The 115,343-nt window shown below is 71.7% G+C and carries 87 protein-coding genes and 6 pseudogenes (1 of these 93 running past the window's edge); 46 read left to right on the plus strand and 47 right to left on the minus strand.

Features of this window, described 5'->3' with window-relative positions; genetic code table 11:
- Nucleotides 1-2,187, plus strand: a 2,187-nt coding sequence (locus tag ACZ7FF_RS34455; RefSeq protein ID WP_470817360.1) for a penicillin acylase family protein, incomplete at its 5' end; no start/stop codon positions are given.
- A gap of 132 nt (nucleotides 2,188-2,319) precedes the next feature.
- On the opposite strand, the gene ACZ7FF_RS34460 is transcribed toward ACZ7FF_RS34455, so the two are convergent.
- The gene (locus tag ACZ7FF_RS34460; protein ID WP_470817362.1) at nucleotides 2,320-3,591 is read right to left on the minus strand and encodes a family 16 glycosylhydrolase; all 1,272 of its coding nucleotides are present in this window, start codon (nucleotides 3,589-3,591) and stop codon (nucleotides 2,320-2,322) included.
- A 296-nt stretch (nucleotides 3,592-3,887) separates the two neighbouring features.
- Nucleotides 3,888-4,679: an SDR family NAD(P)-dependent oxidoreductase gene (locus ACZ7FF_RS34465; protein WP_470817363.1), complete on the minus strand. Its 792-nt coding sequence runs from the start codon at nucleotides 4,677-4,679 to the stop codon at nucleotides 3,888-3,890.
- 98 nt (nucleotides 4,680-4,777) lie between these two features.
- On the opposite strand from ACZ7FF_RS34465, the gene ACZ7FF_RS34470 reads away from it, so the two are divergent.
- The 4 genes and pseudogenes from ACZ7FF_RS34470 to ACZ7FF_RS34485 all read left to right on the plus strand — a co-directional run bounded on the left by ACZ7FF_RS34470 (nucleotide 4,778) and on the right by ACZ7FF_RS34485 (nucleotide 9,210).
- Nucleotides 4,778-5,374, plus strand: a complete 597-nt coding sequence (locus ACZ7FF_RS34470) for a TetR/AcrR family transcriptional regulator (protein WP_470817364.1) — start codon at nucleotides 4,778-4,780, stop codon at nucleotides 5,372-5,374.
- Between the two features lie 61 nt (nucleotides 5,375-5,435).
- Nucleotides 5,436-5,681 (plus strand): annotated as a pseudogene (locus ACZ7FF_RS34475) (hypothetical protein); the annotation flags it as partial.
- A gap of 258 nt (nucleotides 5,682-5,939) precedes the next feature.
- Nucleotides 5,940-8,669, plus strand: coding sequence for a helix-turn-helix transcriptional regulator (locus ACZ7FF_RS34480; protein ID WP_470817366.1), 2,730 nt, complete (start codon nucleotides 5,940-5,942; stop codon nucleotides 8,667-8,669).
- Entirely contained in the window at nucleotides 8,590-9,210 is a 621-nt protein-coding gene (locus tag ACZ7FF_RS34485; RefSeq protein WP_470817545.1) for a LacI family DNA-binding transcriptional regulator, read from the plus strand. Before ACZ7FF_RS34480 ends, ACZ7FF_RS34485 begins: the two co-directional genes overlap by 80 nt.
- Nucleotides 9,211-9,530: 320 nt before the next feature.
- On the opposite strand, the gene ACZ7FF_RS34490 is transcribed toward ACZ7FF_RS34485, so the two are convergent.
- From ACZ7FF_RS34490 to ACZ7FF_RS34520, 7 genes are all read right to left on the minus strand, one after another.
- On the minus strand, nucleotides 9,531-12,116 hold the full coding sequence (locus ACZ7FF_RS34490; protein ID WP_470817368.1) for a DUF7824 domain-containing protein: 2,586 nt from the start codon (nucleotides 12,114-12,116) through the stop codon (nucleotides 9,531-9,533).
- A gap of 575 nt (nucleotides 12,117-12,691) precedes the next feature.
- Nucleotides 12,692-13,252 carry a helix-turn-helix domain-containing protein gene (locus ACZ7FF_RS34495; RefSeq protein ID WP_470817369.1) on the minus strand — a complete coding sequence of 187 codons (561 nt, stop codon included), beginning with the start codon at nucleotides 13,250-13,252 and terminating at the stop codon, nucleotides 12,692-12,694.
- A gap of 639 nt (nucleotides 13,253-13,891) precedes the next feature.
- A complete protein-coding gene (locus ACZ7FF_RS34500) occupies nucleotides 13,892-14,794 on the minus strand; it encodes an STM4011 family radical SAM protein (RefSeq protein WP_470817370.1) in 903 nt (300 codons plus the stop codon).
- Between the two features lie 10 nt (nucleotides 14,795-14,804).
- Entirely contained in the window at nucleotides 14,805-16,133 is a 1,329-nt protein-coding gene (locus tag ACZ7FF_RS34505) for an STM4012 family radical SAM protein (protein WP_470817371.1), read from the minus strand.
- Nucleotides 16,130-16,945 (minus strand): STM4013/SEN3800 family hydrolase, encoded by an 816-nt coding sequence (locus ACZ7FF_RS34510; protein WP_470817547.1) that lies wholly within the window; start codon nucleotides 16,943-16,945, stop codon nucleotides 16,130-16,132. Before ACZ7FF_RS34510 ends, ACZ7FF_RS34505 begins: the two co-directional genes overlap by 4 nt.
- Nucleotides 16,946-16,952: 7 nt before the next feature.
- Nucleotides 16,953-18,077, minus strand: a complete 1,125-nt coding sequence (locus ACZ7FF_RS34515; protein WP_470817372.1) for an STM4014 family protein — start codon at nucleotides 18,075-18,077, stop codon at nucleotides 16,953-16,955.
- Nucleotides 18,074-19,027 (minus strand): STM4015 family protein, encoded by a 954-nt coding sequence (locus ACZ7FF_RS34520; protein WP_470817373.1) that lies wholly within the window; start codon nucleotides 19,025-19,027, stop codon nucleotides 18,074-18,076. Before ACZ7FF_RS34520 ends, ACZ7FF_RS34515 begins: the two co-directional genes overlap by 4 nt.
- Before the next feature lie 172 nt (nucleotides 19,028-19,199).
- Here ACZ7FF_RS34520 and ACZ7FF_RS34525 point away from each other — a divergent pair, with 172 nt between their 5' ends.
- On the plus strand, nucleotides 19,200-19,526 hold the full coding sequence (locus ACZ7FF_RS34525; protein ID WP_470817374.1) for a hypothetical protein: 327 nt from the start codon (nucleotides 19,200-19,202) through the stop codon (nucleotides 19,524-19,526).
- 73 nt (nucleotides 19,527-19,599) lie between these two features.
- Complete coding sequence (locus ACZ7FF_RS34530; RefSeq protein ID WP_470817376.1) at nucleotides 19,600-20,646, plus strand: DUF6745 domain-containing protein; 1,047 nt, start codon at nucleotides 19,600-19,602, stop codon at nucleotides 20,644-20,646.
- 176 nt (nucleotides 20,647-20,822) lie between these two features.
- Here the strand turns inward: ACZ7FF_RS34530 and ACZ7FF_RS34535 are convergent, their stop codons facing one another.
- From ACZ7FF_RS34535 to ACZ7FF_RS34545, 3 genes are all read right to left on the minus strand, one after another.
- The gene (locus ACZ7FF_RS34535) at nucleotides 20,823-21,026 is read right to left on the minus strand and encodes a hypothetical protein (RefSeq protein WP_470817377.1); all 204 of its coding nucleotides are present in this window, start codon (nucleotides 21,024-21,026) and stop codon (nucleotides 20,823-20,825) included.
- Between the two features lie 163 nt (nucleotides 21,027-21,189).
- Complete coding sequence (locus ACZ7FF_RS34540; RefSeq protein ID WP_470817379.1) at nucleotides 21,190-21,492, minus strand: hypothetical protein; 303 nt, start codon at nucleotides 21,490-21,492, stop codon at nucleotides 21,190-21,192.
- A gap of 747 nt (nucleotides 21,493-22,239) precedes the next feature.
- A complete protein-coding gene (locus tag ACZ7FF_RS34545) occupies nucleotides 22,240-23,301 on the minus strand; it encodes a LacI family DNA-binding transcriptional regulator (protein ID WP_470817380.1) in 1,062 nt (353 codons plus the stop codon).
- Nucleotides 23,302-23,626: 325 nt separating this feature from the next.
- Between ACZ7FF_RS34545 and ACZ7FF_RS34550 the strand changes: the two genes are divergently transcribed.
- From ACZ7FF_RS34550 to ACZ7FF_RS34595, 10 genes are all read left to right on the plus strand, one after another.
- The gene (locus ACZ7FF_RS34550; RefSeq protein WP_470817382.1) at nucleotides 23,627-24,925 is read left to right on the plus strand and encodes an ABC transporter substrate-binding protein; all 1,299 of its coding nucleotides are present in this window, start codon (nucleotides 23,627-23,629) and stop codon (nucleotides 24,923-24,925) included.
- An 11-nt stretch (nucleotides 24,926-24,936) separates the two neighbouring features.
- Nucleotides 24,937-25,992 carry a carbohydrate ABC transporter permease gene (locus tag ACZ7FF_RS34555; protein ID WP_470817383.1) on the plus strand — a complete coding sequence of 352 codons (1,056 nt, stop codon included), beginning with the start codon at nucleotides 24,937-24,939 and terminating at the stop codon, nucleotides 25,990-25,992.
- Nucleotides 25,989-26,822 carry a carbohydrate ABC transporter permease gene (locus ACZ7FF_RS34560; protein WP_470817385.1) on the plus strand — a complete coding sequence of 278 codons (834 nt, stop codon included), beginning with the start codon at nucleotides 25,989-25,991 and terminating at the stop codon, nucleotides 26,820-26,822. Before ACZ7FF_RS34555 ends, ACZ7FF_RS34560 begins: the two co-directional genes overlap by 4 nt.
- A gap of 45 nt (nucleotides 26,823-26,867) precedes the next feature.
- Nucleotides 26,868-28,508 (plus strand): glycoside hydrolase family 13 protein, encoded by a 1,641-nt coding sequence (locus ACZ7FF_RS34565; protein WP_470817386.1) that lies wholly within the window; start codon nucleotides 26,868-26,870, stop codon nucleotides 28,506-28,508.
- A gap of 430 nt (nucleotides 28,509-28,938) precedes the next feature.
- Nucleotides 28,939-30,204, plus strand: a complete 1,266-nt coding sequence (locus tag ACZ7FF_RS34570; protein ID WP_470817387.1) for an ROK family transcriptional regulator — start codon at nucleotides 28,939-28,941, stop codon at nucleotides 30,202-30,204.
- Nucleotides 30,191-31,054 carry an ABC transporter permease gene (locus tag ACZ7FF_RS34575; RefSeq protein ID WP_470817389.1) on the plus strand — a complete coding sequence of 288 codons (864 nt, stop codon included), beginning with the start codon at nucleotides 30,191-30,193 and terminating at the stop codon, nucleotides 31,052-31,054. The genes ACZ7FF_RS34570 and ACZ7FF_RS34575 overlap by 14 nt, the downstream gene beginning before the upstream one ends.
- Complete coding sequence (locus ACZ7FF_RS34580) at nucleotides 31,051-31,905, plus strand: ABC transporter ATP-binding protein (RefSeq protein WP_470817391.1); 855 nt, start codon at nucleotides 31,051-31,053, stop codon at nucleotides 31,903-31,905. Before ACZ7FF_RS34575 ends, ACZ7FF_RS34580 begins: the two co-directional genes overlap by 4 nt.
- 29 nt (nucleotides 31,906-31,934) lie before the next feature.
- Nucleotides 31,935-32,936: an aliphatic sulfonate ABC transporter substrate-binding protein gene (locus ACZ7FF_RS34585; protein WP_470817393.1), complete on the plus strand. Its 1,002-nt coding sequence runs from the start codon at nucleotides 31,935-31,937 to the stop codon at nucleotides 32,934-32,936.
- A gap of 56 nt (nucleotides 32,937-32,992) precedes the next feature.
- A complete protein-coding gene (locus tag ACZ7FF_RS34590) occupies nucleotides 32,993-34,468 on the plus strand; it encodes a sulfatase-like hydrolase/transferase (protein ID WP_470817548.1) in 1,476 nt (491 codons plus the stop codon).
- The gene (locus tag ACZ7FF_RS34595) at nucleotides 34,465-35,436 is read left to right on the plus strand and encodes a formylglycine-generating enzyme family protein (RefSeq protein ID WP_470817394.1); all 972 of its coding nucleotides are present in this window, start codon (nucleotides 34,465-34,467) and stop codon (nucleotides 35,434-35,436) included. The genes ACZ7FF_RS34590 and ACZ7FF_RS34595 overlap by 4 nt, the downstream gene beginning before the upstream one ends.
- Before the next feature lie 29 nt (nucleotides 35,437-35,465).
- On the opposite strand, the gene ACZ7FF_RS34600 is transcribed toward ACZ7FF_RS34595, so the two are convergent.
- The 5 genes and pseudogenes from ACZ7FF_RS34600 to ACZ7FF_RS34620 all read right to left on the minus strand — a co-directional run bounded on the left by ACZ7FF_RS34600 (nucleotide 35,466) and on the right by ACZ7FF_RS34620 (nucleotide 39,589).
- Complete coding sequence (locus ACZ7FF_RS34600) at nucleotides 35,466-36,008, minus strand: carbohydrate-binding protein (RefSeq protein ID WP_470817549.1); 543 nt, start codon at nucleotides 36,006-36,008, stop codon at nucleotides 35,466-35,468.
- Nucleotides 35,954-36,169: pseudogene (locus ACZ7FF_RS34605) on the minus strand (NEW3 domain-containing protein); the annotation flags it as partial. The pseudogene ACZ7FF_RS34605 and the gene ACZ7FF_RS34600, both read right to left, overlap by 55 nt.
- 97 nt (nucleotides 36,170-36,266) lie before the next feature.
- Nucleotides 36,267-36,857: pseudogene (locus ACZ7FF_RS34610) on the minus strand (glycosyl hydrolase family 65 domain-containing protein); the annotation flags it as partial.
- 323 nt (nucleotides 36,858-37,180) lie between these two features.
- A pseudogene (locus ACZ7FF_RS34615) lies at nucleotides 37,181-38,803 on the minus strand (glycosyl hydrolase family 95 catalytic domain-containing protein); the annotation flags it as partial.
- A 399-nt stretch (nucleotides 38,804-39,202) separates the two neighbouring features.
- The gene (locus ACZ7FF_RS34620; protein ID WP_470817396.1) at nucleotides 39,203-39,589 is read right to left on the minus strand and encodes a hypothetical protein; all 387 of its coding nucleotides are present in this window, start codon (nucleotides 39,587-39,589) and stop codon (nucleotides 39,203-39,205) included.
- Nucleotides 39,590-40,066: 477 nt separating this feature from the next.
- Here ACZ7FF_RS34620 and ACZ7FF_RS34625 point away from each other — a divergent pair, with 477 nt between their 5' ends.
- Nucleotides 40,067-40,666 carry a hypothetical protein gene (locus ACZ7FF_RS34625; RefSeq protein WP_470817397.1) on the plus strand — a complete coding sequence of 200 codons (600 nt, stop codon included), beginning with the start codon at nucleotides 40,067-40,069 and terminating at the stop codon, nucleotides 40,664-40,666.
- A gap of 982 nt (nucleotides 40,667-41,648) precedes the next feature.
- The gene (locus tag ACZ7FF_RS34630) at nucleotides 41,649-41,942 is read left to right on the plus strand and encodes a hypothetical protein (RefSeq protein ID WP_470817399.1); all 294 of its coding nucleotides are present in this window, start codon (nucleotides 41,649-41,651) and stop codon (nucleotides 41,940-41,942) included.
- 143 nt (nucleotides 41,943-42,085) lie between these two features.
- On the opposite strand, the gene ACZ7FF_RS34635 is transcribed toward ACZ7FF_RS34630, so the two are convergent.
- On the minus strand, nucleotides 42,086-43,276 hold the full coding sequence (locus ACZ7FF_RS34635) for a L,D-transpeptidase family protein (RefSeq protein ID WP_470817401.1): 1,191 nt from the start codon (nucleotides 43,274-43,276) through the stop codon (nucleotides 42,086-42,088).
- 225 nt (nucleotides 43,277-43,501) lie between these two features.
- On the opposite strand from ACZ7FF_RS34635, the gene ACZ7FF_RS34640 reads away from it, so the two are divergent.
- Genes ACZ7FF_RS34640 through ACZ7FF_RS34660 form a run of 5 tightly spaced genes read left to right on the plus strand, consistent with a single transcriptional unit; the run spans nucleotide 43,502 to nucleotide 49,267 of the window.
- Nucleotides 43,502-44,689, plus strand: coding sequence for a lipid II:glycine glycyltransferase FemX (locus ACZ7FF_RS34640; protein ID WP_470817403.1), 1,188 nt, complete (start codon nucleotides 43,502-43,504; stop codon nucleotides 44,687-44,689).
- Complete coding sequence (gene murJ / locus ACZ7FF_RS34645) at nucleotides 44,686-46,398, plus strand: murein biosynthesis integral membrane protein MurJ (protein ID WP_470817405.1); 1,713 nt, start codon at nucleotides 44,686-44,688, stop codon at nucleotides 46,396-46,398. Before ACZ7FF_RS34640 ends, murJ begins: the two co-directional genes overlap by 4 nt.
- Before the next feature lie 18 nt (nucleotides 46,399-46,416).
- Nucleotides 46,417-47,100, plus strand: a complete 684-nt coding sequence (locus tag ACZ7FF_RS34650; RefSeq protein ID WP_470817407.1) for a response regulator — start codon at nucleotides 46,417-46,419, stop codon at nucleotides 47,098-47,100.
- Nucleotides 47,097-48,578: a sensor histidine kinase gene (locus ACZ7FF_RS34655; RefSeq protein ID WP_470817409.1), complete on the plus strand. Its 1,482-nt coding sequence runs from the start codon at nucleotides 47,097-47,099 to the stop codon at nucleotides 48,576-48,578. The genes ACZ7FF_RS34650 and ACZ7FF_RS34655 overlap by 4 nt, the downstream gene beginning before the upstream one ends.
- Nucleotides 48,575-49,267, plus strand: a complete 693-nt coding sequence (locus tag ACZ7FF_RS34660; protein WP_470817410.1) for a hypothetical protein — start codon at nucleotides 48,575-48,577, stop codon at nucleotides 49,265-49,267. The genes ACZ7FF_RS34655 and ACZ7FF_RS34660 overlap by 4 nt, the downstream gene beginning before the upstream one ends.
- Before the next feature lie 42 nt (nucleotides 49,268-49,309).
- On the opposite strand, the gene ACZ7FF_RS34665 is transcribed toward ACZ7FF_RS34660, so the two are convergent.
- Nucleotides 49,310-50,098, minus strand: a complete 789-nt coding sequence (locus tag ACZ7FF_RS34665) for a DUF3152 domain-containing protein (protein ID WP_470817412.1) — start codon at nucleotides 50,096-50,098, stop codon at nucleotides 49,310-49,312.
- A gap of 318 nt (nucleotides 50,099-50,416) precedes the next feature.
- On the opposite strand from ACZ7FF_RS34665, the gene ACZ7FF_RS34670 reads away from it, so the two are divergent.
- Both ACZ7FF_RS34670 and ACZ7FF_RS34675 read left to right on the plus strand, forming a co-directional pair.
- Entirely contained in the window at nucleotides 50,417-53,218 is a 2,802-nt protein-coding gene (locus ACZ7FF_RS34670; RefSeq protein ID WP_470817414.1) for a helix-turn-helix transcriptional regulator, read from the plus strand.
- Nucleotides 53,219-53,665: 447 nt separating this feature from the next.
- Nucleotides 53,666-53,893 (plus strand): hypothetical protein, encoded by a 228-nt coding sequence (locus ACZ7FF_RS34675; protein WP_470817415.1) that lies wholly within the window; start codon nucleotides 53,666-53,668, stop codon nucleotides 53,891-53,893.
- Nucleotides 53,894-53,975: 82 nt separating this feature from the next.
- Here the strand turns inward: ACZ7FF_RS34675 and ACZ7FF_RS34680 are convergent, their stop codons facing one another.
- From ACZ7FF_RS34680 to ACZ7FF_RS34710, 7 genes are all read right to left on the minus strand, one after another.
- Nucleotides 53,976-54,878: a C1 family peptidase gene (locus tag ACZ7FF_RS34680; protein WP_470817416.1), complete on the minus strand. Its 903-nt coding sequence runs from the start codon at nucleotides 54,876-54,878 to the stop codon at nucleotides 53,976-53,978.
- 243 nt (nucleotides 54,879-55,121) lie between these two features.
- Entirely contained in the window at nucleotides 55,122-55,442 is a 321-nt protein-coding gene (locus tag ACZ7FF_RS34685; protein ID WP_470817417.1) for a MazG-like family protein, read from the minus strand.
- 41 nt (nucleotides 55,443-55,483) lie between these two features.
- Entirely contained in the window at nucleotides 55,484-57,706 is a 2,223-nt protein-coding gene (locus tag ACZ7FF_RS34690; RefSeq protein ID WP_470817419.1) for an FAD/NAD(P)-binding protein, read from the minus strand.
- A gap of 422 nt (nucleotides 57,707-58,128) precedes the next feature.
- Nucleotides 58,129-58,773, minus strand: a complete 645-nt coding sequence (locus ACZ7FF_RS34695) for a thymidylate kinase (RefSeq protein ID WP_470817421.1) — start codon at nucleotides 58,771-58,773, stop codon at nucleotides 58,129-58,131.
- 532 nt (nucleotides 58,774-59,305) lie between these two features.
- Entirely contained in the window at nucleotides 59,306-59,947 is a 642-nt protein-coding gene (locus tag ACZ7FF_RS34700; protein WP_470817423.1) for a hypothetical protein, read from the minus strand.
- Nucleotides 59,948-60,395: 448 nt separating this feature from the next.
- Nucleotides 60,396-61,157, minus strand: a complete 762-nt coding sequence (locus ACZ7FF_RS34705; RefSeq protein WP_470817425.1) for a type 1 glutamine amidotransferase domain-containing protein — start codon at nucleotides 61,155-61,157, stop codon at nucleotides 60,396-60,398.
- A gap of 334 nt (nucleotides 61,158-61,491) precedes the next feature.
- Entirely contained in the window at nucleotides 61,492-61,794 is a 303-nt protein-coding gene (locus ACZ7FF_RS34710; protein WP_470817427.1) for a hypothetical protein, read from the minus strand.
- 9 nt (nucleotides 61,795-61,803) lie between these two features.
- On the opposite strand from ACZ7FF_RS34710, the gene ACZ7FF_RS34715 reads away from it, so the two are divergent.
- Together ACZ7FF_RS34715 and ACZ7FF_RS34720 are read left to right on the plus strand one after the other, a co-directional pair.
- A complete protein-coding gene (locus tag ACZ7FF_RS34715) occupies nucleotides 61,804-63,567 on the plus strand; it encodes a hypothetical protein (RefSeq protein WP_470817429.1) in 1,764 nt (587 codons plus the stop codon).
- Nucleotides 63,564-64,196: a DUF1963 domain-containing protein gene (locus ACZ7FF_RS34720; RefSeq protein WP_470817431.1), complete on the plus strand. Its 633-nt coding sequence runs from the start codon at nucleotides 63,564-63,566 to the stop codon at nucleotides 64,194-64,196. The genes ACZ7FF_RS34715 and ACZ7FF_RS34720 overlap by 4 nt, the downstream gene beginning before the upstream one ends.
- Before the next feature lie 87 nt (nucleotides 64,197-64,283).
- Here the strand turns inward: ACZ7FF_RS34720 and ACZ7FF_RS34725 are convergent, their stop codons facing one another.
- Nucleotides 64,284-64,685, minus strand: coding sequence for a ketopantoate reductase family protein (locus ACZ7FF_RS34725; RefSeq protein ID WP_470817551.1), 402 nt, complete (start codon nucleotides 64,683-64,685; stop codon nucleotides 64,284-64,286).
- A 328-nt stretch (nucleotides 64,686-65,013) separates the two neighbouring features.
- Between ACZ7FF_RS34725 and ACZ7FF_RS34730 the strand changes: the two genes are divergently transcribed.
- Entirely contained in the window at nucleotides 65,014-67,728 is a 2,715-nt protein-coding gene (locus ACZ7FF_RS34730; RefSeq protein ID WP_470817433.1) for a helix-turn-helix transcriptional regulator, read from the plus strand.
- A 40-nt stretch (nucleotides 67,729-67,768) separates the two neighbouring features.
- Here the strand turns inward: ACZ7FF_RS34730 and ACZ7FF_RS34735 are convergent, their stop codons facing one another.
- The 3 genes from ACZ7FF_RS34735 to ACZ7FF_RS34745 form a co-directional block, all read right to left on the minus strand.
- Nucleotides 67,769-69,916 carry an ATP-binding protein gene (locus tag ACZ7FF_RS34735; RefSeq protein WP_470817434.1) on the minus strand — a complete coding sequence of 716 codons (2,148 nt, stop codon included), beginning with the start codon at nucleotides 69,914-69,916 and terminating at the stop codon, nucleotides 67,769-67,771.
- Nucleotides 69,913-70,578, minus strand: a complete 666-nt coding sequence (locus ACZ7FF_RS34740; protein WP_470817436.1) for a response regulator transcription factor — start codon at nucleotides 70,576-70,578, stop codon at nucleotides 69,913-69,915. Before ACZ7FF_RS34740 ends, ACZ7FF_RS34735 begins: the two co-directional genes overlap by 4 nt.
- Nucleotides 70,579-71,237: 659 nt before the next feature.
- Nucleotides 71,238-73,325, minus strand: a complete 2,088-nt coding sequence (locus tag ACZ7FF_RS34745; protein WP_470817437.1) for a DUF8189 domain-containing protein — start codon at nucleotides 73,323-73,325, stop codon at nucleotides 71,238-71,240.
- 375 nt (nucleotides 73,326-73,700) lie between these two features.
- On the opposite strand from ACZ7FF_RS34745, the gene ACZ7FF_RS34750 reads away from it, so the two are divergent.
- From ACZ7FF_RS34750 to ACZ7FF_RS34760, 3 genes are all read left to right on the plus strand, one after another.
- Nucleotides 73,701-74,282 (plus strand): hypothetical protein, encoded by a 582-nt coding sequence (locus ACZ7FF_RS34750; RefSeq protein WP_470817439.1) that lies wholly within the window; start codon nucleotides 73,701-73,703, stop codon nucleotides 74,280-74,282.
- A 53-nt stretch (nucleotides 74,283-74,335) separates the two neighbouring features.
- The gene (locus ACZ7FF_RS34755) at nucleotides 74,336-75,775 is read left to right on the plus strand and encodes an MFS transporter (protein WP_470817441.1); all 1,440 of its coding nucleotides are present in this window, start codon (nucleotides 74,336-74,338) and stop codon (nucleotides 75,773-75,775) included.
- Nucleotides 75,776-76,019: 244 nt separating this feature from the next.
- The gene (locus ACZ7FF_RS34760) at nucleotides 76,020-78,074 is read left to right on the plus strand and encodes a hypothetical protein (protein WP_470817443.1); all 2,055 of its coding nucleotides are present in this window, start codon (nucleotides 76,020-76,022) and stop codon (nucleotides 78,072-78,074) included.
- 37 nt (nucleotides 78,075-78,111) lie between these two features.
- Here ACZ7FF_RS34760 and ACZ7FF_RS34765 read toward each other — a convergent pair whose 3' ends face one another.
- The 6 genes from ACZ7FF_RS34765 to ACZ7FF_RS34790 all read right to left on the minus strand — a co-directional run bounded on the left by ACZ7FF_RS34765 (nucleotide 78,112) and on the right by ACZ7FF_RS34790 (nucleotide 87,677).
- Entirely contained in the window at nucleotides 78,112-79,986 is a 1,875-nt protein-coding gene (locus ACZ7FF_RS34765; RefSeq protein ID WP_470817445.1) for a LamG domain-containing protein, read from the minus strand.
- 515 nt (nucleotides 79,987-80,501) lie between these two features.
- Nucleotides 80,502-81,587, minus strand: a complete 1,086-nt coding sequence (locus ACZ7FF_RS34770) for an S-(hydroxymethyl)mycothiol dehydrogenase (protein ID WP_470817447.1) — start codon at nucleotides 81,585-81,587, stop codon at nucleotides 80,502-80,504.
- Nucleotides 81,588-81,702: 115 nt separating this feature from the next.
- A complete protein-coding gene (locus ACZ7FF_RS34775) occupies nucleotides 81,703-82,863 on the minus strand; it encodes an acyl-CoA dehydrogenase family protein (protein WP_470817449.1) in 1,161 nt (386 codons plus the stop codon).
- Nucleotides 82,864-82,924: 61 nt separating this feature from the next.
- Entirely contained in the window at nucleotides 82,925-84,580 is a 1,656-nt protein-coding gene (locus tag ACZ7FF_RS34780) for a thiamine pyrophosphate-binding protein (RefSeq protein ID WP_470817451.1), read from the minus strand.
- Nucleotides 84,577-85,383, minus strand: coding sequence for an SDR family oxidoreductase (locus ACZ7FF_RS34785; RefSeq protein ID WP_470817452.1), 807 nt, complete (start codon nucleotides 85,381-85,383; stop codon nucleotides 84,577-84,579). Before ACZ7FF_RS34785 ends, ACZ7FF_RS34780 begins: the two co-directional genes overlap by 4 nt.
- Nucleotides 85,380-87,677, minus strand: coding sequence for an acetate--CoA ligase family protein (locus ACZ7FF_RS34790; RefSeq protein ID WP_470817454.1), 2,298 nt, complete (start codon nucleotides 87,675-87,677; stop codon nucleotides 85,380-85,382). Before ACZ7FF_RS34790 ends, ACZ7FF_RS34785 begins: the two co-directional genes overlap by 4 nt.
- 689 nt (nucleotides 87,678-88,366) lie before the next feature.
- Here ACZ7FF_RS34790 and solA point away from each other — a divergent pair.
- The 7 genes and pseudogenes from solA to ACZ7FF_RS34825 all read left to right on the plus strand — a co-directional run.
- Complete coding sequence (solA, locus tag ACZ7FF_RS34795) at nucleotides 88,367-89,548, plus strand: N-methyl-L-tryptophan oxidase (protein WP_470817456.1); 1,182 nt, start codon at nucleotides 88,367-88,369, stop codon at nucleotides 89,546-89,548.
- 84 nt (nucleotides 89,549-89,632) lie between these two features.
- Entirely contained in the window at nucleotides 89,633-90,910 is a 1,278-nt protein-coding gene (locus tag ACZ7FF_RS34800) for a Glu/Leu/Phe/Val dehydrogenase dimerization domain-containing protein (protein WP_470817458.1), read from the plus strand.
- A complete protein-coding gene (locus tag ACZ7FF_RS34805; RefSeq protein WP_470817460.1) occupies nucleotides 90,894-92,000 on the plus strand; it encodes an FAD-dependent oxidoreductase in 1,107 nt (368 codons plus the stop codon). The genes ACZ7FF_RS34800 and ACZ7FF_RS34805 overlap by 17 nt, the downstream gene beginning before the upstream one ends.
- Before the next feature lie 82 nt (nucleotides 92,001-92,082).
- Nucleotides 92,083-92,730 (plus strand): TetR/AcrR family transcriptional regulator, encoded by a 648-nt coding sequence (locus tag ACZ7FF_RS34810; protein ID WP_470817461.1) that lies wholly within the window; start codon nucleotides 92,083-92,085, stop codon nucleotides 92,728-92,730.
- A 133-nt stretch (nucleotides 92,731-92,863) separates the two neighbouring features.
- The gene (locus tag ACZ7FF_RS34815) at nucleotides 92,864-93,859 is read left to right on the plus strand and encodes a DMT family transporter (RefSeq protein WP_470817463.1); all 996 of its coding nucleotides are present in this window, start codon (nucleotides 92,864-92,866) and stop codon (nucleotides 93,857-93,859) included.
- Nucleotides 93,860-93,914: 55 nt separating this feature from the next.
- Nucleotides 93,915-94,355: a mycothiol transferase gene (locus ACZ7FF_RS34820; protein WP_470817552.1), complete on the plus strand. Its 441-nt coding sequence runs from the start codon at nucleotides 93,915-93,917 to the stop codon at nucleotides 94,353-94,355.
- A gap of 353 nt (nucleotides 94,356-94,708) precedes the next feature.
- Nucleotides 94,709-94,971, plus strand: a pseudogene (locus ACZ7FF_RS34825) (transposase); the annotation flags it as partial.
- 117 nt (nucleotides 94,972-95,088) lie between these two features.
- On the opposite strand, the gene ACZ7FF_RS34830 reads toward ACZ7FF_RS34825, so the two are convergent.
- Nucleotides 95,089-95,586 (minus strand): SMI1/KNR4 family protein, encoded by a 498-nt coding sequence (locus tag ACZ7FF_RS34830; protein WP_470817465.1) that lies wholly within the window; start codon nucleotides 95,584-95,586, stop codon nucleotides 95,089-95,091.
- 163 nt (nucleotides 95,587-95,749) lie between these two features.
- Here ACZ7FF_RS34830 and ACZ7FF_RS34835 point away from each other — a divergent pair, with 163 nt between their 5' ends.
- Nucleotides 95,750-96,988, plus strand: coding sequence for an IS701 family transposase (locus ACZ7FF_RS34835; protein WP_470817554.1), 1,239 nt, complete (start codon nucleotides 95,750-95,752; stop codon nucleotides 96,986-96,988).
- A 24-nt stretch (nucleotides 96,989-97,012) separates the two neighbouring features.
- Nucleotides 97,013-97,171, plus strand: a pseudogene (locus ACZ7FF_RS34840) (transposase); the annotation flags it as partial.
- Between the two features lie 6 nt (nucleotides 97,172-97,177).
- Here ACZ7FF_RS34840 and ACZ7FF_RS34845 read toward each other — a convergent pair.
- Nucleotides 97,178-97,909, minus strand: a complete 732-nt coding sequence (locus ACZ7FF_RS34845; RefSeq protein WP_470817467.1) for an XRE family transcriptional regulator — start codon at nucleotides 97,907-97,909, stop codon at nucleotides 97,178-97,180.
- Nucleotides 97,910-98,834: 925 nt separating this feature from the next.
- Between ACZ7FF_RS34845 and ACZ7FF_RS34850 the strand changes: the two genes are divergently transcribed.
- Nucleotides 98,835-99,119 (plus strand): DUF7848 domain-containing protein, encoded by a 285-nt coding sequence (locus ACZ7FF_RS34850; protein ID WP_470817468.1) that lies wholly within the window; start codon nucleotides 98,835-98,837, stop codon nucleotides 99,117-99,119.
- A gap of 163 nt (nucleotides 99,120-99,282) precedes the next feature.
- Here ACZ7FF_RS34850 and pyrF read toward each other — a convergent pair whose 3' ends face one another.
- The 9 genes from pyrF to ACZ7FF_RS34895 all read right to left on the minus strand — a co-directional run bounded on the left by pyrF (nucleotide 99,283) and on the right by ACZ7FF_RS34895 (nucleotide 110,432).
- Nucleotides 99,283-99,978, minus strand: a complete 696-nt coding sequence (pyrF, locus tag ACZ7FF_RS34855) for an orotidine-5'-phosphate decarboxylase (protein WP_470817470.1) — start codon at nucleotides 99,976-99,978, stop codon at nucleotides 99,283-99,285.
- A gap of 340 nt (nucleotides 99,979-100,318) precedes the next feature.
- Nucleotides 100,319-101,554, minus strand: coding sequence for a metal-dependent hydrolase family protein (locus ACZ7FF_RS34860; protein ID WP_470817472.1), 1,236 nt, complete (start codon nucleotides 101,552-101,554; stop codon nucleotides 100,319-100,321).
- A 115-nt stretch (nucleotides 101,555-101,669) separates the two neighbouring features.
- Nucleotides 101,670-103,244, minus strand: coding sequence for a phytoene desaturase family protein (locus ACZ7FF_RS34865; protein ID WP_470817474.1), 1,575 nt, complete (start codon nucleotides 103,242-103,244; stop codon nucleotides 101,670-101,672).
- Nucleotides 103,245-103,544: 300 nt separating this feature from the next.
- Complete coding sequence (locus ACZ7FF_RS34870) at nucleotides 103,545-104,351, minus strand: ABC transporter ATP-binding protein (protein ID WP_470817476.1); 807 nt, start codon at nucleotides 104,349-104,351, stop codon at nucleotides 103,545-103,547.
- Complete coding sequence (locus tag ACZ7FF_RS34875) at nucleotides 104,348-105,346, minus strand: ABC transporter ATP-binding protein (RefSeq protein ID WP_470817477.1); 999 nt, start codon at nucleotides 105,344-105,346, stop codon at nucleotides 104,348-104,350. The genes ACZ7FF_RS34870 and ACZ7FF_RS34875 overlap by 4 nt, the downstream gene beginning before the upstream one ends.
- On the minus strand, nucleotides 105,343-106,263 hold the full coding sequence (locus ACZ7FF_RS34880) for an ABC transporter permease (RefSeq protein ID WP_470817478.1): 921 nt from the start codon (nucleotides 106,261-106,263) through the stop codon (nucleotides 105,343-105,345). Before ACZ7FF_RS34880 ends, ACZ7FF_RS34875 begins: the two co-directional genes overlap by 4 nt.
- Nucleotides 106,248-107,180, minus strand: a complete 933-nt coding sequence (locus ACZ7FF_RS34885; RefSeq protein WP_470817479.1) for an ABC transporter permease — start codon at nucleotides 107,178-107,180, stop codon at nucleotides 106,248-106,250. The genes ACZ7FF_RS34880 and ACZ7FF_RS34885 overlap by 16 nt, the downstream gene beginning before the upstream one ends.
- On the minus strand, nucleotides 107,177-108,850 hold the full coding sequence (locus tag ACZ7FF_RS34890; RefSeq protein WP_470817481.1) for an ABC transporter substrate-binding protein: 1,674 nt from the start codon (nucleotides 108,848-108,850) through the stop codon (nucleotides 107,177-107,179). Before ACZ7FF_RS34890 ends, ACZ7FF_RS34885 begins: the two co-directional genes overlap by 4 nt.
- A 70-nt stretch (nucleotides 108,851-108,920) precedes the next feature.
- Nucleotides 108,921-110,432 (minus strand): aldehyde dehydrogenase family protein, encoded by a 1,512-nt coding sequence (locus ACZ7FF_RS34895; protein WP_470817482.1) that lies wholly within the window; start codon nucleotides 110,430-110,432, stop codon nucleotides 108,921-108,923.
- 881 nt (nucleotides 110,433-111,313) lie between these two features.
- Here ACZ7FF_RS34895 and ACZ7FF_RS34900 point away from each other — a divergent pair.
- The 4 genes from ACZ7FF_RS34900 to ACZ7FF_RS34915 all read left to right on the plus strand — a co-directional run.
- Nucleotides 111,314-112,384, plus strand: coding sequence for a Gfo/Idh/MocA family protein (locus ACZ7FF_RS34900; protein WP_470817483.1), 1,071 nt, complete (start codon nucleotides 111,314-111,316; stop codon nucleotides 112,382-112,384).
- A gap of 79 nt (nucleotides 112,385-112,463) precedes the next feature.
- Nucleotides 112,464-113,474, plus strand: coding sequence for an NAD-dependent epimerase/dehydratase family protein (locus tag ACZ7FF_RS34905; protein WP_470817485.1), 1,011 nt, complete (start codon nucleotides 112,464-112,466; stop codon nucleotides 113,472-113,474).
- 238 nt (nucleotides 113,475-113,712) lie between these two features.
- Nucleotides 113,713-115,140, plus strand: a complete 1,428-nt coding sequence (locus ACZ7FF_RS34910) for an ATP-binding protein (protein WP_470817486.1) — start codon at nucleotides 113,713-113,715, stop codon at nucleotides 115,138-115,140.
- A 108-nt stretch (nucleotides 115,141-115,248) separates the two neighbouring features.
- Nucleotides 115,249-115,343, plus strand: the beginning of a protein-coding gene (locus tag ACZ7FF_RS34915; RefSeq protein WP_470817488.1) for a roadblock/LC7 domain-containing protein. It continues 322 nt past the right edge of the window; only the first 95 of its 417 coding nucleotides appear in the window; it begins with the start codon at nucleotides 115,249-115,251; its stop codon lies beyond the right edge, outside the window.

Below are 115,343 nucleotides of genomic sequence, written 5' to 3' on the forward strand. Positions count from 1 at the left end.
GAGCAGGAGTTCTACCGCAACGCCCCCTACACCGAGGCCGACCTCCAGGCGCAGATCGACCGCGCGGTGGCGGACAACGGCGCCCGCGGCCAGCAAGTTCTCGCCGACGCCGACGCCTACCTCGCGGGCATCAACGCCTACATCGACGCCTCCGACAGCGGCCGTTACTTCCCCGGCGAGTACGACCTGACCGGCCACAAGGACGCGATAACCAACGCGGGCACCATCGACCACTTCAAGATCACCGACCTGGTGGCGCTGGCCTCCGTCATCGGCTCGCTGTTCGGTTCCGGCGGCGGTGGCGAGGTCAACAACGCTCTTTCGCTGATGGCCGCCCAGTCCAAGTACGGCGTCGAGGAGGGCACCAGGGTCTGGGAGTCCTTCCGTGAGCGCAACGACCCCGAGGCCGTCCTCACCGTCCACGACGGCCAGAGCTTCCCCTACGGGGCCAAGCCCGCCGACCCCCAGGGCGAGGCCCTGCCCGACCCCGGCTCGGTGACCCAGGAACCGCTCGTCTACGACCGCACCGGCAGCGCGGCCACCACAGCCGCCAGGACCAGTTCTGCCACGGCCGCGAAGACCACGCTCAGCTCCGCCCGCCGCGGGATGTCCAACGCCCTGGTGGTGAGCGGCAAGTACACGGCGAGCGGCCACCCGATCGCCGTGTTCGGGCCGCAGACCGGCTATTTCGCCCCGCAGCTGCTCATGCTCCAGGAGATCCAGGGCCCCGGCATCAGCGCCCGGGGCGCCTCGTTCGCGGGTCTGAGCATGTACGTGGAACTCGGGCGGGGCCAGGACTACTCCTGGAGTGCGACGACGTCGGGTCAGGACATCATCGACACCTACGCCGTCGAGCTGTGCCAGGACGACTACCACTACCTGTACCACGGCACCTGCACCGCGATGGACGAGGTCGAGCAGAAGAACGCCTGGAAGCCGACGCTGGCCGACGGCACGGCCGCCGGGTCGTACACGATGCGGGTGTGGCGCACGAAGTACGGGCCGGTGGAGTACCGGGCGACCGTCGGCGGGAAGAAGGTCGCCTACACCTCGCTGCGTTCCTCGTACCTGCACGAGGCCGACTCGATCATCGGCTTCCAGATGCTCAACGACCCCGGCTTCGTCAAGGGACCGGGGGACTTCCAGGCCGCGGCCCAGCACATCAACTACACCTTCAACTGGTTCTACGCCGACTCCCGGCACACCGCCTACTACAACAGCGGTGACAACCCGGTCCGCGCCTCCGGCGTCGACGCCGAGTTCCCGGTGTGGGCGCAGCCCGCCTACGAGTGGCGCAACTGGGACCCGGCCACCAACACGGCCGACTACACCCCGCCCTCCGCCCACCCCAACTCCGTCGACCAGGACTACTACGTCTCCTGGAACAACAAGCAGGCCCAGGACTACTCGGCCGCGGGCTGGGGCGACGGCTCCGTGCACCGGGGCAACCTGCTCGACGACCGGGTGAAGAAACTCGTCGCGGCCGGCGGGGTGACCCGCACCAAGCTGGTCCAGGCGATGGCGGACGCGGCCCTGGCCGACCTGCGCGCCGAGGACGTACTGCCCGAACTCCTCAAGGTGATCGGCTCGGCGCCGGTGACCGACCCCACCACGGCCGACGCGGTGAACAAGCTCCAGACCTGGCTGACCGCGGGCGCCAGGCGCACGGAGACCTCGGCCGGGTCGAAGACCTACGCCGACGCCGACGCGATCCGCATCCTGGACGCGTGGTGGCCCCTGCTGGTCAAGGCCGAGTTCGAACCCGGCCTCGGCACCGACCTGTACAACTCCTTCACCGGCAACCTGCCGATCGACGAGCCCCCCTCCGCCGGACACGGCCCGACCGGCTCCCACGCCGGCAGCTCCTTCCAGTTCGGCTGGTGGAGCTATGTCGACAAGGACATCCGGGCGGTGCTCGGCGAACAGGTCAAGGGCGGCCTCGCCCACGAGTACTGCGGCGGCGGCAGCCTGAGCGCCTGCCGGGACGCCCTGGTCAGCACCCTGAAGCAGGCGGCCAAGATGACCGCCGCCCAGGTCTACCCGGGCGACGACCAGTGCTCGGCCGGCGACCAGTGGTGCGCCGACTCGATCGTCCAGCGCACCCTGGGCGGCATCAAGCACGGCAGGATCAGCTGGCAGAACCGGCCGACCTTCCAGCAGGTCGTGGAGTACACCTCGCACCGGTGACCCGACCAGGGCGACCGGCATCGGCAAACGGTCGCCCGCGAGGCCATGTGCGGTGGGGCGTGCCGGGTCTGCGCCCCACCGCACATGTACCGGTCCGAGCGGGCCGGCTTGATTCCCTGCGCGACCCGAAGCTCAGCCGGTGCGGACGAACTTCACCGCGTCGGCGCGGACGCAGCCCGTTCCGCTGGAGTCGATCTCGACGTTCTGCGTGCCCGTGCCGAGCGTGTAGGTGCCGCCGATCTGGTGCCAGCCGGTCGCCTCCGTCTGCTGGTCGAGAGTGGACTGCGACTGGACGCCGCCGGCGTTGCTGTACGTCAGCTTCGCGGCCAGGTCACTGCTCGCGTTGTTGACCGTGTAGATCCAGGCGGTGTACTGCCCGGGCGTCAGTCCCTGCGTGCTCCAGTGGGCGGAGGCACCGGCCGTGCACGAGTAGCGCGTGGTGGACTGAGCGAACCCGGTCAGTCCGCTCGTGGCCCAGCCGGGTCCGGACTCGCTGTACGTGCCGGACGACGATCCGTCGTTGTCGACGTAGCGGTCCTTCTCCGAGAAGCTGACGTAGTCGACGAGGAGTTGGCCGGGCGCGGTCTGGGCGCCCGGTGACTGGTACATGATGCCGGTCAGCCAGAGGTTCATCAGTGCGCCCGGGCGGCTCGTCGCGGGGTAGGCGATCTTTCCGTTCGCGTCCACGTCGTGGCTCTGGGGCGCCGGCTTGCCGTCGATGTAGAAGGTCACGCCCGTTTCGTCGTAGAGGAAACCGTAGGTGTGCCAGTCGGAGGTCTTGAAGCTCGGGAACCGGGTCGGGTCCAGAGCGGTGGGGCCGTACATCCCACTGGTGTTCTCCTGGCCGCTCCTGGTCCAGTCGAAGGTGTTGTGGCGCAGCTGCGCCGTGTTCGAGGACTCGTTCTCGAAGCCGTCGATCTCCGTCTTCCGGCACGAGTTGCCGACGCTGCCGGTGTCGCCGCACATGGTCCAGAAGGCGCTGTGCCAGCCGGGCGCGCTGGGCATCTGCACGCGGGCCTCGTAGTAGCCGTACCCGAACTTCTGCTTCGAGATCAGCCCGCCACCGGTCCAGTTCCTCGACACTCCGTCGGCGGGGCAGGTGACGGTTTCCTTGTTGAGGGCGATCACGAGGTTGCCGCCGCTGGTCGTGACGTTGCCGGGCTGCTGGCAGCTGTACACCCGGTCGTCCGTGCGGTACTGCCAGGCATCGGTGTCGATGGTGCTGGAGTCGAAGTCGTCCCGGAACCGCTCGGTGTACAGAGAGAGGTCCGGCTGGGTGTCCGTCACTGTGTCCTGCTGGGCGACAGCCGCTGCGGCGCTGGGTACCGAGGCGGGCAGGGCGGTCACCAAGGAGACCGCTACCGCTGTCAGTGCCATCAGGACCGGGTTTCGTCTTGTTCTCATGCCGCGTCTCCCATGGGTCCGCCATGACTCGTACCGCTGACACGCAGACATTGGCCAGGACGGCGTCAGCGGGGTTTGACGGCGGCGAAGGTAGCAGCATGAGACTCACCGAGCCATAGTGTGGGTGACACTCTCAAATCATGCATGCATCCATTCGTTTTCCGGAAGCATGCCCCTCAACGGCCGCCCTCTTCGCGCATCCGCCTCGGGGCCGACGCACACCGCCGGACAACGCCGCCCGGGAATGCTCACGTGCGATGCGCGGTTCGGTCGGCACACGGCTCGGGCGGCGCCCCTCAGGCCTTGAGGGCTCGGCCGGCCGCGTGCAGCGCGAGGCGACGCGGCGCGAGTTGGGCCGCGCGCGCCGACAGCCGGTTGCCGAGGCCGGCGATGACGCTCGGCGGGGTGCGCCGCCGCTCCAGGGCCCCGCGCGTCGCCGCGACGACGTCGGCGGGAGCGGCGACCTGTCCGACCACGGCGTCGCGGGTGCCGACGACGTCGAAGAACTCGGTCTCCACCGGGCCCGGCGAGACGGCGAGTACGCGCAGGCCCGAGCCGCGGGTCTCGTAGGCGAGGGCCTCGGTCAGGCTGAGGACGAAGGCCTTGGTCGCGCCGTAGACGGCCATGGCCGGGGTGGGCTGATAGGCGGCCGTGCTCGCGACGGTGACGAGGGCGCCACGGCCGTCGGCGGCGAGGTCGGGAAGGAAGGTCCGTGTGACGTCGGCGACCGCGCCGATGTTGAGCTGGATCATGCGCGCGATCTCGTCCGGGTCCTGCTCCAGGAACGGACCGTGGCTGCCGAATCCGGCATTGTTGATCAGAGTCTGTATCCGGATGCCCCGGGATGCGAGTTCCTCCCGCAGTGCGACGCCGGCGCCCTGGCGAGCGAGATCCGCCGAGATCGGTGTGACGGTGACGCCGTGGTCCCTCCCCAGTTCGGCGGCGAGTGCCTCCAGCCGGTCCAGGCGCCGGGCGACGACCACGACGTCCGCGCCGCGCTCGGCCCACTGGCGGGCGAACTCCGCGCCCAGGCCGGAGCTGGCACCGGTGATCAGGGCACAGGTCCCCTGGTAGGAAAATGCGGACATGGCAGCGCTCCACTTGTGCGGGTCCGGGGTGCGACGACATCATCAATGTAGGCACCTGCCATCATTGTAGTCAACCGACAACATCGGGGAGGGAACGCGTGCCCGAGGGCTCGTACCACCACGGCAATCTGAGGGCCGCCCTGCTGGAGCGAGCAGAGGCCGTGCTGGTCGAAACCGGGGTCACCGGGCTGTCGCTGCGCGGTCTCGCCCGCGACCTCGGAGTGAGCCACGCCGCTCCGACGCGCCACTTCCGCGACCGCCAGGCCGTGCTCGACGCGCTCGTGGTCAGCGGCTTCGACGATCTCAACCGGCGCATGCGGGAAGCGGCGGACTCGCCGGGGCCGGTGGAGGCACGTCTCACCGCCCTGGGGCGGGCTTACGTGGACTTCGCGACGGAGCGGGCCGCGCTGCTGGGGCTGATGTTCACCGCGAAACACGAGGAGCACGCCGGGGAGGAACTCCGTCGACTGGCCCATACGAGCCTGGAGATCGCCGCCACCCTGATCGGCGAGGCACAGCGAGCGGCCGTGGTACGACCCGGCGATCCCGTCCGGCTGGCCCAGGTCGCGTTCTCCGCCATGCACGGCCTCGCCACCCTCGCCGTGGGCGGCCTGCTCGACGACACACCGGTGGACGAGGCCACCGGCCTGGCCCTGGAGATCCTGCTGGCGGGACTGCGCCCGCCCCGCTCGTAGGACACGGCAACACCGGGACCAGGACGGCCCTTTCGGGCACATCCGAGCTGTTGGGCGTCGTGTCGCACGCGGCACCAAGGCGACCTTCGGCACCCCGATCGAGCTGGACCTCGGCGGGCTCTCCATCCGCGATCCGCACCGCAGCGCCCAGGGGCGGTACCTGATCGTCGCCGGTTCCTGGGCCGCCGATGACAACGGCGATCCGCAGGCCCTGTACTCCTGGGACGGCGTCGCCGGGCACCAGCCGGCCAAGGTGACGAACCTGCCGACGACGGGCGCGGGCGCCTGGGAGGCCGACGTCTCCGTGCGACGGCACCGAGGCGAAGGCTTCTGGCTCTCGGCGGCGTGGCACCCCCGAACCGAGCCGGCGTGGCCGGGGCTGAGTCGCTTCAGTCGCTGCCCCACCGGCCTTCACGCGTCGCGGAGCCGGCGGGGACGCAGGCGGACGGTGCCGGCGCTCCGGACCACCGCACCCGGTGCCGCGGATGAGAAGGGCACGCCGATCCCGGCCGCGTCAGACTTGTCTCGGGAGGTCAGTCAGCCCCTGATGCCGCGGGAGGTAGAGATGGCTCCGCAGGACAACGTCACCTCCCCCTGGCCGTTCGCCTACCGTGATTCCTCGGTCGAGGAATTCACGTCGGCCTGGGGAAGTTCGTCGTGCAGGGGCGTGACGATTGTCGGGCCGGCCGGTGTGGGCAAATCCCGGCTCGCCGAGGAATGCCTTGCCAAGGTGGCGAAAGAGGGCTGGACAACACGGCGGGCGATGGCATCAACCGCATCCGCCGCCGTGCCACTGGGAGCAATCGCTCACATACTTCCGGAAAACGTGGATCTGACCGATCCCGTCAAAGGATACGCGGCGGTTGCGCGCGTTCTGTCCGGGCCCGACGGCACGAACCGGTGGGCGCTGCTGATCGACGACCTGCATTTGCTGGACTCCACATCACTCATCCTGTTGCGGCAACTGACCGGGGCTGATGTCGTCCGCCTGATCGGTACGGTGCGTAGCGGTGAACCAATGAGTGATGCGGCTCGCGACCTGCTCTACATGAACTCGATTCATCGAATCGACCTGGGGCCGATCGACCAGGCCGGCACGGCGGCCGTCCTGAGGGCGGCTCTCGGAAGTCCCATGGGCCGACGATCGCTGCACAGGCTGCACGTCACGTCCGGCGGTAATCTCCTTTATCTGCGTGAGATCGTGATTGGCGCAGCGCATAGCGGCGGACTCGCTCACGACGGGGAGATCTGGGAATTGAAGTCCGATCAATTCACAGGAACACCCAAGTTGACGGAACTCATCGCGGACCGTCTGGCCCTCAGCTCGCCGGCAGTTCGTCCAGTGCTGGAACTTCTGGCTCTCTGCGAGCCCGTCGCGCTGGCAGACGCTCAGGCCATGGCTTCTACGGAAACGCTGGCTTCGCTGGAAGAGGAGGGCCTGATTGAAACAGTGATGGACGGGCGGCGAACTTTCCTGCACCTGAGCCATCCACTGTATGGAGAGGCGTTGCGCGCCAATATCTCCACACTGCGACGGCGCCTCGTCATCTCGGCACAGGCCGAACGTGTGGAGTCCTGCGGAGCCCGTCGGCGAAACGATCCGCTGCGTATCGCGGGCTGGCGAATCACTTCCACCGGAACCGCTGATCCCGGTCTGCTGACACAAGCGGCTTCGCTCGCCCGCCACTCCCACGATTATCCGCAGGTGATCGAGCTCCTGAGTGCCCTGCCCGACCAGCACCACACGATCGCCACCCGGCTCGCCCTCGGCGACACCTATTTCCAGATGGGCCAGGTCGCTGAGGCCGAATCCGTACTCGCCCGCGCGGACAGGCTCGCCACCGACGAGAGTGATGTATTCAACACGACACTGATTCGAACCGGTAACCTCATATGGAGCAATGATTCGGCCGGGGCGGCCTTCGAGGTCAATGACGGCGCTCTGCAGCGGGTGCGCAGTGAAGAGGGTCAGCGCGCTCTCCGAGTCAACGAGGGGTACCTGCGGATTGCCGTTGGTGAGCTTGCTCGCGGACTGGAGTTGCTGAAGGATCTGCCCATGCGCGCGAGCAGTGCCATCAACGTGAACGCCTGGGTTCGGGGGGCCATCATGAAACCCGTCGGCCTCACCTTCACGGGTCGGGCGAACGAAGCCGTTGCCATGGCAGAGCAAGCATATGAATCACACCTGGAAGTCGACGAAGAAGCCCTGGTTTCTCACCCGCTGGTACAGCGGAATCCGCTTGTGCTGGCACTGGCGGAAGCAGGCCGCGTCACCGAGGCGATTTCCATCGGGGAACAGACATACAGCAATCTGACTACCGCGGACTCTCTGGTGAGAATCTGGCTGTCGATTTTCCTCGGCCGCAGCCACTGGATCGCGGGCCATCCGGCATCAGCTCGGAGCTGGTGGGCCGAGGCGGCCGCTCTGGCCCGATCCGTGGGCCACACCAGGGCCCTCCCCGTCGCGCTGGGGGGCTTGACGGCGTGCGCGTCACTCACAGGAGATCTCGCCGCCGCCAAGGCCGCCTTGGTCGAGTGCCGGCAGCTCCCGCCACTCGCCCCCTGCGTACTCGCCGAGGGTGAGAAACGCATCGGCGAGGCCTGGCTGCATGCGGCGTCGGGCCGTCACCAGCTGGCACGGACCGTACTCACCGAGGCGGCGGAGGATGCCCGAGCCGCGGGGTACGTCACCAGCGAGGCCTTGCTCCTCACCGAGGTGGCCAGACTCGGCGGGGCGAAGCGCGTCCGGGGTCGGCTCGCTGAACTCGCTCAGGCGTGCGACGGGGACCTGGCGGTTGCACGAGCCCGATTCGCAGACGCCCTGGCTGCGGAGAACCCCGCCGAACTCCACGCCGTCGGGGGCGATCTGGCGTCCATGGGGTGTCCGCTCCTGGCCGCGGAGGCCGCCGCCGCGGCAGCGGCCACCTGGCAACGATCGGGACACTCGGGTCATGCGGTTACGGCCAGAAAGTCGGCAACCGAATGGGCGGCTCATTGCCAGAATTCCCGCTCATCTCTTCTCGACAGTATCGACGTTGTGAGCGGGGCACAGGAGACTGCGGACATCTGGCTGGCTCTGTCCGAGCGAGAGCGGGAAATCTCCAGGCTGATCTCGCAGGGGTGGACGAACCGCGAGATCGCCTCGGAACTCTTCATCAGCGCGAAGACCGTCGAGTACCACCTCGGCAACATCTTCACCAAACACGGAATAGGTAATCGCCGGCAACTCCGGAACATGTTGCAACACACCCCATGGCTCTCATCCCAGCCGACCCAGACGCCGGGGAAACCGTGAGGCTCCGCGCCATGACCCACGTGAGACCGACCAGCGCTTCGGAGAGGAAGCGAGACGCCGACGCCACCCCGCACACGGGAGACACACCGACCGTGCCGGTCAGAGCACGGCCGACAGGAAGGACTTCGTACGCGCGTCGGCCTTTCGGAAGGCCGCCCAGGGCGCGGTGCCTGAAGGCAACGAACACCTGGGTGACTTCACCACGGCCTGGGGCCGTGAGGCCACGACGGGAATCCTGACGTCGGGAGCGCGGCTGGGTGCAATCGTCTGCGGGGCGGACGTCATCGCGCTCGGGGCGATCCAGGCGATTCACGAACTCGGCCGGCGCATACCCGAGGACGTGTCGGTCACCGGCTACGACGACATCCCCCTCGCCGAAATGGCCAACCCGCCACTCACGACCGTGCGGCAACCCGTGGAGGACCTTGCTCTCGCGAGCATGGCCCGGCTCGCCGCGCGTCAGCGCGATCCCTCAGAGCCGACGCGTGGCACGCTCATATCGCCCCAGCTCGCGGTCCGTTCCACTACGCGACCACTCTGAGGCGGCCGGTGCCGGCACCGCCGGGCCTCCCTCGGCGCCGGACCGCCTGGTGGGCCCGCCGAGAGGCCCGGCCCGCATCCGCCTCCGGGGTCCGTCCGGGCCGAGGAAACTGCTCGGCCCGGTCGAGCACTTCGAGGGATATCGCAGCCGTAGGCCGGGGAAGGGACGGCGCAAACCGTCTTCCCGGTCCGAGGTCGGCCGACGTTCTTCGTCCGCGGCGGCCAAGGCGGCCCCGGTGATCGGCGCAGCGCACAGCCTCCGGCCCTGGATGCCCGGGGAGTCCGGTCGCGCCGACCGGCCGGCGCGACCGTGCCGGCGGTTCAAGGCCGTTGCCCCCCGGTGCTCAAGGTCAGCCTTCTCGCGGCTCTGACGAGTTGGGAGGCGCCCCGCCGTTCCGAGAGGGTGGCGACACCGCGGATCGGCGGGCGGCCGGGTGCCGCCTCCGCGCACTCGGCCGCGAGGACGAGGAGATCGGCCAGTCCCGTTCGTGCCGTGCCACCGTCCCGGGGCAGCGTGCGGGAGAGGGCTGCGGCCAGTACCGCGTACACGGTCGCCGGAGCGGACATGGCGGCGGACCGCAGGGCGTCCGCGACCCGCCTGAGTTCGAGGGCGTCGATGTCGATCAGATCCGCGATGGTGCCGCCCAGGCGGTCGCCGTCCGCTTCCGCTCGGCCGGCGAGGATCAGCAGGGCGTCGGCTGCAGCGGTCCTCTCCTGCACCTTCGAGGCTCCCATTCCGTAGGCGAGGGCGAGGTAGCCGGCCGGCCCCGCCAGCGCCCCGCCCTCGGCCAGGAGGGGCAGATACGCGGCGGCACAAGGGTGGTCGTGCTCCGCGCCGGCCGCGAACGCCGTCAGCGTGCGGACGATCACCAGTTCCGGCTGCCCGGGGACCGTGTAGAGCCACTGCGGGAAGGAACGGGGCCAGGACGGATCGTGCTCGGAACAGCGGGCCTGCCCGGTCGGGTACGCGGCGCCGACGGCACGGAAAGGGGCGGAGAATTCCGCCAGCCCGTCGGTGACGTCCTCCACGCCGAACCGGAGGCGTCCCGGCTCCCAGTCGAAACCCTCGTGCGAGGACCACGGCGGGGACGGTCCGTAGACCCCCTTCATCCGCCCGGCCTCGAGGTAGTCGTCATAGGCTCTTCGCATGGCGGCCAGGCTCCACCCCCGCGGGTATGCGGCGGCGGCTTCCGGATCGTCGGGATATGCGAACGGCAGCAGGGTGGCTCGCCGGCACGTCGGTACGGGGAAGCATCCGTCCGCCATCCACCGCGCGAGGCGGTGACCCTCCGGTGTGCCGAGATCCTCGGCCGCCGCCGCCGGGACGCCGGGGTCGGCCCGTAGCCGGAACAAGGCCTGCTCGAAGTCCGCCTCACCGGCGCGTACGCCCAGTCGGGCGTAGTCGCGAAGGCGTGCGAGCAGGACCCTCGGATCGATCAACCCCGAGGAGTGGGTCGGCGTGGCGAGGAGGAACGGCGGGCGGTCACCGGACGCGATCCGCCGGGCCGCCTCCACCAGCCGGGCGGTGAGGACGGCGTCGAAGACGAGATGGCCGCACTCTCTGTGCCACGGAGGCACCACGGCGTCGTCCAGCACTTCGGTGGTGACCCGGCCGACCACCGCCGCGGCCACCAGGGAGACTTCGAGGTGTCCGTTCTGACCCTTCGTGCGGTAACGGTACGAGCGCAGCACCGGGCGCAGCGCTGCGGTGAGGCCCTGTGCGTTGCCGTGGGCGAGGCGCACCAGACCGTCCAGTACGCGTTCGACGGCGGCGGGCCCCGGCACGCGCGCGCCCAGTACGGCCCCCAGCTCGGCGGCGGCCTCTTGCGGATCGCTCAGGGGCGGCGCGAGCGGGGCGTCGACGACGGGCTCGGGCAGCTGATCCACGTGTGGCACACCGAGGCCTGGTCGCGGTGGCGTGTTCGCGACGCCGAGGAAGGCGACCGTCTGGCCGCGCAGGCCGGGCGGCAGGTACTCGACGGCGGCCGCCAGCTCCGCCGTCGTGGTCTCGTCCAGCGCCGTCCGCATCCGGCCGGCGAGCCTGACCGCCCTCTCCTGGATGTCGGGTGCCGAGTGGGCGAACGCGTCCGCCAGGAGCGGCGCCAGCAGGCGCGCACGGTACTGGCTGCGACGTGCTTCCCGTGCCAGGAACGTCAGTGCGGCACTCACCAGCGGCTTTTCCGGTCGCGCCAGCGAACCCCGAAGGCCGGCCACGAGTCGCACGTCGTCCAGCCGACCGCGGTCGGCCAGCTCCCGCAACCAGCCGAGCGCGGGCCTGGCGAGGGGACCGGTGCCCGAGCCCACCGCGGCGATCCAGGTGTCGGTCCACCGGGCCAGTTCCTCGGTGTCCAGCCGCAGGGCGGTGAGCAGCGCGGCACGCCCGCGCTGCTCACCGATCGCGTCGGTCAGCAGGAGACTCGGCACCACCGCGCCGATCACGCGGTCGCGATCGAGCCGGCCTTCCCGGATCAGGACGGCCAGGATGTCGGGGATGCGGGGCCCCCTCCCCCGCTCGTCGATGAAGCGGCCCAGTCCCGGGACGTGGGGCAGCCGCGAGAGAGCTTCGCCGCCGAGCACGCAGGACGTCATCAAGCGGGCGGCGTCCTCGGCGGATTCGGCCTCCCGCTGGTGCGTGGCGCACCAGCCCAGCACGCCGTCGTCGGAGAGACCCACGGGGGCTCCGGCCGCCTCTGCCAGCGCCGCCACGGTGGGCGTGGCGTACCAGGGATCCAGGGACCGGGCCACGGTGATCAGATCCTGTGCCGGCACACCCGAGAGCACGTCCACCAGGTCGGCCGCGAACGCCCGCTCGTGCGTCGGGCACCGGGGGTCCGTCAGCAGGGCGATCACCGCGTCGACGCTGTCGCGTCGGGCGGCCGCCTGCTGAAGAACTAACTCGCGGAACACGGTGACTGCCTTCCGGCGGCACGACGTGTACGGCAGCCGGTCGGAGCAGAAGGGCTTCCCTCGGCGCTCGGCAGTGCACAAGGGCGTGCGGAGACGGGAGTCTGCACGGGATCGGTCATGCGCCGGATCGTAGGGCGCGGCACCGGCAGGGCGCCGGAGACCGCCGGCCCCGGCCCGCCAACGCTCACCGGAACCGAGCATTCTGCGAGGCGCCGGAGCGGGGAGCGGGGTATGTCCGGCGCTCGGCGGCGCTGGAACGGCGGCCCGGTCGCGCCCCCGGACCGCGCCACCGCGGCGCGGGGGTCGCCGGCCCTCCGAGTCCCGGTGCCGGTCCCGACGCCCGCCGACCGCTCGCCCGTGTGTCCGTCGATGTCAGTGAGGCTTGGTAGAACCGGGAGTGATCCCCACCCACCAGTTCACGGAGCGAGCTGTATGTCCGACCCGACGTACCCGACCGACCGCCACACACACTGGGGTGGGCTGCCCACCTTCCACTTCCCTCTCCTTGACGAGGAACTACCCGGGGCCCTGCCCGCGGCCGACGCCGTCGCCTGGCGGATCTCGGTGGAGGACTACTACGAGAACGAACTCGGTGACTGGGCAGCCACGTTCGCCCACTTCGCGAAGGCCGTGGACCTCTCACAGGTGCGTGCGCTCCTCGTCGGGATCTGGCCCGAGGCGACCGTCATCGAGACCGAGGGGCCCAACATGGAGGCCGTCGAGGCACTGGTGGCCGCGGCCGGCCGGCCGTCGTGCTCCAGGGCCTGGGCCACGCCGTACTCGGCGGACAGCCGGGCCGCGTCCTTCCCGGCCGCGGCGGCCTCGTCGCGGACCGCCGCGTAGGTGTTCAGGGCCGTCTTCGGGTCGCCGTTGCGCAGGCTGATCTCCGCGTAGCGCAGATCGGTCTGGAGGGTGTCGTGCAGTTCACTCGTGAGCAGTTCCAGCAGGTGTCCCGGGGCGCAGCCGAGCCGGGCGGCGATCTGTTCCAGGACTTCCGGGGAGGGGGTCCGCTTGCCCGCCTCCAGCAGCGAGATGTAGCTCGGGGAGAGTGTCGTGCCGGCCAGGTCCGTCTGCGACAGACCTGCCTCGCGGCGCAGCCGGCGGATCCGTGAACCCAGGGCCTGCGATTCCGCCATGATGCCTTCCCCTTATTGTGACTGACAGCAGGACATAGTGAGTGAATATATCCGGTCAATACTTTATGACCCGCCGGGCCCGTGGACCATGCCATCTTTATGCGACCATGGCCTTTCAACCATCCTGAAGTATCCACGGAAAAAGGGCAGAGACCCCGCGAGGGTCGTCCGGACATCATGGGCATGAGGGTCGCCGATGCAGGTCAGCGCCGGGCACGTCGCATCGCGGCGCCGTCGTACGACGTGCCGGCGCCGCTCCCACGACAAGCCGAAGTGCGCGGTCGAGGTGATTGTTGTGCGACTCCGGCGGGCGATCCGGTCGTGCACGCTGCTGGCAGGCTGTCGGGACGGCCGCTGGACCGCACCGCGCCCTGGCCGAAGGTCATGGCAAGGAGGGGGCGTCGGCGGATGGAGCGGCGGTTTCGCATGGGTGTGCCATTTCTGCGAGGTCGTTTGACGTCCACACACAGGAGCACACGCCACTGACAGCGGATGCCCCCCAAGGGCGTCGCCCGCACCACCGTTCATCCCGGCCGAACACGTGGAACCGGTCCGGCTCGAGGAGTTCGGGGTGCCGATCCGGTCGCCACTGCGCGGTCCCGCAATGACCCCGTCCCACCGCGGGCGTCGGCCGAGCGGCTACCCGCCGATCCGCGCCCGCAGCTCGGTCGTCGCCGTGTGGGTGGAGGGCCGTGCGGGGAGTTGGGCGGGTATGCGCTCCAGGACGCCGCCCGCGAAGACGTCGTACAACGGCAGGCTTTCGAGGTGGACGTAACCGATGTGGCAGTCGCAGACGGCGAGGGGGCAGGAGCGGGGGCGCAGGGCTGCACGGTAGGTGCCGTCGTAGAGGTTGCCGAGTTCGGCGGGGACGAAGTGGCAGCGGCGGACCGTGCCCTCGCCGTCGACCGAGATCACCGACTCGCCGGTGCGGCAGGGCAGTCCGGCGCTCCCGTGCGGATGGCGGCTGTACGGGAAGAGCGGGTCGAGCGCGGTCCAGTCCTCGGCCTCGGCGTCCTCGTAGGTGTGTCCCTCGGCCGCGTTGATCCACAGGTACACGTGCTCGGGCAGGTCGGCGCGCAGCCGCCGGGCCGCCGCGAGGTGCTCGGGCAGGCCCACGACGCCGACGCTGAACCGGACGCCCCGGCCCGCGAGGTCGTGGCACTTGGCGAGGAAGCGGTCGTAGGGGGTCTGGCCCGGATGGTAGGTGCACCACAGGGCGAGGGTGCCCGGGTCGGCGTCGCCGAGCCAGTCGGTGCGGCAGCTGAGGTTGGTCTGGATGGCGACCCGGCGGATGTGCGGGAGGTGGGACAGTTCGGCGAGGGTACGCCGGTACCAGGAGCGGACCAGGCCTTCCCCCCAGGGGGTGAAGAGGAGGGAGAGCCGGTCGTCGGTCTGCTCGGCGGCCCATCGGGCGAAGCGTTCCAGGGCGGCGCGGTCGGCGCGCAGTTGGGCGGTGGAGTCGCGGCGCTTGGCGAACGGGCAGTACGGGCAGTCGTAGTCGCAGGAGGCGAGCGGGCCCCGGTAGAGGAGGGTCAGGTCCATGGTGGTCCCCTCACTTCCGCTCGTAGGCGGCCATGGCGGCGCGCACGGCCGGGGAGAACAGCTCGGGGCCGATCGCGTCGGAGTGGGCGAGGCCTTCCGGGGTGAGTCTCAGGTTCACGGGGTCGTCGGTGAGCCAGCCGCGGTCGGCGATACGGGCCAGTTCCGGGCCGAAGTCGTCGGCGGGCGTGCTGCCGAAGCGCGCGCGGTAGTCGTCGGCGCGGAGTCCCTCGGCCTGCAGGAGTGACTGCAGGAGGTGACGGCGGCGGGACTCGTCGCCGGTCATGCGGTGGCCGACCTCGGCGCGGGTGAAGTCGGCCGTGCCCACGTAGTCGTCGATGATGCCGCGGATCTCGTGCATGCCGACCGCGTAGTCGAAGGAGTAGTGCAGTCCGGCGGTGTAGGAGCGGGCTCCGCAGCCGAGGCCGATCATGCCGTCGGTCTGGCAGGCGTAGTCGTCGGCGGTCTGGGGCGGGGCGTCGGTGCGGCGGAACATGCGCATGGACTGCTGGGTGTAGCCGTGCGCGAGGAGGTGGTCGCGGCCGGCCCGGTACAGGGTCAGCCGCTGCTCGTCCCACGCCGGGTCGGGGCCGGTGCGGCGGCGGTCGAGGCCGGTGAGGGGGCGGACGTAGAGGGGGTAGAGGTAGAGCTCCTCGGGGTGCCAGGCGAGGGCCGCGTCCAGGGAGTGCCGCCAGGTCTGTTCGGTCTGGCCGTCGATGCCGTAGATGAGGTCGATGTTGAGGACCGGGATACGGGCGTCGCGGACCCGGGCGAGGGCGGCCTCGACGTCGGAGCGGCGCTGCGGGCGTACGGCGGCCCGGGCCTCGGCGTCGACGAAGCTCTGGACGCCCAGGCTGAGCCGGGTGGTGCCGCGCTCGGCCAGGACGGCGAGCCGGTCGGCGGTGGCCGTGGCGGGTGAGGCCTCCACGGACAGCGGGACGGCGCGCAGGTCGGCGCCCATGCGGTGCTCGGCGATGTCGCAGAGGCGCTCCAGTTCGGCGGCGGTGAGGAAGGTGGGCGTGCCACCGCCGAACGCGGCCGTGGCGAACCGGGCCTCGCCGGTGTCCCCGAGGGCGTCCCGTACGGCGGTCGCCTGCCGGTCCAGGGCGTCCAGATAGGCGCCGGTCAGGCCGTCGGGGGCGCCGATGCGGGTGAAGAGGTTGCAGAACCCGCAGCGGACCTCGCAGAACGGTATGTGGAGGTACAGGGAGAGGGCGTCCTTGGGTTCGGCCGCCCAGAGGTCCCTCAGCGGGGGCCGGTCGTCGAGTCTCCGGTACGCGGTCTTGTGCGGGTAGGCGTAGACGTAGTGCTGGTAGGGGCTGGTGAGCTGGGCGGTGGTCATCGGGCGGCCTCGGCGGGGTCCAGGAAGAAGTGGGCGTACGGCACGGTCCACACGGACTCGTGGCCGAGGCGGTGGCCGGTGTAGCCGTCGTCGCCGTAGGCGGTGCCGTGGTCGGAGCAGACGATCGCGAAGCAGCGGCGCCTGCCGGCGGCGGCGGTGAGGAGCCGGCCGATGTGCCGGTCGACGTATTCCAGGGCGGCGGCGTGCGTCTCGCGGGTGTCGCCGGCTTCGCGGGTCGCACCCGGGAGGTGGAACCAGTTGGGCTGGTGCAGGGCGGAGACGTTCACGAAGAGGAACAGCCGCTGCCCGGAGGGGAGTTCGCGGACCACGCGTTCGGCGCAGGCGACCTGGTTCTCGAAGGAGTGCGGTGAGGCGACCCCGAACTCGGGCGCCCAGTGGGACTCGTGGAAGAGGCCGGGCAGGACCGAGCCGAGCGGGCCCTGCTTGTTGAAGAAGCCCACTCCCCCGACGCACACCGTGTGGTAGCCCTCCTTGGCGAGGCCGGAGACCAGGTCGGGGGTGTCGTAGACGAAGGTGCCGTCGGCGGTGGTCTCGCTGCCCGCGAAGCTCGCCGCGAACAGGCGTGGGTGCGGTCCGGGGGCGGCCGGGGTGGGCAGGAAGCCCGCGAAGATCGCCTGGTGGGAGGCGTAGGTGAAGCTGCCGGGGGCGTGCCGCTTCTCCCAGCGGCCGCCGGGAAGATGCCGGGCGAGATTCGGGATGCGGCCCGCCTCCGCCAGCTCCACGGCCACGTCGTGGCGCAGGGTGTCGAGGGTGACCAGGAGGATGTCGTGACTGCCGACGACGTCCTTCATGTCGAGCTCAGGCATGGGGTGTTCCTCTTGTGTGCCGGTGGTGCAGTACGGCGGCCACCTGGGCGCCGTAGGTGTCCAGGCCCTCGGCGCCGCTGCCGGGCAGGCCGGTCAGCCGGGGCAGCAGATCGCCGAAGGCGTTGACCTCGCCGACGGCGGCCCTGCGCCAGCCGGCGGCCGGGAGCAGGTCGACGCCGACGCAGAGGGTGCGCGGGAAGCAGGACGCGGCCCGCTCGCACACCCCGAGGACGTCGGCCCAGCGGACGCCCGCCGCCTCGAAGGACCGCCGAGCGGCCGCCAGGTCGCCGCGGCTGCCGCCGAGGTGGAGGTTGGTCATGGGCGAGCGGCTGGTGCGGACCACGGCGTGGGTGGCCCGGCCGGCCACGACGACGACCCGCAGGTCGGCGGCCCGGCCCTGCTGGGAGGCCTTGGGCAGCCAGCGTTCGAGGTGCAGGCCGTCCGGGGCGAGCGCGTCGACGACGGCGGCGATGTCGCGCTCGCTCTGGTAGCGGCGCACCCTGAGGGAGTTGTGGAGGCGGCCGTCCGGGGTCAGCTCCGCCGAGGTGGTCGCCCTGATCCGGCCGGCGCCACCGGTCTCGACGGCGAGGACGCCCGACGCGGACGATCCGTGCGCGGGTTTCACGAACAGCCGGTGCATCCGGTGCTCGCGCATCAACGCCCGTACGTCGTCCCAGCCGTGTACCTCCGCGGCCTCCGGTCCCGAGGTCGGCGAGGCGGGTACGGGCACCCCGGCGGCGTCGAGGACGGCGTGGCAGCGGCGTTTGTCGAACAGGACGGCGATGTCGTCCGGGTCGTCGAGGCGGATGCCGCCGCGCAGACCGCGCACCGCCGCGGTGAACGAGGCGTACCAGCGGGCCGAGCCCTCCACCCGCGTGGGGTCCTCGGCGCCCCGCAGCAGCCGGTCGACCTCGGTGTTCTCCCCGGGCGAGTCGATGCGTACGGTCTCGTCGGCGGCGAATTCGGCTCCCCCGTCGCGCAGGACGTCCGTCCAGGGGACGATCCGCGGGGCGGGCAGACCGGCCGTGCGCACCGCGTCGCCGAAGAGGGCGACGCGGCGGTTCTCCGGGTTGCCGACCACCGCGAAGCGCGGCCCCGGCGCGTGGGGTGTGTTCATTCGCTCACGGCGACGTAGCGCCAGACCGTGCCGTCGTCGTCCGCCTCCTCCTCGGTGCCGTCGCGGTCGAGGTCCAGCTCGACGCCCGCCAGCGTCTGCCTGAGGCGGTCCTGGATGGGCTCGGTGAGGTAGTGGTGGTGCAGGTCGAGCTTCTTGAGGTGGGTGAGCGGCTGACCGCCGAGCAGGGCGGCCGCGCCCTCGTCGGTCAGGACGCCCATGGAGAGGTCCAGGGCCTCCAGGCGGGCGACGACCGGGGCGGAGGCGACGGCCGCGGCGACGGCGTCCTGTATCTCGCTGTTGCGCAGGGCCAGGTGCCGCAGGTTCGGCAGACGGGCGCCGGACAGGATCGGCTCCAGGTCGGCGGCCTCGCTGTCACCGCCGTATTCGGGGGTGCCGAGCCACAGGTCGAGGTGCTCGAGCGCGGGCAGATCGCTGCCGCCGACCCCGCGCACCACCTCCGCGGGCAGGCCGCCCGCCTCGATGACGAGCTTGCGCAGCGCGCCGTGGCTCACCGTGGGGAACTTCAGCTCGGTGCCGCCCCGCACACCGAACTCCTCCAGTTCGGGGAAGCCTTCGAGCAGCGGGGTGACGTCGGTCTGGTGGATCCAGGAGATCTCGCACTCCTCCGACTCCATGTCGCCCAGGAACAGGGCGCGCAGGGCGGGGAATCGGTCCCGGGCCGCCACCAGGGCCTCGATTTCGGCGGTGGGCTCGGTGTCGTACGCCTCCTGCCAGGCGCCGACGATCAGTGCCCGTACGCGGGTGGTGTCGACGGTGGCGCAGAACCGCGCGAACGCCACCGTCCAGTCCTCGTCGGCGTCGTAGACGTCGCTGGTGATCCGCCAGGCGACGGCGTCCGGGGCGGGCGCGTCGTCCGTGCGCGCGTCGGGGCCCGGGAACTGGTGGGTGGGCAGACCGTACAGCGAGACGAGGTGCTGGGCGTAGGACATACGGCTGCTCCTGTGCGGAAAACGTGTGCGATCCCTGATGACCGCAGTTGTACCAACCGGCACTGACAGCGTCCGTCGGCGGGCCCTGGGTTCGGGGGCGTTGTCAGTGGTGACGCCTACGGTCGTGGTCATGAGGCCGGTGCGCGGTGCACCCGGCGGTGAGGGGAGAGTCGTGTACCGGCAGGGAGACGTGCTGATCGTGCCCGTGGACGCGGAGGCGGTGCCGCCGCATGTCGCCCGGGCGCCGCGGGAGGCCCGGGACGGGCGGGGCCGGCTGGTGCTCGCGCTGGGCGAGGTCACCGGCCATGCGCACGCCGTGGTGGGGCCGGGTGATCTGGTGCGCGAGCCGGGGCCGTTCGGCCCGCTGTTGCTGCATCTGCCGCAGGGCGGCCGGGTGGTGCACGAGGAGCACGCGGCCATCACCCTGCCGAAGGGCTGGTACCGGGTGATCCGGCAGCGGGAGTACGTGCCGGGGTCCGTGCGGATCGTGGCGGACTGAACAGGGAGTGGGGAAAGCGCAGGAGCGGGGGAGCACCGGAATGGGGGGAAGCACAGGAGTGGGAGAGGAACTGATGACGACGACGGGTGTCCGGGGGACGGCAGTCGCCCCCGACGAGAGTGTCCGCGCCTGGCGTGCCTGTGCCGCGGCGACCGGTCCCGCCGACCGGGCGGCGGCCGAGGACGGTGTGCGCCGTGCCTACCGGCAGGCCGGTCTTGCCGAACCGGAGCGGGTGGTGTGGGCCGGCTCGCCGCGTGCGGCGGTGACGCTGATCCGGTCGATGACGGACACGGGTCCGAGCGTGCGCGAGGCCGTGCGCAGCGCGCCGTGGGCGGCCGAACGGCAGCGGCTGTACACCGAGTTGGGCACGGCGGGCTGGCCGGCGCACTGGGCGGCGACCGGTGGCCGGCTGTGGGACTCGACCCGGGCGCTGGTGGACCGGATCCAGGCCGGGATCCTGGAGGAACTGGCCGGTGGGGACACGGGGAAGGAGGCCGCGGAGACACGGCTGGTCCTGCTGGACGCGGTGCTGGGGCAGCATGACGCGCCGTGGCTCGCCGCGTTCGCCACGGACGGCGGTGCGCTCGACGGGCTGGCGACGGTGTGCCGCAACGCCGGCTGGTGGTGGCCGTTCGCGCGGGTGGCGGTGGTGTCGGAGCGGCCGGTGGCCCTGCACCGCGACGAGGCGGGCCGGCTCGACCGCGGCGACGGCCCGGCGCTCGCCTTCCCCGACGGTTTCGCCCTGTACGCCTGGCGGGGCATGCCGGTGCCGGCCGGTTTCCTGGCGGAACTGCCGGCGCTCACCCCGGAGCGGATCCGTGCCGAGGCGAACGCCGAACTGCGCCGGGTGATGCTGGAGTACTACGGCTACGACCGCTATCTGGCGGACTCCGGTGCCCGCCCCCTGCACCGGGACGGTACGGGGATCCTGTGGCGGATCGATCTCCCGGACGACGAGCCGGTGGTGATGGTGGAGGTCGTCAACTCCACCCCGGAGCCGGACGGCACCCGGCGCACGTACTGGCTGCGGGTGCCGCCGTCGACGCGGGAGGCACGGGAGGGCGTGGCCTGGACGTTCGGACAGGATGCGGACGTGTACCGGCCACTGCAGGAGACGTAGGGAACTGCCTGCCCGTTCGGGTCCTGATCCGCGGCCGGGGGTCGGCCTCGTCGAGCACGGCCCGCGCGGCGGCTCCCCGGGTCCCCGGACCCTGATCGAGCCGGGCTCCCGGTGGCACCGGCCGCTCCCGCGGGCGAACGGGCCGGGCATCGTGGACACGCGGTGCCCGGTGTCCGTCAGCCGGCCTCCGCCGGCGGCTCGGCCCGTGGAGGGGAGGCGACCCGGACGATGCGCTGGGCGGTGTCCAGCAACTCGCGGTTGCGCTTTTTCTGGGCGTCGGTGAGCGGCTGGGGCCTCGGTCCCCGGCGGTGCCAGAGCGAGGAGGCCGGAGGCTCGGGATAGGCGCGGGCGGAGGCGGTGTCGCGTCGGCTTCTGGTCATGGTGGTTCCAGCTGGGGGTGGTGGGATTCGTGCGTGCTCGCTCCCGCTCCCGGACGGGGCCTCACCGCCGTGCGTGTCCTGCGCGCGAGCGCCGCGCATGTCGGTCCACGAAGCGTCGCCGGCCGGTGGGATCGTGGGCGCGGTCGCCCGTCCCGTGGAGGGGTTACGGCTCGAACGGGTGGACGTGGAGCCAGCCGTACGGGCTCCTCCAGAGGCTCGCGATCGCCGCCGTCCAGTCCAGCTCCCAGCCGGGGCGGTAGCCGCGCGCGCCCCAGCCGTCCGACTGCTTGCGGGGGAGGTCGACACCGGCCTCACTGGCCGCGCGTGCCCGGTCGTAGGCCTCCTGGGCCGCCTCGACGGCCGCGCTGTGGCTCCCGGCCCGGCCGGTGAAGATGTGCATGCCCTGCAGGCCGGGAATCCTGGTGTGTCGGGTCGGGACATCGACCTCGTAGTAGGCGTGTGTCATGACGTCGATTCCTCCCTGGGCTCGGGTGGGGGTCACCGCGACCGCATCTGCCTCCGCGTGGTGCGGGAGGGGGCGGGACGGCGCGAAGCTTCCGTCGCGTCGGACATCGTCGGAGGTCGAGGCGATGCCCGACCGGGTAGGCCCGGAATCACGGCGGCCGTGCGGTGCGCGACCTTCGGCTCCGCGGATCGCGGAACACCGAGCACCCGATCGAGGAGACCGCGGTCGATCATTTCGATGCAGCGGGCGGCGCAGCGCTTGATCTTGTTCTTCATCTGTTCTCTCGGAGTCACGTACCGTCTGGTCTGCCGGCACATCTCCACGCTCCCCCGTAGACCGCCCGAGCCCCACCGGGATTGTCCCTAGTCGTCCCGTTCACACCCTCCGGCGCCTGCGACCGGAGCCACTTAGGTCGTCGACGCGTACGGCAACACACGTCCCTTCACGAAGGGCGCGGTCAGCCTCGACATCACAGGCCCGGGAGTCCTGGTCGGCGACAACCCCTTCCAGCTCGACGGCGCCGGCGGCGTCGGTGCCGTGTGGATCCGCACCCTGCCCGCCGTGTCCGGCACCATCAAGGTCACCGCGCGGCACGACGGCCATCCGGCCGCGAGCGCGAGCGTGGCCGTCGCCTACTCGGCCGCCGAGGTCGCCTGACAGTCCTGGCAGTGACGACGGGGCCGGTGCGAGGAGGCCGGCGGGGGCCGTCCGCTGCCTGGCGAGGGGTGGTCCGGGCCCGCCGTCCGCTCAGCCGAGGGGCTGTGTGGGGCCGCCGTCGTCCTCGGACGCCTCCCGCGGAGCGGTGGTACCCCGGGGGATCAGCTGGGTGGGCAGGACGATGTGCCGGGCCTGGTCCGCCTCGCCGTCGTCGATGAGCCGCAGCGCCAGCTCACCCGCCAGCCGGCCCATGTCCGACGGGGACTGGGCCACCGTGGACAGGTCGAACCACTCGGCCACCCTGTGGTCGTCGAAACCGATGACGGACATCCGGTCGGGCACCGGGATCCTGGCCTGGCGCAGGGTGCGGATGACGGCCAGCGCCAGTTCGTCCTGCTCGGCGAAGAGCGCGGTGGGCGGTTCCCGCAGTCCCAGCAGCCGCCCGACCCCCGCCACCAGGCCTCGTTTGTCCTCGGGCGTCATCATGACCACCAGTTCGTCGTCGACCGGGATGCCCGCCTCGGTCAGCGCCTGCTGATAGCCCAGGAGCCGTTCGCGCGAGCTGAAGCTGAAGCCGCTGGCCCCAGCCGTCGGCGCGAACGCGATTCGGCGGTGTCCGAGGTTGAGCAGGTGCCGGGTGGCGGTCAGGGCCCCGGCCACGTCGTCGACGTACACGCTCGGCCGGCCCGGGACGTGCTGGCTCACGTAGATCACCGGCATCCTGAGGTCGTCCAGCCGCGCCATCTCCTCGCCGGTGAGGTCGAAACCGAAGACGAGCAGCGCGTCGGCGTTGCGGCGGGCCGGGAGGCGCTCGAAGAACGCGGTGCGCTCGGTCAGGTCGGGGACGACGTAGACGTTCAGGTCCCGGTCGGCCATCCGCAGCAGCGGACTCAGGCTGGACAGCGCCGAGCCCATGAACCACGAGTTGAGCGTCGGAACGAGCACCGCCACGACCCCGGTCCTCCCCGTGGCCAGGCTCGCGGCCTGGCGTGAGACCGCGAAGTTCAGCTCCCGGGCGGCTTGTTCGACCCGGGCCCGGCCCTCCGGCGAGACGGTCGGCAGACCACGCAGGGCGCGGGAGACGGTGGACAGGGAGACGCCGGCTCGTTCGGCGACATCGGCCATCGTGGGGTGCCGTGGAGCGGGTGACATGAACGGAAGCTAGCACGGGGGTAGCCACTCTTTCCTGTGACTGATGACAGCGCCGTCATGGCAACCCTTTGAGACATATTGTTCTTTTTGTCCACATTAAGTGGATGCTATTGCGTCTCAAATGCTCATCCTATCGACACGTTTCGGATTGACTTGGCCGGAGTTCGCTCCTAATTTGCAAGCGCTGTCTCGACGGGATGCGACGACGCCGTCACCCACCCCTTCACCAGGGCTCTGACGTGCACGTTCAGCGAAATAGTGCCGTGACAGCACGGCTCACACGGGCGCTCAGCCGCGCCTTCGTTTCGGCACAACAGGAGAGACAGTGAAGACCAGCACCGCCAGATCCCTCCGGTGTCCCTCGGCGCTCGCCGCCGGGCTCCTCCTCCTCACCGCCTGCGGCACCGGCGCGGGCAGCGGTTCCGGGGGGCAGTCGGACAGCCTGTCCTTCAAGGGCCGTGGCCCGATCACCTTCGTGGCGGGCAAGGACTCCACCGGAATCGTGCAGAAGGTCCTCGACCGCTGGAACAAGTCGCACCCGAAGGAGAAGGTCACCTTCGTCCAGCTGCCGACGGACGCCGACTCGCAACGACAGCAGATGATCGCGAACGCCGAGACGAAGTCCGACGCCTACACGGTGCTCTCCCTGGACGTCGTGTGGACCTCGGAGTTCGCCGCCCACCAGTGGATCGACCGCCTGCCCGAGCAGCAGTTCCCGCTGGACAGCATGCTCAAGCCCGTGGTCGAGACCGCCAAGTACCGCGGAAACCTGTACGCGGCCCCCTCCAGCTCGGACGGCGGACTCCTGTACTACCGCTCCGACCTGCTGAAGCAGGCCGGCATCACCAAGCCCCCCAGCACCTGGTCGCAGATGACGGCCGACTGCGCGAAGGTGAAGAAGCTGCCCGAGGCGGGCGGCATGTCCTGTTACGCGGGGCAGTTGCAGAAGTACGAGGGGCTGACGGTCAACTTCGCCGAGGCCGTGAACTCCGCGGGCGGTGTCGTCACCGACGCGAACGGCAAGCCCGACGTCGACACCCCCCAGGCCAGGAAGGGGCTGGACTTCCTCACCGATGCCGTTAAGGACGGGACCATCCCGAAGGAGGCCGTCACCTACCAGGAGGAGGACAGCCGTCAGGCGTTCGAGGCGGGCAAGCTGATATTCGTGCGCAACTGGCCGTACATGTACGCGCTGACCGCGAAGAGCGACCTGGCGAAGAAGTTCGCGGTCGCCCCGCTGCCCGGCCTGAACGGCCCCGGCTCCTCCAGCCTGGGCGGTCACAACCTCGCCCTGTCGTCCTTCGCGAAGAACAAGGCCACGGCCGTGGACTTCATGAAGTTCTTCACCAACGAGGACAACGCGACCATGTTCCTGAAGGACACCTCACTCGCACCGTCGTACGCGCACCTGTACGGCGACCCGTCGCTGGTCAAGCAGTATCCGTACCTGCCCGTTCTCCAGCGGTCCATCCTGCACGCCGTGCCGCGTCCGCGGGTCGTGAGCTACGGCGACGTCACGTCGGCGATCCAGCAGGAGGCGTACGCCGCGCTGACCGGAAGCAAGAGCAGCGCGCAGGCCCTCAAGGACCTGCAGAGCGAGCTGCGGAAGTCCACGGCTCAGTGAGGGGTGCGGCCATGACCGACACGACAAGCACACCCTCCGCCCCGGTGCTCGACCGCGGCAGCGCCTCCGGGCGGGCGTCCGCGCCACCGCGCGCCCCTCGCCGCACCCGGAACCGGGCGACCGCGGGGGCGGGCCGCATGGCGGCGCTGCTGGTCTCCCCCACGCTCCTGGTGCTGACGATCGTGGTGCTCTACCCGACACTCACGGCACTGCGGGAATCGCTGTACGGGCCCAAGGGCCTGGACCCGAAGACCGGGTTCATCCGCACCACCGAGCCGTTCGTCGGACTGCGCAACTACGCGAACATCTTCGACAGCGCCGGGGACCGGTTCTGGAACGCCTTCTGGAACACCACGTTCTTCGCCGTCGTCACGGTGGGCCTGGAGACGGTGATCGGTGTGGCCATGGCGCTGATCATGCACCAGGCCTTCCGGGGGCGCGCCCTGGTGCGGGCCGGCATCCTCGTGCCCTGGGCCGTCCCCACCGCCATCTCCGGCCTGCTGTGGCGATGGATCTTCAACAGCAACGGCATCGCCAACGCCCTGCTCGGCCGCCAGATCCTGTGGACCACGGAGGGCTTCCAGGCCAAGGTCGCGGTGATCGTCGCCGACGTGTGGAAGACCGCCCCCTTCGTCGGGCTGCTCGTCCTGGCCGGCCTGCAGGTGATCCCGAAGGAGGTCTACGAGGCCGCCCGCATCGACGGAGCAGGCGCCATGCGCCGGTTCTGGCACATCACCCTGCCCCTGGTGAGGCCCGCGCTGGTGATCGCGGTGCTGTTCCGCTCCCTGGACGCGTTGCGGATGTTCGACCTGCCCTACCTCCTCATCGGCGCGCAGAAGACCTCGGTGGAGACCCTGTCCATGCTCGCCCAGAACGAGGCCGCCAACGTCCGCTTCGGACCGGCGTCCGCCTACGCCGTGGTGCTCTTCGTCTACGTCCTGCTCGTCGCGCTCGCCTTCGTCCGGCTGCTCGGCGCGGACCTCATCGGCGGCCAGGGCGCGGCGACGGCCCGCCGCAGGAGGCTCCGGGGCGTTCTGGCGCCGCGCCGCACGGAGGTGGCCGTATGAACCGCCCGGCGACATGGCGCGACCGGCTGCTGTACGTGGGGGTCGCCGCGGTGGTGGCCTACTGCATGGCCCCGTTCTACTGGATGGTGGTCTCCAGCCTGCGCCGCAGCTCCGACATCTTCGACACCTCGCTGCTGCCCGGACGCGTGTCGTTCGAGAACTACCGGGCGGTGCTCGACCCTTCCGAGGGGTTCAACCGCGCGCTGCTCAACAGCCTGGTCGTGGCCGGCACCACCACGGTGCTCGCACTGCTGCTGGCCACGTTCACCGCCTATGCGATGGCCCGGCTGGAGTTCCGCTTCAAGCGACTGATCCTGACGCTGATCATCGCCACCTCGATGTTCCCGGTGGTGTCGATCGTGGTCCCGCTGCTGAAGCTGTTCACCGACCTCGGCTGGATCAACACCTACCAGGCGATGATCGTTCCGAGCATGTCGTTCGCCCTGCCGCTGGCGGTGTGGAACCTGACCACGTTCTTCCGGCAGATGCCCGACGAGCTGGAGCACGCCGCCATGGTCGACGGCTGCAGCCGCGGCCAGGCGTTCATCAGGATCATCGTGCCGCTCGCCGCTCCGGGCATCTTCACCACCGCGATCATCACCTTCATCTCGGCCTGGAACGAGTTCCTCATCGCCCTGTCGATGACGAACAAGGCCGACATACAGACGGCACCCGTCGCCATGTCCAAGTTCTCCGGCGCCACCCAGTTCGAGATCCCGTTCGGCAGCCAGATGGCGGCGGGTGTCCTCGTCACCGTCCCGCTGGTGGTGCTGGTGCTGCTCTTCCAGCGCCGTATCGTCGCCGGGCTCACCGCCGGCGCGGCCAAGTAGGCCCCGTTTCCCCGTCCCAGACTCGCGAAGGACGCATCCCGCCGTATGACCCGTACCGCACCCTGGTGGCGCAGCGCCGTCATCTACCAGGTCTACATCCGCAGTTTCGCCGACGCCAACGGTGACGGCGTCGGCGACATCGCCGGCATCCGCTCGCGCCTGCCCTACCTGAAGTCGCTCGGCGTCGACGCCATCTGGATCAACCCGTGGTACAAGTCGCCGATGGCCGACCACGGTTACGACGTGGCCGACTTCCGTACCATCGACCCGGTGTTCGGCACCGTGGCCGAGGCGGAGGAACTCATCGCCGAGGCGCACCTGCACGGGATCCGCGTGATCCCGGACATCGTGCCCAACCACACCTCCGACCAGCACACCTGGTTCCAGGCCGCCCTGGCGGCCGGACCCGGCAGCCCGGAACGCGAGCGGTACGTCTTCCGGCCCGGCCGGGGCGGCGACGGCTGTGAGCCGCCCAACGACTGGGTCTCCTGCTTCGGCGGCCCGGCCTGGACCCGGGTCCCCGACGGCGAGTGGTACCTGCACCTGTTCGCGCCGCAGCAGCCCGACCTCAACTGGCAACACCCGGAAGTGCAGGAGGAGTTCGAGTCCATCCTTCGCTTCTGGTTCGGCCGGGGCGTGGACGGGTTCCGCATCGACGTCGCGCACGGACTCGTCAAGCACCCCGAACTGCCCGACCTGCCGCCCCGCGAGGAGAGTGCGGCGCCCGGCCCCCGGCGGCACGTCGACCACCCCCACTGGGACCGCGACGAGGTGCACGACATTTACCGGGCCTGGCGCAAGGTGGCCGACGAGTTCCCCGGCGACCGGTCCTTCGTCGCCGAGGCCTGGGCCGACACCCCCGAACGGCTCGCCGCGTACGTCCGCGTGGACGGCCTGCACACCGCGTTCAACTTCGACTTCCTGATGTCCGGCTGGAAGGCGAAGGACCTGCGCGGGGTCATCGACGACTCGCTCGCCATGCTCGGCGCGGTGGGCGCGCCGGCCACCTGGGTCCTGTCCAACCACGACGTCATACGCCACCCGAGCCGCTACGGCCGCCAGCAGGACACACCACGTTGCGCGGGTGAGCCGTACCGTCCCGAAGGCCCCCTGGACCTCGGACTGGGCACCCGGCGCGCCCGCGCGGCCGCCCTGCTCATGCTCGCCCTGCCCGGCGGCGCCTACATCTACCAGGGCGAGGAACTCGGCCTGCCGGAGGTCGAGGACCTGCCCGAGGACGCGCTCCAGGACCCCGTCTGGGAGCGGTCGGGACACACCGACCGAGGCCGCGACGGCTGCCGGGTCCCCCTTCCGTGGTCCGGGACGGCCGCGCCGTACGGCTTCAGCCCCGACGACGCCTTTGCCGCGCCCTGGCTGCCGCAACCGGCCGCCTGGGGCGGGCTGAGCGTCGAAACACAGGAGGGCGACGACACGTCGATGCTGGAGCTCTACCGCACCGCCCTGCGGCTGCGCCGCGAGCACCCCGCGCTCGGCGACGGCACTCTCACCTGGCTCGACGCCCCCGAGGACGTCCTGGCCTTCAGCCGCGAGCCCGGTCTCGTCTGCGTGGTCAACCTCTCGGCCGACGCCCACCCGCTGCCCGCCCACACCTCGGTCCTGCTGTCGAGCGGCCCCGTCGAGAACGGCCTGCTGCCACCGGACCAGGCGGCCTGGCTCACGGTGTAGGCATGCGGCACGGGAGTGTTCAACCGCCTTGAGCGGTTCGAGGGGCGGTTGGACACTCCCCGGTCCGGTCGCCGGTGCCGTGGTGACCGGCGTGGGAGAGGCGGGCGCACCCACGCGTGAGGCCGTGTGACGCGGCCGCGGGCACCCATCACGCGGGGCCGCGCGCGTCCGTCCCCGGGCCCGGTCCTCCCGCCGCCGGCTGCGGCGGAGCGCGCTCGACCCGCCGCCGCCCTGTCCGCCAAGTGGGTCCGCCGTGGCCGAGAACGATGCCTCCGGCTCGGCAGGCCGGGCCCGTCGTGAACGGTCACCGGCCGCCTGGACCGGTGACCCGGCGCAGGCCCGACGCGGGCCGCGGAGCGCGGAGGCAGGTCCTCCCCTTCTTTCTTTCGGACGGTTGACGGAAAAATTCGGCCTTCCTACCGTCCGCGGCATGCAAATTCCCGGTGGAGCGCATGCACTGGTCAGGCGTACCCATGAGGAACGCGTGCTGCGTGCGCTGCAGAAGAACGGCGCCCTGAGCCGTGGTGAGATCGCCCGTCTCGTCGGCCTGTCCCGCACCACGCTGTCCGAGATCACGGGCAGCCTCCTGCAACGGGGCGCCATCGTCGTCGTGGACACCGACGCCTCCAGCCGCGAGGGCAGCGGACGGCCGGCCGAGCGGCTGGCGCTCGACCCGGCGTCGGCGCAGTTCCTGGGCGTCGACTTCGGACACCGGCGCGTCCACGTCGTCATCGCCGACGCCTCGCACGAGATCATGCTCTCGGGCTCGGCCCGGTACGAGGACACGACGCCCTGGCAGACCCGGACGGATGTCGCCCTGGCGCTCGTCGACCGGCTGAGCGACGAGGCAGGCGTCCACTACGGAGCCCTCCAGGGCATCGGCATCGGCGTTCCCGGGCCCTACCCGGCACCGGAGGGGGGCGCCTGGCCCCGCGCGACCTCGGGAGCCACCCCCGTACGCCCGGCGCCGGAGGCCGTGGACCTGGCCTTCGCCGAGCGCTTCGGTGCGCCGGTGATCGTCGACAACAACACCCGGCTGGCCGCGCTCGCCGAGGCGATCAGCGGCGCCGAGAGCGTCGCGGATCTGGTCTACGTCCGTCTGTCGGACGGCGTTGGCGGCGGGCTCGTCGTCGGCGGCCAGTTGGTGACGGGCTCCAGCGGGCTGGCCGGCGAGCTCGGGCATGTGTCCGTCGCCTCGGGGAACCGGCCGTGCCGCTGCGGCAAGCACGGCTGTCTCGAGACGGTGGCCTCGGTTCCCGGAATCCTCGCCACCTGCTGGGAGTTCGGTCTGCGCCTGGAGAGTCTCGAGGAGCTGGCGGCGGCCGTGGCGCGGGGGCACCCCGTCGCGGACCGGGTGCTGCGGGAGGCAGCCGCGGCGCTGGGGCGGGTCCTCGGTGCGGCCACGATGACCCTGAACCCGGCGAAGGTGGTCATCGGCGGCGAGATCACCGGTCTGATACCCGTCTTCGTGGAGCAGGCCGCCGCCACTCTCGCAGGCGAGTTCTTCCCGACCGCGTCGGACGGCCCTGTCGTGGAAGCCGCGCGGCTCTCCGACGGCGATGGCGCCCTCGGCGCCCTCGCCGCGATCTTCCACCGCTCCCCTCTTCTGGCGCGGTACCCCGAAACCACGGATGTGAAGGGCCGTTCCGGCACATCCGGCGTCATCACAGAAAGAGCCGCCCATGTCCGTCCTTGACAAACTGGGCCCCGGCAAGCGACGACCCCCCTCCGGCACGGCGCGCGGAGCATCCGCCGGCGCGGGGCGGGACACGAAGTCCGCACCGGACCGCGAGCGGTCGGCGCAGCGCAGGCTGTCCCTGGTCCTCAACGCCGTGTCCGTCGCGCTGGGGATCGCCCTGTGGTGGATCCTGGCCGCCGCCGGCTTCAAGCTGCCGACCCCGCCCGAGGTCGTCTCCCGGGCCGGCACCCTGATCGGCGACGGCACGCTCGGCTCGGACGTCGTGGCCAGCCTGACCCGGGTGTTCATCGGCTTCGTCCTCGGCACCGCGGTCGCCGTCCCCGTCGGATTCCTGATGGGCTGGTACGGCCTGCTGCGCAGCCTGATCGAACCCTGGATCCAGTTCTTCCGGACCATCCCGCCGCTGGCCATCATCCCGCTGGCCGTGGTGGTCATGGGGATCGACGAGACCCCGAAGATCTTCGTCATCTTCCTCGCCGCGTTCCTGGCGTGCGTGATCTCGACCTTCCAGGGCGTGGTCAACGTCGATCGCACACTCATCAACGCGGCCCGGGTACTGGGCGCCGGGGACCTGACGATCTTCGCCCGCGTGGTGGTGCCCGCCTCCACCCCCTTCATCCTCGTCGGAATGAGGGTCGGTCTCGGCTCGGCCTGGGCCACCCTGGTCGCCGCGGAACTCATCGCCGCCCAGCAGGGCCTCGGCTACCGCATGCAGAGTGCCGAGCTCTACTACGACCTTCCCACCATCTTCGTGGGCCTCATATCGATCGGAATCCTCGGTCTGCTCATGGACCGGGTGCTTCTTCTCGCAGAACGCAAGCTCACCGGATGGCAGGAGCGCCGATGACCACCGAGCCGGCCAAGATATCCGTCCAGGGCGTCACCAAGACCTTCGATCTCGGCCGTGAGACCTTCACGGCGCTGGACGACGTCTCCCTCGACATCGCGGACCACGAGTTCGTCACCGTCGTCGGCCCCTCGGGCTGCGGCAAGAGCACGCTCATGAACATCCTCGCCGGGCTGGAGACGCCCACTTCGGGCCGTGCCCTGGTGGACGGGGCACCGGTGTCCGGGCCCGGCCCCGAGCGGGGAGTGATCTTCCAGCAGTACGCCCTCTTCCCATGGCTGACGGTCCGTCAGAACGTCGAGTTCGGCCTGCGCACCACAGGTGTACCGAAAGCCGAACGGCGTGCGCGGGCCGAGCACTTCATCGACCTGGTGGGACTCGGGCGCTTCGCCGACGCGCTCCCCAAGACACTCTCCGGAGGTATGCGCCAGCGCTGTGCCATCGCCCGCGCCTACGCGGTCAACCCCTCCATCCTGCTGATGGACGAACCCTTCGGCGCCCTCGACGCGCTGACCCGCGTCAAGCTCCAGGAACAGCTCCTCGACACCTGGAGCCAGGACAAGCGCACCGTGCTGTTCATCACCCACGACGTCGACGAGGCCGTCTTCCTGGCCAACCGGGTCATCGTCATGGCGGCACGCCCCGGGCGCGTCTACGACGTCATCGAGGTCGACCCCTCGATCGAGCGCGACGAGCGGTTCCGCCTCAGCCCCGAGTTCGCCGCGCTGCGCAACCGCGTGTGGCACTCCGTCTACCACCAGGAGAGCCGCACCGCGGCCGCCTCCGCCAACGAGACCGCGGACTCTGCCGCCCCGGTCTCGACCCCCGTCACCGAGATCTCGGCGACCTGACCCTCATGAACCGGAAGGAAATCGTCACCATGGCATCCTCCCTCACCCGCAGACACTTCTCCGCCGCCCTCGCCGGACTCCTCGGGACCGCGCTGCTGACCGCGTGCGGCGGCGGCTCGTCCTCCGGCGCGTCGACCGAGAAGGTGCGCTTCGGCTACATCGCCGACTTCAACGGAACCAGCCTGATCGCCATCGCCGACGCCAAGGGCCTCTGGAAGAAGCACGGCCTGTCCGCGGAGAGCAAGGTCTTCACCAACGGCCCGCTGCAGATCCAGGCACTCGGCACGGGCAACCTCGACTTCGGCTACATCGGCCCGGGCGCCATGTGGCTGCCCGCCTCCGGCAAGGCCAAGATCGTCGTGATCAACACCCTGGGCAACGCCGACCGGGTCATCGCCCAGCCGGGCATCACCTCGATGCACCAGCTCAAGGGGAAGACCGTGGCCGTCCCCCAGGGCACCTCGGGCGACATGATCCTCAGTCTCGCCCTGAAGAAGGCCGGCATGACCAAGAAGGACGTGAAGATCGTCCCCATGGACCCGTCGACCCTCGTCTCCGCCTTCGCCTCCAAGAAGGTCGACGCGGCGGGCTTCTGGTACCCCGCCGTCGCCACCATCAAGAAGCAGGTCCCCGGCCTGGTCGAGCTCGCCAAGGACAGCGACTTCCAGGACGACGTCTCCTTCCCCACCGCGTTCGTGGCCGACAACAAGCTGGTGGCCGACCACCCGGACAAGGCCAAGAAGGTCATCGCGGTCCTGCGTGACGCCATCGCCTACCGTTCCGCACACACCGCGGAGACCATCGAACTGACCGCCCACAAGCTCAACGTCCCCGTCGCCCAGGTCCGGGCCGACGCGTCCAACAACAAGCTGCTCGACGTCGACGAACTCGACAAGCTCACCAAGGACGGCAGCATCGACAAGTGGCTGACGGGCCTGAACGAGTACTTCGTCGAAGCGGGCGAGCTGAAGCAGCCCACCGACCCCAAGACCTACTACACCGGCGACCTCTTCACGGGGGCGGGCAAGTGACCCCACCCGGCGACGACAACGCCAAGAACGACAGGGGGAAGAACATCCTCTTCCTCATGACCGACCAGCACCGGGCGGACACCCTCGGCGCGTACGGCAACGGTCTGGCGCACACCCCCGCGCTGGACCGGCTCGCCGCCACGGGCACCCGCTTCGACCGCTGGTACACACCCACCGCGATCTGTACGCCGGCCCGGGCCAGTCTGCTGACCGGCCAGGCGCCGTTCCGCCACCAGGTGCTCGCCAACCACGAGCGCAACGTCGGCTACGTCGAGGACCTGGCCGAGGGACAGTTCACCTTCTCCCAGGCCCTGCGGGAGAACGGCTACAACTGCGGCCTCATCGGCAAGTGGCACGCCGGCCACCGGCGTGCGGCGGCCGACTACGGCTTCGACGGTCCCGACCTGCCCGGCTGGCACAACCCGGTGGACCACCCCGACTACCTGGCCTACCTCGACGAACGTGGTCTTCCGCCCTACGAGATCAGTGACCGCATCCGCGGCACGCTGCCCAACGGCGGGCCGGGCAACCTGCTCGCCGCACGGCTCCACCAGCCGGTCGAAGCCACCTTCGAGCACTACCTGGCCACCCGTGCCATCGAGCAGCTCGAACGCTACGCCGCGGACCGTCGCGAGCGGGAGAAACCCTTCTTCCTCGCACTGCACTTCTTCGGGCCGCACCTGCCGTACGTCCTGCCGGACGAGTACTTCGACCTGGTCGATCCGGCACAGGTGGAGCTTCCGCGGTCCATCGCGGAGACCTTCCAGGCGAAGCCACCGGTGCAGCGCAACTACAGCGCCCACTGGACCTTCGACACCATGCCGATCGAGACGACGCGCAAACTCATCGCCGTCTACTGGGGGTACGTGGCCCTGATCGACAGGGAGATCGGCCGGGTCATGGACGCCATGGAACGGCTCGGGCTGACGGACGACACCGCCGTGTTCTTCACCTGCGACCACGGCGAGTTCACCGGCTCGCACCGCCTGCACGACAAGGGTCCGGCGATGTACGAGGACATCTACCGCACCCCCGGGCTGCTGCGGGTACCGGGTGCTCCGGAGGGCGTCGTGCGCTCCGAGTTCGTCAGCCTGCTCGACTGCACCGCGACCATCCTGGAGCTGGCCGGCATCGATCCCGGGCCCGCGGTCGACTCGCGCAGCCTGCTGCCGCTCGTGCACGGGGAGACGGTGGACTGGGAGGAGGACATCGTCTGCGAGTTCCACGGCCACCATTTCCCCTACCCGCAGCGCATGCTGCGCGAGGACCGGTACAAGCTGGTGGTCAACCCGGACTCGGTCAACGAGCTGTACGACCTGCGATCCGACCCCGACGAGCTGCTCAACGTCTACGCCCATCCGGAACAGGCGGAGGTCCGCTCACGGATGATGCGCCGTCTGTACGAGGTGCTGCGGGAGCGCGGCGACAACTTCTACCACTGGATGACGTCGATGTACGACGTGGGCGAGGTGGGGTACGACCCGACGCTGAGCGGCCTGGACGAGTCCACCTACCACCGGCAGCGGGCATGAGGCGAGACGCACCCCGCTCCTGCTGCGCCCCGGCGGCGCAGGTGCCCGTCGGCATCGGCCCCCCTCCGGTCCGCGGCCACCAGGTCCGCGCGCGCTCCACCCGAAGGCAGGTGCACCTGCCCGGCGGTGAGTTCGCCATGGGCGACGGTTTCGGCGAGGGTTATCCGGCCGACGGCGAGACACCCGTGCACGCCGTACGTCTCGACCCGTTCCACATCGACGAAACCGCCGTCACCAACGCCCAGTTCGCCACCTTCGTCAAGGCGACCGGGCATGTGACGGACGCCGAGCGCTTCGGATCGTCGGCGGTCTTCCATCTCGTGGTGGACGCCCCGCCCGCCGACGTCCTCGGCAGCGCCGCCGGAACCCCGTGGTGGATCAATGTGCGGGGTGCCGACTGGCGCCGTCCCGAGGGTGCCCGGTCCGACGTCACCGGCCGGCAGAGCCACCCCGTCGTCCACGTGTCCTGGAACGACGCCGTCGCCTACGCGCGGTGGGCCGGCAAGCGCCTGCCCACCGAGGCCGAGTGGGAGTACGCCGCGCGGGGCGGTCTCGCGGGCCGCCGTTACGCCTGGGGGGACGACCTCACCCCGGACGGGCGGTGGCGCTGCAACATCTGGCAGGGCAGCTTCCCGCACACCAACACGGCCGAGGACGGCTACCTGACCACCGCCCCCGTGAAGACGTACCGCCCCAACGGCTTCGGGCTGTGGAACACCGCGGGCAACGTGTGGGAATGGTGCTCCGACTGGTTCTCCCCCTCCTACTACGCCCACTCCCCCCGGGAGAACCCGCACGGTCCGCAGAACGGAACCACACGGGTCATGCGTGGCGGCTCCTACCTGTGCCACGACTCCTACTGCAACCGCTACCGAGTGGCGGCCCGCTCCAGCAACACACCGGACTCCTCCTCGGGAAACCTGGGCTTCCGCTGCGCCAACGACGCTTCCACGAGAGACCGTCCCTGACCCGCCGCGGGCCCCCGGGTGGTGGCGGGCTAGCCGACGCGCAGGCTGTCGATGTTGATGCTGCCGGAGTCGTTCGGGCCGACGGACAGTTGGACCGTGTCGCTGCCGGCCGGGAGGCTGACGTTGGCGGCGACCGTCGTCCAGGTGTCCCAGCTGCTGGTCGTCGGCAGCGAGAGCTGCTGGGTCGAGCCCCCGCCACCAGACTGACCGTCCGGGTCACCGCCTTGTACGGCGGGTTCTGCCCACCGGTCGAGTTGGCGTACCGGACCGTCACCGGGTAGGTGCCGGCCGTCGGTACCGACACCACGGCGGTGATGGTGGCCCCGGTGTAGAGGTTGCCGACGAACCCCTTGCCGGTGAAGCCGGCGTGGTCCGAGGCCGTGGAGGCGCCTCCGCCGAGAACCGCGCTCTCGGCCTCGACGGTGGTCCCGAGCGCCACGGTTCCCGCCGTGACCGTAATACCGGCCGTGGACACGCTGGAGTCGACGGCGTTGCCGGCGCCCGACCAGGTGGTCCTGGCGGTGAGCGTGACACGGCCGGCCGGCTGGCTGGACGGTGCCGTGACCGTCCAGGTGTCGGTGGCGGTGGTCCCCTTCGGGACGCTCGTCGCGACCGACTTCGGCGTGGCCTTCCAGCCACTCGGCAGCGACAGCTGTGAGTTCACCTTCGCGGCATCCGCCCCGCCGAGGGACTTCAGGCTCAGGGTGACGGTGGCGGAGGACCCCGGCGTGATGGTGCCGGGTGCGCTGAGCGCGGTGGCGACGTCGGCGGGCGGACGCGTCGGGCACGCTCAGCTCGGCGACGGCGGCCGGCGCACCGCCGGAGAACGTGAGGCGCACGGCGCCGGCGGACACCGGGGACCAGGTGGCGTCGAGGTTCCCGGTCGACGGGACGGAACCACCGGCGACCTGCTGCCAGCCGCCGGACGACGTCTGCGCCTGGACGGTGTAGGAGGCCGGCCGGGTCGCTCCCCAGACCACGTCGGCGTGTCCGGTCGACGCCGTCCGGGCCAGCTGGACCGTGTACGACGAACTGGTGCCGGTGGCCGTCCAGTTGGTGGCGGTGTTGCCGTCCACGGCCGCGGCCGGCGGGTTGACGGCCCCGGACGTGGTGGCGGTCGCGGTCTGGCAGCGGACCAGGTTGTCGCTCGGGGTCAGATCGGGCCGGGCGGTCCTCAGGGTGACCGTCTGGCCGTTGGTGAGTGTCTGGGTGCCGGCCGGCGAGGCGAGGGTGAGGGAACCGCCTGACGCGAGGGTGACGCTGGTCGTCGCGGGCCCGATGTCCACGTTGACCGTACGGCCCCGGTACTGCAGACCGTGGATGCCGACCCCGTCCGCCAGCTGCGGCGGGAGGGTCGGGGCGAGCGTGAGTGCGTTCGCGTTCCACCGCAGGCCGCCGAACCCGTAGGCGAAGGTCTGCAGGAACCCGCCGGCGCCGGTGGCGAAGTCGAACGCGGGGTTGGACTGGCCGCGGACGGCTTCAGGTACTGGGTCTCGTTGAACTGGTTGTACGCACCGCGCAGGAAGGGCAGGTAGGAGTTATGGAACAGGGTGTAGTCCAGACAGCCCGGTTGCGCCACCTGTGCCGCTATCACCGACTCGACCGACGCGGTCATCGCCGGGCCGCCCGGGTCGGTGACCGGCATGTAGCGGTCGAGGTCGGCGGCCGCGACGGCGTTGTCGGTGACGTAGCCGAACGGGTAGGTCATCAGCACGGTGTCCGCCTGCTTGACCTTCTGATCGGTGTATCCGGGGTATTCGGCGTGGGTGCCGTCGTCGGAGGCGGCGATGTACATGTGCGCGGCGACGTCCGACCAGGCCGCGTCCGGGTTGACGCCGAGCGCCTTGGCCGCGGCGACGGCGTCCCGCAGCGCGACGACCGCCCCGGCGTTCGTCGCGGACTCGTCGTCGACGTTCGAGGTGTACTCGTCGGGGCCGGTCACTCCCTTGATGTGGTACGTGCCGTCCGACTGCTTGGTGACGCGGCTGGCCCAGAACGCCGCGATGTCCTTGAGGACGGGGTAGCCGTAGCTGCGCAGCCAGTCCGTGTCGCCCGTGGCCTCGTAGTACTCCCACTGGGCGAGAGCGATGTCCGACTGGAGGTGGTCCTCGTAGTGGCTGCACCTGGCCAGCCCCCCGCAGGTTCCGCTCGGCCCGTTGTCCCAGGCCCACGAACCGCCCTGGTAACCGGCGGCCGCCGCGTTCTACTCGGCCGCCTTGATGGTGTTGTAGCGGAACATCACGAGGGACCTGGCCAGTTCCGGGTGGAGGGCCAGCAGGGACGGGAACATCCAGGTGTCGGCGTCCCAGAAGATCTCTCCGGCGTAGTTGTCGCTCGACAGGCCGGCCGGCGGGATGCTGAAGTCCACCCCGGCGCGCAGGCTGGCGTACAGCAGGTAGGAGGAGCTGGTGACGGCGTCCTGCGCCGAGGCCTGGTCGCCCACCGTGATCTGCGGCTTCCACAGTGCGGCCCAGTCCGTGTCGTTGGCGGACACCAGGGAGTGCCAGCCCGTCGCGACAGCCTGATCGACCGTGTCGTGTGCGACGGTCAGCGGGGTGCCGGCGTCGTTGGACGTCGAGATTCCGACGTACTTGGTGAACGTGTACGTCGATCCGGCCTGCACCGGCACGGTCCACTGCTCGCCCACGGTGCCCGGGGCGGCGTCGGGTTGCACCGCGGTGCGCTGGGACACCGTGACTCCCGGGCCGGCGACCAGCCGGGCGGCTTCCGCGACGTCGGTGTTGCGTCCCGGCGTGGTCAGCTGGACGGTGGAGGCGTCGGTCGAGGTGTCCACGGCGCGTGCGGTCGGCGTGATCCGCTGGGCGCCGCTTCCGTTGAGCAGCGAGGTGACCGAGAGGCTCCCGGTCCACGACGGCTTGATGGTCGCCTGCACCTGGCCGAGGTGCATCCGGTTGCGGTTGGCCAGCACGGTGTAGGTCACGTCGGCGGACTGCCCCGTCGCCGGAGTCCAGACGAACGAGGTGGTGACCGTGCCCGTGCTCATGTCCAGCGACTGCTGGTACCGGCTGATCTGGCCGGCCGCGACGCCGGGGTCGAGCACCTGCCCGGCCGCGCCGAAGGAGAGGTCCGACCACGTCGGCAGCGTGGAGATGTAGTCGGAGTTCTTGGCCTTCTCGTAGACACCGGCGACCAGTGCGGTGGTGGAACGGTCGTTGTTGAGTGGCCAGTTGCCTCCACCGAGGTGACCCTGGTAGCCTGCGCCGATCGCGGGCAGACGCTGCGCGAGGTAGCCGTTGCCGACGAACGACTGCTGGGTGTAGTCGGAGGGCGCGTAGCTGTCGTTCACCACGACCGCCGTGCTCGCCGGCGTGGCCTGGGCCCTCGGGAGCAGCATCGCGCCGGCCATCAGCAGCGAGGCCACCGCCGCCGTCGTCAGTCTCCTGGCCTTCGCGTTCCTGTCGCGCCGCAGTCCGCCGCTCACCGAGCCCCGCCTTCAAAACGTCCCGACACGGAAAGGGCGGACAGCCGACAGAACGAGACCGGACAGGTGCGCCTGCGCCAAGGATGCGCTCGGCTGCCGTCGGCGGACCATGGGCGAAGAGGCACCCGGACGGGCAGCCTCCTCGCGGTGGGCCGTGCGTTTCCCACAAGGCGTCAGGAGGATCCTCCACACGTGGCGGCGCCCCCGGCCCGGTGCCCTGACCCGGTGGGTGCCATGACCGGGCGCAGCCCCCGAGAAGTCCGGTGCAGGCGAGCCAGTGGACGTCGCCGCGCAGGGTGCCGAGAACGCCGTCGCATCCGTGCCTCATTCCGTTCGCGACATGGTGCGGCTCGGTCGGGCACGTGGCGGGGTGCCGGTGCACATGCGCATCGGGTCCGCGGCGCCGTCCCAGCCGGGCAGGATCAGCGTGTGCCTGCCCAGTCTCGGATCGTTCAGGAGCTCGTCCCTCCGTAGGCTCCCGGCGTTCTGCAACGTGAGGTTGTACGTCACGTGGCTGCTGTCGAGGGGAGGCCACGGCGCCTGGAGCCGTTCCCAGAGGTCGAGCCCGCGCGGGCCGTGGTCCGCAGGCCGATGGGCGTCGGAGTAGAAACGGATCCTGGTCCCCCAGGGGATCGCGACGGTTCTCATCTCCGGCGGGGCGAACGCCGGGTCGATGTCCATTTCTCCGTGCCCCAACAGGGCATACCCCATCCCGATCACCTCCGAGTTCGCTGCGACTCTAGGAGGCGGCCGTTCCGCACGGTCACCGGTCGCCGGGCAGGCGTCCGGGCAACCCCGCTGCCTGTTGGGACGGGAGCGGGTACGGGTCCCGCACGACTTGGTACACATGGGCCACGAGCGTCCACGGCGTCCGGTGGACGCGGTCAGTGCTCACGCCCCTTGAGCAATTCCGGCCATCGGATTCCGCCGCTGCCCGCGCCCCGGAACCGTGATCCGGCGGTTTTCCAGCCAGTGGGAGTAGTCCCCGCAGGGCATTTACCACATCGTGAACCGTGAGGGACCTCCCCCGGTTCACGTCGAGAGCCCGGGTGGACAGCCACCAACCGCCCGGTAAACATGAGTTCGAAATACAGGGGGCACAGGACAGTTCGGTCCGCCCCGGCGGCACCCGGTCCCCGAACCGTGCCGCGGCTCGTTCCCGCACTTCACCCATGAAGGAAGACCGCCATGAGCTTCGGCGATCCGCACAACCACCCCACCCAGCCGGGGTCCCCTCCCGGCTACGACTACGGCTATCCGCAGGCTCCTTCGGCCCCCGGTCAGCCGGGCGGCCACCCGAGCTACCCCGGCCACCGGGCCGCCCCCGCGACGCCGCGGTCGATGCCCGGGCTGATGGTCACCGCGCGGGTCTTCCTCTACATGGTGTCGGCCGCCCAGATACTCATCGGTGCCATGCTCGGCGTGGGCGCGGCGGCGCTCAACGGCGCCTCCGACGCCGGCGAGAACGAGTTCGGCACCAATCCGCTGTCGGACCTCGGCCACGGCAGTGCCGTCATCGCCCTCCTCATCGCCCTGTTCTTCCTCGGGCTCGCCGCCCTGTCGATCGTCCTGGGCGTGAAGCTCGGCCGCGGCGGCCAGGGCGTCCGCATCACCACCATGGTCTACGGCGCTCTGGGAGTGCTGGCCGGCTTCGCGTTCCTGATCGGGGCAGGGGGATCCACCGGCGGACTGCTGTGGTCCTTTCTCTGGATCGTCATCGGCGGCGTGATGACGGCGGCGATGGCCGTGCCGTCCGGCGTGGCCTGGTTCAACCGTCCGCGCCCCTGAGACCGCGAGCCGCCGCAGACCGCCTCGCCCTGCCCGGTGCAGACAGCCGGCCACACCGTTCGTCCACCGGCGCGCACCGTGCTCCGGCGAACGACACGGGACGGCCGTACCGAAACCCGCAACGCCGCACCGCCGCAACGCGCGATAGTGCCAGCCCGTGGACCGGGCGGGAGGTCCCATGTCAGTCGTACCGCCCGGCGCCGGGAACACATCCCGGCACCGTCGCCCCGCTCCCGGACACGGCGACGCCCCTTCGCACACACCCCGTTCGACGCGAAGTCCCGTCCGCGCCGCACACCCGGGCGCCTCGTAAGACACCCGGCCCTCCGGTTGCGTCCTGCCGACCGTGCGGTGCTGTGGCTGTACCTGCTGACCCGGGCAGGCATCTGGATCACCGCGTACTGCACCCGGTGGCTGTTTCCCCCCGACGGCGCGACAAAGTCGCCGGACAAGGTCCTCGCCCCCTTCCAGCAGTGGGACTGGGGCTTCTACCTGCGCATCGCCCGGGACGGCTGCTTCCCCGGCCGAGCAGGTCCCTGGCAGACCGGCTGGGACAACCGCGAGGCCTTCTTCCCCGGATTCCCGCTCCTGCTCCGAGCGGTCCACGCCGTCGTCCCCTCCTGGACCCTTTCCGGGCTGCTGATCTCCTTCGTCGCGGGCGCCGTCGCCGTCCTCGCCCTGTCCCGGATCGCCGAGCTGCACCTGGCCGAGTGGGGCGCCGGCCGACGCACCGTCCAGTTCTTCCTTCTCTCCCCCGGCGCGATCTTCCTGGCCGCCGCGCTCGCCGTCGACTTCGTGCTGAGCGCCCGCGGTGCCGGCCGTCCTCTACGGCTGATTCCTCCACGCGCACACCGGCGACTGGGCGGCCTGGCAACACGCCCAGGCACGCGGCTGGTACCGCATCCCGCACACTCCCTGGGAGACCTGGGGCAACACCTGGCACCAGGCCTTCGGACACATCGAGACCACGAACTCCGCCTTCATGTCGCAGGCCGAACTCCTCGCCATGCTGGTGGGGTTGTGCGTGCTCGGTCTGATGATCCGGCAGCGCCGCTGGGCCGAGGCCACATACATGGCGCTCACGCTGTGGGCCCTGGGCACGTCCTACTGGTACATGTCCGTCCCCCGCTCCACTCTCCTGTGGTGGCCCCTGTGGACGGCGCTCGCCGCCTGGAGCCTGCGCAGGGCGTGGATCAAGACCGCGTACCTGTCCGTGGTCGCGCCCGTGTCGACCGTCTTCGCCCTCACCTTCCTGTCGGGACGCTGGGCCGGCTGACGGCCCGCACGTCGCCCGGGGAGCCGGCCGCGCGAGTGGTGCCGCCGCACCGCCCCGCGACAGCGGGCAGGTGCCCCGGGGTCAGGCGGGGACACGGTACGACGGCCCCGCACCCGGGTCTCCCGACAGCAGGACCGGAGCACTCAGCGCAGTGCGCTCTTCCCCTGCCATGCGGCCCACGACAGATTCCAGTCGCCGAAGCCGTTGCCCGGCGCCACCACGCCCTTGGTGTCCTTGCCCTCGATCTCGAACGGGTCACCCGGCAGGACGTGCTGGTAGAGCCAGGACGCGTCGGCGTTGCTCATTCCGATGCAGCCGTGACTGCGGTTGGCCTTGCCCAGGTAGGCGGCGTTCCACGGTGCGGCATGCGCGTACATCCCCGACCAGGTCAGCCGCATCGAGTAGTGGACCTTCTGGTCGTAGGTGTGGCCGAGGCCCACGGTCTCCGAGTTCATCCTGACCGTGCCCTCCTTCGCCACCACCACCGCGGTGCCGTGCCAGGAGCGCGTGTCCTTGCCGGGTGTGCCGCCGGACACCGGGATGGTCCGCACCGTCCTGCCGTCGCGCACGACCGTGAGCCGGTCGCTGTCCAGGTCGGTCTTCATGACCTGGCTCCTGCCGATGGTGAAGCTCGTCGTGTAGTCCCGTACGAACCAGCCGCCGTCGGTGCCCGAGTCGGTGCCGTTCAGTTCGGCGTCCAGGGTCACCTTCGTGCCGGGCTCCCAGTACGTACGGGGCCGCCAGTCCACGCGGTCCCTCCCCGACCAGTCCCGCAGCCAGCCCCAGGACCCCTCGGTGCCGTTCGACGTGGTGATCCTGAGCTGCTTCTCGACCTCGGCCTTGTTCGTCACGGGACGGTCGAAGACGAGCGAAACGGGCTGGGCCACGCCGACCGTGCCGCCGGTGCCCGGCCGCCAGTCGACCTTGTTGACCAGGGCCGCCCGCGCCGTGGCGAAGGAGGCGCGGGCGGTGCCGGTGGTGCCGTCCCCGGCCCGGGTCGCCGCCCGGACCCGGTAGTCCGTGCCGGGTGCCGCCTTGCGGTCCGAGCTCCACCGCGTGCCGTCGGCCGAGAGCCGGCCCGTCAGACGGACACCGCCGGTCCCGGTCACCGTGACGGAGGTGAGACGTCCGCCCCTCGCGGTGACCTGTACCGGCTCGCCCGCGGAGGCGTGCTCCCCCTTGGGTGTGACCGAGATCTTCACCGTGTGCCCGCCCTTTCCCCCGTCGGCCGCCGACTTGGGTGCGGTGCCCGACGAGCAGCCGGCCAGCGTGACCGACAGCACCACGGCGGCGGCCGGCACCCCGACCCGGGCACGGACACGTATGCGCTTCATCTGGACTCTCCATGACTGCGAAAGGGACCGGAGCCGAGCGGCTGTCAGGACTGTAGGACCGGAAAACCGCAGGTGACCGGCTTCACCGACACCGTGACCACGACCGCGTCGGAACGGTCATCGTCCGGTCACACGGCCCGCGCGGGACGGTCACGGGCCGCTGTGAGCATCTGCTGCGTTCCGTGACAGCACATAGAGACCGCACAGAAACAGCGAGGTGCCGCCGTGTCAGCGCTGCTCGTCTCGTCCAGCCGTGACCGCGGGCACCAGGCCGTCCGTCTGGAGTCCGTCACCCCCGACGTCTACCGTGCCTTCCTCGCGTCCCGCGCCGGAGCGGCTCTCGGTGCCAGCTTCCTGCAGTGCCCGTCCTGGGCGGCGGTCAAGGACGGCTGGCACACCCTGCTGCTGGGCTGGGGGCGGAACCCCGGCGCCGGCGAGCTCGACGGCGTCGCGCTGGTACTGCTGAGGCAGTTCCCCGGCACCCGCAAGTACTTCGCCTACCTGCCCGAAGGCCCCGTAGCCGACTGGACGGCCCCGCTGGACGGCTGGCTGGACCCGCTGCTGGACCACCTGCGCGCCGAGGGCGCCTTCGCCGTGCGCATCGGCCCCTCGCTGACGTACCGGCACTGGGACGCTGCCAGGCTCAAGTCGGCGACCGGGCCGGGCAGACGGCTCTGCGACACCCTGGCCAGTGAGGTCGATCCGCTGGGCACCGCGGTCGCGGAGCAGCTGCGCGACCGCGGCTGGCAGCGTTGCGGCGACGGCACGGCCGACCTGCCGGCGGACGCCCAGCCCCGTCATGTCTTCCGCGTCCCACTCGCCGGACGCGGCACCGACGACCTGTGGGCCGGTCTCAACCAGGAGTGGCGGCGCAATGTGCGGCGGGCGCGCCGGGAGGGCGTCGAGGTGTCGGTCGGCCGCATCAACGATCTGCCGCACTTCTACCGGCTCCTGAGGATCACGGAGGAGCGCGACGGATTCCGGCTCGGCCGGTCGCTCGCGTACTACCAGCGTCAGCACGCCGCGTTGAACGCCGAGGAGCCGGGCCGGATGAAGCTCTACCTGGCCCGCCTGGACGGGGAGATCCTGGCCGCCCACACGATGATCACGGTGGGCCGCCGGATCTGGTACCAGACCGGAGCCTCCGCCGACCACCGCCGCGAGGTCCGGCCCTCCAACGCGCTGCAGTGGCAGATGCTGGTCGACGCCCACGCGCACGGCGCGGACGTCTACGACATGCGAGGGGTGGGCACCACCCTCGACCCGGACGAGCGCGGGTTCGGACTGATGCGCTGGAAACTCGGCACCGGCGGCCAGGTCGTGGAGACGCTCGGGGAGTGGGAGCGCCCCCTGCCCGGCATGACCAACCAGACCCTCTACCGCGCGTTCCAGACCTACATGGCCCGCCGATGACGGCGGCCGGGCAGAGCATCGGCGGGGACTCCCCCACCCCCGGCGAGCCGGGCACGGCCGGCCCACGTTCCGCCGTGGACGCGGTACCCGGGCCGGGCCGGCGGCGGCGCCGGACGCGGCGCGCACGATCCTCCACGCTGCGCAGCGGTGCCGTGATGGCCGCCGGTTCGCTGGTCTCCCGGGCCACCGGCTTCGCCCGGGCCGCCGTGGTCGCGGCCGCGATCGGCACCATCGGCCCGACGGCCGACGCCTACGCCGTGGGCAACGCCCTGCCGACGATGATCTACACGATGCTGCTCGGCGGCGCGCTGAACGCGGTGTTCGTGCCCGAACTGGTCAAGGCCGCCAAGACCCACGAGGACGGCGGTGCCGCCTACACCGACCGGCTGCTCACCGCCTGTGTCGCCGGCCTGGTGGCCATCACCGCGGCGGCGGTCTGGGCCGCGCCCGCGATCATCGGCGCCTACACGGACTACTCCGGTGCCCAGGCGGCCATGACGGTCGCGTTCGCCCGCTACTGCCTGCCACAGATCTTCTTCCTCGGACTGTTCACCCTGCTGGGGCAAGTGCTCAACGCCCGTGACCGGTTCGGCGCGATGATGTGGACGCCCGTCCTCAACAACGTGGTCGTCATCACCGTCTTCGGTCTCTATCTCACGGTCACCGCGCACCGCTCCGGACCGCTCACCGGGGCCGAGACCGCACTGCTCGGCTGGGGCACGACCGCCGGCATCGCCGTACAGGCGCTCGCCCTCGTCCCCGCGCTGCGCGCGGCCCGCTTCCGCTGGCGGCCCCGCTTCGACTGGTACGGCAGCGGCCTGGGCCACCCGCTGCGTTCCGCGGGCTGGCTGGTCCTGCTGGTACTGGTCAACCAGGCCGCCTACTGGGTCACCACCCGGCTGGCCACCGCCGCCGGAACGGCCGGCGGCCCCGGCTACAGCGCGTACACCAACGCCTACCTGGTGTGGTCCGTGCCCCAAGGGATCATCACCGTCTCCCTCGTCACCGCGCTGCTGCCGCGGATGAGCGCGGCAGCCGCCGACACGGACACCGCGGCCGTCCGGCGCCACGTCTCCTACGCGCTGCGTGTCAGCGCCGCCGGCATCGTTCCGGCCGCCTGCCTGCTGTTCGCCGTCGCCCAGCCGCTGATGTCCCTCTTCTTCGCCTACGGCAGGACCAGTACCTCGGACGCGGCGGCGATGGCCGGTGTCCTGATGGCCTTCGCACCCGGTCTGGTCGCCCTGTCCGGTCAGTACGTCCTGTGGCGTACCTTCTACGCCCTCTCCGACACCCGCACCCCCTTCCTGCTCAACCTCGTGATCGCGGGCCTCAACGCCGCGCTGTCCCTGGTCGCCTACGGGCTGCTGCCGCCGCGCTGGGCCGTGACGGGGATGGCCGCGGCCTACTCCGTGGCGCTGTGGACGGGCTGGCTGGTGACCGGCCGGGTGCTGGGCCGCCGCCTCGCCCTCGCACGGCCGCTGAGGTCCTCCACCGTCGCCGCCCAGGCCCGGCTGCTCCTGGCCGCGGTGCCCGCCGCCGTACTCGGCCACCTGGCCGCACAGGGCGCGGAGCCGGCCGGGGCACTCGCGGCGGTCGCGGCCGGGACCAGCGCGATAGTGCTTTCCTTCACATTGCTCGCCCGCCCGCTGCGGCTGGACGAACTGCTTACACTCCTCACCGGTGCCCGTCGGCGAGTGACCAGGCGCTGACCACCCGAGGAGAAACAGATGCCTCGAATCCTGCTCATAGAAGACGACCCGTCCATCCGAGAAGGGGTCGAACTCGGCCTGCGCAGGCGCGGCCACACCGTGCGGTCCGCCACGACGGGCGAGGTCGGCCTGGCCGCCCTGAACGACTTCCATCCCGACCTGCTGCTGCTCGACCTGATGCTGCCCGGGATGAACGGCGTCCAGGTCTGCAGGCGCGTGCGCGAGCAGAGTCAGCTGCCCGTCATCATGCTCACCGCGCGCGGCGACGACTTCGACGTGGTCGTGGGTCTGGAGGCGGGCGCCGACGACTACATCGTCAAGCCGGCCCGCACCGACGTGATCGACGCCCGGATCCGCGCGGTGCTGCGCCGCATCGAAGCCCCCGGTCCGGGCCGCCCGGTGGTCGAGGTGCACGGCGACCTGGCGATCGACCGGGTCGGCCTGACCGTCAGCAGGGAGGGGCGGCCGGTCGCGCTCGCGCCTTCCGAGCTGAGACTCCTGCTGCACCTCTCCTCCGCGCCGGAGCAGGTGTTCAGCCGGCAGCAGCTGCTGGAGCACGTCTGGGAGCACAGCTACCACGCCGACGCTCGGCTGGTCGACGCGTGTGTCCGGCGGCTTCGCAACAAGATCGGGGACAGCGCGGGCTCCCCCCGGTACATACAGACGCTGCGCGGTTTCGGCTACCGGTTCGGGCCCCTGTGAGCACGCGGGACGCGCGCCGCCGACGCGGGCCGACCGTGCTGTTCGGACTGCGCGTCCGGCTGGTGTCCGCGTTCCTGCTGATCGCCGCCGTGAGCGCCTGCACGACCGCCGCCCTCACCTACCGTGAGGCCCGCAACTCGCTGCTGCAGACGACGCAGGACACCGCGGTCTCCTCGTTCCGCCAGCAGGTGCAGCGGACAGGTCTCACGATGCCCGTGCAGGCCGACCCCCTCCGGTCCGCCCTGCGGAACATCGCCGGCAGCAGCAATCCGCACCCCTGGGTGGTCTTCGCCGAGTACGGCTCCCTCCGCGTCTCCTCCGGTGACCGGCCCGTGTCCGCCGTGGTCAGCACCGAGCTGCGCCGCGCAACCGCGACCGGTACCCAGGGCAGCTTCCAGCGGGTGATCAAGGACGGCAAGCCCTATCTGGCCATCGGGATGCCCGCCGTCCTCGCGACCGGCTCCGGCGGGACGCTGCCCAGCCGGGTCGTCTTCTACGCCGTGATGGAACTGACCGCCGAACAGACCAGCTCCCGCGCGCTGTTGACCGCGGCCCGGGACGGTGCCGTGCCCGGCCTCGCCCTCGCCCTCATCCCCGCGCTGCTGACGGCGCGCAGTGTGCTGCGCCCGGTCCGTGACCTGCGGCAGGCGGCGCACAGCATGGGCAGCGGACGGCTCGGCACCCGTATCCCCGTCCGCGGCGGTGACGAACTCGCCCAGCTGGCCCGCACCTTCAACGACTCGGCGAGCCGGCTGGAGCGAACCGTGCACGAACTGCGCGAGGCCGAGGCGCGCGCCCGCCGCTTCGCCTCCGACGTCTCGCACGAACTGCGCACCCCGCTCGCCGGCATGCTCGCCGTCACCGACGTCCTCGACGAGGACGCCGACCTCCTGGACCCGGACACCGCGCGGGCGGTACGGCTGGTCAGTGCCGAGACCGGCAGACTCGCCGTGCTGGTCGAGGACCTGATGGAGATGTCCCGCTTCGACGCCCGTGCGGCCGAGCTGAACTCCGACGAGGTCGACCCGGCCGAGACCATCGTGAAGACCCTGCAGAATCGCCACTGGACCGACGGCCGTGTACGCACCGAACTGGCCGCCGGTCTGCGGGCCCGCCTCGACCCGCGCCGTTTCGACGTCGTGATCGCCAACCTGGTCGGCAACGCGCTGCGCCACGGAGGTGCGCCCGTCACCGTCCGGCTCCGGGTGGACACGGCGCCTGGCCGGGGTCCCTCGCTGGTCACCGAGGTCCTGGACAGCGGCCCCGGAATCAGCGCCGAGGTGCTGCCGCATGTCTTCGACCGCTTCTACAAGGCCGATGCCGCACGGACCCGCTCGGCGGGCAGCGGACTCGGTCTCGCCATCACCCTGGAGAACGTGCGGCTGCACGGAGGGACGATCCGGGCGGCGAACCGGCCTGGCGGCGGTGCGGTGTTCACCGTGGAGATACCGCTGCACAGGCAGGAGGCCGAGGCATGAGAAGCGTGCGGAGCGGACGGGCGGTGGAGGCGTGGGTGCCGGGCGGACGGGCGGTGAGGGGGCCGGTGCCGGGGGACCCGGGCGGACGGGTGCCGGGGCGTGCGGCGGTGGCCGGGGTCCGGCGCTGCGCGCGGATCCTGCCGGTGGCCCTGCTGCTCGCGGGGTGCGGCATACAGCAGACGGACGTCGTCAGCGCGGGCGCCCCCGCCACCCTCAACGCCGTCCCGGGACCGGGTGGCGGAACCGTGCTCTTCTTCCGTGCCCCGGACGGCCGGCTCGCTCCCGTTCCCCAGCCCGGCGGCGGCATGATGGGGCAACGCTCCGTGGATGCGGCGGCGGAAGTGGCGCTCCAGCTCCTGCTCCGGGGACCGGGGCCGGACGAGACCGCGGCGGGACTCGGCACGGCACTGCCCCGCGCCGCCGGTGGCAGCACCGTGCACGTCAGCCTCTCCGGGAATGCGGAGACGGTGATCAGCCTGCCCATCCCGGTGCGCGGACTGAACAGGACCGCGCGCAACCAGCTGATCTGCACGACCGCGTACGCCGTCGACGGCCGGGAACGGACGCCGGTGGTGATCATGGGGCGTGACGGCCGCACTTCCGCCGACACCTGTGACCTCGGTGTCCAGGGCGGAACCCGTCCGCCGCAGGAGGGGCCGAGTACCGAGCCTCCCGTACAGGCGCACTGAGGGCTCCCCCGGATGTCCCGCCGGGAGCGGGCCGGGGAGCGGTCAGGCCACCGGCGGCCCGGTGATGGGCCGGCCGTCCCTGTCGTAGGGCCAGACATTGACCGTGCAGCCGTGCAGCCCCTTGATCTGCTGCATCATCACCGGTGCCGGCTTTCCCGGACCGGGGCATGTCTCATGGTCGTGCCCGAGGAAATGCCCCACCTCGTGGTTGATGATCAGGGCCCGGTACGCCGGGATGTCGTGTGCGTAGTACTGGCTGCCCTCGTCCCAGCGCTTGAGGTTGACCATGACGTCCTGGCCCACGTCGCAGTTCAGCTCACCTCCTGTGTCCAGCCCGGACTCCCCGCAGATGTGGTCCACCGTCCCCGGCGTGGCGAGCCGGATGCGGAAGTCGGAGACCGCGCCGGACACCCGGCGGAAGCCGGTCCTCCCGTCGGCCGTCCACCCCCGGGGGTCCCTGAGCACCCGGTTGACCACGACCGCGAACTCGGCCGGCGAGATTCCGATGCCGTCCTCCACCTGGACCCGGTAGGTGAGGACCCGTTCCGTCCCGCCGAAAGCGGCCCCGCCGCCCGGGGCGGCCTCGAAGGTCCCCGGCCCCGACGAGGGGATCACCGGTTTCTTCTTCTCTTCCCGCCCTTGCCCGCCGTTCTTCCGGGCCTTCGTGTCGTCACCGGCCGTGGACCTGTCGGGTGCGGGATCGCGCGCGTCGGCTCGTGAGGCACGCACTGTGGACGACTTCCTGACCGCGGCGCCGCCGTCGCCGGACTCCTCCATGTGCAGCAACCAGGGGAACGCTCCGGCGAGCAGCAGCACGAGGCCGAGTCCCACCCAGAAGCCCCGGCGCCTGCCCTTTTGGCGACGGGCGCGGCGTCCCTTCCCGCGGCGATGGGCCGCGGGAGGCCGCGAGGGGACCGATCGGTGCGCAGTCATGAACGCGCAGCCTGCCCGCGCCGTGTGACCGGACCCGGATCGCCTTCCGACCGTTCTGTAACAGCGGAGGCGGCGTGCCGCCGGCCCGGCCGTCGTCCCGGCGTCACGTCCGGGCCGGCGTGGGCGCTTCCCGCAAGGACTAGTATTCGGCCATGGAACGGCGTCTGCAGACGCGGCTGTGGCACACCGAAGCCGTGACGGGTGCATAGGGCACCGATGGCCGGCGTCGACGACACCATGTTCGTGGGACGTGTCTGTGAACTGGACCGCATGGACCGCTGTCTGCGCGAGGCCCGGTCCGGCACGGCTTCGAGCGTGCTGATCCGGGGCGCACCGGGCATCGGGAAGACCACGCTCGTACGTCACTGGGTGGCGGGGCTGGCTCCCGGGGAGCAGCAGGTGCTCCGCGCCGCCTGCGACCCGTCCGAGCAGGACGCCGCGTTCGGTGTGATCGGGCAGCTGGTGTCCCGCGTGGCGCGCACCGCCCTGAACCGGTTCGCCCTGCTCACAGGGGTGATTCCCGCGACGGCGGAGCCGTTCCAGGTGGGTGCGGAGCTGCTGGGGCTGCTGGGGCTGCTGGGCGAACTGCAGAACCGGGGACCGGTGCTGCTGATCGTCGACGACATGCAGTGGGCCGATCGTCCCTCCGCCCAGGTGCTGGGGTTCGTGCTGCGCCGCCTGGAGGCCGACGCGGTCCTCACCGTGCTGCTCGCCCGCAGCGTCCCGGAGGCCGGCCGGGCCGGGGAGCCGGACCTCTCCCGCCTGGTCGCCAGTACGCCGCGCAGCTGTGAGCTGACTCTGAACGGGCTGGAGTCCACCGAGGTGCGGGAGCTGGCCACGCAGGCCTACGGCCGTCCCGTCGGCGCCGGGACGGCCGAAAGGCTGCGGAAGCACACCGAAGGCCACGCCCTGTACCTGCAGACGCTGCTCGCGGAGTTCCCGATGGAGCGAGTGGCCCGTCAGGGCGACTCGCTGCCGGTGCCGACCTCGCTGGCCCAGGCGCTGCGCGGGCAGTTGGAGGCCCTGCCCGCCCCGGCGCGCAGGGTGGTCGAGGGCATGGCCGTGCTCGGCGGCCGGGTGCCGCTCGCCACCGCCGCCCGCGTGGCCGACGTGGCGGAACCCGACGCGGCGCTCGAATCCCTGCTGGCCCAAGGCCTTGTGCGCTGGTGGCCCAGCCGGCCGTCCCCCGTGGTCGAGATCAGCCATCGGTTGCAGCGTGAGGCGATCCTGGACGCCACCTCGCCCGGTCGCCTGCGGACACTGCACGCGACCGCCGCGACCCTCGTCCCCCGCTCCGCCTCCTGGGCACACAGGGTCGCGGCCACGCCCGGCGGCGACGCCGGTCTCGCCCGCGAGCTGGAGCAGGCCGCCGCCGAGCACCACGCGGCCGGTGAAGCGGTGAAGTGCGCGACCCTGCTGCTGTGGGCCGCGGAGGTGGAGCCCACGGGGGCGGAGCGGGAACGCCTGCTGCTCACCGCGGCGGCACGTCTGCTGTGGGCCCAGCAGTACACACGGGTGGAGACGCTCCTGACGAAGGTGCGGGCGGCCGCGCCCTGCCCGTTGCGGAGCCTGGTACTGGGCGGGTACGGCACGCCCCGCGGCTCGCTCGGCGCCGCGGACATGCTCACCGAAGCCCTGGAGGGCGGGCGGGCGACCGATCCCGGAGCGGGGTTCGTGCGGGCCATGGCCGGCACCTGGCTCGGGATCGAGTACGTCCTGGACGGGCATGCGGGCAAGGCGGTTCCCCTGCTCCGGGACGTGCTGGCGGACGGCTTCCTGGAGCCGCAGCTGGCGCCGTGGACGGCCGGCGCCCTGGGGCTGGCCCGGAGCTATTCCGACGGTGCGCGCGAGGCCCTGGGCGAGTACGACACCTTGGTGCAGAAGGGCCGGCCGCGCTCCGCCGCGGAGCAGGCCCTGCAGCGCGCGTACCGCGGAATGCTGCAGATGTGGGCCGGAGACCTCGCCGACGCCCAGCACGAACTCACCGTGGCACTGGAGGCGGCCCGCACCAACGGCTACGCCGTCACCTCGGAGTTCACCTACGCCAATCTCGCGGCCTCACAGTATTTCCTCGGTCACTGGGACGAGGCCGCGATCAGTGCCGGGCTCGCCCTCGCCATCTGCGAGGCCGAGGAGAAGCCGTGGGCGTTCCCGTACGCGTACTGCATCGCCTCGTGGGTGCCGGCAGGGCGCGGGCAGTGGCAGCGGGCCCACGAACTCGTCCAGTCCTCGTATCAGTGGTCAAGAGCCGTGCGGCCGGCGCACGGGCTTCCGACAGCCGCCATCGGGCAGGCCGTGCTGGCCCAGGCCCGGGGCGACTACTCCGGAGTGCTCGCCGCGCTGCAGACCGTCCTGACGGCCGAGCCGGACACGGGGCCGTTGTCCAGTCGGACATGGTGGCAGCCGCTGTACGCGGAAGCGCTGATCGCCACGGGTGACCTGCCCGGTGCCGCCGTGGCGCTGGACCGTCTGTCGGAACTGAGCGGCTCCGCTCCCTCGATGCGCACCGCCGTGGCCTGGCTGTCCGGCCGACTGTCGGATGCCCGCGGGAATCCCGGGCGGGCCCGCGCCATCTTCGAGGAGGGACTGGCCCGTCCCGCCGCCGCCGACGATCCGCCCCTGCACCGGGCGATGCTGGCGCACAGCCACGGCCGGTTGCTGGCCCGGACGGGAGAACGCGTCGGGGCGGCGAAGTACTTCGCCCAGGCCCGGGGCGGCCTGGAGGCGCTCGGTGCCCAGGCCTTCCTGCGGCGCTACCGCGACGAACTGGCGGTCCCGGCCACCGCCGGCCGCCCCACCGGTGGTGGCGCGCTGTACGAGGCCGAACTCACCGACCGCGAGCGGGACATATCCCAGCTCGTCAGCCAGGGACTCACCAACCGGGAGATCGCCGCGAGGCTGTTCATCAGCAGCAAGACGGTCGAGTACCACCTCGGCCACATCTACCAGAAGTTCTGCCTCACGGGGCGGCGCGAGCTGCGCGACCTGATACAGCAGGGGCGTTCACCCCGCGTCTGAACAGCCCGGCTCGGCGCCGGTACACGGTGGCTTCCGCCGGGGCGCTTTGGGTGCGGTCACGACCCAGCGCTCGGCCCGCGTGAGCACTTCCGGGAGCGTACCGGCCGGCGACGGCACGGCACATGGGCACGACCGGGCTGACGAAAAACGGAGGAACGGGCACGAAGGGCGTGCACGGCGGGCCGTGAGCGCCGTCTGGGCAGATCATCCGCCCGCGGGCCGACGACGACCGCGGGGCTCGCAGCGGTGCGGGGAGCCTAGATTGTGCTTGATCGGCACTGGGACCGGTCCCGCTCCGGCGCCCCGGCCGCCGCCATCCCTCGGTCGGGGCGCCGGCGGCTGACGCCACAGCAACGATTGCCTCGCGTCGTCGGTATCCCGGGCCGGGCCCGTTGGTACCGCTCACCGACACGGAGGTATCTCTCTCCCGACGGAGAACACCGCCCCATGATCGACGTCCCCCCACCCCGGGCACGCCCGCACGCACCGGCGAACGCCTTCATGCCCGTCCCCGGCTGCTGGATCTGCACGGCGCTGCACACCACCGCGGACGCGGCCTGGCGCGGCGAGGACGGCCTGTCCCTGCGCACCTGGCTGACCGTCACGGCCAGCGGCATGAGCCACCGGATGACGGCCCACGGCCTGCCTCCGGCGGACAGCGGAGCGCGGGGCTGACCGGTGGGCCGGTGGCCAGGCACGCGTGCCGGGCCCGGCGTTGCCGGGCGGGCGGCAGCCGCGGACTGCCGCCCGTCATGGCTCAGTTCTGGGGGGCCAGCTTGCCGACGGCGTGGACCTCCATGATGTCGCCGGTGTTGAAGAAGCTCCACGGGACGGTGAAGTAGCCGCCGTCGCCCCAGCTGGTGCCCCAGCTGTTCTCGATCTTCACGCCCTGGCCGCTGTAACCGACGATGGTCACCTCGTGGCCTCCGATGACCGGGTCGCTGGAGGAGTCTCCGGGCAGGTAGCTGTAGTCCGAGGCGGTCTGGGAGTTCAGGTGCCTGAAGCTCTCGTGGACCTGGAAGCCGATCACCACGGGCTCGCCCTGGGATACGGCGTTCTCGATGGCGGATCTGGCGGAGTCGCCGCTGGTGGGCAGCTCGTCGAAGCCCGACAGCTTGTACTGGGCCGCGTTGGCGCGCTCGTTGTCGTCGGGCTGGGTCGTGTAGTCCTCGGTGCCCTGCCAGTAGTCGTCCTGGGTGTCGATACCCTGCTGCTGCTCCATGGGGAGCGCGACGCTCGCGGTGGTGCCCTGGTCGTCGCCCCGGGCGATCTGCGAGTAGATGTACATGGGGGCCATCGGGGGCCCGCTGATGCCCTGCTCGTTCATGACGATGCCGTACGCCGAGTACCCGGTGGCCCACGCGACGCAGGCGCCGACGGTGCCCTGGTCGCCCGGGGAAAGGGCATACTGGCTCAAGTCCGCGCTCTCCGGGGCGGCTTCGGACCGCTTGAACACCGGCTGCGCGCCTTCGTGCAACACCCGCTTGAGGGCGTGCCTGCCGCGCAGTGCGTTCAGGTCGAGGCCGAGTCCGTGCTGGGCGTGGTGGGCGTGTGTGGCGGTTCGGCCGGTGGCGGCGGACGCGGTGGTCGCGGCCACGGCGGGGGTAAGACAGGACAGTGCGACTGCCGCGGCAAGGCCGACGGCTATGTGCGAGCGCATGGTTCGGGCTCCTTGGCACGAGTGGGGGGACAGACCCGAGTGCAGGTGGGGGGACGCGGGACATGTGTTCCGAAGCGACTCCGCCCTGCCGGGCCCGCCTTCGGTCGCCGAGGAACTTACCGGTGGTTACATGCACCTGTCATGACGTGCGCATGACAATGCCCGAAGGGGCAGCGGCGGCCCGCTCCCCGGCGCTCACGCGATCGGACCCGGACTTCCCCTGCCGGCAACGGCACTTGGGCATCAGACCGGGGTGACCCGGTCGATGAGGTGCCGCACGCGTTCGTCGAGCAACTGCGCGGCCCGGGGGGTGCACGTGGCGAGCGCCATCATGCTCGCCACGACCACGTCGCACAGCTCCGTGTGGACGTCGTCCCAGGTGTGGGAGACGCCCTTGCGCGGGTTGGCCCCCGTCGCGCCGTGCATCGCCTCGGCGACCTCGCCGACCTCCTCACTGATCTTGAGGACGCGCCACAGGCGTATGTCTCCTGCCAGTTCGGGGTCGGCGTGCGTGTCCAGCCAGTGCCGCAGGTGTTCCACACGGGCCCAGAGCGTGTCCTCCACCGGGAGCCTCCTTCTGTCGTGGGTCGGGTCTTGGCCGTTGGTCACGGCGCCGGGCAGGCGCCGGGCGCCAGAGCCGGGACATGTTCCTGGAACTCGCGCGTCCACTGGAGGATGTCCCGCATGATGTGGTGGTTCTGGTTCGGGCGCAGCGCTCCGTACTGGAAGAACATCACGCCCTCGCTCGGCCAGCCGAGCACGGTGAGCCGCCGGTCCACCCCGCCGTCACGACGCACCGGGTGGAACTCCTCGGTGAGGTCGAGACCGCCGGGGGCGAAGTCGGGTTCGCCGGCACCGGGGTTGCGCCAGGTGCGGACGAGGCCGCGCCTGAGCAGGTTCGGGTAGAGCGGGAGGACGTCGTTCGCGGCGTCGAAGGGGTGGACGCGGGAGTCGACCAGGACGTCGACGGGCAGCGTGGCACCGGTGACCGCGCCGCGCACCACGAAGCGCCCGGTGCACTCGTCCGGCGTCACGTCCGCCTCCGGTCCGGCCGACACGTCGACGAGACCGTGCCGGACCAGCGCGCGGACCTTCTCCATGACACCGAGCGCCGATCCGTTGACCAGCCGGTTGAGATGGCGCATGAAGACATCGAGGAAGTCCCGGTGCGAGGCCGCGTGAAGCCCGCCGAAGTCGACGGCGTGCGCGAGCACGGACCGCAGGTCGCGCCAGACGCTGTCGGCCGCCGCCTTGGCCGGGTTGTCCAGGTTGCCCTGGACGGCCCAGCGGTGGTCGAGGTCGAGGAAGTCGAGCATCGCCGCCCGGTACTCCTCGGGACCGGTGAAGGAGTCACGGGCGATGGGGCGGATGAGGCGGTCCCAGGAGAAGCGATGGCCGCGGACGTGCTTCGGGTGGCGCCACGGCGACTCGCAGGCCGCGACGGCGTCCGCGACCCGCGTGGGCGGTCCGCCGAGCCGCGCGGCGATGCCGTCGGCCTGCCCGGCGCCGAAGACCACCTCCAGGAAGCGGCGCAGCGCAGCCTCGGTGCCCGGTTCGCGCGCCTCGGCCTCGGTCAGTGCCAGCTCACCGGCGAGCACCGCGTCGACCGTCCGCGCCGTGCGCTCGAAGAGGGCGTCGAGCGGGGCGAGCAGGCGCCGCACGGAGGCGTCGGACCCCCCTGTGCCACCGCCGTCGGCGAGGAAGGCGTCGCAGACGGGCCGGAGCGCCGCTTCGAGACGGCGGCCGAACGCGTCGCCGAGCAGGCTGGTGCAGTACACGTGCGCCATCTCCAGAACCACGACGGGCAGGACGTGGTCGCGGAAGTCGAGCTGGCGCTGCTCGCGGCCGCAGACCGTCACCGGCCCACGGCCCGCGCCGCTGCGCAGCCGGCGCACCGCGTCCTCGGTGAGGAAGACGCCCCGGCGTTCGAGCTTCCCGGTGTCGCGCTCCTTGGCGTTGAAGGGCCGGGTGAACGTGAACAGTCCGGAACCGCTGAACATGACGATGGAGTCGGGTTCCCGGCCGGACGCCCGGTAGGCGAGGGTGCCGTCCGGCCGCCTGGTGAAGACGCCGTCCCTGCCCTCGGTCAGGTGCAGGATGATGTCGATGCCGGTGAGTCCCATGCCGGCGCAGCCGACGACGGTGCCGGGGCCCGCCTGACCCGGCTCGAACGCGGCCTCCAGCGGGTAGGCGAAGGGCACGAAGGCGGCCGGATTCTGCTCGGCGAACCGGGACCATCGGGACTGCTTCGGGTACCGGTGCGGGGCGTTGGAGGAGTGCCCGGTCAGCAGCAGGACGTGGTCGGCGTCGAGGAGAGGCTCAGCGTCGGGGCCGAGCACGCGGAGGGCGCCGTCGGCCAGTTCCTCCAGGTCGCTCACCTCACTGTGGTGCAACTGCACGCGTACGCCGTCCACTTCCCCCAGCAGCCCGACGTAGCGGCGGAACCGGTCGCCGAGTGCGAGACCGTGGACGTACCGCTTCGGCGAGTCCTCGGCGGTCAGGTCGAAGGCGGGGTCGCCGGTCTCCGCGTATCTGGCGCGGCACCACTGGTGCAGGGTGGGCCGGTCGGCCGGGGACAGCAGGGGGCCGGCGCCGACGACGCTCTCGTCGGCCGCGAACGCCACCTGTCCGGCGATCCGGTTGAGGACGCTGGTGACCGGCTGCTCGGGGCTGTGGACCCGGCCCGCGCCGAACTGCCCCGTGCGGTCGAAGATGTGGATGTCCAGCGGCACCGGCCCGGTGGCGGCCTTGGCCGTCGCGGCGAGCCGGTCGAGGACGTAGGTGCAACTGGGACCGGCTCCGATGACGGCGAGTCGGACGGGACGCATAGGGGGTTCTCCTCGGTCGCGGCGGGGGCCTCTTGGTGGGGCCTCGGGCGGGTGTCGGCCGACGTCGTCGTGGGACGCGGCCGGGGGCGGGCTCGGCGGTGGGGCCCTCGGCGTGGTCGCGCCGGTGTCCGCGGGCATGTCCGCGGACATGCCAGAGCCGTGGGGAGGACGTGCGGAATCGGTGCGTGATCCTTTGGGCACCCGGTTCCGCGCACGGCCGTCACCGCGCCGGCGGCCCCGCTGACGGGTGGCGAGTGCGGTGAGCCGGTGGTGCGGATGTCGCCGATGGCGCCCGGCCCGCGACGGGGACGGCGCCGGCGGCCGTCACGGCTGGACAGGGGTTCTCGGCCGGACGCGGAGTCGGGCCCGCGCCGGGCCGTTCGCCGCTCTTCCGGTGCATGTGGCCCGGAGCGGCGGGGTGTTCACCGCGCTTCCGGCACGGGTGGCCCGGAGAGCGCGACGACCCGCCCGACGACGTCGTCCAGGGGCTCCCCGGCGTCGACGGTCAGCCATCCGAACCGCTCGGCCCACCCGTCGAGCACCGCCAGTATGCGGCTCTGATGGCTCAGGAAGGTGTCCCGCGCGCACCGGGGGTCCATCCCGCACTCGTACGGGATGACGTCGCCCGCCTTGCGCTCCCAGGCCTGCTCGGGTTCGAGCCGCAGATAGATGACCCGTTCGCAGCCGGGGAGCCCTAAGACGACGCTTTCGACCCAGGTGCTGTCCAGACCGTAGGCGATCTCGCCCGCGGCGTGCTTCATCCAGTACCCGTCGAGCAGGGTGACCGGATCCGGTCCCGCGGTTGCGGAAGCACGCCCCAGCAGGGCCTGCGCCATGGTCCACATCAGGAAGAGGAACCGGGCCGTGTTCGGCATCTCGGCGGCGCAGCGCCGGGCGTCGCGCACATCGGATCCCAGGAACCGGGTCGCGGGGTAGGCGGGGTTGCCGACGATGTCCCATCGGTCGACCCGTTCGGCGCGTGTTCCGGCGGCGGTGAGACGGTCCGCGACGAGCCGGGACACGGTCGACTTGCCCGCCCCGTCGGAGCCCACGAGTGACACGATCACGCGGCACCGCCGCCGCTTCGCTCCCCTTCCGGGAGCAGGAGGGAAGGGGCGGGCCCGGCGGCGGGTGGGCCCGCGCAGGGCAGGTCCGGTGCCCGGCCCGCGGGCGCGGCGCGGCGGAGTAAGACGTGAGGGGGCATGTGTCAGACAATCGTTCTCAGGGGCGTACCGCCCTGGCCGGAGCGCGGCAGGCCCTCGGCAGCCCGGGCGGCGGCTGTGTCCGCGGGCTGGTCGGCGGACGGAAGCGCTCCCAGGTCGCCGTCGAAACTACGGCATTCCCGCACCCCCGACAGTCGTGAACATCCCTCAAAAGACTTGCGAAGCAATGGTGTTGGGCGGCGTGGATCACCTGGTCCACGCGTGGCCGAAACCCGTTCCCGCAGGTCGGCGCCGTGTACGGCCGGCGAGGGCCCCGCGCGCCGGGCTGCGACGGCACACAGACCCCGATCGACCTGATTGATCGTCAGTCATGAGCATTGGCACCGGGGTTGGGCCCGGTGGGCGGACAGCCCCGCGCCGCCGGCCGCGGACACGGTCAGTTCAGCTTTGCCAGCTGGGCGCCGACCAGCCCCTCGTTCAGGTCAGCCCTGGCCTTTCCGGCGAGGGAGATGGAGATCGTGTCCACCGTGAGCAGTTCCTGGCCCTTTCGCACGGCTACGACGGTGATGGCCTCGGCCCCGCCCTCCAGCCGCACGTTCCAGGCCGCCGCGTCGCTGCCCCACTTGGTGGGCATGCGCGTGACGGAGGTGACCCGGTACGTCCGCGGGCCGCCGCCGAGCCCCGTCGACCCGTCGGACGTCGCCAGGGCGCCGGACCCCCTGACGCTGAATCCTCCGGCGCACGCCCTCGCCGACCGGGCCAGGGAGTCCAGTTCCCCACGTGCGCCGTCCTGCGCGTAGGAGCTGAGCGAGACGATGGTCGGGCGCAGCTTGCCCAAGTCGCCCATCGCTTCCTTGAGCCCCTCGTCGAGGTCCTTCACCTGCTTCTTCTTCGCGGGCGCTCCCGCCATGCCGACCGCCATGGCCGCCGCGGCGGCGCCGGGGACGGGCACTGCCGTCATCGCGCGCGCCAGGGGCAGACACGCGGACGGGCTGGCGGTCACCAGCTTGCCGGCGTTCCCTTTCAGGGCCTCCCTGAACTTCGCGGCGGCCACCGGCTTGATCGTGAATCCCTTCACGTCGCCCGGCTTCACGAGTATGGCCGACAGCTCGGCGGCGGTGGCCGGCTCCTCGTAAGTGTGCTGCGGCGTGGGCAGACTCGACGGATCCGAAAGTGCCGGACGGACCCCGCCCTTGTCACCGCCTCCGCAAGCGGAGACAAGGAGAGCGAGTGCCGTCGCGGATACCGCGATAGCCGCCGGGTGAGCGCGCCTGTTCACGTGATGCCTTTCCGTCGTCATGATCCTGCGGCAGCCACCCGATTCGGTGGCGTGCGTCGCGACGGCACCGTAGTGGCTCGCACCGACAGCCGGACCCCGGCGAAAACCGCACCGAACGAAACGCGGACGCCCTTTTATATGTGTCTGCCCATTTTCCCTTCGGTGCCGCGCGGAACGACACACCATCGGCTGCCCTTTCCCGGACCGAAATGCTCACGCGGGATGAGTACTTTCCTCGGGGGCGCCGTCATCCCTCCCCGGCGCTTCCTTCTTCGACGAGTGCGAGGTACTCCGCGGCCAGCCGGTGGCAGTCGCCGGGCCAGCGGGCGGAGACGTAGTTGCCGTCCCGCACGGTGAATCCGCGTCGTGGGCGTGCGGCGGTGTCCCGGATCGGCAGCACGGGCCCCGTCGAGAAGTGGCGCGGGTCCGCGAGCGCGGCGGTCACCTCCTGCTGGACGGTGGTCGGGTAGGTCCGGTAGTAGCTGCCGAGTCTGCGGCGGGTGAGGTTCCAGGCCGTCAGTTCCAGCATCGAGGTCAGCGCCGTGGTCCGGCGCCCGTACAGCACGGAGCGCCCCGTCGCCGGGTCCTTCGCGCGGGCAGCCAGGAGAACACCGTGGCAGACGGCGCCCACCGGGAGGCGCCGGGCGAACGCCTCCGCGACCAGGCCCTGGGCCGTCTCGTCCTCCAGCATGGTGCGCATGCCGGGCGCGTGCCCCCCGGGTACGAAGAGACCCGTCATGGCCAGTCTGTCGACCTGTTCGTAGGAGGCCGGCGACCGGAACCAGGGGTCTTCCGTGAGCCGCCGGTAGGCGGACAGCTCCGCGCCACGGGTCATCAGCCACGGGGACAGCCAGGAGAAACCGGTCTCGGTGAGCCGCCGGTCGGCCAGGGCGATAAGCCCTTCCGCGGTCGCGAACCGCACCTGGTGCCCCGCCGAGGTGAGCGCCTCCCAGGGTATCGCCGCTTCGGTGGGGTCGTAGTCACGCGCGGGCAGCAGGAAAAGGATCACTGGAATCTCCTCGACGACGGTGTCCTCACGCAGGGCGCGCGGCGTCACTGTGCGCAGGCGGCCCGGACACGGAGTGTACGGAGGGACTATCGCCGAGTTCGCCTGCGAGAGGCAGGGGGCCTCCAGCCGGTCCGGGTCCCCGAGAGGCCACGTGGCCGCGCGTCCGGCCGCCCCTGCACCAACGGGCGTCGGGTTGGTCCGAGCGGGTTCCCGCGCACGCCCATACGTCTGGGCGTGAAGGCCTACGGTGAGGAAGCACGCTCATGGACCGGCTCACTGAAGGACATCAGTGCCCTTTGCGGCATTCGGCATTCCCTTTCGGCCCGGCTCCGAATCACGGAGCTGTCTGAAGTGCGCAAGGATTGCCGGTTGCCGGGAAGTACGGTCTGAACCCGTTCTGCCCGGCGTCGAAGGAAAAGAGAGACCGGTCATGTCTGGTTTCGACGAGTGGTTGGCCCAGTTCGCCGACGATGAGGGTGCGCTTGGGGATTTGGCGCGCTTCAGCGTGTTGGATTCGCACGCCCCTCTCCTGGAAGTCAAAGATCGATTTCGCTACATCTGGTGGCTGGGGCAGCATCCTGACACCGTGATCGGTCCGGGAGGCCGAATACATCACCCCCATCTCGATACGTTCCACGCGGCCTGGATGCGGTACCAGGCCGAGGTGGTGCACGGTCGCGCTCCGACCCGTCCGGCCGAGTCCGGCACGCCGGCCGAAGAGGCGTACGAGGTGCTGGCGGCCGTGATGGAGAGCGGCTCCCAGGACGAACTCGTCGCACTGCTCGGGCAGGTGGAGCTGGACGTGGACCAGCGCAAACGGCTCCTCGCCCGGGCGACGGCCGTGCGCAGTGCCCTGAAGGACGAGCTGCCCGCTCCGGGCAAGCGCTGCGGCGCCCGGTACGCGAGAGTGACGGCGGCCGGGCTGGTCTGCCTTCGTGACGCCGACGCGGCGGTGGAGTGGCTGAGCGACGCGGTGTTCGCCGTCGACGGGCCGGCCGGGCCCGAGGAGCTGGCGGAGCTGCTGGCCGACGCGGTGGCGGCCTGCTGGACGCCGGAGCAGGTCGGGGAGTTCCTGGCCGCCGCCGCCCGGGCCGGCAGGGGTGCGGTGCTCTATCCGCTCGTGCTGACGCTGTCCCGCAGGACCGGGACCGCCGTCGCGCCCACGTCCCAACTGGCCGAAGGCTGCGTGTCGTTCTACGTGGGGGCCGGACACACGGCACGTGCTCCGCACGGGCTGGCGGTCGTGGCCGATCCGCGCGAGGACCCACTGCTGCCGCGGGTGCTGCCGCTGATGAACCTCGCGGCGTACGGCGTCTACGCGTTCCTGGGCGACTCGGAGGTCGGCGAGCACTTCCTGCGCATGACGACGGGCGCGGGCCTCCTCGACCGCGGCTTCCTGCTGCGCGAGCTGACCGGCTGCCTTCAGCGGGCGCCCGAGGAGGGCCACTGGGTCAAGGCGAGTTGCCACACCGCGATGTTCGAGCTTCTCGATCCCACGGAGCAGGAGTTCGCGGCCTGTCACGACAGCTATGCCAGGCTCGTGAGTCTGGTGCCGTCCACACACATGAGTGCCGAGCGGGCACGGCGTGCGGTGGCCGCGGTGCTGGACGGGGGGCGGCTCAGCGCCGATGTCGTCGACGGATGGGTGGACGCGGTGCTGCAGACCGACACCCGGTTCGTCGACTGCTCCGCCAACTGTGTGGCGGCGATATCCGAGATCGCCGGATCGGACCTGCTCAGCGACGCCCGTGTCGCGGACCTCGTCGGCTTCGTCACGAGTCCCCGGAAGGTGCGGCCGCTGAGCACGCTGCGGGCGCTGCTCGCCCACGCCGAACACGGCCGTCTCACCGCGGAACAGATCACCGCCTGCGCGCGCGAAGCGCTCACCTGGCCCGAGGCACCCGTCGCCCTGGCGCTGCTCGATCTCCTGCGCCGGGTCCTCGAACACGAACCGGAGCGGGCCGGAGCGGTGCTGCCCCTACTCGCCGACGCCTTCTGGCACCCCGCGCCCCAGGTACAGGAAACGGCACTCACCCTCGCCGAGGACCACCGGGCACACCTCACCGACGGCACCCGAGCCGAACTCGCCGCCGCGGCCCGGCACCTGGATTCCGACCTTGGAGAACGCGCCCGTGCCGCCTTCGGGACCGCACCCGACAGCCCCCACAGGCCGCCCGGCGAAGGCGGCCGCACCCACCACACCGCCGCACCCGACAGCAGCCTCGTCGAACCGGTGCTCCAAGCCCTCCCCACCGAACTCAGAGAGCGGTACCGCTCGCTGCTGCGCCCCGGAGTCTCCCTGGAGACAGGAGACCGGGACGGGGCCGGCCCCGTCGTGGGCCGGATCGGCGGCCTGCCGGAACTGCCCAGGGACACACCGTGGCCGGTATGGGAGGGCCACGGCCCGTGACCGAGCTGGACCTGCCACTGCCCCAGGACGGCACCCTCCTCTTCTTCAGGTACGCCGAGTGGGACTACGCGTTCACGCCGGACAATGATCTCGTGTACGCCGGATACCTCCGGCAGCGCGAGGATCACGGGGAGGAGCCGGGAGCCGGAGCGACGGTGCTGTACGTGCCGGCCGCGGCGGCCACCCGTCCCCGGCCGGCACCCGAGGGACTGATGGTCTTCGACCAGGAGTCGTTGCGCATGTTCCCGACCGCCCTCACCGTTCCTGATCAGGATCATGTCTGCCTGCAGGACGCGGGCATCGACACCGGCTCCGAGGCGCCGAAGACGTTCGGTGACGCCCTGCAGAACCACTCGGAGCACTGGTACGAGCGCTACAAGGGGCACTGGCCGAGTGTCGGCGGATACGCGAGATCCGTACAGGGAGGGGTGGAGTGGGAGATCTGCCGTGCGTTCCTCGGCCCGGATGCCACCGAGGAGGAACGCCGGGCGGAGCGCCGCCGTTGGGTGCAGCTGGCCTCCTTCGACGAATTCGAGCAGGACGTGGACGGCGTCATGTACTGGATGATCCGCCGGGAGGACCTCGCCGCGGGGCGCTTCGAGGCGGTCGTGACCGTCTTCCAGAGGTAGCCCCGAGGGGGCGCCGAAGCCGCCGTCTCCCCCGCCGTCTCCGTCACCCGGACCTGAACGCTCCGCGATCGTAGGGGCGGCGATGCGCTACGCCGCGTAGAGCCCCGCCGCCCGTGCCCGCAGCTTCATGAGTGCCACCAGAGCGTCGAGCTGCGGGGGCGAAACGCCGTGCAGCCTGCCCATCTCCAGCGGCACGGTGAACATCGAGTCGAGTTCGAGCGGTTTGCGGCGGACGAGGTCCTGCACGATGCTCGGCCGGTGCGGCGAGCCGCCGCGGAAGTTCCTCCGCACGTCCAGCGACACGTCGTAGCCCTGCGCCCTGGCGATGGCGGCCGACTCCTTCGCCAGCACGTCGAGCTTCTCGAACAGCTCGGGGCGCTCGACGACCTCCCCCACCGAGCACTCCCCCAGGAAGCACAGGGGGTTGTACGCCATGTTGCCGAGGAGCTTCTCCAGACAGCCGCCCGTATGGTGGGCGTGACGGTGCAGGTGGCCCCGCCGGCGACCAGGGCGCCGGCGAGCCGGTCTCGACCCGCAACCTTCGCCGCGCCGACGCCGCCTGAGGGCACGTCACGGTCACCGAGCACCCGGTGGCATCGTCCCGGCCACCGGTGCGGACCTCTGCGGCGTCGGCCGGGGCGGACCGGCCGGGCACGAGCGCGGTCCCTCCACGGTCTCTCCGCGCCCGGCGTGGCGACGTCCGGGACGGGCATGCCGGCCGCACCCGTGGACACCGGCGGACGGATCCACGGTGCGGCGGCACCGTCCCCGGCGTCGCGTGCCGCGGTGCCCGTCGGCGGCGACCTAGGCTGGGACCGTGAGCGATACGCGGCTGAGCAGCCGGCGCGGGGTGGACGCCTACCTGGCCGAGGGACTGGGTCGCGCCCTCATTCCCGGCAGCCGGGGGCCGTCGGTCTTCGTCGTCACGGGTGAGGCGGGCGCGGGCAAGAGCCGCGCGCTGCGGGAGGCACTGTCGGCGACACCGGCCGTGTCCCGGCGCACCGCGGTCTCCGAGATCCCGCACCGGGCCCCGTACGCGCTGGCCGCCGCCCTGCTCGGCGTAGAGCTGGGCCGTCCGGTGCCCGCGGACACCGAGGACCGCCTCCTGGCCCGCCTCGACGACCTGTGCGCGCACGCTCCGCTGGTCCTGGCCGTCGACGACCTCCAGGACGCCGACGCCGCCTCGCTCGTCGTGCTGAACCAGATGGCGTCCGCCGCCCGGGACCTGCCCCTCGCCCTCCTCGTGGCACGTACTCCCGCCCCGGAACGGGAACATCTCACGCGGCTGCTGCGCGGCCCCGCCGCCCGCGAGGTCGTCCTGCCGCCGCTCGACGACATGGACCTGGACGTGCTGGTCCGCGAACACACGCAGCGGTGGCCCACCCGCCGGCTGCGCTCCGCGCTCGCGCCGCACCGGGACAACGCCCTGCGCGTGCTCACCCTCCTCGACCGCCTGGAACGGGCCGGCGCGCTCACCTCCGCCGGCGACGCCCTCGACCTGCTGCCCGGCGAGGCGGCGCAGGAGGCCGCTCGGGGCGGGCTCGGCGACGCGGCCGGCGACGCCGTGGCGGCGTTGCGGGGGCCCGCCCGCGAGGTCGCGCGGATCCTGGCCGTCCTCGGGCGGCCCGCCCCCGTGGAGGAGATCGCCGCGATCGGGGCGATGCGGGAGGTCTCCGTCGTCGAGCCCGTGCAGATCCTGCTCGACCGCGGCGTCGCGGCCTTCGACCCTCGAAGCCGGCTCGTCTTCACCCATGACGGATACCGCGAGGCGGTCGAACGCGGCACGCCGGAACCGCTGTTGCGCCTGCTGCACGCCGCCGCCGCACGACACGAGGAACCGACGGACCGCGTCCGGCACATGATCGCCTCGGGAGCCTCGCCGGAGGAGGTGCTCTCGGCCGTCCGGGACGCCGAGGAGGACCTCGCGCACGCCCCGGCCGTCGAGGCGGACCTCCTCGCCGGCTCCTCGGTGACGGCCGGCCCGTCCGCCGCCTCGGTGGCACTGGCGATCAGACGCGCCCGGGCACTGGCGCGGTCCGGCCAGCTGACCCGGGCGGCGACCGTCGCGCGGACGGGGCTCATCCACGCCACCGAGCCCGCGCAGATCGTCGAGCTGCGCCGGGCGCTGATCTTCGCGCTGACCCTGCGAGGAGACGCCGTGGAGGCCCTCGCCCTGGTGGACGCGGCCCTCGCCGCACCGGTCGGGGACCACGTACACGATGTGCTCGAACAGCATCGCCGCCAGCTGACGCAGCTCGGCGGCCTGGAGCCGCTGTCCCTGCGGCCGCCCGTCGCCGATCCGCTGACGCTGACCCTGACCGGACTGGTGACCGAGGCCGTACGGCTGTCCCTCACCGGCTCCCCCCATCTGGCGGTGGAGCTGTCCTGGGAGGCGTCGCGCCGGCACATGTCCCGGGGCGTGGACCCGCACGAGGGGGCGTCCAGCGACGTCTGGCCGCCGCTCGTGGAGCTGTACGCCAACGGCCCCCGGGCGGCCGAGGAAGCCCTGCGCGACGTACAGCGGCTGAGCGACGAACGCGCGGCCCACTGGCAGAGCGCCCCCCACCAGATGATGCGTGCCTCGATCGACCTGCACGCGGGGAGGCTCGACGACGCGGCGGCCGCCTTCGACATCGGACTGGAACTCGCCGACGCCTCGGAGTTCGGCTGGACGTCGCAGGCCGTGGCCGCACGGGCGATGATCGACGTCCTGCGCGGCGAGCCGGACGCGGCCGAAGCCAGACTGAGCGAATGGAAGGGCACGCCCCGGCCCCTGCAGTTCGGCATCCCGGCACCCGACCGGGTCGAGGTGGCCCTGCTGGAGGTCCGGCGGCGCCACTCCGAAGCGGCCGGCGCGGCCCGTACCGTGTGGCAGGCCGCCGCGAGCCGGCACCTGTACACATGGCTCGCCCTGACGGCACCGGAGCTGAGCCGCGTGGCGCTGCGCGGACGCGACGACACCCTGCGGGCGATGATCGCCCGCGATCTGGCACGCCTGCCACGCCCCCTTCCCTCCGCGCTCGCACCGTCGGTGAAGCTGGCTCAGGCTCTCACCGATGCCGACGCGCACGCGGACGACACGGTGGCCCGCGCCCTCGCGGCCGCCGAGGAGGCGAACCGGCTCGGGATGGTGCCGGTGGAACTGTGCTGCTGGGAGGAGGCGGCCGTGGCGGCCGCCGCGGCGGGTGCCAGGGACCGGGCGCGGGAGTACGCCCGGCACGCTCTGCTGTGCGCGGAGCAGGCCGGTGCGGTGGGCGCGGCGCAGCGCGTCTCCCAGCGCCTGCGCAGCATCGACATCCGGCTGAACACGGCACCGCGCCGCCGCCGGGCGGTCACCGGCTGGGAGGCGCTGACGCCGACCGAGTCACAGGTCGCCGAGCTGGTGGCCGCCGGTCTGTCCGGCCCCGACATCGCCCGCAACATGAACATCTCGCCCCGCACGGTGCAGAGCCACGTCTCCCGCGCCCTGGCCAAGCTCGGCCTGAACAGCCGTATCGAACTGGCCGCCGCGGCCCGCGCGCGGGAGGTCTGACCCGCGCCCCCGGCGGCGGTCTCGTCCGGCCGGCCGGACCTCAGGACCGGGGACGCGCGGCGGACGCCCGCTCCGCGATCGCCTGTGTCTGCTTGACGGCCAGGAGGACGAGGAGGAGGGGGAATATCCAGTTGAGCAGAAGAGTGTTCGTGCCGATGGCACCGGCGAGGGTGTGGCAGAGCGCCATGCCGAGGATCGCGGCGGACCAGAGCAGGGAGATGCGCCGGTTCAGGGCCCGGAAGGCGGGGCTCTTCCAGTACTGACGGGGGACCGAGGCCCTGGCGTACTGCTCCGTGAAGGGCACGGTGAAGGCGGAGGCGAACATGATGGCGGCGAGGACGAAGGCGGAGCCGGCGCGCCCGTAGTCCACCAGCAGCTGCCGGGTGTGGTCCGAGCCGAGCAGACCCGTCACGGCCAGCGCGCCGAACGTCACGACACCGGCCGTGTCGATGAAGTTGAGGCCGCCGCCGAGGATGGCTCCGCGAACGGTCAGGCCCAGACAGAAGAGGCAGGAGGCGAGGGCGGCGAGGCCGACGGTCCCCGTGCCCAGTTGCTGGGTGATGAACGAGAACAGGATCCAAGGGACCAGGCCCAGCAGGAGTTTGGTTGGTTTCATCGCCGTCTCTCCGAGGTGGTTTGCTGTCGCCCACCATGCTGTGACGGCCGAACGCCCGGGACATCCGTCGAATGACAGAGGATTTCCGTGCCGGTGGCCCCGCGCGGGCCGGGAGCGGACCGTGCCGGTGACCCGGTGCGGCGGCGTCGCACGCTCGACTGCCGGCGCCGGGCGGTCACCTGCCGGCGGGCGGTCGGGGCGTGCCTTCGGCGGTCCCGGCAGCCGCACCGACACCTCCAGTCCGCCGGGCCGGAGCGGTACCGCGGTCAGCGTGCCGTCGTGGGCGCGGACGATGGCGTGCACGATGGCGAGCCCGAGTCCGTAGCCCGCAGGTCGGTCCGCGGAGCATCGCGCGCGTGTGTCGAGACGGTGGAAGGGCTCGAAGGCGCGGTCCACCGCGTCCTGGTCCAGTACCGGACCGGAGTTGCGCACCGTGAGCTCGACCCAGCCGTCTGCCGACCGGGCCACGATGGCGGACAGAGTGCCGCCGCGGTGGTTGTGCTTGACGGCGTTGTCGACGAGGTTGGCGACGAGTTGCCGCAGCAGCGTCGCGTCGCCCGTCACCCGGGCCTCGCCCGTCGGACCGGTGATCCCGACACCGGCCTCACGTGCCGCCGTGCGGGTCTGGGCGCACAGTTCCCTCGTCACCCCGGCGAGGTCGACCGGTTCCCGGGTGATCGCTCCGTGATCGGCCCGGGCCAGGGCCAGCAGGGCGGCGGTGATGTCGGTGGAACGCTCATTGAGGATGAGCAGTTGGGCACCTGCCTGGCGCAGGTCGTCCGGTTCGGGCGAGGCGAGTGCCACCTGGAGGATGGTCCGCATGGTCGCCAGCGGGGTGCGCAGTTCGTGCGAGGCGTTCGCCGCGAACCGCCGCTGCGCCTGGAACGCGCGGTCGAGGCGCACCAGCATCGCGTCGAAGGTGTCGGCCAGCTCCTTGATCTCGTCCTTCGGTCCGGCGAGGTCGATGCGCTCGTGCAGGGTGGAGTCGGCGATGCCCCGCGCGGTGGCGGTGATCTGCTGGAGCGGCGCCAGCATCCGCCCCGCCACGAACCAGCCCACGACCAGCGAGATCAGCAGCAGGACAGCGCCGACCGCGGCGCTGAACAGCAGCAGCGCCTTGAGGAAGTCGGCCTTCGAGGAGACGTCGAACGACACCAGGCCGGGTCGTGTGCGGCACGTCGGTCTGCTCTGGTCGCCCGCGCCTCCCGAACCGCCTTCGGGGGCGGCGGAGACGGCATCACCGCGGGGGGTGGCGGAGCCCGCGTCCGCGCCGGGGCCGGCGGTGTGCGCGGACTGCTCCGGGACGGCGGGGCGGCCGGACGTCTCCGGGGTGGGGCGGCGGGACGTCTCCGGGGTGGGGCGGCCGGACGTTCCCGGCGCCGCGCCCTGGCTGGGGGAAGCCGCGCAGGACATGGTCGGGTGATCCAGCTGCGCCGAATAGCTGGGGCCGTACATCATGACCACGTACAGCAGCCCGGCCATGGTCACGGTGCAGGCCGCGACCAGCGCTCCGTAGGTGAGCGCGAGCCGGGCGCGGATGGTCAGCTGTCCGCGGGGGGCGCCGGAACTCACGCCGGGCCGCCGAGGTAGTAGCCGGCCCCGGTCATGGTCTGGAGCAGGGCCGGCTCGCCCAGCTTGCGGCGCAGGGTGGAGATGGTCACCCGGACGGCCTGGGTGAAGGGGTCGGCATGCTGGTCCCAGGCCTTCTCCAGCAGGGTCTCGGCACTGACGACACCGCCCTGCGCGCTCATCAGGATGTGGAGCACGGCGAACTCCTTCCTGGTAAGGCGCAGATACCGGCCGTCTCGATAGGCCTCGCGCCTGAAGGGGTCCAGCCGGATGCCGGACCACTCCAGCACCGGCGGGGGTGGCGCACCCGATCTGCGGTGCAAGGCGTGCAGCCGGGCCACGAGTTCGGGGAAGTCGAACGGCTTGACGAGATAGTCGTCCGCACCCAGGCGCAGCCCGCCGACCCGGTCGTCGAGGGTGGCCGCCGCCGTGAGCATGAGGACCCGGGTCGTGCTGTACCGCTCGGTGATGCGGCGGCACACCTCGTCCCCGTGCACCCGGGGCAGGTCACGGTCCAGTACCACCACGTCGTAGTCGTGGCACGTGAGCCGCTCCAGCGCGGCCGCCCCGTCGGCGACGTGGTCGACGGCCATGGCCTCCCGGCGCAGTCCGGTGGCCAGGGCCTGCGCCATGAACGGCTCGTCCTCGACGATCAGCACACGCACGTGACTTCTCCTTCCTGTGCTGTTTCCGGATGCGCCACGCGTGCCGGACGGCGGCGGGGGGGCCGACGACGCATGCCGTCCCTCGCGGACGGGCGGGAAGTCGACGGCGGCTCCCCCTCGGCAGGGCGAGGAGGCCGGGGAACGGCACCGGGGAGCCGGCCGCACAGGTCCCCGCAGTGACCGCCACAGGCGCGGAGCGGGCCGGCGATCGTGGCGAAGGGGTACGGCGGCGGGCCTGCACCGGGTGCGAGCATAACCCGCCTCGACGGCCTGACCGAGTGCCGTGCGACACGCTCCCCACGGCCGCTCCACGACATGGAGTCCTGGGGATTTCCCCGGTTGACGGCGTCGGTGCCGCGTGCCCCCGCTGGGCGCTCCCCCGCGATCCGCTCCGTGCCAAAAGCTCGGCTCCTGATCGGGCGCACGGTACGCGGACGCCTCCCGGTGGCCGGGCCACGGGCGGGAGGCCGTGACCGGCCGCCGGGAGCTTCGGGGGACGCCTCACCCGGTAGCCGGTCACGGCAGAGATCCCATCAGAGGACGGGTTGGGTGGGGCTTTGGAGTTTTCCTTACACGGACACAAGGTCCGGACCGGGTCGGCGCGGCCCGCGGCGCCCGGCCTTGGGGCGGGTGCACCCGCCCCGCGGGGTGCGTCCGGGTCAGTGTGCGGCGGTCAGCATGATCTGCGCGGAGCCGTCGGGCATGCCCGCGATGCCCACCTGGTCGCCGGCCCGGCCGATCGAGCGGAACGGCGCGAAGCCCGAGCTGTCGCGCACCGTGTGGTAGACGTAGCCGTCCAGTCCGACGGCGAGCAACTGGCTGGTGCCGTCGGGCATGCCGGTGAGGGCGACGGCCGAGGCGCCCATCGGCCCGGCCGAGACGCCGTTCGGCGCGGACCAGTCGTCCCATGACCCGTCGGCGCGGTGGGTGATGGTCCAGACGGCGGAGTCCTTGCCGATCGCGGCGATCCGGCTGTCGCCGTCGGGCATGGCGGCGATCGCCAGGGCGTGCCCCTGGAAGTCCGGCGCGCCACTCGTGCCCTTGACGAGGGTCCACGGCTTCCAGGAGCCGTCGGCGGCCCGCGTGCCCAGGCGCATCCTGCCGTCACCGCCGAAGAGCAGCACCTGGGTCGAGCCGTCGGGCATGCCCGCCAGCGCCACCCTGCCCGCCCTGACCCGGCTGCCGCCGTCGGTCACGGAGGTCCAGCCCTGCCACGAGCCGTCGGCGTACCGGATGTTGTGGTACACGTAGCCGTCCTTGCCCACCTCGATGAGCTGCGCGTCGCCGTTGGGCATGCCCGTGATGGCGACGTCGGTGGTCGCGAGCCCGGCCTGGACCACGTTCCAGCCCTGCCACGAGCCGTCGGCGTACCGGATGTTGTGCCAGACGTTGCCGCCCGCGCCGATGCCCGCCACCTGGGCGCTGCCGTCGGGCATCGCCGCGACGGAGACGCGCGGGCCCAGGAAGCGGAACGATCCCGGGGCTCCCTCCAGCGCGCTGGGCGCGGTCCATGAGCCGTCGCTTTGGCGACTGGTGCTGTAGAACGTCTGGGGCGTGAGGGGGACGTTCGGCAGGTTCTTGGAGATGATCTCCCGCTGCAGCTCACCGGCCCCGACGCCGTCGGAGTTCTGGTTGACGTCGTCGGTCATGGCGATGTTCATGTTGTCGGTGACGTTGGCGGTGTTCCAGTCACCGCGCAGCTTGTCCAGCAGCTGCTTGTTCAGCTTGTGTTCCAGGCTGAGCAGGATGTTGTCCGCGACACTGGCCGGAAGCAGCCCCAGCTCCTTCAGCACCCAGGCCGCCGCCGCGCTCGGGATGGAGTCCGTCGGGTCCACGATGCCCTGGAGGACGAAGAACTTGCCGGCGGCGGCACCCGGGGGCTTGGCGAACACCTCGCCGGCCCGCTTGATCACCGCGTCGCGGTTGTCCTGGGCCTGGTGGATGTGGAACTGCGCCAGGATGATGTCCCAGATCTTGTGGGAGACCTCGACATAGCTCCCGCGGTAGGACTGCGCGGAGGGCCCCCACACCCACGGGAGGGATGTGCTGTTGGTGTCGTCGATCAGGACGATGTGCTTGCCCGCGGCCATGAACTGGTCGTAGGTGGAGGTCGGGCTCAGCGAACCGTCGGCGATCTCGGGGTTGGCCAGGAACCTGCTGCCGTCGAGGACGGCGCCCAGCCCGAGGATGGCGGCGGCGGTGTCCGCCTTGGCCGTGGCCGGGGGTGCGGCGGTCTGGACCCGGACGATCACGATCTCTTTCGTGTGCTGGTGGACCCAGGCGCCCAGCTCGTCGGCCTCGCCCCTGGCGGTGAGGTGGTTCTGGCTGTCGTACGAGTCGAAGAACTGCCGGCCCATGGGGCCGCCGTGGTACAGGTACCACTTGCCCTTCTCCTCGCACAGGCGCAGGTCGAGATAGCGGGATCCGGCGTCGAGCTGCTGGACGAGGGAACCGCTCTGGCCCCTCGACATGCTCGCGGCGATGGACCGGTTCTTCTTGGCCGTGGAGGCGGTGTCACCCCAGTCGCAGATGCCGCTGTCCTTGGTGATGCCCGCGGTGCCCGCGTCGTGACTGCCGGGCATGACGATCCGGTTCAGCGGGCGGTCGCCGATGGTCCCCTTCATCTGCTCCATCCAGGAGCCGAGGTCGAAGGACTCCTCGGCCGCCGTGGCCTTCCCGGCCGGCGCGACATGTCCCGTGTCCGGCCCGGGGGCGGCGCTCGCGGCGGGTGTTCCCACGGCTGACATGACGGCGACCACCACGGTCGCGATTCCTGAGCGCCACCCGAAGCGTGCAGCTCTGCTGCGCGTTGTCTCGCTCACCCGGTTCTCCTGACGTGATGCGGTGGCCCTGGTCACCAAGAGGGGCGGAGCGCGTCATGTTCCGGAAGGCCTCCGCATGCGGCGACCGAGTGTGCAGTCGGCCGTGAACACCCGTCAACAGAAGGCCAGTTGGGACACACATCACGTTTGGAACCGGATCGGGGACGCCATGTGTGCCGGTTGTCGGGAGTACGCCGCCGAACACGGGTGGCACCGATTCCTGCGTCATTCGACGGATGCCCGCCCGTGCGGGGCCGAACAGCATGGTGCTGCCCTTTCGGTCCCCCTAGGCGAGTAAGCGTGAGTATCTGCCAACTGCTGGTCGGACTGGCCCCCTGGGCCCTGTTCCTGACGATCAACGAGCATCTCGACGCGAGTGCCGTCGGCTGTGCCGCGTTGGCCGCGTTCCTCTGCGCGCTGACTCTGGCCGTCGGCGGTGCCCTCGGCGGCGGCGTGAAGCTCGTCGACGTCACCGGTGCGGTGACGTTCGGTGGGCTGACGGCGGCCGGTCTGAGCGGCGGTACGGAGGTCCGGCGGCTGCTCGCCGAGTACGGCAACTGCGGCGCGGCCCTCGCCCTGGCGACCGTCATGTTCGTCTCCGTGTTCACCGTGCCGTTCACCGAGCAGTACGCCCGGGCCGGAGTCCACCACCGCTACTGGGACAGCCCCACCTTCCGGGCGGCAAACCGCGACATGTCCCTGCTGTGGATGGCGGTCGTCGTCACGGCGACCGTGTGCCACCTGCTCGTCGCGCTGCTCGGCACGGGGCGCCTGCTGCTCGGCTGGGGCCTGCCCATCGCGCTGGTACTGGGCGGACTCAAGGGCACCCACGTGATCGTCGACAAGGCCGGCATAGGCCGGCGGATGGGAGTGCGGCCGTGAACACGGTCACTCGTCGGAAGGGCCGGCGCAGGCCGGCGGAGGGGAACGCGACCGTGAACACCGTCGCCGAGCCGGACCTCGCCACGGATCGGCCGTCTCGTGGGGCCTGGGCCGTCCTGATCGCCATGACCGGCGGCCTCGCCATGATCATGCTCGATCAGACCGTGGTCACGGTGGCTCTGCCGACCATGGCCCGCACCTTGCCGCTGTCGGCCGCCGGGCAGCAATGGGTCGTCAACGCCTATGTCCTGGCGATGGCGGCGACCGTCGCCATGGGCGGCAGGCTGGGCACCAAGTTCGGACCGGTCACGACGTTCCGGGCCGGCATCTGGATCTTCTTCCTGGCCTCGGCCCTGTGCGGCCTCGCCCCGTCGGGCTCGGCGGGGCAGGGCTGGCTGATCGCCGCCCGCGTCGCGCAGGGCTGCGGTGCCGCGCTGATGATGCCGGTGAGCGCGAGCATCGTGATGGCGGCCTTTCCCCCTGCCGTACGCGGCCGCGCGATGGGCGTGTACGCCGGCGTGAGCCAGCTCTTCCTCGCCCTCGGGCCCCTGCTGGGCGGCTCTCTCACCGAGTGGGTCTCCTGGCGTGCGGTGTTCTGGATCAACGTCCCGGTGGGAGTGGCCACGCTGCTGCTGATACGACGGGCCCGGCCCGCCAACCCCAGGCAGCCCGCCCTGTCCGTGTCCGTCCCGCACGCCCTCCTGCTCATGTCCGCCGTCGGCACCACGGTCTACGCGCTCCAGCAGTCGTCCTCCTGGTCGTGGGGGTCGGCCCGCACGCTGTCCGTGCTGGCCGCGGGCCTGGCGCTGTCCGCCGTGTTCGTCGTCACCCAACTGCGTTCCACGGACCCCCTGGTGAAGCTCGGTCTGCTGCGCCACCACGGCTTCAACGGCAATGTGGTCGTCCTCCTCGCCACGCAGTTCAGCATGCTCGGCCTGGTCATGTACTCGTCGCTGTACTCGCAGAACCTCCTGGGGTACGGGCCGGTGCGCGCGGGCTGCGCCTCGCTGTCCTTCATCGTCCCGCTCATGGTCGCGGCTCAGGTGGCCGGACGCTGGTACGACCGCTCCGGTCCGCGCCCCCCGCTGCTGACCGGTCTGCTGCTGGCGACCGCAGGCACCGTGATGTGGGCCCTGACACTGCCAGGCATCGACTACTGGGCCAACGTCCCCGGTTCGGCCGTGCTCGGCTTCGGACTCGGGCTGGTCATCTCGCCGGTGAACACCGACGCCCTCAGCCGCGTCCCCGCGGCGGACCGCCCGCAGGCCTCGGGCATCGTCCAGACGGTCCGGCAGTTCGGCGGGACGCTCGGTGTCGCCGTCATCGGCACGGTGGTCCTCTCCGGCATCCACCCCGTGCCTCCCGCCGACCGGCTTCACAACGCGGCCGAGGCCATGCAGGGCGGGTACTTCACGGCCGCCGTGGTGTTCGGCGCCGGCCTGCTGGCGGCCGTGTTCCTGCTCGCCAGACAGAAGGTGGCCACGGCCGACTGACAGCCCGCGCATCCCACGTTCCGCCGTGCCGCTCCACGGGCGGCACGGCCCGGCCTGCGCGCCGGAGGAACCGCCAGGGCCCGGCACGGCTTCGGGCGGCACCCGGGCGAGGGCACGCCAAAGGGCAGGCGCCCCGCGCACTCATCGCTGCCCGGAAGGCCGGCTCACCGGGTGCTGGGCGCGGGCAGAATCGGACGAGGCCCCGCCGTCCGGCCCGCCCCGACACACCCTACGGAGTCAAGCCGTGCCGACCCCCCAGTCCTGGTTCCCGCCCGGCCCCGTACCCCCCGGGACGCCACCGACCGAGTTGTCGTCCTGTCTCAGGCACGGCAGTGTGTGGTTCCGCTACCTACGGGCCTATCTCGCGGGCCACCCGCACACCGCGGCTCTGGCCGGACACCTGGACTGGCTCGCGGAGCACCTCGGCGAATACGAGGCAGCCGGGTCGAGCCTGGCGCATCCGCTGCGCGGCGCCGGCCGCGACAACCGGGCCGTTCGGGACCAGTACCACCAGGTCATGCGGCAAGTCGAACCCCATCTGCGCGAGTTCGTCCGGGAGTACCGCCGGCTGGCCGGCGTTCCGGCCGGCGGCAGGGCACCGGTCGGCTTCCGGGCGGCGCGCACGGCCGACGGCGTACCGCCCACGCAGGTCGCCCGGACGATCCACGACACCGCCCAGCAGCTGACCTTCTGGGCCGCGGAGCTGACCGACACCCGCATCCGCTTCAGCCAGGTGTTCGCCCATGGAGGCCCCGGTCCGGCGCCGGAACGCCACGCCGCGTTCCTCGCCGCCTGCACCGACTGCCGCTCCGCCGTCGTCGCCTGGCGGTCCCGTGACGACGAGCAGACCCGGCACCAGGTGGACGAGGCCTTCGCCGCCATGTGCCGGGCCGATGAGGACTTCGCCCGGCACGCCGCGAAGTGGCTGGCCCAGGCCCACAAGGAACTGCGCTCACGCGCGCGGGAGCTGGAGCGCAAGAGCCTGGACCTGCTCCACGCCGATCTGCAGCGCATCCGGGTCGCAGGCGAAGCCGTCAGCACGGCGCTGAGCGCGGCGTCCGCGGTACTCGTGCTGACGCCGGCCGCCGCCCTCGCGGCGGTGACCTCGGGGCTCTCGGCACTCCTGACGGCCGTCGACATGATCGCGGTCGAGACCACTGTGCGCCGCGCCGTCCACACCGACCGGCAGATCCTCGACCGCACCGGCGCGCACACCGCGCCCGAGCGGACCGACGAGGGCTTCACCGAACAGCGCTACCGCGTCGCGAACAACGAGCACGGGGGCCGCACCGACGCCGACAGCGAGACGCTGGCCACGCCGAACACGGCTCTCGGGGTGGTGGCGGCCGGAGCCGCCAAGGCCGACCTGTTCGCCCACGGCATGCTGCACCCGGGAGCATTCCACACGGCCCTGGAATCGGCCGGGACCGCGGGCGCGGCCCTCAGCCACGTCACCGGTCCGTTCGGAGCGGTGCTCAGCGCGGCGAACACGGCCATGCACGCCCGGGACCTGGCACATCCACCGCGTATCGTCCCCGACACGAACGGCGACGAGCAGAAGCACACCGCCGGGCGGGTCCTGGCGCAGAAGGCGGCGCTGCGCGACGGCGGCCGGGTCGCCGGCCCCCTGCCGTCAGCTGCCGAACAGGTCTGGCGCAACGCCCTGAGCACCGGTCAGGCGCACGCCTGGCTGCCCGTCGCCCCGGACGTGTGGCTGCAGAACCCCCTCCATCTGCCTTTCGAGAGCGTGGAGTTCCTCGGGGAGGCCAACGGCCGCTTCACCTACGCGGGCACTCTCGGCTACAGCGTCCACGACACGCTGCACGAGTTGGCGACCGCATGGACCCTCACGCCCGAAGGGGTCCTGCGCGTGGAGGAGGCGACCTGGAGGGCACTGGCCGCCGCGGGCGGCCCACACCACGAGGGGGCGGACCCGCTCACCGCCCACGAGAAGGCCTACACGGACTTCGCGGCCACGGCCCAGGACGACGACTTCCTCCGCACCGGTCACCAGGCCGGCTGGCTCGGGGACCGCGGGCTCGACGAGCACTTCGCCTGGCCGACCGACACGGCCCGGCAGGCGATCGGGGAACGGCTGCACCGCATCCACCTCGCCAACGACACCCCGGACGCCCCCTGCTTCCTCCACTTCGTCCAGCACGCCGACCTCATGACCCTGCACCTCAGCGGCCGGACCCATCACTGGCTCACCGACGACGGGCGCCCGGACGACACCTACCCGCACTGGACACCCGAGGCACACACCGCGCTGCGGGAACGCCTCGAACTCGGCTACTGACCGCGGCGGCGGCCCGGCACCGGCCGGGCCGCCCCGCTCAGTCGTTCGGACCGGCCGACGCGAGGGCCGCCACGTCCGCCGAGCCGAGTGCCCTGTCGTAGACCCGTACGTCGTCGATGCCGCCGTGCCAGAGGTCGGAAGGCGCGCCGTCCCACAGCCCCCGGCCCACGCTGAAGCGGCCCGTGGCCGACCACAGGTGCGCGTGCCTGCCGGTGCCCTGGAGCATTCCGTTCACGTAGAGCCGGAGGTCGCCGGTGCTCGCGTCGAACACCGCGGTCAGGTGCTGCCACTGGTTCAGCGCCGGCGGGGAGTCGGACAGCACCTGGGACTCGAAGTCGTCGGTCGAGTCGGAGTGCCCCATGGCCAGACGCCAGCGGTCGGCGTCGGAAGAGTACTGGAGGAAGAAGCCGCTGACCTGGTCGCCGTCCTGCGCCGCCACCGTCTGGAAGCCGAACTTCGACGTCAGGCGCACCCACGCGGACACGGTGAAGCTCCGCGTCGTGTCGACCACGGCTCCGCCGGTCTGCAGATATCCGCTTCCGTCGCACATGAGGGAACCGTCGCGGTCCGGGCCGAGGTTCGCGCCGCCGATGAAGGAAGCCGGATGTGAGCCCATGTCGTGCGGCCGGTCCGCGGCGAAGTCCCAGCGCAGCGCGGCACCCTCGACGGCGAGGGAGGCCGGCGGCGGGGGCGGGGACTTCACCGAGGGCCCGCTCGGCGCGTGGGGCCCGTTCTTCCCCGCCTTCTCGCTGGCGCCCGCCTTCGCCTCCGTCTCCGTGTACTTCTGGCCGGTCCGCGCCTTGCGGTACGGCGCCTGCGGGGACGGGGCAGGGGACGTGTCGGCGTCGTGCGTCAGCAGACTGACGTCGTCCTGGGCCGTGGCCCGGGTGTGCGTGTGCTCTCCCGTCGCCTCGAACTGGGGTGTCGCCACGCAGGCGATGACGGCGGTGACGGCGGTGCAGACCCCGAGCGGGATGAGGACGACCCGCTGGTTGCGCACGCTGCGCAGATAACGGGAGACGGACGCGATCCTACGGCGGCGGCCCCTGGGGGCGCCCGGTGCCGGGGGCGGCCCGGCGGCGGTCGGGGGGACCCAGTAGGGGCCGGTTCTCCCCTCGAAGTAGTGGCGACCGCCCCAGGGCAGCAGCGCCTCGGCCAGTGCCGCACCCCGGTCGGGGCCGTTCAGCCGGGTCAGGTCGTCGAGCGCCTGGGTGCAGTCGGCACACCACGCCAGATGCTCGTCGAGCCCGCTGCTGGTACGAGCGGCCACGGCACGCCGAGGGTCGGTCTCCGAGGCCGAGATGAGGATGCGGGTGAAGGGCCGGCACGCGGGCTCCGCGTACTCGTCGCGGACCTCCATGAGAGCGCTGCGGAACCGGTCCTCCACGGTGGGCACCCAGGTCCGGACGACGGTGACGTCCGCGCCCAGGTGCTGGGCGACCGTCTCGGGGCCCTCGCGCTCGACGACGAGGTGCCACAGGGCGACCTGGAAGCGTACGGGCATCCGGTGGAAGGCCGTCACCACCGCGGGCCGCGGGTCCTCCGGACCGGGGAGCGCCGCCGGGTACGACAGCCATGCCACCAGTGCGCCGTCGAGCCTGTGCCGCCGCTCGTCCTGGAGCCACTCGGCGGCCGTCCGCAGCATGCTGTCGAGCACGTGCGGACGCCAGGCGGTGTCCGAGCCGCTGACCGGCAGTGCGAGCAGTGCGGACTCGATCGCCGCGGTGGCGAGGAACACCGCGAACTGCGATGTGGCCGTGCACTGCTCCGCGTAGGCGAAGATGGCGTTCAGGTGGCGCCGGGTGAGTTCCTCCGCGGCGGCTTCGGCTCCACCGCCGGACCCCGCCGCCAGCCGGGCCAGGGAGAGGTCGTCGGTTCCCCGCTCGTCTCCGGTCGGGTCGGGCTGCCTCACCGTATGCTCCTCGGTGGACCGCGTACGCTCCACAGACCGAGGCATGGGGGTCTCCTCACCGGATGTCTCTGAAGGATTGCCGTGCCGCCTCCGGGCAGCCGGTCTGACGATCATTCTCGCACCGGGCCCGGCCCCCTCCCCTGTCCCGATCGTGCAGGAGCCGCGCCCCTGCGGGAGGATTCGTCCGCGCTGAACGGCCCGGGCACCCCTGCCGCCACGGGCCGTCCGCCCGGCCGGTCCGGCTGGGCCCGCTCGTCCGCCGACAGCGGGGAGCCGTCCGCATCGTCGTGACCACGGCCGACGCCACCAGCGAAAAGGCCGTCTCCTCGCGCTTCCGGCGGCGCGGTTGCGCCGCCGTACGGGGCACTTCGCCGGCCACCCGATCCGGCCGGGCCGCCGCCTCGCCGCTCACGTGGTCCCGCACGGCGGACTCCCGGCCCGACCGTGCACGGGCGGGCAATGGACATGCCCCTAGAGGCAGACGGCCCCCGCCGGGACGCGGCCGGGACCACTCCTCACAGCAGCACGACGGAGCGCAGCACGTCGCCGCGTTGCATCCGGACGAAGGCCTCCTCCACGTCCTCCAGCGCGATGGTCTCGGTGACGAAGGCGTCCAGCTCCAGCCGGCCCTGCAGATGGAGGTCGACCAGCATGGGGAAGTCGCGCGAGGGCAGGCAGTCCCCGTACCACGAGGACTTCAGCGCGCCGCCCCGGCCGAACACGTCGAGCAGCGGCAGGTCGAGGCGCTTCTCCGGCATGGGGACGCCCACCAGCACGACGGTGCCCGCGAGGTCGCGCGCGTAGAAGGCCTGTTCGTAGGTCTCCGGCCGGCCGACGGCGTCGATGACGACGTCGGCCCCGTGTCCGCCCGTCAGTTCGCGGATCGCCCAGACCGGGTCGGTCGTGCCCGGGTTGACGGTGTGGGTGGCGCCGAGGCCGCGGGCGGTGCGCAGCTTGCGGTCGTCGAGGTCGACCGCGATGATGCGCGACGCACCGGCCAGGGCCGCCCCGGCGACCGCCGCCGTACCGACGCCGCCGCAGCCGATCACGGCGACCGAGTCGCCCCGGCCGACGCCGCCGGTGTTGACCGCGGCGCCGATGCCGGCCATCACCCCGCAACCGAGCAGCCCGGCCACGGCCGGAGAGACGGACGGGTCGACCTTCGTGCACTGTCCGGCGGCCACCAGGGTCTTCTCGGCGAAGGCTCCGATGCCGAGGGCCGCGGACAGTTCGGTGCCGTCGTCGAGGGTCATCCGCTGCCCGGCGTTGTGGGTGTCGAAGCAGTACCAGGGCCGGCCCCGCTTGCATGCCCGGCAACGGCCGCACACCGCACGCCAGTTGAGCACGACGAAGTCGCCCGGTGCGACGTCCTCGACGCCCTCCCCCACCGACTCCACGACGCCGGCCGCCTCATGTCCGAGCAGGAAGGGGAAGTCGTCGCCGATGCCACCCTCCCGGTAGTGCAGGTCGGTGTGGCAGACCCCGCAGGCCTGGACGCGCACCACCGCCTCGCCCGGCCCGGGGTCGGGAATCACGATCGTGCGCAGCTCCACGGGTTCGCCCTCGGCGAGCGCCACCACGCCTCGTACCTCTTGTGCCATGTCCTCGGTCTCTCCGGTCTGGTCCGTCGGTCGCGCGCCGCCCGCCGGTGACGGCGCGCCGGGGGATGCTGTGTCCGGCCGCGGGCCCGGCGCACCGGGCTCGCGGCCCGTGTCATCAGGGCAGGTGACGGGAGATGAGCAGGCGCATGATGTCCGACGTGCCTTCCTCGATCTCCTCGAGCTTGGCGTCGCGCATCCACTGCTCCACCGGGTACTCGCGCGAGTAGCCCCAGCCGCCGAGCGTCTGCACGGCCGCCCAGGTGCAGAACATGGCGGTCTCGGAGGCGGTGAGTTTCGCCATCGCGGCCAGACCGGCCACGTCCCGCGAGCCGGCGTCCACCGCGCGGGCCGCGCGCAGCACCAGCAGCCGGGCCGACTCGATCCGGGTGGCCATGTCGGCCAGGCGGAAGGCGACGGCCTGGTGCTCGATGATGGGCCGGTCGAACTGGATGCGGACGCACGCGTAGTCGCGCGCGTACTCGTAGGCGGCGCGGGCCGAGCCGACGGCGGCCGCGCCGAGGACGATGCGGGAGATGTCGAAGGTGCGCATCAGGCCGTGGAAGCCCTGCCCCTCCTCGCCGAGCCGGGCGTCCTCGGGGACGAACACGTCGGAGAGGAACACCTCCCGGCACACGATGGCCCGCTGCCCCATCTTGCGCATCGGCTCGCCGACGCTCAGTCCGTCGCTCTCGGCGTCCACCAGGAAGGCGGTGACCCCCCTGGAGCGCAGGTCCGGGTCGGTCTTGGCGAAGACGACGTAGGAGCGGGCCGCACCGGCGTTGGAGATCCAGGCCTTCTGCCCGTTGAGCACATATCCGCCCTCGACCCGCCGGGCCGTGGTCCTGATCGACGCCGCGTCGGAACCCGCCGAGGGCTCGGTGGTGGCCAGCGCCGTCATCGGCGCGTCAGCTCCGGCCAGCGGGCCGAGCCAGCGCTTCTGCTGGGCGGGGGTACCGAGTTCCAGCACCGGATCGGCGAAGAAGCCGTTCGAGCAGAGCAGGTTGCCGATGCCTGGATCGCCGAAGCACAGCTCCTCCTGTACGAGGCACTGCGTGAAGACGTCCGTGAAGCCACCGCCGCCGAGTTCCTCGGGCAGCATGAAGTCGGTGATGCCCACCTGCGCGGCCTTGCGCCAGATGTCGACGGGGGTGACGACGTCGGCCTCGTCGACGGCACGGGCCCGGGGCCTGATCTCCCTGCGGGCGAAGTCGCGGCAGAGTTCGACGATCGCCCGCTGTTCGTCGGTGAGCGGCCAGGGGTCGATGAGCGCGGTCAAGGTCTTCCTCCTGTCGTTCGGGTTCCGCCGCCGGGGGCGGGGCGGTAACCCCTGGTGGGGTTCAGCAGGCCGCCTTCTCCGGCCAGTGGACGAGGGTGGGGCGGTCCGCCGTCAGGGCGGTGCCCAGCGCCTCGGCCAGTTGTCCGGGGTCGTGGGCGCGCACGCCGCGGCACCCCAGTGCGCGGGCGAGGGCGACGAAGTCGGTGCCGGGCAGGTCGACCGCGTGGACGGGGTCCCGCCGGTCGGCCATCTCGTTGCGGATCTCGCCGTAGCCGCCGTTGTCCGACACCACCACGGGCAGCGGCAGGCGCAGCTGGGCCGCGGCGGCGAGTTCCTGGATCGTGAACATGACGCCGCCGTCGCCGTGCAGGGCGATCACCGGTACCTCGGGGCGGGCCAGTTTGGCGCCGATGGCGGCCGGCAGCCCGTAGCCGAGCGTGCCGAGGCCGGTCGGGTACAGGAACGTCCGGGGGCGCTGGGCGGGCAGGTTGGACAGCGCGCCGTGGTACGCGGCCATGGCCGAGTCCGCCGCCAGGATGCCGGTGTCGCCGAGGGCCCGGGCGAGCGCGTCCGTCAGCTCCAGATGGCAGGCTCCCTCGGCACGGGCCTGCGCGGTGCGCTCCGCCCGCGCCGTGGCGGCGCGGTGCGCCCCGCCGGAGGAGGGCTGTCCCGTCGGCAGCGCCTCGCGGATCGCGCGCAGGGACGACCCGGAATCGGCGACCAGCGGCAGGTCCGGGCGTGCGTTGGTGACGACGGTCTGCGCGTCCACGTCGATGCGCAGCAGGGTTCCGGTGAACTCGAGCGGCCCGTTCCACAGGTCCGCCGGGGCGAGTTCGGTGCCGACCGCGAGCACGACGTCGCTGCCGGCCACCAGGTCGTGCACGGCGCGATGGTGCAGTCCGGCTCCGACGGCCAGCGGATGACGGTCCGGGACGGCTCCCTTGCCGTTCGCGGTGGTCACCACGGGGGCGCCCAACCGCTCGGCCAGCTCGCGCAGTTCGCGGTGGGCGACGGCGGCGCCGCCGCCCGCGATGATCAGGGGGCGTTCGGCCGCGGCGAGGTGCCGGGCCGCCTGCCCGGCCGCCTCGGCGGGCAGGGCGGCGGGTGTCACCGGCACCGGGTGCACGAGCGGGGCCGGCGCGCTCTCGTCCAGGAGGTCCAGGGGGATCTCCAGGTGGACGGGGCGCGGGCGTCCGGTCCGCATCGAGGCGTAGGCCTGGGCCACGGCGAGCGGGATCTCCGCGACGCTGGTGACGCGATGGCTGTAGGCGAGGACGGCGTCGAGCGCGGCCCGCTGGTCCTTCACCTCGTGCAGCAGGCCGTTCCCGCGGCCCGGATGGCGCAGGGGCATGCCCGGCGAGACGAGCAGGACGGGGACGGAGTCGGAGTAGGACTGCGCGGCGGCGGTGGCGGCGTTGAGCACGGCCGGCCCGGTCGTGGTGAGGCACACTCCGGGCTGCCCCGTGGCGCGGGCCCAGCCGTCGGCGGCGAACGCGGCGCCCTGTTCGTGCCGGGGCGAGACGTGCCGGATGCCGCTGCGGGCGAGGGCGGCGTAGACGGGCAGGTTGTGGGTGCCGGGGATCCCGAAGACGGTGTCCACGCCGTGCGCGTCCAACGCGGCGACCAAAGCCTCGCCACCGGTCATCACACCGGTCACCGCACTGGTCGTCGCGCCGGTCGCCGTACCCGTCGCCGCACCGGTCGTCGCGCCCGTCACGGTGCGTCCTGGGGGTTGGTGTAGACGGCCTTGCCGAGCCACTGGCCGCCGTCCACCACGAGCACCTCACCGGTGACGTACGCGGCCCGGTCGCTGATCAGGAAGGCGGCGGTCTCGGCCACTTCCTCGGGGGTGGTGAAGCGGCCGGCCGGAACGCTGCCGAGGACCCGGGCCCGTGCGGCGGCGTCCGGCCACAGCGCGGCGGCGGCGCCCTCGGTCTCGGTGGGGCCGGGCGCGATGCAGTTGAGCCGGACGCCGCGGTCCGCCCACTCCACGGCGAGGGTACGGGTCATCGCGAGGACGCCCCCCTTCGCGGCGGCGCTGTGGACCGTACCGGGGTGACCGTGCCAGGCGTATCCGGCGATGACGTTGAGGACGGCGCCGCCGCCCTGAGGCAGCATGTGGCGGGCCGCGGCCCTGGTGCAGTGGAACGTGCCGTTGAGGACGATGTCGACGACGGCCTTCCAGCCCCGCGGCGACAGTCGTTCCGCGGGCACCACGAAGTTCCCGGCGGCGTTGTTGACCAGGACGTCCAGCCGTCCGTGGCGCTCGGCGACCTGGTCGACCGCGGCGTCCACCGCGTCGGAGTCGCGGACGTCGCAGGCCACGGAGTCGGCGCTGCCGCCGGCGGCCTCGATCGACTCGACCGTGCCCCGCAGCGCCTCCGGGCGCCGTCCCAGCACGGTGACATGGCCGCCGCCGGCCGCCCAGCGCCGGGCGATGGCCTGGCCGATGCCCGAACCGCCGCCGGTGACCAGCGCGGTCCGTCCGCTGAACTCGTCGGGCTGTACTGGGTGGGTCATGCCCCGTCCCTTCCGTTGATCGTGCCGATGTCCCCACCGGTGGTCGTGCCGATGTCCCCGCCGGTGGTCGTACCGCCATCCCCACCGGTGGTCGTACCGGTGCCCCCGCCCACGGTCGTACCGATGTCCGCACCAGTGGTCGTGCCGATGTCCCCACCGGTCGTCATGCCGCTCACCGCATACGCGGTCGTACCGGTGCCCCCGCCCACGGTCGTACCGATGTCCGCATCGGACTCGCTCGTGAGCAGCAGGGCGTCGACGGCGATCGCGCCGTCGGCGGCGACGCGCACCGGGTTGATCTCGATCTCCGCTCCGTCCGCGGTGAGGCGGGCGACGAGGCGGGAGACCGCGACGACGGTCTCGGCGAGGGCCTCCACGTCGGCGGCGGGCCGTCCCCGCCAGCCGGCCAGCAGCGGCGCCGAGCGCAGACCGGCGATCATCGCCCGGGCCGTGGCGAGGTCGACCGGCGCGCACTCGGTGACCGAGTCGCGGTGCAGCTCGGCCTCGGTGCCGCCGGCCCCGACGGTGACCATGGGCCCGAGGAACCGGTCCCGCCGCCCACCGACGATCACCTCGACCACGCCCGGCCGTACGTCCTGTTCCTCGAGGACGTACGCCCCCTCGCCCAGCCGGCCGTACATCTCGGTGAAGGCCGCGAGCGCGTCCGCGCCGTCGCGCAGGCCGATCCGCACCCCGTCGGCCTCCGTCTTGTGGGCGAGCCACCCGGCCTTGAGCACATAGGGCGGCCGCAGTTCGGCCGCGGCCGCGGTGACCTCCGCGCCCTCGCGGACCCGGCGCGCCGCCGGGAAGGCGACGCCCGCCTCGGCCAGCAGCGCCCGGGCCGTCCAGTACCCCGGCGAGCCGGGGCCGTTGTCGCCGCCGGCCGGCACCGGCGCCGGCGGCCGGCCCGGGTGCGCGTGCAGCGCGACGGCCCCGGCGAGCGCGTCCACGGCGGCCTCGACGGTGGCGAAGACGGCGACCCCGGCCGCACGCAGCAGACGGGCGGTCTCCCCGTCCGCGCCCATCGTGTGCACGACGAGCGGTCGCCCGTGGTCGCGGGCTGCCTCGGCGAGCCCGGCCGCCACCTGCCGTTCCAGTCCGGCGAGCGCGGGACTGTCGAGTTCGTACCGGCCGAAGTAGCCGGTGAGCAGGACGCTGTCCACCTCGCCCGAGCGCAGCAGCGCGGTCACCGTGTCCCGGTAGCTGGCGAGGTCGCGCTCACCCGCGCCGGCCAGGTCCACGGGATTGCCGGTCGCCGCGGCCGGGGGCAGTGCGGCGGCGACGTCCGCGGAGGCCCGCTCGCTCAGTTCCGGGACGGTCAGACCGCGCCGGCTCGCGCAGTCGGCGGCGATCGCGCCCTGCCCACCGCTGTCGCTGACGATGCCGGTCCTGCGACCGGCCGGCAGGGAACCCGCCAGCAGACAGGTGACCACGTCGACCAGCGCGGCGGGCGTGGGCACCCGCACCGCGCCTGCTGCCCGGCAGGCGGCGTCCACGAGTTCGGTCGGCGAGGTCAGCGCACTGGTGTGGGACCGCGCGGCCCGGGCTCCGGCCTCGCTGCCGCCCGTGGTGAGCAGGACGACGTGCTTGCCCGCGGCGCGCAGCGCGCGAACGGCCGCGAAGACGCGGCGGCCGTCCTGGAAGCTTTCGAGGTACAGCCCCACGGCGCGGGTCAGCGGGTGGTCGACGAGGTCCTCGAGGAGTTCGGCCGCGCCGACGTCTGCCTGGGCGCCGACGGAGACGAACCGGGACAGACCCAGGCCGGCCCGCTGGGCGAGGAGGGCGATCTCGCTGCCGATCTGGCCGCTCTGGGAGATCACCGCCAGTTCGCCGGGCGGGAAGTCGCCCCAGGCGATCTGCAGTGAGGACGCGGCGTCGAACACGCCCAGGCTGCTGGGGCCGATCATCCGCGCGCCCGCGGCCCGGACCCTGGCGGCCAGCGCCCGCTCGTCGGGGACCCCGGCCGTGATGCCGATCAGTCCCCGCACACCGAGCCGGAGGGCCTCGTCGACCACGGAGGGCACCTCGGACGCCGGGACGCAGAAGGCGACCAGGTCGGGTACCTCGGGCAGTTCGCAGAGGCGGGTGTGGGAGGGGGTACCGAGGATCTCCCCGCCGTGCCGGGTGACCAGGTGGACCGTGCGCCGGGAACGTCCCGTCAGCGCGCCGCGGGCCAGCCAGTACCCCCACTTCGCCGTGTTGGCGGAGGCTCCGACGACCGCCACGGACGCGGGGGTCCTGAAGACCTCCAGTCCGCGGTCGTGCCTCGCGCCGGGGTTCGGGTTCGCGGACATCGTGGCGGCTCCTCTCGGGTCACACGGGGGCTGGGTCCGGGCGGATCACGCACGGGTGGGGCGAATCGGGTCGCGCGGGGTCGGACGTCCGGCTCCGGCCGCCGGCCGCGAGACGTCTCCAGGGCCGTCGTCCCCACCCGGAGAGCGGCGGGGGAAGCCGTCCCGAGCGAGGCCTTACTGACCGACGAGACAGTCAGTTAATCGCTAGCGTGTGGTCTGCGAGGAGCGTTTGTCAATCGTCGTCACCGGGTTTTCCTGACCGAGGAATCAGTTGCTGACGCGCTCATTGCGGTGGCGGCCGGGTACGGCGACCGTGCCCGCACCGGCGCCCCGATCACCCCGCAGAACACGCTCGTTGGCTGTTCAGTGCCGCTGCCGTCGGCGTGGTCCTGCTCCGTTCGACACGGCCCGGGGGCCCTTCGGCCGGTGCCGGACGGGCCCCCGCGCGGCGGCTGCGCCACCGGCCCGGGACGAAGGCCGAGGTGTTGACAGGCGGGAATCCCCTACTGCATGGTCGATCAGTATTCGCTCCTCGGCGGAGCGTCCCATCACGTCCGCCTCGTCGTCTGCCCGGCAGGCCGGGTCCAGCGCAGCGAGCGGCTCCCCCGCACCTTGTCCCCGTCAGCGTCCCCTGCCGCGCGTGCGCCCCAGATGCCATGACGCGGCGAACCGCTTCGAGAGGCCACGCCATGACTGTGCACACCGGGACGGACACCTTCGACGTGATCGTCGTCGGCCTGGGAGGACTCGGTTCCGCGGCCGCCTGGCATCTCGCGGAGTCCGGCCACCGGGTGCTCGGACTGGACCAGTTCCCACTGGGCCACGACCGCGGGGCCTCGCACGACACCTCGCGCATCCTGCGCCACAGCTACCACCGTCCCGACTACGTCCGTCTGACGCGTGAGGCCTACGACGACTGGGCCCACGCCGAGAAGGCCGCCGGGGAGCGGTTCGTGACCCGGACCGGCGGGCTCGACCTGTGCCCCGCCGGTTCCTCGCTGCCGCTGTCGGACTACTGGCAGAGCCTGGACGCCGAGGGCATCGGCTACGAACTGCTGGACACGGACCAGGTGCGCGAGCGCTGGCCGCAGATCTCGGTGCCCGACGGCACCACGGCGATGTTCCAGGACCGCACCTCCATCGTCCCCGCCGCGCGCTCCACCGCCGCCTTCCAGCGCCTCGCGGTGGCGGCCGGGGCCCGGCTCGGCGGGGACGAGCCGGTGACCGCCGTCCGGCAGGACGCGAACGGCGTACAGGTCACCACGCCACGCGGCCGCTACAGCGCCGGGCACGTGGTGCTGTGCACGGACTCCTGGGCCAACGTCCTGCTGCGGCCGCTGGGCTGGGAGATCCCGCTGACGGTGCTGGAGGAGCAGGTCACCTACTTCGAACCGGACGATCCCTCGCGGTTCGCGCCCGAGGCCTTCCCCGTGTGGATCTGGCTGGACGACCCCAGCTTCTACGGCTTCCCCACCTACGGGGAGCCCACGGTGAAGGCCGGCCAGGACTGCGGCGGTCCGCAGGTCACCCCCGACACGCGGTCCGGACGTACGGACCCGGGGATGCTCGACGTGCTCTCCCGTTTCATGCGCGAGAGGTTCCCGGCCAGCGGCAGGCCCGTGCGCTCCAGACGATGCCTCTACACCCTCACCCCCGACCGGGACTTCGTCCTCGGTCCCGTACCCGGATCGGAGCGGGTGCTGGTCGGCCTAGGAGCCGCGCACGCCTTCAAGTTCGCGCCGACCTTCGGACGGCTGCTCAGCGACCTCGTACAGGATCCCGCCCTGGCGGCCGGGGAACCGTACGCCGGGTTCCGGCTGGACCGGCCCGCACTCACCGACCCGTCGCACCCCGTCAACTGGATGACCTGAGCGGAACGCCCCGCCGCCGTTCCCCCGTCAGTTCCCTTCCGCCACACCGTCAGTGACGTGTGCCCGACCATTCGCAGGGAAGCCATGCCAGCCACCGCCCCGAGCACCATCCGCACCCATGGCGCCACGGCGCCGCACCTCCAGGTGATCTGGACCGACCCCGTCACCGGACGCCAGGGTTTCGTAGTCGTCGACCGGCTGGTCCGCGGGGTCGCCAGCGGCGGCCTGCGGATGCGCGAGGGATGCACCCTGGAGGAGGTCGGCGGCCTGGCCGCGGGCATGACCCGCAAGGAGGCACTGCACTACTCCCGCGGCAACCGGTACGTCCCGCTCGGCGGCGCGAAGGGCGGCATCGACATCAGCCCCACCGACCCCCGGGCGCGTGAGGTGCTGGTGCGCTTCCTGGCGGCCGTCCAGCCGCTGCTGCGGCACCAGTGGACCACGGGTGAGGACCTCGGGCTCCGCCAGGACACACTGGACGAGGCCGTCGCCGAGCTGGGGATGGACAGTTCGGTCGAGGCCATCTATCCGCTGCTGGACGATGCCGTCGAGGCCCGCGCACGGCTGGCCGACGCCTTCGCCGTACAGGTGGACGGCGTCGCCCTGCCCGAACTCGTCGGGGGTCTCGGTGTCGCCGAATCGGCGCTGACCGCGCTGGAGCGCACCGGCGTGGCACCGGGGTCCGCGCGCGCCGTCGTCCAGGGATTCGGTTCCATGGGCGGGGCCACCGCCCGGTACCTGGCCCGGGCGGGGGTGAGCGTGGTGGGCCTGGCCGACGCGCGGGGCACCGTGGTCAACCCCGACGGCCTGGACGTCGAGCGCCTGCTGCTGACCCGGGACCCGCTCGGCGGCATCGACCGCACGCAGCTCGGCCCCGGCGACACGGAGGCCGACGGCGATGCCTGGCTCGGCCTCGACTGCGAGATCCTGGTGCCCGCGGCGGTGTCCTACTGCATCGACACCGGCAACCAGGCCCGGATCAGGGCCCGTGTCGTCGCCGAGGCCGCCAACATGCCCACGCTTCCCGACGCCGAGGCCGCCCTGCACGCGCGCGGCGTCGTGGTGCTGCCGGACTTCGTGGCCAACTCGGCCACCAACGCCTGGTGGTGGTGGACCCTGTTCGGCGACATCGGAGCGGATGCGGCAGAGGCTCACGGCAAGGTCCGGGCGTCCATGCGCCGGCTCACCGAGGAGATGCTCGACGAGGCGGCCTCCCTCGGCGTCACCCCGAGGGAGGCGGCGCAACGGGCGGTGGATGTGAGACTCGGAGAGATCGAGGCGCGTTTCGGGCGCGACGGCGGCACGCTTGCGGCAAGCGCGTTCCCGGCGGCGGACGGAGGCGGACATGACGCGGCGCACTGATCTCGTGGTCGTCGGGGGAGGCCTGATGGGCGCCGCCACGGCGTGGTCGGCCGCCCGCCGCGGTCTGTCGGTGCTCCTGCTGGAGCAGTGCGAGGCCGGTCACCACCACGGCAGCTCCCACGGCAGCGCGCGCATCGTGCGCCGCGGCTACGAGGACGCCCTGTACACCCGGCTGACCGGGCGGGCCTTCGAGCTGTGGCGGGAGCTGGAGCTCCAGGCCGGCGTGCCGTTGCTGCGCATGCTCGGCAGCGTCGACTTCGGCACCCCGCAGTACGCCGCGTCGGTGGCCGCCCAGCTCGCGGCCGCGGGCGTGCGGCACGAAGTGCTCAGCGCCGGCGACGCCGAGTCGCGCTGGCCGGGCATGCGCTTTTCGGGACCGGTCGTCCACCACGCCCAGGGCGGCACGGTGGACGCGGCGGCGGCGGTGACGGCGTTCCTCGACGTAGCCCGGCGGGAGGGAGCGGCCGTCCGGCACGGCGTCGGGGTCCGCTCGCTGTCCGTGGCGGACGACGGCGCGCGCGTGGAACTCACCGACGGTGCAAGCGTCCTGGCGCGCCACGTGGTGGTCGCCGCGGGCGCGTGGGCCGCCGGACTGCTCGACGGGCTCGTGGCGATGCCGCCGCTGAACGTGACCCAGCAGGACACCTTCCACTTCCCCCGGCTGGACACCGGCGCACCCGCCTGGCCCAGCGTCCTGCACGAGCACGGCCCGGGCATCTACCACCTGGCGGGCGGGCGCGACGGCGGCCCCGGCGACGACCGCAAGATCGGCGAGCACTACGGCGGTGCCCGCACCACCGCCGCCGCACGGGACCACGTGATCACCGACGAGTCCCGCGCCCGCGTGGTCGAGTACGTCAAGGAGTGGCTGCCGGGCCTGGACCCCGAGCCCCGCTCGGAGACGACCTGCCTGTTCACCTTCACGCCGAGCGAGGACTTCCTGCTCGACCGCGTCGGTCCGCTCGTGGTGTGCTCGCCCTGCTCGGGACACGGGGCCAAGTTCGCGCCGCTGATCGGTGAACTCACGGCGGACCTCGTGACCGGCGGCCACGACGTGCCCGAGCAGTTCCGGCTGGCCGCCCACCGCTAGGTCGGCGACCCGGCCGTGGCACTCGCGCCGAGAGCCGGCCGGTGCAGTTTGCTGACAGGCGAGTCAGGAAGGGAGGTACAGTATGGCCGTGGCACGCAAACAGGTCGTTCTCAGGCGCGAGGAGATCCTCGACGCGACGGTGGAGCAGATAAAGCAGCGCGGCATCGCGACGACACGGGTCGCCGACGTGGCGGCGGCGCTCCAGGTGAGCAGCGGGCTGGTGCACTACCACTTCGCCACCAAGGAGCAGCTCGTCGAGGAGGCCTTCGCGCACGCGGCCCGGCGCGAGATGGAGGCCCTGCGCGCCACGGTCGGCCGGCCGACGTCCGCGATCACCCGGATGAAGGCCGTGCTGAGGCTGTACTCCCCGACCGGGCAGGCCCCCTCCTGGCGACTGTGGATCGACGGCTGGTCCGCGGGCATGCGGGACAGGGGGCTTCAGGATGTGATGATGCGGATGGACAACGAGTGGAAGTCCGGCATCACCACACTGGTCGAAGAGGGAGTACGGCGCGGCGAGTTCACGTGCGCCGACCCGCGGTCGGCCGCCTGGCACATCACCCTCTTCCTGGACGGCCTCGCGGTGCAGCTGGCCGCCCGGCGCGGCGCCCTGGACAAGGCGGAGGCGCTGCGCTGGGTGCGTGAACACGTGGCCGCCCAGCTCGGTGTGGATCCGCAGGCCCTGGCCTCGCGCCGGACCCGGCAGGACGACCCGGCCGAGACCGCCTGACCGCCCGGGCGCGCGCCTCCGGCTCCACCTCCATGTATTCCATTGACTGACGAGACAGTCAGTAAATAGGCTGCGGGCCCGCATTCCGGAGCCTTCCGGATCCGGCGTCGATCATGGTTGAAAGGGGGCCGCCGTGACCGCCATCGCCTCCGCTGCCGAGACCCGCGCCCGCCGGTCCGGGACACGGCGTCTGGCCGTCGTCGCGCTGGTCTGCGCGACGGCCGTCTGGGGCTGGAGCTATCTCGCGACGGTCTGGCTGCTGCCGGAGATGGACACGGCCAGCCTGGTCGCCGTCCGCTTCGTCCTCGCCGGCCTCCTCATGGTGGCGATCCGGCCGCGGGCGCTACTGGGACTCGGACGTCGGCACGTGGGCGCCGGGCTCGGCCTGGCCTGCTTCCTGGGCTCGGGAACCCTGCTGCAGGTGCAGGGGCAGCACCACCTCCCGGCCTCCCAGTCCGGCTTCCTGACCTCGCTGTTCGTCGTGCTGACGCCCCTGGTGGCGCGGGTGCTGTTCAAGGCCCGGGTGAGCCGGGGCGTGTGGGCCGCCGTGCTCGCGGCGACGGCGGGACTGGCCGTGATCTCCTTCAACGGCGTCTCGTTCGGCATCGGCGCCTGGCTGACACTGACCGCGGCAGTGTGCTACTCGGTCCAACTGGCCCTGCTGAGCGAGTTCGCGTCGGCCGACAAGGTCTACGGGCTGGCCACGCTCCAGATCCTCGGTTCGGGCGTCATCGCCGCCGCCTGGGCGCTGCCCGGCGGCATCGACCTGCCCGACACCGGGCCGGGCTGGGGCTGGCTCGCCTACTCGACCCTCCTGGCCACGCTGGGGATGTACATGGTGCAGACCTGGGCGCAGTCCCGGGTGCCGGCCGCCACCGCCGCCGTGGTCATGGCGTGCGAACCGCTCTTCGTGTCGCTCTTCAGCCTGCTGGTGGGCGTCCCGCCGACGGCCCGTACCGTCGTCGGCGGACTGCTGATCGTGCTGGCCATGTACCTCGTCATCGCGTCCGAGCGCCGCGGCGACCCGCCCCTCGCGGACCCCCTGGCGGTGCCCGAGCCGCACCCGGACCTCCGGGAGACGCCCGGCACCCGGGTCGCACCCGGCGCCGAGGAGGGGGCGGGGACCTGAAGGTTGTCCCGCAGCCGTCGACGTCTCCGACGCCCATGAACTGCTCCTTGGCTACCTGGAGTGGTACCGCAAGGCTCTGATACGAAAGCTTGCCGGGCCGTCTGACGACCAGCTGCGCACGCCTGTCGAGCCGCTGGGCTGGTCGCCGCTCGGCCTGGTCCAACATCTCGGCTGGGTCGAGCGCCGATGGCTGCGATGGGGGTTTGCCGCCGAGGACGTCGTCCCGTATCCGCCCGGCGGAGATGCCGAGGAGTGGACGGTTGCCGACGACACCTCCGCCGCGGAGGTCATAGCCACCTACCAAGCGGAGGCGGCAGCCGCGAAGCCCCTTGTTGCGAGCCCTGAGCGACACAGCACGCCTCGGAGGCCGCTTCAGGACGCTCGACCAAGCGCCCTCACTCGGGCGAATCCTCTTCCATCTGTTGCAGGAACACGCGCGCCACTCGGGCACCTCGACGTCGCGCGCGAGCTCATTGACGGCAAGACCGGCGAGTGAGACGCCAGGAACCACCGATGCGCTGCGGGACACCCTTGAGAGCTCGTCGCGCGATCATGATCTGGTCTTCTTGAAGCGTTCCGCGACGAGGCTCCGGCCATCAGACCTGTCGACGCCGATGATTCCCGGCCACGCTCGACCTCGTCGACGGCATCCCGCCCGGCGCCGGACGACCCGGCCGGCCCCGAAGGCGGCCTGAGTTCCGCTACCTCGTCGAGCAGACCTTCGCCCTGCTCCACCAGTCCAAACGCCTCGCGGTCCGCTGGGAACGACGTCTCGAACTCCATGTCGCCTTCATCTCATTGGCTTGCAGTCTCATTTGCTGAAGACGCCTTAGGAAGGCCGGATCATGATCGCGTTACGAGCTCATCACCGACGGACACGGCACCCCGCTCGCCGTCCTGTCGACCGGCGGCTACCGCAACGACGTCGCCCAGCTCCTGCCTTGCTCGATGCGATCCCGCCGGTCCGCGGCCGGGTCGGACGACCGCGGCGCAAACCCGACTCGCTCTTCGACGACCGTGGCTATGACCACGACATCTACCGAGACCAGGTCCGCGCTCGCGGCATCGTGCCGGCCATTGCCCGCCGCGGAACACGGCACGGCACCGGACTAGTACTCCAGCTGTAGATCGGGATCTTGCTTGTTGCGCTGGTCGCTTCGGCTGACCTGTGCGCAAGGGTTCCTGGCAGAGTGGCCACCGGGATGCATCCGCACGGCATCGCCGCGGTTTCAGCAATCTGAGCAGTACGGACCAGCGGGCGCCTTCGGAAAGTCGTCGCGTCCGTCCAGCCAGCCGCAGAGCCGTTCGGCCAGAGTGAGGTCCTCGGGGAACAGAGCGTATCCGTGTTCAGGGCATCGGGTGTTGGGATCCCAACCCCACATGCGGCCTTCGGGGATGCTGTAATCGACGAGGGACCAGATCGCACAACCCCATGTCAGGAGAGGAACAACAGACGGTGGGTAGTTGGGGCGTCCGCGCCAACCCAAGTACTCCTCCAGCAGCCGACCACTGTCGCTGAAGCTGTAGTAAGTATCGAGGGACAAAGCCTCACCCCGGCGGCCGAACCCACCGTCGGCGACTTCGAGATAGATCCGCTTGAGGAGCGGCGGCATCGAATGCCCCACCGCGGCCTCAAGCTCGGCCACAGCCTCGGGCGGCGCAGGCGCCGGCAGCTCGCCGGCCACATCCTGCTCTCGGATCCTGCGGATGATCTCGTCGTCGGTCATGCCGACATTCGTAGCAGCTGCCACCGACAGCCTGCCCGGGCTATCCGGGGCAACTGACTGCGGCTACCGTTGATCATCGAAGGTTGTGTGCACTGACGATGAGACGGTGGCCGCAGGCCACAGCATAGATCCCACCCGTTGGAAGGAAGCCTTCGACGGTCTAATGGGGCGCTTGGCGGGCCGGTTCGCGCGGGTCGAACCACGCCGACGGGCGGCACGGCTGGTACTCGGGCTCCTGTCAGACCTGCCGCGCAAGAACTGCTGGACGATCGCGGAGTGGGCCGGAGAGGCCAACCCCAATGGCATGCAGCACATGCTGTGCCGTGCCTCCTGGGACGCGGACGCCGTCCGGGACGACATTCGCGACTACGTCGTGGAAAACCTCCACGACGACGAGGCGGTCCTGGTGGTCGACGAGACCGGCGACCTGAAGAAAGGGACCTCTACGGTCGGGGTCCAGCGTCAGTACACCGGCACCGCGGGGCGGATCGAAAACGCGCAGGTCGCTGTCTACCTCGTGTACGCGGGCCGCCGCGGGCACGCGGCAGTGGACCGAGAGTTGTACGTCCCGCGTTCGTGGACGTGCGACCCGGGCCGCTGCCGGGTCGCGGGCCTGGGCGAGGACACCGTTTTCGCGACCAAGCCGGAACTGGCAGCCCGCATGATCGGCCGGTTTCTCGACACCGAGCACCGCGTGAGCTGGGTCGCGGGTGACGAGGTCTACGGCGGCAACCCGAAGCTGCGGTCCGCATTGCAAGAGCGCGGGGTCGGGTACGTGCTTGCCGTCGCTTGCTCGGCTGCCGTCACCACCGCTGCAGGAAATTTCCGCGCGGACGCCCTGGCCGCGAAGGTGCCGAAGCGGGCATGGCAGAAGCTATCGGCAGGGGCCGGCGCCAAAGGCCACCGCTTCTACGACTGGGCCATCTTCGGCCTCGCCGAACCCCAGCCTGGCAGCCACCAGCTGCTTATCCGCCGTAATCGCACCACCGGCGAACTCGCCTACTACCGCTGCTGGTCGCCCGCCCCGGTGCCCCTGGCCACGCTGGTCCGTGTCGCCGGGTCCAGATGGCGGGTGGAGGAGACCTTTCAAACCGGAAAGGGCCTGGCCGGACTGGACGAACACCAGGTCCGCCGCTTCACCTCCTGGGTCCGCTGGGTCACCCTGGCCATGCTCGCCCACGCCTTCCTCGCCGTCGTCCGCGCCGACGAACACGCCCGCCATACCGCCCCGGACGGGCTGATCCCGCTCACCTGCAACGAGATCCAGCGACTGTTCACGACGCTGGTCGTCCCGCCCGTGCATGATGCGACGCACCGGCTTCGCTGGTCCGACTGGCGACGCCGCCACCAGGCCCGAGCCCAAGCCAGCCACTACCGCAGACAAGCCGCGAATCAGACATGAAGATCACGTTCTACAGCTGGAGTACTAGGCACCTATCGCTGGGTGATCGAGAGAAGCTTCGCGTGGCTGCACGGCTTCCGACGTCTGCGGATCCGCTGGGAACGCAGAGCCGACATCCACGAAGCGTTCCTCCAACTTGCCTACTGCCTGAACGCACACCGACAACTCAGCTCATTGTGTTAGCCGTTGTTAGGCGGTGACAGGCGTTGCTCGCGTCCAGAGTTCCTCTGCGTGTTCGGTGAAGCGGTCGAACATCCCCGCCTCGTCGCGTCGACGCAGATGGAGAAGCGGCGAATCGTGGCCCACGAGTCGTGCTAGGTGAGGTGTTACAAGAGCCTGAGTGTCGAACCGAAAGACTGAAAGGCTTACGTGATTCGCTGCGTCTTCCGGAGCGCTGAACCTCACTTCCATGCCTTCGGCACCGTCCAGTTTTCGCAGATTCTCTAGTGTGATGCTAATACGGGTGGAGACGGACAGGGCGACGTCCTCGATGACCTCACGCTGGCGTGTGATGTCGCTTTCAGGGTCGCCTACAAGGAAGCGAACCCGACAGCCGCTTTCCAGCTTGTTGCGGAGTGTGGCAACAAAGTTCGGCTGCTCGATGAATACGAAGTAGTTCGTGTATCCAGCGAAGAACAAGTCTTCTTTCGTGCTGGCCACCAGGTCACCCCACACCGTGGACGGACAGGCTGATCGGTAGGGATAAGTCCGCACGATTTCCAGGTCTCCACCGGTTTTTACGCGGTCCTTTACTACCTGCGGCCAGAGCATTTCCTCATCTACTTTCAGCGCTTCGGCGGCGTCTGCCCTGTTTCTGGCATGCGGGATCAAGCTCTCGTCTGCGACCCAACGTTCAATCGTCTTGCTCGCCACTCCGACGCGGACTGCGAGCTGTCGCGGGGACATGCCGACGTCGTCCATAGCTGATCTTAAGGCGCGATTCAAGTCCCCTCCTACGGACGTTTGGGCGTTTTCAACGCTACCGCCCAACCGACCCAACTGTCCCTCGGTGTCCGGCGATACGGCCGTCACGGGACAGGACGATGGTCGGCACGACAGACCCCCGCGACCGCGGGAACGGCCCGGGGGCGTGGACGACGCTTCAGAGGAGCGACGACATGACAGACCTTATCCGCCTCGTACTCGAATGGGTGAGGACGGTCCTGCTCGGACCGCCTGCCGCAGGCAGGCTCAGCCGACTCGTCACACCGGCGCTGTCGCAGGTGGTGCACCCGCAGTCGCCGACCCCGTACGCGTGTGGGGGGAGGCTGGTCGATGCGCCCAGGCTGCGCGCCCAGGGTGTCACGGGGCCTCGTCCGGCACGTGTCCTGCCCGGCCCTCACTGGGCGCTGCCGCCCGCCGACTGGGCGAGCCTGCGCGGGGGCGTGAGCCTCTACGGGAACCGTCAGGAGACGCCGCCTGGACGTGCCTGCACGTGTCCCCGGTACGGCCTCAACAGGGGCGCCCAGCAACGCGGGCAGGGGCGCGAGCGGTGACCGAGGCAGACGCCGTGGAGCGGACCTTCCGCGAGTGGTGTGAGCACGCCCGCGACTGCGAGGAATGCAAGAGACTCAGCGAGGCTACCGGCGGCTGCGAGAAAGGCCACGAGTTGTGGGGCGCCTATCGCCTCACACGCATCGGAGCGGACTCGGGCGGGGGTGCCTGATCCCATGGCAATGACCATTGCGGTCTACCGGATCAATCCGGGCACCGGCGCCCGTACCTGCGTCCGGGCAAAGAGTGCGGTGAAACCCGTCAAGGTCCCGACGCTGGGCCAGGCTTACCCGCCGTGTGTCTGCCCCTGTTGCTCCGGCAGGACAGCCGACGATTCACACCAGGAGGCGCAGTGACCCGTTCAATCATCCGGGCCGCGGAATGGACCCTGGGTGCGGAAATCGCCGAGGGTGCCCCGGCGGGCATCTACTCCGCCGAGTGCATCGCCTGCGGCGCGCAAGCGCAGCCAACAGACAACGAGCGCGGGCCTGTTGAGGTCTGGACGCTGAAACACACGGGCCTCAACCCGACCCATCGGCAGTACAAAGCGACCGTAGAGAGCTTCTGGAGGGTGAGCCCGGCACAGGGCAACCCGTACCGGAACCTCGACGCCCAGGGCGCCCCACAACACGCATAGCGCCCCCTCACAGGACCGCACCCGTAGGTGGCGACACCCTCTGGGGCGTGGTGCGGAGTCGCAAGGGCATCCGGCCCACCTGGGTCGCCCCGAAGCCGATTCGCGCGGCCCGGCCGGACGGCGCGCCGCCACTCCGGCCTGATTCCTTCCGGAGTGTGTCCGGCTACGGCACGAGGTCGGCGCGGATGCGGCGAAATGCCGACGCCGGGTCCGCGGCGCGTGTGACCGACCGGCCGACGACGACGTGTGAGGCCCCGGCCGTGATGGCGGCACGTGGTGTGTCGGGCCGGACGTGCTCGGCCGGGGACTCGCCGGGCAAGGTGACGCCCGGAGTGACGATCAGGGCATCGGGACCAAGGGCGTTTCGCAATGTGGTGACGTCCTGCGGCGAGGCGATCACCCCGTGACAACCGGCCTGCTGCGCCAGACCGGCCAGCCGCAGCACCTGCCCGTCCATCGCATCGTCGATGCCGATGTCGGCAAGATCCGCGTCGGTCATGCTGGTGACCACGGTCAAGGCGAGAATGCGCAGTCCGGGGAAGTCTCGGGCGGCCTCGACCGCGGCGGACAGGATGCCCCTGCCGCCCATGGCATGCACGGTCACCATGGACACGCCCCGTGCTCCCGCGGCGCGCACCGCACCGGCGACAGAGTTCGGGATCTCGAAGAGTTTCAGGTCCAGGAAGACCTCCTTGCCCTGCACCACGAGGTGCTCGACGATGCCCGGGCCGACAGCCGTCAGCAGCTCCAGGCCGACCTTGTAGAAACGGCACTCGTCGCCCAGCCGCTCGACGACGGTTTCGGCGGCTGCGCGGTTGTCGCAATCCAGGGCGACGATGATCTGGCTGGTCGGATCCACCGCGTCATTGTCACGTCGCCCCGCCGCGGGCTGTCACCGGGGGCACCGTCCTGAGCCGGTGATCCTTTTCCAACGTGGGCCCGCGCGACAGCCAACAGGGCACCGTCACCCAGACCATCGGCCTCCGTCGGAAGACCTTCACGCGAGGGCGACCGCGGCGGCTGCAACGACCCGTACGCGCCGTACCGGGACGGAACCCAGCCGTGATCCGGCCGCCGTCGGGCTACCGCCCAACCGGCTGACCTGGCCTGAGCGAGGGCCTGGACGATCCACCGGCCGGGGCCGGAGCTCAGCCGGGGCCGGGCGTCCGGTAGCTTGCGCGCCCTGCGCCCCCCCGGGCTCAACGACGCCCGCTCAGCCCGTCCTTGACGATCCGGCCGCCCTTCATGACGAAGCGGACGTCCGTGAAGGCCTTCAGGTCCACCTCGGTGCCGGGCACGGCGATCAGGTCGGCGAACTTGCCCGGTGCGACCGACCCCACCCGGTCCTCCCAGCCCATGCACTCGGCGCCGGTGAGCGTGGCCGCCCGCAGCACCTGGGCGGGTGTCATGCCGTACGCCTCCATCGCGGCCAGCTGCCGGGTCTGCATCCCGTGCGGGAAGCCTCCGGCGTCCGATCCGAAGCCGATCCGGACCCCGGCCCGGACGGCCTTGGTGAAGGCGGCGCGCTGAGCCTCGGTGGCCGCGTCGTTCTTCGCCCGGGTCTCGGCGTCGAAGTCCGCCGTGTACGCGTGCTCCTGGAGCCAGTCGCTCCACCACACGTCGGCGGACAGGTAGGTGCCGTGCTCCAGCATCAGTTCGATGCCCTCGTCGTCGAGGTAGGAGGCGTGCTCGACGGAGCGGACCCCGGCCCGGACCGCGCGTTTGACGCCTTCCGCCCCATGGGCGTGAACGGCGACGTGGGCGCCGTAGAGGGCCGCCTCCTCCACCGCCGCCCGGATCTGGGCCTCGGTCAGCTCGGGCGCTCCGGGCACGGTGCCGGCGGCCATGACGGCACCGGTGCCGATCAGCTTGATCAGGTCGGCGCCGCCGTGCAGGATCTCCCGGACGCGCTCGCGCACGTCGTCGACATCGCGCACCGAACCGAAGCGGAACTCCCGCGGCAGCTCGATGTCGTGGGCGAGGCCGGTGATCATGCCGCCGCCGGTGGACACGGTGACGTACGGGCCCGCCACGGCCATCCGGGGACCGGGCACGACGCCCGCGTCGATGGCGTCCCGCAGCGCCACGTCGACGAAGGCCCGGAAGGTGCCCACGTCCCGGACCGTGGTGAAGCCGGCCATCAGGGTGTCGTGCGCGTGCGGGATCGACTCGAAGGCCTGCCGCGCCGCGCTCTGCTTGAGCTCGTGCACCGGATCCCCGCAGGCGGCGATGCCGACCAGGTGGGTGTGCAGGTCGATCAGCCCGGGGCAGAGCGTGGCATCGCCCAGGTCGACGACGTGCACGCCGTCGGGGACCGGGGCCGAGGCCGGCTGCACGGCCCGGATGCGTTCCCCGTCCACGAGGACCGTCCGGTCCGGCAGGAACTCCCCCGTCTCGACGTCGATCAGTCGCGCGCAGCGCAACGCGTAAGCCACACTTCCTCCTTCGAAGGCGACCCGCGGGTGCCGGCACCCGCGGTCCTTGACGGACGGGACAGTCCTACTGGCACGGGTGTCCGGCCGCACGCGCGGGGCGTGCGGCCGGCGCGGATCACCCCTCCTCGAGCACCGCCATCGCCGCGTTGTGCCCGGGAATGCCGCTGACTCCGCCGCCGCGGACCGCTCCCGCGCCGCACAGCAGGACGCCCGGGTGGGAGGTCTCCACCCCCCAGCGTCCCGTGCCCCGCTCCTCGTCGGCGAACGGGAAGGACAGCGCCCGGTGGAAGATGTTCCCCCCGGGAAGCCGCAGGTCCTGCTCCAGGTCGAGGGGGGTCTTGGCCTCGATGCACGGCCGGCCCTCCCCGTCCACCGCCAGGCACTCGGAGATCGGCTCGTCGAGCACCGCGTCCAGCTGGGCCAGGGCGCCCGCCAGGAGCGCCTCGCGCGCACCGTCGTTGTCCTCGGCGAACAGGCGGGCCGGTGCGTGCAGACCGAACATCGTCAGGGTCTGGTAGCCGCGTTCGACCAGATCGGGCCCGAGGATCGTCGGGTCGGTGAGCGAGTGGCAGTAGATCTCCGAGGGCGGCGCCGAGGGCAGGGCCCCGCCGGCCGCCTCCTTGTAGGCGGTGGCCAGCTGCTCGTAGCCCTCGGCGATGTGGAAGGTGCCGGAGAACGCCTGGCGGGGGTCGACGGAGGTGTCGCGCAGCCGGGGCAGCCGGCGCAGCAGCATGTTGACCTTGATCTGGGCGCCCTCGGCCCGCTCGGCGGGCTGCTCGCCCAGCAGGTCGGCCAGCGCTTCGGGCGAGGCGTTGACCAGGACCTTGCGGGCGGCCACCGTGCCCTCCCGGTCGCCGCTGCGGTAGCCCACGACGGAGTGCGGCTCGCCGGGTTCGATGCGCAGCGCCTCATGACCCGTGACGATCTCGACTCCGGCCGAACGGGCCGCCGCCGCCAGCGCGTCGGTGAAGGCACCCATGCCGCCGACCGGCACGTCCCAGTCGCCGGTCCCGCCGCCGATCACGTGGTAGAGGAAGCAGATGTTCTGGGCGAGGGAGGTGTCGTGCGCGTCGCTGAACGTGCCGATCAGTGCGTCGGTCAGTACGACGCCCCGGACCAGGTCGTCGCGGAAGCGCTCCTCGATGGCCACGCCGATCGGCTGCTCGAAGAGCGTCCGCCAGGCGGTCTCGTCCCCCACCCGCGCCCGCAGCTGCGCCCGCGTGGGCAGTGGCTCGGTGAGCGTGGGGAACACGTTGCGGCCCACCTCCGCGGTCATGGCGTAGAAGTCCTGCCATGCCCGGTACTCGCGGTCGGATCCGGTCAGTTCGCGGAAGGACTCCCGGGTGCGCTCCTCGCCGCCGCCGACGAAGAGGCCGGTGGCCCTGCCGTCCCGCACGGTGGGCGTGTAGGAGGAGACGGAACGCTTGCGCACCGCGAAGCTCAGCCCCAGATCGTCGACGATCTTGGACGGCAGCAGGGAGACGAGGTAGGAGTACCGGGACAGGCGCGCGTCCACTCCGGCGAAGGCCCTGGTGGAGACCGCGGCTCCGCCGGTGCTGCCGAGACGTTCGAGGACGAGCACGGAGCGTCCGGCGCGAGCGAGATAGGCGGCGGCGACCAGTCCGTTGTGGCCACCACCGACGATGACGACGTCGTACGACTCTTTGGCGAATGCGGCGCGAGTAGACATGACTCCAGGGAACACGTAGCTGTCACCAAGTTCAATAGCTGCTGAATCCGAAGCCGAATATTTCTTTCCGGGCTGTCTCCTAAGACAGTGGCCACATCACGGGACGAGGAACGCAAGAGATGGTGAAGATGCAGTTCAGACGTGCTCTTGCCGCTCTCACGGCGAGCTGACCGTCCATCACGGCAAGGCGTATCCACTTGGCTTACTGCCTGATGCGAAAGTCAGTAGTGGACCTTCGGGCATGCCTCCGGCGCCGGCACTTCCGGTGACGGCGTCGGAGGAGGGGCGTTGGGCGGCCGGTCAGCCGGGAGCGCCGATGCGGCGCTCGCGCGGCGAGGACGCGGGAACGGCCGCGAGCAGGTTGCGCGTGTACTCCTGCCGCGGTTCGCTGGTGACCTCCGCGGCGCTGCCGCGTTCGACGATCGTGCCGCGCATCAGCACGTCGACCTCGTCGCTGATCCGGCGCACGACGTCCAGGTCGTGCGTGATGAAGAGATACGCCAGCCCACGGCGCTGCTGCAGGTCCAGCAGCAGGTTCAGGATCTGCGCCTGCACCGACACGTCGAGGGCGGAGGTCGGCTCGTCGCAGATGACGAGTTCGGGGTCGGTGGCCAGCGCGCGTGCGATGCACACGCGCTGGCGCTGGCCGCCGGAGAACCGGTGCGGGTAGGCATCCGGGTCGACGCCCTCCATGCCGACGGCGGCGAGGAGTTCCCGCACCCGCCCGGGTCCGTCGTCCCGGTAGAGCCCGTGCGCGCGCAGGGGCTCGGCGACCACCTCGCCGATGGTCAGCCGGGGATCGATGGACTCGTAGGGATCCTGGAACACCATGCCGACGCTCCGCCGGAACGCCTTGCGCGCCCGGCGACCGCGCACCGGCTCGCCGCGGAAGCGCACCGTGCCCGCGTCCGCGCGTTCGAGGCCGACCAGGATCCGCGCCAGGGTCGACTTGCCCGACCCCGACTCGCCCACGATGCTGACCGTGCGGCCCGGTCGGATGCACAGGTCCACCGCGTCCAGCGCGGTGTGGCGGCCGTAGCGCTTGGTGATGCCGGCCGCCTCGAGCAGGGGCTGTACGAGGGGCGCCGGCGACGGGTTGTGGCTCAACTGGTCACCTCCAGACGGTGGCAGGCGGCGATGTGGTCGTCGGACAGCAGGCGCGGTTCGGGCAGCTCGGCGGCGCACCGCGCGTCGGCCTTCGGGCACCGGGGATGGAAGGGGCAGCCCTCGGGCGTGCGTCCGACGGGCGGGCTGCCGTTGATGGTCGTGAACGGCTCCTTGGGGGCCGCCTCGCGGCCGCTGTGGAAGCAGGTGAGCAGGGCCTGGCTGTAGGGGTGCCGCGAACCCTCGAAGAGGCTGTACACATCGGTGTGCTCGGCCAGGCGTCCACCGTAGAGGACGGCGACGTGGTCGGCGATCTCGGCGACCACCGACAGGTCGTGGGTGATCCAGATGACGGTGAGCCCGTACTGCTGCTGGAGCCGGCTGACGAGCTGGAGGATCTCGGCCTGCACCGTGACGTCCAGGGCCGTGGTCGGTTCGTCCGCGATGAGCAGCTCGGGATGGAAGGCCAGCGCCATCGCGATGATCGCTCGCTGGCGCATACCGCCGGAAAGCTGGTGCGGATACAGGCGGGCGACCCGCTCCGGATCGGCGATTCCCACGTCGGCGAGCGCCTCGCGGGCCAGGCGGTCCGCCTCCGCCCGGCCGGCGCCGCCCCTGACCCGGTGCACCTCGGCGATCTGCCGGCCCACCCGGACGACGGGGTTGAGGGCGGCGGAGGCGTCCTGCGCGAGATAGGCGGCCGTGCGTCCCCGGGCCTCGCGCAGTTCCCTGCCGCCCAGCGCGGTCAGCTCGGTGTCGCCCACGTGGACCGTGCCGGCGGTGATCCGCGCGCCCGCGGGCAGGATCCGTCCGGCGGCCAGGGCGAGCGTGGACTTGCCGGACCCGGACTCTCCGACCAGGGCCGTGGTCGTGCCGGCCGGCACGGTGAACGTGACGTCGCGCAGCACCTCGTGCTCTCCGTAGGCGACGCTCAGCCCCTCGATCCTGACATCGCTGCCCAGGCGCCGAAGGGGCGTGGCTTGCGGTATTGCGGTCACAGCGCCTCCGATGCGGCACGCGGGTCGATGACGGTCCTGACGAGGTCCACCAGCAGGTTGGCCACCACCACGAGGGTCGCGGCGACGATCACGGTTCCGGTGAGCAGCGGCCGGTCCAGTGCGGCGAAGGCCTCGGTCTGCATCTGGCCGATGCCCGGCCACCCGAAGATCTTCTCGACGAACACGACACCGGAGAGGAAGACGGCCACGTCCATGCCGAGCAGGGTCACCACCGGAGAGGCCGTGTTGCGCAGGACGTGGCGCACGATGATGCGGCGGCGCGACAGTCCCTTGGCGACGGCGGTGCGGACGTAGGCGGAGGAGAGGGCTTCGCGGGTGCTGTCGCGCATCACGTTCGCGTAGTAGGGGGCGCCCAGGACCCCGAGGGTCAGCGCGGGCAGCACGATCTGGGCCGCGCCCGTCCCACCGTCGATCGGGAAGATCGGCAGTTTGTAGCCGAGCGCGAGCAGCAGCAGGAAGCCGAGCGAGAAGACCGGCATCGACAGCAGGCCGACGTTGACCGTGGCCAGCAGCAGGCTGCGCCGGGGGCGGAGCCCCTCCCACAGGCCCCACAGTCCGCCGATGACCAGCTCGACCACGAGGGCGGCTGCGGCGAGGGCGGCGGTGGCGGGCAGGCGCTGCAGGATCAGGGAGAGCACCGGCTGGTCGTGGGAGTAGGAGGTGCCGAGGTCCCCGGTCGCCACCGACGACAGGTAGTGGCCGAGCTGGGACCACAGCGAGTCGTTCAGGTGCAGCCGGTCCCGGATCTGCGCCAGGACCTCCGGGCTGGCCTTCGGTCCGGCGATGCTGCGCGCCGGGTCGCCCGGGATCACGTACTGCAGGACGAAGGTCAGCAGCACCACCGCGGCGATGGTGAGAATGCCCAGCAGGATACGGATGCCTATGCGTCGAGCCATGAGCGTCGCTCCGAGAGGGGGTTGCGGCGGTTGAGTCCCTCGGCGATCAGGACGAAGGCCAGGACGGTGGTGACGACCAGTACGAGGGGGACGAAGAGGGTGTGCGGGGCGTAGGTCATGCTGTCCGAGCCGTCGGCCAGCATGTTGCCGAGTTCCGGGGTGGGCGGCTGGATCCCGGCTCCCAGGTAGGACAGTCCGGCGCCGACCACGACGACGGCCGCGCCGTTGAGGGCCGCCACGTTGAGCAGGATGGTCGACAGATGGGGGAGGACGTGACGGCGCAGCGCGGTGTGCCGGCTCACTCCGTGGGCGAGCGCGGCCTCCACATAGGTGCGCCGGCGCAGCCGCACGGTCTCGCCGTGCACCAGGCGTGCCGTCCAGGCCCAGTACAGGGCGGTGACGACGACGATGATGCCGGTGGTGCCGCGGCCGACGATGCTCGCGATCGCCAGTCCGGACAGCACGGTGGGGACGGACAGGAACACGTCGACCAGGCGCATCAGACACTGCCCGGTCCAGCCCTGGTAGAAGCCCGCGACCAGTCCCACCACGGCGCCGAGGCCCACCGAGGTGACGTTGGCGACCAGCGCGATCTCCAGCGTCGCGCGCAGCCCGTACAGCGTCCGGGCGAGCATGTCGCGGCCGAGGGCGTCGGTGCCCAGCGGGTGCCCGTCGGCGCCGATCCCGGCGGGCAGGCCGTAGGCGGACAGGCTGTTGGTGTGCAGCGTGTACGGCGATCCGGCGAGCGGGGCGAGCAAAGCCAGCAGCGCCAGGAGGCCGAGCAGGCACACCCCGGTGAGCCACAGCCGCCGGCCCTGCCGCCGGGCCGGCCGGGCGGTCCGGGAGCCCGGACCGGTGCTCTCGCCGGGCGGCTGCGTGGTGAGGGGGGTGCTGGCAGCGACGGGAACAGTGCTCATGACTTCACCCACAGCCGGTCGTAGTAGCTTCCGGTCTCCCCGCGCATCCGGTAGTTGCGGACCCGTGGGGTGTGCGCCGCGAGGAAGTTCATGTTGCCGATGAAGATCCCGGGTGCGCCTTGTACGAGCTTCTCCTCCGCCTGTGCCATGAGCGCGTTGGACCGCTCGTTCGTACTCGCCGCGCGTGCCCTGGCGACCAGCCGGTCCACCTCCTTGTCGGCGTATCCGGTGTAGTTCTGGGAGGCGTCGGTGGTGAAGCAGGTGGTGGCCAGTTCGATCGGGCTGTCCAGCACGATGTACAGGTGACTGCCGTACAGGTCGCCCTCGCCCTTGGAGGTGGCCAGGTCGAACGCGGACTGGCTCATGGCGTTCAGTTCGATGTCGACGCCGATCTTCTGCAGTTGCTGCTGGAGGACCTGTCCCAGCACCGGCCAGGGGTCCTGGGTGCCGTGCAGGAACTCCAGTCGCAGCCGCCGCACTCCGGCCTGGTCCAGGAGGGCGCGGGCGCGCTCCGGGTCGTGGGTGTAGGGCCGGGCCGTGCGCCGGTAGCCGGCCAGCTTCTCGGGGAACGGGCAGCCCCAGGGGTCGGAGAGACCGAACGTCATGCGCATCAACTGGTCGCGGTCGACGGCCCAGTTCAGCGCCTGCCTGACCCGTACGTCGCGCAGTTCCCGGCGCTTGAGGTTCAGGGAGACCCACTGGGTGCCCAGCACCGGTATCTCCTGCACGTAGTCGGCGCGGGTGGCGGGGTCCGCGGTGAACTTGGCCGCCTGCCCGGCGACCAGGCCCTCGCCCAGGACGTCGATCTTCCCGCTGAGGAGCTGCAGTGTCTGCAGGGGGTAGTCGACGCCCCAGCGGTACTCCAGGGTGTCGATGAGCGGGGTGCCGCGCCAGAAGTACTGGTCGAAGGCCTCGAACACGGCGCGCTGGCGCCTGCTGTCGTAGTGCCGGATGCGGAAGGGCCCGTTGCCGACCGGCGTCCGGCCGAAGCCGGAGCCCAGCCGGCGGATCTCCTCGCCCGGCAGGGCGGCGGTGTACGGCTGGCACAGCAGGGCCGGGAACAGCGCGTCGGGTTCGCTGAGCCGGACGCGCAGGGTGTGGGAGTCGGGGGCGCTGAGCCCGCGTATCCGCTTCGTCTTCTTCTTGTTGACGTCCTCGGCCCCCTCGATCCCGAAGAGGTAGCTCGCCGCCCAGGATTCGAGCGCCGGGTCCATGAGCCGGGTCCAGGTGTACACGTAGTCCTCGGCCGTCACCGGACGGCCGTTGTGGAACCGGACGTCGCGGCGCAGCGGGATGGTGTAGGTCCTGCGGTCGGCCGAGACCCTGGGCAGTGCCGCCGCGGCGTGCGGGGCGGGCCCGCCGAACTGCTGCGCGTACTGGTAGAGCGGCGCGTACAGGACCGTGGAGATGGCTTCCCAGCTGTGCAGGTCCCAGCCGATGGCCGGGTCGTAGGACTGGGCCTCCTCCGACCAGGCGGTGACGATGCTGCCGCCGCGCCGCGCGCCGGCCGGGTCACCGGGGCCGGGGCCGAACGCCGACACGTCGGCGGCGGGTCCGGGGCGCGAGGGTGCGGTGCCCGAGGTGCAGCCGCTCAGCCAGAGCGCTGCCGCGCCCGCGGCACCCGCGCTCAGCACGTGCCGTCGGGTCGGTGGATGAGGTGGTCCGGCCATGGTTTTCCTCTCATGGGGCTGCCAGATCGCGGGCCGCGGCCCGTTCACCGGGCGCCGCGCTCCTGCCGCGTCACCACTGGATGGTCTTCGTCTCCAGGTATTCGTGGAGTCCGTGCACGCCGAGTTCGCGTCCGATACCCGACTGCTTGCAGCCACCGGTGGGGGCGAGCACGCTGAACTCGCCGCGGTTCACGGTGACCAGTCCCGTTCTGATGCGCCTGGCGAACCGCTCCGCGCGCGTCGTGTCGGCGCACCAGACGGCTCCCGCCAGGCCGTAGATCGAGTCGTTGGCGATGCGCACGGCCTCCTCCTCGTCGCGGTAGCGGATGAGGCACACCACCGGGCCGAAGATCTCCTCCCGCGCCACGGTCATGTCGTTGGTGACGTCCGCGAAGACCGTGGGCATGATCCAGTGCCCGTCCTCGAGGCCGCCGGGCAGCGCGTCGGCGGCGGCCCGGCCCCCGCACACGAGCCTCGCCCCCTCGGCGACCGCCCCGTCGATGTGGGACAGCACTCCGGCGAACTGGCGGGCCGTGGCGATCGGCCCCAGGTGGTCCCCGGGCAGCGCCGGATCGCCGAGCCGCCAGCCTGCGGCCTCCCGGGCGGCGAGGGCGACGGTTTCCTCGTAGACGGCGTCGGGCACCAGGACGCGTGTGCAGGCGGTGCACGTCTGGCCCGAGTTGTAGAAGACGTCGGCGAGGGCCACGCGCACCGCTTCCGCCAGGTCGGTGACCGTCCGGCCGTCCGGCTCGTCGGCGAGGATCACCCGCGCCGACTTGCCCCCGAGTTCCAGTCCGACGCGCTTCACCGTCGCGGCGGCGGTCGCCGCGACCACCCGGCCGGCCTCGGTGGATCCCGTGAAGGAGACCGCGTCCACACCGGGATGGGCGGCAAGGCCCGCGCCGACGGTGGTGCCGGGGCCGGTGATCACGTTGAACACTCCGCCGGGCACGCCCTGTGCGGCGGCCGTTTCGGCGAAGACCTCGGCGAGGAGGAAGGCGTTGAGCGGAGCGTCTCCGCTCGGTTTGAGCACCACCGCGCACCCGGCGGCCAGGGCCGCGGCCACCTTGGCGGCGATGAGGTACAGGGGATAGTTCCAGGGGGTGATCGCGGCGACGACACCCACGGGCTCACTGACGATCTGCGACGTCCCGACGCGTTCCTCCCACTCATGGCCGGCGAGCAGGTCGGCGTAGGAGGCGAACACCTGGGCGGCGAGCCTGGTCTGCGTGCCGAGGGCGTTGTCCAGGGGCGCGCCCATCTCCGCACTGATCACCTCGGCGAAGTCGGCCTCCCGTGCCGTGACGGCGGCGGCCAGCGCGGCCAGAAACGCACGGCGCTCCCCCGGCCCGGTCCCGGACCACACCGCGAAGGCGGCACGGGCAGCCGCCACGGCGGCGTCGACGTCCGCGGCCGTCGCGGTGGGCACGCTGCCCACCGCCGGGCGTCCGGTGGGGTCGGCCACGAGGGTGACCGGGGACGAGATGCCCCCGGCCGGATCCCGCCACTCCCCGTCGATCCAGAACTGCCGACGGCTCGTGGCGAAGCGGCATCCGTTGGCGGAGGGGGCCGGATGACCCATGGTCGAACTCCTTCAAGAGGCGACTGGGGGCGCAGCGATGACAGCGCAGAACGCGGACGAACCCTCGCGTCTGGCTGGTTCCGAACGGTAGGTCGCTACTGATCCGTCAGTCAATAGACCAGGCTCCAACTGATTCGCCGATCAGGATGTGCGGGGGGCGACCGGCGGTGCGCGGGCGCAGGAGCACGGTGCGCCGGGGGGCGGGAGGGCGCGACGAGCCGGGGCGGAAACACGGTGCACAGCACCTCAGGCCGCCTCTCGGCTCGACGGGACCCGTCGCGGGACGGCCCATGGGCGCCTCGCCGCTCCGCGCGCGCCCGTGGCCGCGCGCGCGACCGGCCGCGGCCGGTCGCCCGCACACGCTGGGGGTCGCGTAAGCCGTGCGGGCACCGGCCGGAGCCGGCCGACTCCCGCACCGTACGACGACACCGCGGGCCTGGGGACTGGGGAAAAACCCTGGGACACCCCTAGGGCGTGTGGACACCACGGCGCTCCGGACGAGCCGGAGCGGGGAAACCGGCTCGAGCGGGAGGGACAGACGGCGGCCCTCCAGGGCAACAGGCCCGCGAGGAGCGACCTCGTGCTCCCGGCCGGGGCGGGCCGGCGCTGTCCGGCGCGCTCCCGGGTTCGCTCGGGCAGCCTTCCGGGCAGCGTACCGCCCGAAGGCTTCCCTCACCGAGCCCCGGCCGCGCCTCTCCACACCCACCGCACCAGGCGTGTCGCCGCCGAACGGGCCCCGCGGCCACCGGGCCCGGCGACGTCGCGCCATGACACGATCCCCCTCACCCGTGTCTCCCCGCCCGGGCCCTCGCCCCCTCCCCCCCCTGCCCACTGCCCCCTGCCCCCTGCCCCCGCAGAGTCCGAAAGGTGCGTTCAGAGAATTGGCCACACTGCAGACCCCGGAAGTGTCAGGCAACTGCGCGACGCTCGCGGCGTTGCCCGCCCCGCGGACCCTTTCGCCGCGCTCGGCGCCCGTCCTGCGGTGGGGAGTGCTCGGCCCCGGCGGCATCGCCGACGCGTTCGTGCGCGCTCTGCGGGCCGAGACGGCCCAGAAGATCGTGGCGGTCGGCTCCCGCAGCGTGGAGCGGGCCGAGGCCTTCGCCCGCAGGTTCGCGATCCCCGCCGCGTACGGCAGCTACGCCGAACTCGTCGCGGACGAGCAGGTGGACGTGGTGTCCATCGCCACCCCGCACTCCGAGCACGTCGCCCACGCCCTGCAGGCGATCGAGGCGGGCAGGCACGTCCTCGTGGAGAAGGCGTTCACCCGCAACGCGCGGGAGGCGGAACAGATCGTCGCGGCGGCGGGGGAACACCGGCGCTTCGCCATGGAGGCGATGTGGTCGCGCTGCCTGCCCCACATGGACGTGGTGCGTCAGTGCCTGGAGCGCCGGATGCTCGGCGACATCCACACCGTCATGGCGGACCACGGCCAGTGCATGACACCGGACCCGGAGAGCCGGCTCTACTCCCCCCGGCTGGCCGGAGGAGCCCTGCTGGACCTCGGAATCTATCCGCTCTCCTTCGCGTCCATGGTGATGGGCCCGTTCGTCACCGCCCTCGCCACCGGGTCGCAGACCTTCACCGCGGTGGACGCCGAGGCGTCGGTCGTCGTCTCCAACGCACGTGGCGTGCAGGGTCTGTTGCACACCACGATGCGCGCCCGCACCCCCACCACGGCGTCCGTGTCCGGATCCGCGGGCAGACTGGAGATAGAAGGCGACTTCTACGCGCCCGCCGCCGTTCGCCTCATCGACACGGCGAACCGGCTGATGGGCAGTTACGAGCCGACGGCGCGCGAGCACGGGTACGCCTTCGAGGCCGCGGAGGTCGCACGCTGCATCGCCGGGGGACGTCTGGAATCCGGCCTGATGCCGCTTCAGGAGACGCTGGACCTGATGACGACGCTCGACGAGCTGCGGGCGCAGCTGGGCGTCCGTTACCCCGGCGAGTGAGGCACCCGTCGACTCCGCTCGCGAAGCCGGCGCTCCACCGTGCGCCCCCATCCATCCCCTGAGAGGACACGGCAACAGCATGTCCCTGAAACTCCTTCTCATCGGCGGCACCGGCGTCATCAGCGCGGGCTGCACGCATCTGGCGGCGGCCTCGGGTCTCGATGTGCACCTGGTCAACCGGGGCCGCAGCGCACTGCGGCCGCTGCCGGAGGGCGTCCGCGTGATCAACGCCGACGTCCGGGACACCGACAGCATGCACGCCGCCCTCCAGCACGAGAAGTTCGACGTCGTGGTGGACTTCCTGTCGTTCACCGCGGACCATGTGCGGGCCGCCGTCGACCTGTTCCACGGACGCACCCGCCAGTACGTCTTCATCAGTTCGGCCGCCGTGTACCAGCGGCCCTCACGCCTGCCGCTCGTCGAGTCCGCACCGCTGGGCAACGCCCATTCCGCCTACGGGCGCCGCAAGATCGAGTGCGAGCGCGTACTGGCACACGCCCACCGCGAGCGGGCCTTCCCCGTCACGGTGGTGCGGCCCTCGCACACCTACGACGCCACGGCGATCCCGTTCGACGGCGGCTGGACCGTGCTCGACCGCATGCGCCGCGGACAGGAGGTGCTGGTGCACGGCGACGGCACGTCGCTGTGGACGCTGACACACACGGAGGACTTCGCCCACGCCTTCCTGGGGCTCCTCGGCGACATGCGGACCATCGGCGAGACGTACCACATCACCGGGGACGAGGCCCTCACCTGGAACGAGATCTACCAGACCATGGCCGAAGCGGCCGGGGCGGGCGAGGCGCGGCTGGTTCATGTGCCGTCGGCCGCCATCGCGGCCGCCGATCCGGCGTGGGGTGAGGAACTCCTGGGCGACAAGGCCCATTCCATGGTGTTCGACAACACCAAGGTCCGCCGGATCTCGTCCGCCTGCACGGCCCGCGTCCCCTTCTCCTACGGTGCCAGGGAGATCGTCCGGTGGTACGACTCCCATCCGGAACAGCGCCGCACGGACGAACGCCTCGGCAGGCTGATGGACGAGCTGATCGCCCGGCACCGTCCCGGTGCGCCGTCATCCGGCAGCCGGTGAGCGCACCCCTCCACGCCGTGTCGCACCCCTTCGTACCGCCCGCGCCCGTCGCCCTTTGAGGCACGCGATCCCGCCTCTTTCGCCCCATACGGGCGTCGGCGGACCCACTAGCATGAGGCACCACATTTCCCTGGAGGCCCGGCCACCGCACGACATGACGGTACGAGTTATGCGGTCGATCCCCACCACTCCATGAAGAGGACCGGGAGACCGCTAGATGACCGTGGTGCAGCGAACCATGACGGCTGTCGCCGGAACGTCCGCCGTACTCGTCTGTGGCGTGCTGTGGGCGGCACGCGACGGTGCCGGCCTAGGCTCTCTCGCCCTGTTCGCACTCGGCTGGGCGGCACTGGCCGCCACGGCCTGGGCGGCCGCCGGGAGCGCGGCACGCACCACAGCACGGGCACACCGCCTGGCGGAGGAACTGGCCGACGCCCGCGAGCTACGCGACTGCACCGAGGTGGAACTGGCCAGGCTCCAGGGCAATCTGCGCACCCTGGCCGAGCGGACCCTGCCGGACGCCGTCCAGGAGTTGCGCGCGGGCACCGCGGCAACCTCCGTACTCGCCGCGATCGCCTGGCCGCAGGACGCCCAGGTGCGGGCGGTGGCCAAGACGGCGGTGCAGGAACTCGCCGACACGGAGCGCCGTTTCACGGCCGCGCAGGCCGCCACCGTCACGGCTCTGAGCCGCGTGCAGGCCAGGACCGTCAGAATGCTCGCGGACCTGCGCGACATGCAGAACCGGCACGGCGAGGAGGTGCTCGGCGACCTGCTCGGCCTGGACCACAGCGCTTCGCAGATAGGCCTGCTCACCGACCGGCTGGCGACCCTCATGGGCGGTCGCTCCAGCCGCACCTGGAACCGCCCGATCACTCTCGAGAGCATCCTGCGCGGAGCCGCCGGCCGCATCGCGGCCTACCGGCGGGTGCGGCTGCGCGTCTCGTCGACGGCTCTGGTGTCCGGGCACGCGGCGGAGGGCCTCATGCACCTCCTGGCCGAACTCATGGACAACGCGACGAACTTCAGCCCGCCGACCGAGCAGGTCCACGTCCTGGCGCGGGAGGAGGCCGCCGGTCTCGTCATCACCATCGAGGACAACGGCCTGCGCATGGCCGGCGCGGCCCTGCGCTACGCGACCGACGCCGTCACGCGCGAGGTCGACGACCTGGCGTCGTTGCGCGGGACCCGGCTCGGGCTGGCCGTGGTGGGACGCCTGTGCGCCAGGTACCGGATCGCGGTGAGCTTCCAGGTGGCCGCCGGCGGGGGCACGACGGCCCTCGTGCGTGTGCCCCGGCAGCTCCTCACGCGGCAGCCGGGCGGCGAGGGGGAGGGACGGTCGCACGACGACCGGCGCCCCTCCCCGCAACGAACGGCCACGGGGCAGGCCCCGGACACCGCCGGGTCTACGGCGAAAGCGTCCCGGACCACCCTCAACGGCCTGCCCGTGCGCGCACGCGGTGGCGCCCTGCGATCCGCCGCCTCACAGCAGCAACGAGCGGACGCCCCCACCCCGACGAGCGAGTCGCGGCCCGCGGCCCGGCCCCCGCGCAGGAGCGCCGGCGCGCTGTTCGGGGGCTTCCACGACAGTGTGCAGTCCGGACCGCACGGCGCGCGGGGAGCGCACGGGGCCACGGACCCTCCGTGCGATCAGCGGCCCGCTCCCTGACCGCGTCCGCCCCGCGGCGGACGGCATCTTCACAGGCATTGTGACCGGTACAGCACACGAGATTGGAGCAGTGGGACGACGGTCGTACCGTCCGCTCCGCGAACCACCATGCACACCACGGACAACAGCCTCAACTGGCTTCTGCAGACCCTCATCGACCGGACCCCCGGGGCCCGGCACGCCCTGGTGCTCTCCGGGGACGG

The sequence above is a fragment of the Streptomyces sp. NPDC037126 genome (assembly GCF_055605965.1).

Bases quoted from the DNA above. Each gene is read 5' to 3' on its own strand.
- ACZ7FF_RS34830 (WP_470817465.1), bottom strand. From the start codon at position 95,586: ATGACCGACGACGAGATCATCCGCAGGATCCGAGAGCAGGATGTGGCC.
- ACZ7FF_RS34535 (WP_470817377.1), bottom strand. From the start codon at position 21,026: ATGACCAGAAGCCGACGCGACACCGCCTCCGCCCGCGCCTATCCCGAG.
- ACZ7FF_RS34835 (WP_470817554.1), top strand. From the start codon at position 95,750: ATGGGGCGCTTGGCGGGCCGGTTCGCGCGGGTCGAACCACGCCGACGG.
- ACZ7FF_RS34580 (WP_470817391.1), top strand. From the start codon at position 31,051: ATGACCACCGAGCCGGCCAAGATATCCGTCCAGGGCGTCACCAAGACC.
- ACZ7FF_RS34905 (WP_470817485.1), top strand. From the start codon at position 112,464: ATGTCCCTGAAACTCCTTCTCATCGGCGGCACCGGCGTCATCAGCGCG.
- ACZ7FF_RS34575 (WP_470817389.1), top strand. From the start codon at position 30,191: ATGTCCGTCCTTGACAAACTGGGCCCCGGCAAGCGACGACCCCCCTCC.
- ACZ7FF_RS34800 (WP_470817458.1), top strand. From the start codon at position 89,633: ATGCCAGCCACCGCCCCGAGCACCATCCGCACCCATGGCGCCACGGCG.
- ACZ7FF_RS34465 (WP_470817363.1), bottom strand. From the start codon at position 4,679: ATGTCCGCATTTTCCTACCAGGGGACCTGTGCCCTGATCACCGGTGCC.
- ACZ7FF_RS34480 (WP_470817366.1), top strand. From the start codon at position 5,940: ATGGCTCCGCAGGACAACGTCACCTCCCCCTGGCCGTTCGCCTACCGT.
- ACZ7FF_RS34910 (WP_470817486.1), top strand. From the start codon at position 113,713: ATGACGGCTGTCGCCGGAACGTCCGCCGTACTCGTCTGTGGCGTGCTG.
- ACZ7FF_RS34515 (WP_470817372.1), bottom strand. From the start codon at position 18,077: ATGAACACACCCCACGCGCCGGGGCCGCGCTTCGCGGTGGTCGGCAAC.
- ACZ7FF_RS34495 (WP_470817369.1), bottom strand. From the start codon at position 13,252: ATGGCGGAATCGCAGGCCCTGGGTTCACGGATCCGCCGGCTGCGCCGC.
- ACZ7FF_RS34865 (WP_470817474.1), bottom strand. From the start codon at position 103,244: ATGTCTACTCGCGCCGCATTCGCCAAAGAGTCGTACGACGTCGTCATC.
- ACZ7FF_RS34650 (WP_470817407.1), top strand. From the start codon at position 46,417: ATGCCTCGAATCCTGCTCATAGAAGACGACCCGTCCATCCGAGAAGGG.
- ACZ7FF_RS34630 (WP_470817399.1), top strand. From the start codon at position 41,649: ATGTCGCAGGCCGAACTCCTCGCCATGCTGGTGGGGTTGTGCGTGCTC.
- ACZ7FF_RS34635 (WP_470817401.1), bottom strand. From the start codon at position 43,276: ATGAAGCGCATACGTGTCCGTGCCCGGGTCGGGGTGCCGGCCGCCGCC.
- ACZ7FF_RS34540 (WP_470817379.1), bottom strand. From the start codon at position 21,492: ATGACACACGCCTACTACGAGGTCGATGTCCCGACCCGACACACCAGG.
- ACZ7FF_RS34690 (WP_470817419.1), bottom strand. From the start codon at position 57,706: ATGCGTCCCGTCCGACTCGCCGTCATCGGAGCCGGTCCCAGTTGCACC.
- ACZ7FF_RS34745 (WP_470817437.1), bottom strand. From the start codon at position 73,325: ATGTCAGCCGTGGGAACACCCGCCGCGAGCGCCGCCCCCGGGCCGGAC.
- ACZ7FF_RS34620 (WP_470817396.1), bottom strand. From the start codon at position 39,589: ATGGGGTATGCCCTGTTGGGGCACGGAGAAATGGACATCGACCCGGCG.
- ACZ7FF_RS34895 (WP_470817482.1), bottom strand. From the start codon at position 110,432: ATGGGTCATCCGGCCCCCTCCGCCAACGGATGCCGCTTCGCCACGAGC.
- ACZ7FF_RS34680 (WP_470817416.1), bottom strand. From the start codon at position 54,878: ATGCGCTCGCACATAGCCGTCGGCCTTGCCGCGGCAGTCGCACTGTCC.
- ACZ7FF_RS34520 (WP_470817373.1), bottom strand. From the start codon at position 19,027: ATGTCCTACGCCCAGCACCTCGTCTCGCTGTACGGTCTGCCCACCCAC.
- ACZ7FF_RS34770 (WP_470817447.1), bottom strand. From the start codon at position 81,587: ATGGCACAAGAGGTACGAGGCGTGGTGGCGCTCGCCGAGGGCGAACCC.
- ACZ7FF_RS34570 (WP_470817387.1), top strand. From the start codon at position 28,939: ATGCAAATTCCCGGTGGAGCGCATGCACTGGTCAGGCGTACCCATGAG.
- ACZ7FF_RS34545 (WP_470817380.1), bottom strand. From the start codon at position 23,301: ATGTCACCCGCTCCACGGCACCCCACGATGGCCGATGTCGCCGAACGA.
- ACZ7FF_RS34560 (WP_470817385.1), top strand. From the start codon at position 25,989: ATGAACCGCCCGGCGACATGGCGCGACCGGCTGCTGTACGTGGGGGTC.
- ACZ7FF_RS34845 (WP_470817467.1), bottom strand. From the start codon at position 97,909: ATGGACGACGTCGGCATGTCCCCGCGACAGCTCGCAGTCCGCGTCGGA.
- ACZ7FF_RS34785 (WP_470817452.1), bottom strand. From the start codon at position 85,383: ATGACCCACCCAGTACAGCCCGACGAGTTCAGCGGACGGACCGCGCTG.
- ACZ7FF_RS34880 (WP_470817478.1), bottom strand. From the start codon at position 106,263: ATGGCTCGACGCATAGGCATCCGTATCCTGCTGGGCATTCTCACCATC.
- ACZ7FF_RS34660 (WP_470817410.1), top strand. From the start codon at position 48,575: ATGAGAAGCGTGCGGAGCGGACGGGCGGTGGAGGCGTGGGTGCCGGGC.
- ACZ7FF_RS34505 (WP_470817371.1), bottom strand. From the start codon at position 16,133: ATGACCACCGCCCAGCTCACCAGCCCCTACCAGCACTACGTCTACGCC.
- ACZ7FF_RS34500 (WP_470817370.1), bottom strand. From the start codon at position 14,794: ATGGACCTGACCCTCCTCTACCGGGGCCCGCTCGCCTCCTGCGACTAC.
- ACZ7FF_RS34510 (WP_470817547.1), bottom strand. From the start codon at position 16,945: ATGAAGGACGTCGTCGGCAGTCACGACATCCTCCTGGTCACCCTCGAC.
- ACZ7FF_RS34715 (WP_470817429.1), top strand. From the start codon at position 61,804: ATGCGGTACCAGGCCGAGGTGGTGCACGGTCGCGCTCCGACCCGTCCG.
- ACZ7FF_RS34585 (WP_470817393.1), top strand. From the start codon at position 31,935: ATGGCATCCTCCCTCACCCGCAGACACTTCTCCGCCGCCCTCGCCGGA.
- ACZ7FF_RS34670 (WP_470817414.1), top strand. From the start codon at position 50,417: ATGGCCGGCGTCGACGACACCATGTTCGTGGGACGTGTCTGTGAACTG.
- ACZ7FF_RS34565 (WP_470817386.1), top strand. From the start codon at position 26,868: ATGACCCGTACCGCACCCTGGTGGCGCAGCGCCGTCATCTACCAGGTC.
- ACZ7FF_RS34625 (WP_470817397.1), top strand. From the start codon at position 40,067: ATGAGCTTCGGCGATCCGCACAACCACCCCACCCAGCCGGGGTCCCCT.
- ACZ7FF_RS34790 (WP_470817454.1), bottom strand. From the start codon at position 87,677: ATGTCCGCGAACCCGAACCCCGGCGCGAGGCACGACCGCGGACTGGAG.
- ACZ7FF_RS34885 (WP_470817479.1), bottom strand. From the start codon at position 107,180: ATGAGCACTGTTCCCGTCGCTGCCAGCACCCCCCTCACCACGCAGCCG.
- ACZ7FF_RS34590 (WP_470817548.1), top strand. From the start codon at position 32,993: ATGACCGACCAGCACCGGGCGGACACCCTCGGCGCGTACGGCAACGGT.
- ACZ7FF_RS34890 (WP_470817481.1), bottom strand. From the start codon at position 108,850: ATGGCCGGACCACCTCATCCACCGACCCGACGGCACGTGCTGAGCGCG.
- ACZ7FF_RS34675 (WP_470817415.1), top strand. From the start codon at position 53,666: ATGATCGACGTCCCCCCACCCCGGGCACGCCCGCACGCACCGGCGAAC.
- ACZ7FF_RS34460 (WP_470817362.1), bottom strand. From the start codon at position 3,591: ATGAGAACAAGACGAAACCCGGTCCTGATGGCACTGACAGCGGTAGCG.
- ACZ7FF_RS34530 (WP_470817376.1), top strand. From the start codon at position 19,600: ATGACGACGACGGGTGTCCGGGGGACGGCAGTCGCCCCCGACGAGAGT.
- murJ (WP_470817405.1), top strand. From the start codon at position 44,686: ATGACGGCGGCCGGGCAGAGCATCGGCGGGGACTCCCCCACCCCCGGC.
- ACZ7FF_RS34555 (WP_470817383.1), top strand. From the start codon at position 24,937: ATGACCGACACGACAAGCACACCCTCCGCCCCGGTGCTCGACCGCGGC.
- solA (WP_470817456.1), top strand. From the start codon at position 88,367: ATGACTGTGCACACCGGGACGGACACCTTCGACGTGATCGTCGTCGGC.
- ACZ7FF_RS34805 (WP_470817460.1), top strand. From the start codon at position 90,894: ATGACGCGGCGCACTGATCTCGTGGTCGTCGGGGGAGGCCTGATGGGC.
- ACZ7FF_RS34810 (WP_470817461.1), top strand. From the start codon at position 92,083: ATGGCCGTGGCACGCAAACAGGTCGTTCTCAGGCGCGAGGAGATCCTC.
- ACZ7FF_RS34595 (WP_470817394.1), top strand. From the start codon at position 34,465: ATGAGGCGAGACGCACCCCGCTCCTGCTGCGCCCCGGCGGCGCAGGTG.